Annotated in this window: 98 protein-coding genes and 1 pseudogene (1 of these 99 running past the window's edge); 36 read left to right on the forward strand and 63 right to left on the reverse strand. The window is 73.6% G+C overall.

The features are described from left to right. Window positions 1-496: 496 nt before the first annotated feature. Window positions 497-1900 (forward strand): ABC1 kinase family protein, encoded by a 1404-nt coding sequence (locus tag ABT015_RS17200; RefSeq protein WP_350879867.1) that lies wholly within the window; start codon window positions 497-499, stop codon window positions 1898-1900. A gap of 108 nt (window positions 1901-2008) precedes the next feature. Here ABT015_RS17200 and ABT015_RS17205 read toward each other — a convergent pair whose 3' ends face one another. The 4 genes from ABT015_RS17205 to ABT015_RS17220 form a co-directional block, all read right to left on the reverse strand. Then, window positions 2009-2326, reverse strand: a complete 318-nt coding sequence (locus tag ABT015_RS17205; protein WP_502897342.1) for a putative WhiB-interacting protein — start codon at window positions 2324-2326, stop codon at window positions 2009-2011. A gap of 77 nt (window positions 2327-2403) precedes the next feature. Next, complete coding sequence (locus ABT015_RS17210) at window positions 2404-2772, reverse strand: WhiB family transcriptional regulator (protein ID WP_402452771.1); 369 nt, start codon at window positions 2770-2772, stop codon at window positions 2404-2406. Window positions 2773-2939: 167 nt separating this feature from the next. Beyond that, window positions 2940-3386 carry a hypothetical protein gene (locus tag ABT015_RS17215; protein WP_350879869.1) on the reverse strand — a complete coding sequence of 149 codons (447 nt, stop codon included), beginning with the start codon at window positions 3384-3386 and terminating at the stop codon, window positions 2940-2942. Between the two features lie 261 nt (window positions 3387-3647). Further along, window positions 3648-5915, reverse strand: coding sequence for an ATP-dependent DNA helicase UvrD2 (locus ABT015_RS17220; RefSeq protein ID WP_502897335.1), 2268 nt, complete (start codon window positions 5913-5915; stop codon window positions 3648-3650). A gap of 200 nt (window positions 5916-6115) precedes the next feature. Between ABT015_RS17220 and ABT015_RS17225 the strand changes: the two genes are divergently transcribed. Then, complete coding sequence (locus ABT015_RS17225; RefSeq protein WP_350879870.1) at window positions 6116-6373, forward strand: mycoredoxin; 258 nt, start codon at window positions 6116-6118, stop codon at window positions 6371-6373. Between the two features lie 92 nt (window positions 6374-6465). On the opposite strand, the gene ABT015_RS17230 is transcribed toward ABT015_RS17225, so the two are convergent. The 6 genes from ABT015_RS17230 to ABT015_RS17255 form a co-directional block, all read right to left on the reverse strand. Then, complete coding sequence (locus tag ABT015_RS17230) at window positions 6466-7305, reverse strand: GntR family transcriptional regulator (RefSeq protein WP_350879871.1); 840 nt, start codon at window positions 7303-7305, stop codon at window positions 6466-6468. Between the two features lie 210 nt (window positions 7306-7515). Beyond that, window positions 7516-8457 carry an NAD(+) diphosphatase gene (gene nudC / locus ABT015_RS17235; protein WP_350879872.1) on the reverse strand — a complete coding sequence of 314 codons (942 nt, stop codon included), beginning with the start codon at window positions 8455-8457 and terminating at the stop codon, window positions 7516-7518. A gap of 69 nt (window positions 8458-8526) precedes the next feature. Further along, complete coding sequence (locus ABT015_RS17240; protein ID WP_350879873.1) at window positions 8527-9930, reverse strand: dipeptidase; 1404 nt, start codon at window positions 9928-9930, stop codon at window positions 8527-8529. 145 nt (window positions 9931-10075) lie between these two features. Then, window positions 10076-12943, reverse strand: a complete 2868-nt coding sequence (locus ABT015_RS17245; protein ID WP_350879874.1) for an FtsX-like permease family protein — start codon at window positions 12941-12943, stop codon at window positions 10076-10078. Beyond that, window positions 12940-13704: an ABC transporter ATP-binding protein gene (locus ABT015_RS17250; RefSeq protein WP_350879875.1), complete on the reverse strand. Its 765-nt coding sequence runs from the start codon at window positions 13702-13704 to the stop codon at window positions 12940-12942. The genes ABT015_RS17245 and ABT015_RS17250 overlap by 4 nt, the downstream gene beginning before the upstream one ends. Window positions 13705-13830: 126 nt before the next feature. Continuing rightward, window positions 13831-14463: a PadR family transcriptional regulator gene (locus ABT015_RS17255; protein ID WP_350879876.1), complete on the reverse strand. Its 633-nt coding sequence runs from the start codon at window positions 14461-14463 to the stop codon at window positions 13831-13833. Window positions 14464-14541: 78 nt separating this feature from the next. Between ABT015_RS17255 and ABT015_RS17260 the strand changes: the two genes are divergently transcribed. Continuing rightward, window positions 14542-15513 carry an endonuclease/exonuclease/phosphatase family protein gene (locus ABT015_RS17260; RefSeq protein WP_350879877.1) on the forward strand — a complete coding sequence of 324 codons (972 nt, stop codon included), beginning with the start codon at window positions 14542-14544 and terminating at the stop codon, window positions 15511-15513. 29 nt (window positions 15514-15542) lie between these two features. Here the strand turns inward: ABT015_RS17260 and ABT015_RS17265 are convergent, their stop codons facing one another. The 4 genes from ABT015_RS17265 to ABT015_RS17280 form a co-directional block, all read right to left on the reverse strand. Continuing rightward, a complete protein-coding gene (locus ABT015_RS17265; protein ID WP_350879878.1) occupies window positions 15543-16727 on the reverse strand; it encodes a PP2C family protein-serine/threonine phosphatase in 1185 nt (394 codons plus the stop codon). Window positions 16728-16918: 191 nt separating this feature from the next. After that, window positions 16919-20140, reverse strand: a complete 3222-nt coding sequence (locus ABT015_RS17270) for an ATP-dependent helicase (protein ID WP_350879879.1) — start codon at window positions 20138-20140, stop codon at window positions 16919-16921. A gap of 32 nt (window positions 20141-20172) precedes the next feature. Further along, window positions 20173-23490 carry an ATP-dependent helicase gene (locus ABT015_RS17275; RefSeq protein WP_350879880.1) on the reverse strand — a complete coding sequence of 1106 codons (3318 nt, stop codon included), beginning with the start codon at window positions 23488-23490 and terminating at the stop codon, window positions 20173-20175. 164 nt (window positions 23491-23654) lie between these two features. Continuing rightward, window positions 23655-24017: an MGMT family protein gene (locus ABT015_RS17280; protein WP_502897337.1), complete on the reverse strand. Its 363-nt coding sequence runs from the start codon at window positions 24015-24017 to the stop codon at window positions 23655-23657. Between the two features lie 134 nt (window positions 24018-24151). On the opposite strand from ABT015_RS17280, the gene ABT015_RS17285 reads away from it, so the two are divergent. Continuing rightward, window positions 24152-26902, forward strand: coding sequence for a flippase-like domain-containing protein (locus ABT015_RS17285; protein WP_350879882.1), 2751 nt, complete (start codon window positions 24152-24154; stop codon window positions 26900-26902). Between the two features lie 74 nt (window positions 26903-26976). Here the strand turns inward: ABT015_RS17285 and moeZ are convergent, their stop codons facing one another. From moeZ to ABT015_RS17305, 4 genes are all read right to left on the reverse strand, one after another. Continuing rightward, window positions 26977-28155, reverse strand: coding sequence for an adenylyltransferase/sulfurtransferase MoeZ (gene moeZ / locus ABT015_RS17290; protein WP_350879883.1), 1179 nt, complete (start codon window positions 28153-28155; stop codon window positions 26977-26979). 228 nt (window positions 28156-28383) lie between these two features. Continuing rightward, on the reverse strand, window positions 28384-29373 hold the full coding sequence (locus tag ABT015_RS17295; protein WP_350879884.1) for an NAD-dependent epimerase/dehydratase family protein: 990 nt from the start codon (window positions 29371-29373) through the stop codon (window positions 28384-28386). A 119-nt stretch (window positions 29374-29492) separates the two neighbouring features. After that, complete coding sequence (locus ABT015_RS17300; RefSeq protein ID WP_350879885.1) at window positions 29493-30593, reverse strand: hypothetical protein; 1101 nt, start codon at window positions 30591-30593, stop codon at window positions 29493-29495. Next, on the reverse strand, window positions 30593-32290 hold the full coding sequence (locus ABT015_RS17305) for a DUF3492 domain-containing protein (RefSeq protein ID WP_350879886.1): 1698 nt from the start codon (window positions 32288-32290) through the stop codon (window positions 30593-30595). Before ABT015_RS17305 ends, ABT015_RS17300 begins: the two co-directional genes overlap by 1 nt. A gap of 835 nt (window positions 32291-33125) precedes the next feature. Between ABT015_RS17305 and ABT015_RS17310 the strand changes: the two genes are divergently transcribed. The 3 genes from ABT015_RS17310 (at window position 33126) to ABT015_RS17320 (ending at window position 34605) form a co-directional block, all read left to right on the forward strand. Further along, window positions 33126-33776 (forward strand): TetR/AcrR family transcriptional regulator, encoded by a 651-nt coding sequence (locus ABT015_RS17310; protein WP_350879887.1) that lies wholly within the window; start codon window positions 33126-33128, stop codon window positions 33774-33776. A gap of 141 nt (window positions 33777-33917) precedes the next feature. Further along, a complete protein-coding gene (locus ABT015_RS17315) occupies window positions 33918-34145 on the forward strand; it encodes a DUF3107 domain-containing protein (RefSeq protein ID WP_063347919.1) in 228 nt (75 codons plus the stop codon). Window positions 34146-34281: 136 nt separating this feature from the next. Further along, a complete protein-coding gene (locus tag ABT015_RS17320; protein WP_350879888.1) occupies window positions 34282-34605 on the forward strand; it encodes a hypothetical protein in 324 nt (107 codons plus the stop codon). 27 nt (window positions 34606-34632) lie between these two features. Here ABT015_RS17320 and ABT015_RS17325 read toward each other — a convergent pair whose 3' ends face one another. Beyond that, entirely contained in the window at window positions 34633-35361 is a 729-nt protein-coding gene (locus tag ABT015_RS17325; RefSeq protein ID WP_063347921.1) for a ferritin-like fold-containing protein, read from the reverse strand. 706 nt (window positions 35362-36067) lie between these two features. Between ABT015_RS17325 and ABT015_RS17330 the strand changes: the two genes are divergently transcribed. From ABT015_RS17330 to ABT015_RS17350, 5 genes are all read left to right on the forward strand, one after another. Beyond that, window positions 36068-38086 carry a DEAD/DEAH box helicase gene (locus ABT015_RS17330; RefSeq protein ID WP_502897338.1) on the forward strand — a complete coding sequence of 673 codons (2019 nt, stop codon included), beginning with the start codon at window positions 36068-36070 and terminating at the stop codon, window positions 38084-38086. Window positions 38087-38239: 153 nt separating this feature from the next. Further along, window positions 38240-39118, forward strand: a complete 879-nt coding sequence (locus tag ABT015_RS17335; protein WP_350879889.1) for an alpha/beta fold hydrolase — start codon at window positions 38240-38242, stop codon at window positions 39116-39118. A 369-nt stretch (window positions 39119-39487) separates the two neighbouring features. Beyond that, window positions 39488-39646 (forward strand): DUF8834 family protein, encoded by a 159-nt coding sequence (locus ABT015_RS17340; protein ID WP_159398440.1) that lies wholly within the window; start codon window positions 39488-39490, stop codon window positions 39644-39646. Window positions 39647-39957: 311 nt separating this feature from the next. Beyond that, window positions 39958-40596 (forward strand): DUF6758 family protein, encoded by a 639-nt coding sequence (locus ABT015_RS17345; protein WP_350879890.1) that lies wholly within the window; start codon window positions 39958-39960, stop codon window positions 40594-40596. 71 nt (window positions 40597-40667) lie between these two features. Further along, window positions 40668-41528 (forward strand): PHP domain-containing protein, encoded by an 861-nt coding sequence (locus tag ABT015_RS17350; RefSeq protein WP_350879891.1) that lies wholly within the window; start codon window positions 40668-40670, stop codon window positions 41526-41528. A 72-nt stretch (window positions 41529-41600) separates the two neighbouring features. Here the strand turns inward: ABT015_RS17350 and ABT015_RS17355 are convergent, their stop codons facing one another. Then, window positions 41601-42242, reverse strand: coding sequence for a suppressor of fused domain protein (locus ABT015_RS17355; protein ID WP_350879892.1), 642 nt, complete (start codon window positions 42240-42242; stop codon window positions 41601-41603). A 426-nt stretch (window positions 42243-42668) separates the two neighbouring features. Between ABT015_RS17355 and corA the strand changes: the two genes are divergently transcribed. Further along, window positions 42669-43790, forward strand: a complete 1122-nt coding sequence (gene corA, locus ABT015_RS17360; RefSeq protein ID WP_350879893.1) for a magnesium/cobalt transporter CorA — start codon at window positions 42669-42671, stop codon at window positions 43788-43790. Between the two features lie 23 nt (window positions 43791-43813). Here corA and ABT015_RS17365 read toward each other — a convergent pair whose 3' ends face one another. Further along, window positions 43814-44740, reverse strand: coding sequence for a DMT family transporter (locus tag ABT015_RS17365; protein ID WP_402452804.1), 927 nt, complete (start codon window positions 44738-44740; stop codon window positions 43814-43816). A 182-nt stretch (window positions 44741-44922) separates the two neighbouring features. Here ABT015_RS17365 and ABT015_RS17370 point away from each other — a divergent pair, with 182 nt between their 5' ends. The 4 genes from ABT015_RS17370 to ABT015_RS17385 all read left to right on the forward strand — a co-directional run bounded on the left by ABT015_RS17370 (window position 44923) and on the right by ABT015_RS17385 (window position 48726). After that, window positions 44923-45462, forward strand: a complete 540-nt coding sequence (locus ABT015_RS17370; protein WP_350879894.1) for a hypothetical protein — start codon at window positions 44923-44925, stop codon at window positions 45460-45462. A gap of 129 nt (window positions 45463-45591) precedes the next feature. Next, entirely contained in the window at window positions 45592-46887 is a 1296-nt protein-coding gene (locus tag ABT015_RS17375; protein ID WP_350879895.1) for a magnesium transporter MgtE N-terminal domain-containing protein, read from the forward strand. A 49-nt stretch (window positions 46888-46936) separates the two neighbouring features. Further along, window positions 46937-47509, forward strand: a complete 573-nt coding sequence (locus tag ABT015_RS17380; RefSeq protein WP_402452862.1) for a DUF1003 domain-containing protein — start codon at window positions 46937-46939, stop codon at window positions 47507-47509. Between the two features lie 56 nt (window positions 47510-47565). After that, window positions 47566-48726 carry an Mrp/NBP35 family ATP-binding protein gene (locus ABT015_RS17385; protein ID WP_350879896.1) on the forward strand — a complete coding sequence of 387 codons (1161 nt, stop codon included), beginning with the start codon at window positions 47566-47568 and terminating at the stop codon, window positions 48724-48726. Window positions 48727-48808: 82 nt separating this feature from the next. On the opposite strand, the gene ABT015_RS17390 is transcribed toward ABT015_RS17385, so the two are convergent. From ABT015_RS17390 to sigE, 4 genes are all read right to left on the reverse strand, one after another. Further along, window positions 48809-49486, reverse strand: coding sequence for a hypothetical protein (locus tag ABT015_RS17390; RefSeq protein ID WP_063347930.1), 678 nt, complete (start codon window positions 49484-49486; stop codon window positions 48809-48811). A 222-nt stretch (window positions 49487-49708) separates the two neighbouring features. Then, window positions 49709-50146 (reverse strand): sec-independent translocase, encoded by a 438-nt coding sequence (locus ABT015_RS17395; RefSeq protein ID WP_350879897.1) that lies wholly within the window; start codon window positions 50144-50146, stop codon window positions 49709-49711. Between the two features lie 155 nt (window positions 50147-50301). Next, on the reverse strand, window positions 50302-51330 hold the full coding sequence (locus tag ABT015_RS17400) for a zf-HC2 domain-containing protein (protein ID WP_350879898.1): 1029 nt from the start codon (window positions 51328-51330) through the stop codon (window positions 50302-50304). Beyond that, window positions 51327-52055, reverse strand: coding sequence for an RNA polymerase sigma factor SigE (gene sigE, locus ABT015_RS17405; protein ID WP_371522687.1), 729 nt, complete (start codon window positions 52053-52055; stop codon window positions 51327-51329). The genes ABT015_RS17400 and sigE overlap by 4 nt, the downstream gene beginning before the upstream one ends. A gap of 312 nt (window positions 52056-52367) precedes the next feature. On the opposite strand from sigE, the gene ABT015_RS17410 reads away from it, so the two are divergent. Beyond that, the gene (locus ABT015_RS17410) at window positions 52368-52976 is read left to right on the forward strand and encodes an O-methyltransferase (protein WP_350879900.1); all 609 of its coding nucleotides are present in this window, start codon (window positions 52368-52370) and stop codon (window positions 52974-52976) included. Between the two features lie 206 nt (window positions 52977-53182). Here ABT015_RS17410 and ABT015_RS17415 read toward each other — a convergent pair whose 3' ends face one another. Next, window positions 53183-53350 (reverse strand): DUF3117 domain-containing protein, encoded by a 168-nt coding sequence (locus ABT015_RS17415; RefSeq protein WP_014137929.1) that lies wholly within the window; start codon window positions 53348-53350, stop codon window positions 53183-53185. A gap of 296 nt (window positions 53351-53646) precedes the next feature. Between ABT015_RS17415 and ABT015_RS17420 the strand changes: the two genes are divergently transcribed. Further along, a complete protein-coding gene (locus ABT015_RS17420; protein WP_350879901.1) occupies window positions 53647-54447 on the forward strand; it encodes an enoyl-CoA hydratase-related protein in 801 nt (266 codons plus the stop codon). 22 nt (window positions 54448-54469) lie between these two features. On the opposite strand, the gene ABT015_RS17425 is transcribed toward ABT015_RS17420, so the two are convergent. Beyond that, window positions 54470-55063: a DNA-3-methyladenine glycosylase I gene (locus tag ABT015_RS17425; RefSeq protein WP_350879902.1), complete on the reverse strand. Its 594-nt coding sequence runs from the start codon at window positions 55061-55063 to the stop codon at window positions 54470-54472. Further along, window positions 55060-55500: a DivIVA domain-containing protein gene (locus ABT015_RS17430; RefSeq protein WP_350879903.1), complete on the reverse strand. Its 441-nt coding sequence runs from the start codon at window positions 55498-55500 to the stop codon at window positions 55060-55062. Before ABT015_RS17430 ends, ABT015_RS17425 begins: the two co-directional genes overlap by 4 nt. 178 nt (window positions 55501-55678) lie before the next feature. On the opposite strand from ABT015_RS17430, the gene folP reads away from it, so the two are divergent. After that, window positions 55679-56491, forward strand: a complete 813-nt coding sequence (folP, locus tag ABT015_RS17435; RefSeq protein WP_350880034.1) for a dihydropteroate synthase — start codon at window positions 55679-55681, stop codon at window positions 56489-56491. 5 nt (window positions 56492-56496) lie between these two features. Here folP and ABT015_RS17440 read toward each other — a convergent pair whose 3' ends face one another. Together ABT015_RS17440 and dapE are read right to left on the reverse strand one after the other, a co-directional pair. Further along, window positions 56497-57306: an LOG family protein gene (locus ABT015_RS17440; RefSeq protein ID WP_350879904.1), complete on the reverse strand. Its 810-nt coding sequence runs from the start codon at window positions 57304-57306 to the stop codon at window positions 56497-56499. A gap of 123 nt (window positions 57307-57429) precedes the next feature. Further along, complete coding sequence (dapE, locus tag ABT015_RS17445; protein WP_350879905.1) at window positions 57430-58506, reverse strand: succinyl-diaminopimelate desuccinylase; 1077 nt, start codon at window positions 58504-58506, stop codon at window positions 57430-57432. A 169-nt stretch (window positions 58507-58675) separates the two neighbouring features. Here dapE and ABT015_RS17450 point away from each other — a divergent pair, with 169 nt between their 5' ends. Both ABT015_RS17450 and ABT015_RS17455 read left to right on the forward strand, forming a co-directional pair. Then, on the forward strand, window positions 58676-59740 hold the full coding sequence (locus tag ABT015_RS17450; protein WP_350879906.1) for a VldE C-terminal domain-containing protein: 1065 nt from the start codon (window positions 58676-58678) through the stop codon (window positions 59738-59740). A 280-nt stretch (window positions 59741-60020) separates the two neighbouring features. Then, entirely contained in the window at window positions 60021-60788 is a 768-nt protein-coding gene (locus ABT015_RS17455) for a hypothetical protein (protein ID WP_350879907.1), read from the forward strand. A 65-nt stretch (window positions 60789-60853) separates the two neighbouring features. On the opposite strand, the gene dapC is transcribed toward ABT015_RS17455, so the two are convergent. Together dapC and fdxA are read right to left on the reverse strand one after the other, a co-directional pair. Beyond that, window positions 60854-61945, reverse strand: a complete 1092-nt coding sequence (dapC, locus tag ABT015_RS17460; RefSeq protein ID WP_350880036.1) for a succinyldiaminopimelate transaminase — start codon at window positions 61943-61945, stop codon at window positions 60854-60856. 95 nt (window positions 61946-62040) lie between these two features. After that, the gene (fdxA, locus tag ABT015_RS17465) at window positions 62041-62367 is read right to left on the reverse strand and encodes a ferredoxin (RefSeq protein WP_030061559.1); all 327 of its coding nucleotides are present in this window, start codon (window positions 62365-62367) and stop codon (window positions 62041-62043) included. Window positions 62368-62498: 131 nt separating this feature from the next. On the opposite strand from fdxA, the gene ABT015_RS17470 reads away from it, so the two are divergent. Together ABT015_RS17470 and ABT015_RS17475 are read left to right on the forward strand one after the other, a co-directional pair. Then, window positions 62499-63512, forward strand: a complete 1014-nt coding sequence (locus tag ABT015_RS17470) for a GNAT family N-acetyltransferase (protein ID WP_350879908.1) — start codon at window positions 62499-62501, stop codon at window positions 63510-63512. Between the two features lie 120 nt (window positions 63513-63632). Further along, window positions 63633-64505, forward strand: coding sequence for a transglutaminase family protein (locus tag ABT015_RS17475; protein ID WP_350879909.1), 873 nt, complete (start codon window positions 63633-63635; stop codon window positions 64503-64505). A 62-nt stretch (window positions 64506-64567) separates the two neighbouring features. Here ABT015_RS17475 and ABT015_RS17480 read toward each other — a convergent pair whose 3' ends face one another. Then, complete coding sequence (locus ABT015_RS17480) at window positions 64568-65197, reverse strand: response regulator (RefSeq protein WP_350879910.1); 630 nt, start codon at window positions 65195-65197, stop codon at window positions 64568-64570. An 80-nt stretch (window positions 65198-65277) separates the two neighbouring features. On the opposite strand from ABT015_RS17480, the gene ABT015_RS17485 reads away from it, so the two are divergent. After that, complete coding sequence (locus tag ABT015_RS17485) at window positions 65278-65778, forward strand: GNAT family N-acetyltransferase (RefSeq protein ID WP_350879911.1); 501 nt, start codon at window positions 65278-65280, stop codon at window positions 65776-65778. Between the two features lie 14 nt (window positions 65779-65792). Here the strand turns inward: ABT015_RS17485 and ABT015_RS17490 are convergent, their stop codons facing one another. The 5 genes from ABT015_RS17490 to ABT015_RS17510 form a co-directional block, all read right to left on the reverse strand. Then, entirely contained in the window at window positions 65793-65924 is a 132-nt protein-coding gene (locus tag ABT015_RS17490) for a hypothetical protein (RefSeq protein WP_350879912.1), read from the reverse strand. A 14-nt stretch (window positions 65925-65938) separates the two neighbouring features. Further along, on the reverse strand, window positions 65939-67204 hold the full coding sequence (locus ABT015_RS17495) for a sensor histidine kinase (protein WP_350879913.1): 1266 nt from the start codon (window positions 67202-67204) through the stop codon (window positions 65939-65941). A gap of 8 nt (window positions 67205-67212) precedes the next feature. Further along, on the reverse strand, window positions 67213-67935 hold the full coding sequence (locus ABT015_RS17500) for an ABC transporter permease (RefSeq protein ID WP_350879914.1): 723 nt from the start codon (window positions 67933-67935) through the stop codon (window positions 67213-67215). Then, window positions 67932-68900 (reverse strand): ABC transporter ATP-binding protein, encoded by a 969-nt coding sequence (locus tag ABT015_RS17505; protein WP_350879915.1) that lies wholly within the window; start codon window positions 68898-68900, stop codon window positions 67932-67934. Before ABT015_RS17505 ends, ABT015_RS17500 begins: the two co-directional genes overlap by 4 nt. 193 nt (window positions 68901-69093) lie before the next feature. Next, a complete protein-coding gene (locus tag ABT015_RS17510) occupies window positions 69094-71247 on the reverse strand; it encodes a S9 family peptidase (protein WP_350879916.1) in 2154 nt (717 codons plus the stop codon). A gap of 312 nt (window positions 71248-71559) precedes the next feature. Between ABT015_RS17510 and ABT015_RS17515 the strand changes: the two genes are divergently transcribed. From ABT015_RS17515 to ABT015_RS17535, 5 genes are all read left to right on the forward strand, one after another. Next, window positions 71560-71754 carry a DUF2304 family protein gene (locus ABT015_RS17515; protein ID WP_063347949.1) on the forward strand — a complete coding sequence of 65 codons (195 nt, stop codon included), beginning with the start codon at window positions 71560-71562 and terminating at the stop codon, window positions 71752-71754. A 31-nt stretch (window positions 71755-71785) separates the two neighbouring features. Then, entirely contained in the window at window positions 71786-72730 is a 945-nt protein-coding gene (mshB, locus tag ABT015_RS17520) for an N-acetyl-1-D-myo-inositol-2-amino-2-deoxy-alpha-D-glucopyranoside deacetylase (RefSeq protein ID WP_350879917.1), read from the forward strand. Then, window positions 72727-73188 (forward strand): DUF6113 family protein, encoded by a 462-nt coding sequence (locus ABT015_RS17525; RefSeq protein ID WP_350879918.1) that lies wholly within the window; start codon window positions 72727-72729, stop codon window positions 73186-73188. Before mshB ends, ABT015_RS17525 begins: the two co-directional genes overlap by 4 nt. Window positions 73189-73426: 238 nt before the next feature. Then, the gene (locus ABT015_RS17530; protein ID WP_350879919.1) at window positions 73427-75763 is read left to right on the forward strand and encodes a peptidoglycan binding domain-containing protein; all 2337 of its coding nucleotides are present in this window, start codon (window positions 73427-73429) and stop codon (window positions 75761-75763) included. Window positions 75764-75883: 120 nt separating this feature from the next. After that, entirely contained in the window at window positions 75884-77596 is a 1713-nt protein-coding gene (locus ABT015_RS17535; protein WP_350879920.1) for an ABC transporter family substrate-binding protein, read from the forward strand. 23 nt (window positions 77597-77619) lie between these two features. Here ABT015_RS17535 and ABT015_RS17540 read toward each other — a convergent pair whose 3' ends face one another. The 19 genes from ABT015_RS17540 to ABT015_RS17630 all read right to left on the reverse strand — a co-directional run bounded on the left by ABT015_RS17540 (window position 77620) and on the right by ABT015_RS17630 (window position 104208). Continuing rightward, the gene (locus tag ABT015_RS17540; protein WP_350879921.1) at window positions 77620-78669 is read right to left on the reverse strand and encodes an ABC transporter ATP-binding protein; all 1050 of its coding nucleotides are present in this window, start codon (window positions 78667-78669) and stop codon (window positions 77620-77622) included. 158 nt (window positions 78670-78827) lie between these two features. Further along, window positions 78828-79985 carry an ABC transporter ATP-binding protein gene (locus tag ABT015_RS17545; protein ID WP_350879922.1) on the reverse strand — a complete coding sequence of 386 codons (1158 nt, stop codon included), beginning with the start codon at window positions 79983-79985 and terminating at the stop codon, window positions 78828-78830. Beyond that, entirely contained in the window at window positions 79975-81027 is a 1053-nt protein-coding gene (locus tag ABT015_RS17550) for an ABC transporter ATP-binding protein (RefSeq protein WP_350879923.1), read from the reverse strand. The genes ABT015_RS17545 and ABT015_RS17550 overlap by 11 nt, the downstream gene beginning before the upstream one ends. A gap of 16 nt (window positions 81028-81043) precedes the next feature. Next, a complete protein-coding gene (locus ABT015_RS17555; RefSeq protein WP_350880038.1) occupies window positions 81044-81958 on the reverse strand; it encodes an ABC transporter permease in 915 nt (304 codons plus the stop codon). 76 nt (window positions 81959-82034) lie between these two features. Continuing rightward, window positions 82035-82961, reverse strand: a complete 927-nt coding sequence (locus ABT015_RS17560; protein ID WP_063347955.1) for an ABC transporter permease — start codon at window positions 82959-82961, stop codon at window positions 82035-82037. A gap of 117 nt (window positions 82962-83078) precedes the next feature. Continuing rightward, a complete protein-coding gene (locus tag ABT015_RS17565) occupies window positions 83079-84701 on the reverse strand; it encodes a peptide ABC transporter substrate-binding protein (protein WP_350879924.1) in 1623 nt (540 codons plus the stop codon). A 172-nt stretch (window positions 84702-84873) separates the two neighbouring features. Then, window positions 84874-85890: an ABC transporter ATP-binding protein gene (locus ABT015_RS17570; protein ID WP_350879925.1), complete on the reverse strand. Its 1017-nt coding sequence runs from the start codon at window positions 85888-85890 to the stop codon at window positions 84874-84876. Further along, window positions 85883-86935, reverse strand: a complete 1053-nt coding sequence (locus tag ABT015_RS17575; RefSeq protein WP_350879926.1) for an ABC transporter ATP-binding protein — start codon at window positions 86933-86935, stop codon at window positions 85883-85885. Before ABT015_RS17575 ends, ABT015_RS17570 begins: the two co-directional genes overlap by 8 nt. Before the next feature lie 19 nt (window positions 86936-86954). Next, complete coding sequence (locus ABT015_RS17580) at window positions 86955-87899, reverse strand: ABC transporter permease (RefSeq protein ID WP_350879927.1); 945 nt, start codon at window positions 87897-87899, stop codon at window positions 86955-86957. Continuing rightward, window positions 87892-88818, reverse strand: a complete 927-nt coding sequence (locus tag ABT015_RS17585) for an ABC transporter permease (protein WP_350879928.1) — start codon at window positions 88816-88818, stop codon at window positions 87892-87894. Before ABT015_RS17585 ends, ABT015_RS17580 begins: the two co-directional genes overlap by 8 nt. A 140-nt stretch (window positions 88819-88958) precedes the next feature. Then, complete coding sequence (locus ABT015_RS17590) at window positions 88959-90596, reverse strand: peptide ABC transporter substrate-binding protein (RefSeq protein ID WP_350879929.1); 1638 nt, start codon at window positions 90594-90596, stop codon at window positions 88959-88961. Between the two features lie 429 nt (window positions 90597-91025). Next, window positions 91026-92930 (reverse strand): translational GTPase TypA, encoded by a 1905-nt coding sequence (gene typA, locus ABT015_RS17595; RefSeq protein WP_350879930.1) that lies wholly within the window; start codon window positions 92928-92930, stop codon window positions 91026-91028. A gap of 272 nt (window positions 92931-93202) precedes the next feature. After that, window positions 93203-95032: an ABC transporter family substrate-binding protein gene (locus ABT015_RS17600; RefSeq protein ID WP_350879931.1), complete on the reverse strand. Its 1830-nt coding sequence runs from the start codon at window positions 95030-95032 to the stop codon at window positions 93203-93205. Between the two features lie 103 nt (window positions 95033-95135). Next, window positions 95136-97745 (reverse strand): SpoIIE family protein phosphatase, encoded by a 2610-nt coding sequence (locus tag ABT015_RS17605; RefSeq protein WP_402454706.1) that lies wholly within the window; start codon window positions 97743-97745, stop codon window positions 95136-95138. 254 nt (window positions 97746-97999) lie between these two features. Beyond that, on the reverse strand, window positions 98000-100756 hold the full coding sequence (locus tag ABT015_RS17610; RefSeq protein ID WP_350879932.1) for a SpoIIE family protein phosphatase: 2757 nt from the start codon (window positions 100754-100756) through the stop codon (window positions 98000-98002). Window positions 100757-100935: 179 nt separating this feature from the next. After that, window positions 100936-101352 carry an NUDIX domain-containing protein gene (locus ABT015_RS17615; RefSeq protein WP_350879933.1) on the reverse strand — a complete coding sequence of 139 codons (417 nt, stop codon included), beginning with the start codon at window positions 101350-101352 and terminating at the stop codon, window positions 100936-100938. Window positions 101353-101362: 10 nt separating this feature from the next. After that, window positions 101363-101545 (reverse strand): SPOR domain-containing protein, encoded by a 183-nt coding sequence (locus tag ABT015_RS17620; RefSeq protein WP_350879934.1) that lies wholly within the window; start codon window positions 101543-101545, stop codon window positions 101363-101365. 196 nt (window positions 101546-101741) lie between these two features. Then, window positions 101742-103181: a DUF4190 domain-containing protein gene (locus ABT015_RS17625; protein ID WP_350879935.1), complete on the reverse strand. Its 1440-nt coding sequence runs from the start codon at window positions 103179-103181 to the stop codon at window positions 101742-101744. 208 nt (window positions 103182-103389) lie between these two features. Further along, entirely contained in the window at window positions 103390-104208 is an 819-nt protein-coding gene (locus tag ABT015_RS17630) for a methyltransferase domain-containing protein (RefSeq protein ID WP_350879936.1), read from the reverse strand. A 160-nt stretch (window positions 104209-104368) separates the two neighbouring features. On the opposite strand from ABT015_RS17630, the pseudogene ABT015_RS17635 reads away from it, so the two are divergent. Both ABT015_RS17635 and ABT015_RS17640 read left to right on the forward strand, forming a co-directional pair. Continuing rightward, window positions 104369-105516 (forward strand): annotated as a pseudogene (locus tag ABT015_RS17635) (dihydrofolate reductase family protein). A 57-nt stretch (window positions 105517-105573) separates the two neighbouring features. Beyond that, window positions 105574-106239: an HAD-IA family hydrolase gene (locus ABT015_RS17640; protein ID WP_350879937.1), complete on the forward strand. Its 666-nt coding sequence runs from the start codon at window positions 105574-105576 to the stop codon at window positions 106237-106239. A 261-nt stretch (window positions 106240-106500) separates the two neighbouring features. On the opposite strand, the gene ABT015_RS17645 is transcribed toward ABT015_RS17640, so the two are convergent. The 3 genes from ABT015_RS17645 to ychF form a co-directional block, all read right to left on the reverse strand. Further along, the gene (locus tag ABT015_RS17645; RefSeq protein ID WP_350879938.1) at window positions 106501-106755 is read right to left on the reverse strand and encodes a Txe/YoeB family addiction module toxin; all 255 of its coding nucleotides are present in this window, start codon (window positions 106753-106755) and stop codon (window positions 106501-106503) included. After that, the gene (locus ABT015_RS17650) at window positions 106752-107033 is read right to left on the reverse strand and encodes a type II toxin-antitoxin system Phd/YefM family antitoxin (protein ID WP_350879939.1); all 282 of its coding nucleotides are present in this window, start codon (window positions 107031-107033) and stop codon (window positions 106752-106754) included. The genes ABT015_RS17645 and ABT015_RS17650 overlap by 4 nt, the downstream gene beginning before the upstream one ends. Window positions 107034-107229: 196 nt before the next feature. Then, window positions 107230-108303: a redox-regulated ATPase YchF gene (ychF, locus tag ABT015_RS17655; RefSeq protein WP_350879940.1), complete on the reverse strand. Its 1074-nt coding sequence runs from the start codon at window positions 108301-108303 to the stop codon at window positions 107230-107232. A gap of 248 nt (window positions 108304-108551) precedes the next feature. Here ychF and ABT015_RS17660 point away from each other — a divergent pair, with 248 nt between their 5' ends. After that, entirely contained in the window at window positions 108552-109181 is a 630-nt protein-coding gene (locus ABT015_RS17660) for a DUF6542 domain-containing protein (RefSeq protein ID WP_350879941.1), read from the forward strand. Window positions 109182-109203: 22 nt separating this feature from the next. Here the strand turns inward: ABT015_RS17660 and ppgK are convergent, their stop codons facing one another. Then, window positions 109204-109950: a polyphosphate--glucose phosphotransferase gene (ppgK, locus tag ABT015_RS17665; protein WP_350879942.1), complete on the reverse strand. Its 747-nt coding sequence runs from the start codon at window positions 109948-109950 to the stop codon at window positions 109204-109206. Between the two features lie 178 nt (window positions 109951-110128). Then, window positions 110129-111103: a 4-hydroxy-3-methylbut-2-enyl diphosphate reductase gene (locus ABT015_RS17670; RefSeq protein WP_350879943.1), complete on the reverse strand. Its 975-nt coding sequence runs from the start codon at window positions 111101-111103 to the stop codon at window positions 110129-110131. An 87-nt stretch (window positions 111104-111190) separates the two neighbouring features. On the opposite strand from ABT015_RS17670, the gene ABT015_RS17675 reads away from it, so the two are divergent. After that, entirely contained in the window at window positions 111191-112555 is a 1365-nt protein-coding gene (locus ABT015_RS17675; RefSeq protein ID WP_350879944.1) for an APC family permease, read from the forward strand. A gap of 33 nt (window positions 112556-112588) precedes the next feature. Continuing rightward, a complete protein-coding gene (gene xseA / locus ABT015_RS17680) occupies window positions 112589-113809 on the forward strand; it encodes an exodeoxyribonuclease VII large subunit (RefSeq protein ID WP_350879945.1) in 1221 nt (406 codons plus the stop codon). A gap of 28 nt (window positions 113810-113837) precedes the next feature. Here the strand turns inward: xseA and ABT015_RS17685 are convergent, their stop codons facing one another. Then, on the reverse strand, window positions 113838-114332 hold the full coding sequence (locus tag ABT015_RS17685; protein ID WP_350879946.1) for a GNAT family N-acetyltransferase: 495 nt from the start codon (window positions 114330-114332) through the stop codon (window positions 113838-113840). A gap of 162 nt (window positions 114333-114494) precedes the next feature. On the opposite strand from ABT015_RS17685, the gene ABT015_RS17690 reads away from it, so the two are divergent. Then, window positions 114495-114584: the 5' portion of an exodeoxyribonuclease VII small subunit gene (locus ABT015_RS17690; RefSeq protein WP_350879947.1), read on the forward strand. The gene runs 168 nt beyond the window's last position; only the first 90 of its 258 coding nucleotides appear in the window; the start codon lies at window positions 114495-114497; its stop codon lies off the right edge, out of view.

Below are 114584 nucleotides of genomic sequence, written 5' to 3' on the forward strand. Positions count from 1 at the left end.
CTGCTGGCCGCCGCCACCGCCGCCCAGTCCGGCTTCGACCTGGCCGAGGGCCCGCTGGTGCGGGCCGTGCTGGCCGACCTCGGCAAGGCCGGGATCCGCTGTTGCCAGCGGCAGGTGGTGGGCGGGAGGTGGGGAGGGTGGGGGGCGGGGGGGGAGGGGGCCCCAGGGATCAGGCAAAAAGAACCAGGCGGGGGAAGTCGGCCCGTCCGACTTCCCCCGCAACACCCCACCGCCCCACCGCACCGAAGGCCCGGTGCCCCAGGCTTGGGTTCAAGGGGTACCGGGCCTTCGGCTCGCAGCCGCCGTCCGCCCACCACGCCGGGCCGACCGGACCAAGCCGTCCAACTCCCCCGCAAAGGGACAGCGGTCGCGTCCCACGTGCGGGCGCCCCCTCCCCGCCTGGCGAAATACCGGCGGTCGCGGGGTGGGGAGCGGGCACAATGGCCTAGTGATGGTGGGCCGTCCGGTGTCGGGGGGCCAGGGAATGGAGGCCCGGGTGAGCGATCTTCCGCGCAAGGCAGTGACCCGCACGGCACGGCTCGCCGCCCTGCCCCTGGGGATAGCCGGACGCGCCACGCTCGGTCTGGGCAAGCGCATCGGCGGCCGCTCCGCCGAGGTGGTGACGGCCGAGCTCCAGCAGGCCACCGCCGACCAGTTGTTCAAGGTCCTGGGTGAACTCAAGGGCGGCGCCATGAAGTTCGGGCAGGTGCTGTCCGTCTTCGAGGCCGCGCTGCCCGAGGAGGTCGCCGGTCCGTACCGGGCCGCGCTCACCAAGCTGCAGGACGCCGCTCCCCCGATGCCCGCCGCCAAGGTGCACACCGCGCTCGCCCAGCGGCTCGGCGAGGGCTGGCGCGAGCTGTTCCGGGAGTTCGACGACCGGCCGGCGGCGGCCGCCTCGATCGGGCAGGTGCACCGGGCCGTCTGGCACGACGGGCGTCGGGTCGCGGTCAAGGTGCAGTACCCGGGCGCGGGTGACGCGCTGCTCGCCGACCTGACGCAACTGAGCCGGGTGGCCTGGCTGTTGGGCCCGCTGATCCCGGGGCTGGACATCAAGCCGCTGATCGCCGAGCTGCGCGAACGGGTGTCGGAGGAGCTGGACTACGAGCTGGAGGCGCAGGCCCAGCGCCGGCACGCCGAGGAGTTCGCCGGCGACCCGGACATCGTGGTGCCCGGCGTGGTGGCGCAGGCCGACCAGGTGCTCGTCACGGAGTGGATGGACGGCACCCCGCTGGCCGAGGTGATCACGGGCGGCACTCAGGAGGAGCGCGACCGTGCCGGGCAGTTGCTGGCCCGGTTCCTGTTCGCGGGCCCGTCCCGGACCGGCCTGCTGCACGCGGACCCGCACCCGGGCAACTTCCGGCTGCTGAAGGACGACGGCCCGGCGTCGGGCTGGCGGTTGGGGGTGCTGGACTTCGGCACGGTGGACCGGCTGCCGGGCGGGCTGCCCGCGCCGATCGGTGCGTCGCTGCGGATGGCCCTGGACGGCGACGCGGCGGGCGTGCTGAAGATGCTGCGCGAGGAGGGCTTCGTGAAGCCCTCGATCGAGCTGGACCCGGACGCGGTGCTGGACTACCTGCGGCCGATCATCGAGCCGGCCGCCGTGGACAGCTTCCACTTCACCCGGGCCTGGATGCGCGCGCAGGCGGCCCGGATCGCCGATCCGCGCTCGCCCGCCTACAACCTGGGCAAGCAGCTGAACCTGCCGCCCGCGTACCTGCTGATCCACCGGGTGACGCTGAGCACCATCGGGGTGCTCTGCCAGCTGGGCGCCCAGGCGCCGTTCCGGGCGGAGATGATGGCGTGGCTGCCCCAGTTCGCCGGTCAGGAGCCGGCGAAGCCGACCGACCCAGCAGGGCCGGCGGGGACGGCGAAGCCCGCCGACCGCACCCGCAAGAGCTGACCGGAACGCCGCCCCGACGACCGCAGGCCGCTCCCCGTGACGGGGGGCGGCCTGCGGCACGACGGGGGTGGAACGCGGGGAGGCCCCGCGCCGCGACGACAGTCGCGACTACATCAGGGCGACGGCGATCGCCTTGCGGGCCCGCAGCGAGGCGCGCTCGGCCCGCTGCTTGAGCCGGCGGGCCCTGGCGACCCGGGTGACGAGGCGTTGGTGCTCGGCCTCGTGCAGGCGCTCTTGCATATGGGCCCGGGCCAGGGATTCGTGGAGGAGTTGCATTTCGAGGGTCCTGTTCTGGATCTGAAGTTCGGTGGTCTGCTCAGCGCGGACGGTCGGATCGATGGCGGCGGCGGTCATGTGGTGGTCCTGCTCGTGGTGCGTGCTCGGGAAGGGGGCTGGCCGGGATGCGTCGGCCTTGGCGGCGGCGATCCGGACGGAACGGCGGAGGGAGCTGTCCAGCAGGGGCTGCTCTCCCCGGCGGACGGCCCTGGCGCCGTGGGCGGGGTTCACGCCATGACCTCGGTCTTGCGCGGACGGCCACGCGGCCGCTTGCGGGCCACGACGACACCCTGGACGAAGAGCTCGCCACCCCAGACGCCCCACGGCTCGCGCCGCTCCAGCGCACCGGTCAGACAGGCGTCCTTGACCGGGCAGGTGCCGCAGAGGGACTTCGCGTACTCGACGTCGGCGGGCGTCTCGGCGAAGAAGACCTCGGGGTCGAAGGCGCGGCAGGGGATGGGGAGCCCGAGCGCCTCGGCCTGCTCGATGGAGCTGATCTGCATGGAAGGAACCTCCGGGGGGTCGGCCTGGTCGGCCTTGGTGATCTGGTTTGTCGGCGGTACGGACGGGATGGGCGGCGTGATGACCGTGGACACTGTGGCGTCTTCCTCGTCTTCTCAGTGGTTCCGGACCAGATGGCTGGTGGGTCTGGGCCGGAGGCCCCGGGGGGCCTGGGTGGTCTTGCGTACCGGACAAAACAGAAGGGCCGCGGATCCCGGTGTGACGGGTTCCGCGGCCCTGGAGGTGCCGACCTGAGGCTTACTCAGGTTCGTTCTCTCCAGGGTTCAGGCCCGCGGAAGGCCCGCATCCGGATGGCCGTGGCGCCCGCAAAAGCGGCCATGGCCTGGTTAATCTGCTGCTCGTTCTGCTTCTGGGTGCTTCCGGCACCGATGACCTGCGCATAGTCGCCATGCATGGCGGCTGCTACGACTGCCTTCGGTGCCTGGGTCGGTCGCTCATCGCGCAGGGAGCGCGACGTGCCGAACGACGCCCAGTCGCCGGACAGACCGGTCTCGACGGAGGTGCCTTCGACGTTCCTGCCGCCCGCGGCGCAGACATCAGTGTGTCCAAGGCCACTGACAACGGGGACGACGGAGACACCGGTGGTGTCGAGACCCAGACCGGTTCCACCGAGCTCGGCGAGCGCCCGCAGACGGGCGGCACGCAGGGAGGCAGCAACAACGGTCTGGCCAGTCATTTTGGTGATCATGATGTTTCCCACTGTCATCGCCTCCTCTCGGCGTCTCGCGGAGCCAGGTCGCCCCGGCTCCGAATGTTCGGATGTCTGTCTCGGTGAAGCTGTTGGGTGCAGGGGATTCGGCACAGGTGTCACCCTGTGCGATCTCGTCCCCTTGACCGCTCCGGCAGGCTATTGCGCTCCCGGTATGCCGCGCAAACTATTTTTCACGGCGGGTTCGGATGTCCCCCGAGCGGCCCCCGGGAGACTTCCCTGGACCGCGCCCGGACCGGCTCACGCCGGATCGACCGGCTCGCCGTCCTCGACGCCGTCCGGATCCTCCTCGGGCTCCTCCCCCGCACACAACGAGAGCACGGCCGCCCCGTACTTGTCCAGCTTCATCGCGCCGACCCCGGAGATCACGGCCAGCTCCTGGCGGCTGGCCGGCACGTCCTCGGCGATGGCCATCAGCGTGGCGTCGGTGAACACCACGTAGGCCGGCGCCCCCTGCTTCTTGGCCTGCCGGGCCCGCCACTCGCGCAGCCGCTCGTACAGCGCCTCGTCCATGGTGGACGGGCAGCTCTCGCAGCGGCGCAGCTTGCGCTCGACCGCCTCGGTGAGCACCTTCTCGCAGACCCGGCACTTGACCGGTCCGCGGACCCGCCGTCCGGCGGAGCGCTCGCCGGGCTCCACGCCCCCGCGCCCGCCCCGCCCGCCGGTGCGTGCGCCGGGGGCGCTGGAACCGGGGCGCAGCCCGTCCAGGAAGCGGCTGGGCTTGCGGCTGGCCCGGCCGCCCGGGGAGCGGCTGAGCGCCCAGGAGAGGGAGAGGTGCTTGCGGGCGCGGGTGACGCCGACGTAGAGGAGTCGGCGCTCCTCCTCGATCTGCTCGTCGGTCTTGGCGTAGATGATCGGCAGGGTGCCCTCGGTGAGGCCGACGAGGAAGACGGCGTCCCATTCGAGGCCCTTGGCGGCGTGCAGCGAGGCGAGGGTGACGCCTTCGACGGCGGGGGCGTGCTGGGCGGCGGCGCGGGCGTCGAGTTCGGCGACGTAGGCGGCGAGGTCGGCGCTGTGGCCGGCGGCGGTGCGGGTGCGCTCGAACTCCTCGGCGAGCCGGACGAGGGCGGCGAGGGACTCCCAGCGGTCGCGGACGGCGCCGGAGCCGGCGGGCGGTTCGGCGGTGAAGCCGCGGGCGGCGAGGACGGCCCGGACCTGGCCGGCGAGGTCGGGGGCGTCGGCGGTGAGCGGGTCGGCGCCGGCCCGGGCGGCGCCGCGCAGCAGGACGCCGGCGTCGCGGACCTCGGGGCGTTCGAAGAACCGCTCGGCGCCCTTGAGCTGGTAGGGGACGCCGAGGTCGGCGAGGGCCTGCTCGTAGACCTCGGACTGGCCGTTGGTGCGGAACAGGACGGCGATCTCGCTGGCGCGCACGCCGGTGGCGAGCAGGTCCTTGATCCGGCGGGCGGTGGTCTCGGCCTCGGTGGGTTCGTCCTCGTACTCGGTGTAGACGGGTTCGGGGCCGGCCTCGCGCTGGGAGACGAGTTCGAGGCGGTGGCGGGCGGCCTCGCCGCGGGCCTGGCTGAGCAGTCCGTTGGCGAGGTGGACGACCTGCGGGGTGGAGCGGTAGTCGCGGACCAGCTTGACGACCGTGGCCTCGGGGTGGCGGGTGCGGAAGTTGAGCAGGTAGTCGGGGGTGGCGCCGGTGAAGGAGTAGATGGTCTGGCTGGCGTCGCCGACGACGCAGAGGCTGGCGCCGCCGCCGGGGCCGGTCCACTGGTCGAGCAGCCGCTGCTGGAGCGGGGAGACGTCCTGGTACTCGTCGACGGTGAAGTGCCGGTACTGGGAGCGGACCTGGTCCGCGATGTCGGTGCGGTCCTCCAGGATGGCGGCGGTGAGCAGCAGGACGTCCTCGAAGTCGATGACGCCGCGGCGGCTCTTGGTCTCCTCGTAGACGCGGTAGACCTGGGCGGTCTCGGCCGGGTCGCGGGGGGCGTCGCGGCCGGACTTCTGGACGGCGGCGGGGTAGTCGTCGGGGCCGAGCTGGGTGACCTTGGCCCATTCGATCTCGGCGGTGAGGTCGCGCAGTTCGGTGCGCTGGACGCGCAGGCCGCAGCGGCCGGCGGATTCGGCGACGAGCTGGACCTTGCGTTCGAGCAGCTGGGGCACGGGGCCGCCGACGGCGCGCGGCCAGAAGTACTGGAGCTGACGCAGGGCGGCGGCGTGGAAGGTGCGGGCCTGGACGCCGTCGGCGCCGAGTTGGCGCAGCCGGCCGCGCATCTCGCCGGCGGCGCGGGCGGTGAAGGTGACGGCGAGGACCTGCTGGGGCTGGTACACGCCGCTGCGCACGCCGTAGGCGATCCGGTGGGTGATGGCGCGGGTCTTGCCGGTGCCGGCGCCGGCGAGGACGCAGACGGGCCCGTGCAGGGCGGTGGCGACGGCGCGCTGTTCGGGGTCGAGCCCGGCGAGCACGGCGTCGGGGCCCGTGGCGGCGGTGGGGTCGGCCCAGAGGGAGCCGTGGGGGCCGTCGGACGGGCTGCCGCTCAAGAGGTCTTCCTGCATGCTTTCCATCCTCTCAGCCCGCTGGGACAACGGGGGCGGGGTTGTCCACAGGCCCGGTGTGATCGCAGGATGATCGCTGCGCACCGGAGCGCGCGGGGCCGTCCGGGCGCCGTCGTGGTGCGACGGAGCGTTGCCGTGCGGAATGACCGTCGCGCGGTGGGCGTTCCTGCCCTGAGACCGTACGCCCTCTTCCTGAAGGAGCCTCCTCGATGTCCGGCAGCGTGACGATGTACAGCACGACCTGGTGCGGGTACTGCAACCGACTCAAGAGCCAGCTGGAGCGGGAGGGGATCGGCTACACGGAGGTCAACATCGAGGAGGACCCGGCGTCGGCGTCGTTCGTCGAGTCGGTCAACGGCGGCAACCAGACCGTGCCGACGGTGCTGGTGACGCCGAACGCCGGCGGCGAGCGGGTCGTGATGACCAACCCGAGCCTGCTCCAGGTGAAGAAGGCCCTCGGGGTCTGAGTGGTCTGAGTGGTCTGAGTGGTCCGAACGGCCCGAACGGCCCGAGCGGGCTCGAACGGGCCGGGCCGGCCCGGGGTCCGGGCCGGCGCGCGTCACTGCGCGTCGGCCCTGGCGGGGTCGACGGGTGCGGCGGGCGCGGGCAGGGTGGCGCGCGCGCCGAGGTCGCCGATGCCGTAGACGAGCCGGCTGCGGTCGGCCGAGTAGCGGGTCTCGATGACCCGGACGGGCCCGCGCCGGTCGTAGGTGACGCGGGTCTGGACCACCAGCGGCACGCCGGGGCCGCCCTGGAACCACTGGGCCTCCTCGGGGCCGGGCATCCGGGCGACCAGGTGGTCGACGGCGCCGATCTCGGTGCGGCCGAGTTCGTCGAGGACGGCCTCGTCGCCGCCCTCGACCGGGTCGGGTTCCATCAGCGGGGTGCCGGCGGCGAGTCCGGCCCGGTAGTGGCTCTCCTCGATGGAGTACGGCTCGCGGTCGAGCAGGCGCAGTTGGCGGCGGACCACGATGGCCTCGCCGGGGCGCAGTCCGAGCCGTTCGGCGATGTCGACCCGGGCCCGGACGATCATCATCTCGAAGTCGGTGGTGAGTTCGCGGCCGGCCTCGGCGGCCTCGCCGAGGTAGACGGCGGAGGGCACGGCCAGGCAGTCCCGGGGGGCGGGGGCCAGGGTGGGGCCGTAGGCGCGGTGGTCCAGGACGGGGTGTTCCCGCAGGTAGGTGCCCTTGCCCTGGAGGCGGACCAGGCGGCCTTCGTTGACCAGGACGTCGACGGCGAGCCGGACGGTGTTGCGGGCGACTCCGTACTGGCGTTCCAGTTCGCTCTCGACCGGGAGTGCGGCGTCGGCGGTGAACTCGCCCTCGGCGATCCGGCGGCGCAGGTCGGCGGCGAGACGCTGGTATTTGGGGGATTGGGCGGTGCCCCGGGGGATTGTCACCCGAGTGAATGTAGCGAGCACGATGGCGGGGTTTCAGCCGTTTCCGGCAATGTCGTCCGCGCGGGTTGACGGCGGTTGCAGGGTGGCGGTCGGCGGTAGCAGAACTGGCCCGTCCGGCCACGAACATCCGATCGTGGCGGAATCGGGAAGGAAGGGAAAAGAAAAACGGGGGCGCACGGGATAACCCGCACGCCCCCCATTCGTCGGGGATTACCAGCGCGCCGCCGACGGCAGCGGTCCCCCGTACCAGAGCTCGACCAGGTGGCGCGCGATCGAGATCCCGGAGGGCGGCAGGATCTCCCCCGCCTCCATCCCGGCCCGCAGCTCCTCGCGGGAGAACCAGCGCGCTTCGGCCAGTTCCTCGCCGTCCACGGTGATCGCCGTGCCGCCCGGCAGCGCCCGGCCCGTGAAGCCGAGCATCAGGCTCGACGGGAAGGGCCAGGGCTGGCTGGCGACGTAGCGCACCTCGCCGACCCGCACGCCGGCCTCCTCGTGCACCTCGCGCACCACCGCCTGCTCGATCGACTCCCCCGGCTCGACGAAGCCGGCCAGGGTGGACCAGCGGCCCTCCGGCCACAGCGCCTGGCGGCCGAGCAGGCAGCGGTCCTGCTCGTCGGTGATCACCATGATCACCGCCGGGTCGGTGCGCGGGTAGTGCTCGGCCGCGCAGGAGGTGCAGCGCCGCACGTGCCCGGCGCCGGCCTTCTCGGTCGGGTGCCCGCAGCGCGAGCAGAAGCTGTGCAGCCGGTGCCAGTGCTCCAGCGCGACGGCGTGCACCAGCAGTCCGGCGTCCCGGTCCGACAGCAGCGCGCCGACCTCGCGCAGCCCGGCCGGGCGGGCGTCGCCGTCCAGCCTCCCGGGCAGGCTCTCACCGGCCAGCGCGAAGTACGAGACGCCGTCCTCGTCGGTGCCGAGGAAGTACCGGTCCCCGGTCTGCGGCGCCTCGAAGGAGGGCATCAGCACGAGTTCGGTGCCCTGCGCGGTGTCGACGACGAACGCCTCGCCGCCGGCGATCGGCAGCACCCGGGTGGCCGGGTGGCTCCAGGCGGCGGCCAGCCAGGGCTCGTCGAGCCGGTGCTCGGCCGCCCGGTCCACCCCGGCCCGGGCCAGTGCCAGGTTCAGTGGGCGTTCGGTCTCAGGCACGGTGCTCACTTCGTTCCATCCCCACGTGATGAATCATCCGGATGAGTGATCTGACTGCCATGGTGTGCCCGCGCGGGCTCACGCGCCGGGCCGGAAGTTCTCGGCCAGGTCCCCCCACAGGTACGCGGCCGTCTCCACGCCCTTGGCCAGCAGGTCCAGTTCGACCTTCTCGTTGACCGAGTGCCAGCCGTCCGAGGGCACCGAGATGCCGAGGAACAGCACCGGCGCGCCGAGCACGTCCTGGAGGTCGGCGGCCGGGCCGGAGCCGCCCTCGCGGGTGAAGAGGATCTTCTGCCCGAAGGCCCGGCCCATGGCGCGGACGGTGGACTGCAGCGCCGGGTGGTCCAGCGGGGTCAGGCAGGGCCGGGTCGCGCCCGGGAAGGTCAGCTCGTGGCGGACGCCTTCGGGCACCCGCGCGGCCACCCACTCCCGGACGGCCTCGCGCACCTTCTCCACCTCCTGCCCGGCGACCAGCCGGAAGGACAGCTTGAGGTGCGCCGAGGACGGCACGATGGTCTTGCCGCCGGGGCCGGTGTAGCCGCCCCAGAGGCCGTTGACCTCGGCGGTCGGGCGGGCCCAGACCCGCTCCAGGGTGGAGTAGCCGGCCTCGCCCCGGGTGCCGTACGACTTGGCGACCCTGAGCCACTGCGCCTCGTCGAAGGGCAGTTCGGCGAACAGCTCGCGCTCGCGGTCGGTCAGCTCGATCACGCCGTCGTAGAAGCCCGGGATGTCCACCCGGCGGTCGGCGTCGTGCAGGCCGGCCGCCAGCTCGGCGGCGACCTGCGCCGGGTTGGGGACGGCGCCGCCGAAGGAGCCGGAGTGGATGTCGGTGTCCGGGCCGTACAGGTCGATCTGGGCGTCGGCCAGGCCCCGCATGCCGGTGCAGACGGTCGGCGTGGTCTCGGACCACATGCCGGTGTCCGAGATGACCACCACGTCGGCGGCCAGCCGCCCGGCCTCGCGCCGGACCAGGTCGGCGAAGTGCGGCGAGCCGGACTCCTCCTCGCCCTCGATCAGCAGCTTGAGGTTGACGGCCGGCGCGGTACGGCCGGTCGCGGCCAGGTGGGCGCGCACGCCCAGGGTGTGGAAGAACACCTGGCCCTTGTCGTCGGCCGCGCCCCGGGCGAACAGCCGCCCGCCGACCACGGTCGGGGTGAACGGCTCGGTGTCCCAGCCGTCCTCCTTGGCGGCGGGCTGCACGTCGTGGTGCCCGTAGACCAGGACGGTCGGCGCGGACGAGTCCCCGGAGGGCCACTCGGCGAACACCGCCGGCAGGCCGTCGGTCTCCCACACCTCGGCCACCGGGAAGCCGGTGTCGCGCAGCTTGGCGGCCAGCCACTCGGCGGAGCGCCGCACGTCGCCGGCGCGGGCCGGGTCGGCGGAGACCGAGGGAATGGCCAGCCACTCGGAGAGGTCGGCGAGGAAGCCGGCCTGGTGCTGGTCGATGAAGGAGCGGACGACGCTGTCCGGAGTTCTCGTCATACGGACGACTTTAGTTCGCCCGTGCGGGTGCCCGCCCCGGCCGTCCGGCTGCCGGGCGCCGTCGGGGCTGTAACCTCCGTCACCCCCGCCCCCGCCCCCGGAGTGGAGGGGGCGCGGACGGGGGTGACGGGAGGGTGCGCGAACCTCAGCCGGAGCGGCGCAGCAGGGAGATCCGCGAGCGGGTGAGCAGCGCGGCCAGACCCGCCGCGAGCAGCGGCAGCGCCACCACGGTGACCGCGATGGTGAGCCACGGGAGGACCACGACCGAGTTGTTGGCGATCGTCTCGGCGCTCATCCCGGGAACGGAGGCCGCCGCACCCTGGACCTTGCGCAGGGCCACCGCCGGCACGATCCCGCAGACGGTGCCGAGGAGGGTGCCCATGGCGGCGATCACCCCGCACTGGAAGCCGGAGAGCGTGCGCCGGATCCGGGGCTCGGCGCCGACCGCCGCGAGGGTGGTCAGGTCGCGCTGGGAGTCGGCGGCGGCGAGTCCGGTGGCGATGCCGGCCGCGCCGAGGGCGACGATGCCGGCGAAGATCGACAGGCCGAGGCCGATCAGGTCGGACCTGGACTGGTAGCCGCGCTCGATCACGAGGACGTCCTGGTCGGTGAGCTTGGCCAGCGCCCCGTTGGCCTTCTGCTGGGCGCCGTCGGAGGGCGAGCTGTCGGGCAGCCAGACCGAGCCGGCCGGGGAGGTGGTGAGGCCGAGCCGGGTGGCGGTGTCGGGGCTGATCACGGCCTGGGCGCTGGCCGGCACCACCGCGGACGCGAGGACGGCGTCGACGGAGATCTCGGTGTGGCCGCGCTTCTTGGGGGCGGCCACGCCGTCGGTGTCCTCCATCGGATCGTTCAGCCCGATCGCGAGCTTGCCGTCCTTGAGGTACTTCGCGTCGAAGACCACCGCCTTGCCGGCGGCGAGGGCCTGCCCGGCGGCCGGGTCGGTGACGCCGTAGAGGTTGTGCAGCAGGGTGGCGTCGCCCGCGGAGAGGTTGCTGAAGTGGTTGCCGCGGTGGCCGATGCCCTGGCAGCGCGGGTCGGTGCCGAGGATGCGTTCCGTCTCGTCGGTGCTGCGCTCGGTGTCGTCGAGGGCGGGGCAGCGCAGTTCCATGGGCAGTTCGACCTGGATGTAGCCGCAGTTGCTGCCGCCGTCGGCGCAGTCGCCCTTGTAGTTGACGCGCTGGATGTCGGCGCGCGGTCCGAGGTCGGGGATGTTGCGTTCGACCGCGTCGCGCATCTGCGGCAGCAGCTTGCCCTCGGCGGCGGGCAGCCAGCCGCTGCCGAGCATGACGGCGCCGGAGGGGGCGGCGGCGGTGTACTCGCGGCGGTTCCCCTCGTCGTAGCTGGCGAGGTAGACGCTGACCGCGACGGTGCCGGCGACGGCGGCCATCACGGCGGCGACGGCGGGCGCGGTGCGGCCGCGGTGGCGCACCGAGTCGCGCAGGGCGAGCCGGGGGCCGAGCGAGAGCCAGCGGCCGAGCCGGCCGAACAGGCCGACCAGGTAGGGCGTCAGGGCGACCATGCCGAGTTCGGCGACGGCCGAGCCGCCGAGGACGGACAGGCTGCGGTTGCCGAAGCCGCTGGTGGCGCCGAGCAGGGCGAGCGCGGAGCCGCCGCCGAGCATCAGCAGGCCGAGCAGGGCGAGCTTGCGGCTCGGGGGCTTGAGCGAGTCGCGGCCGGTGAGCGCGGCGACGACGTCCTGGCGGGAGGCCTGGACGGCGGGCACGACGGCGGCGAGCAGGCCGGTGACCAGGCCGACCAGGAGCACGCCGAGCAGGTCGAGCGGCTGGAGGTTGAAGTGGCCGAAGCGCTGGCCGGCGTACTCCTCGGCCCGGGTGCGCAGCAGGGCGACCAGGCCGATGCCGAGTCCGAGGCCGACGACGGCGGCGGTGATGCCGAGGACGATGCCGCCGCCGAGGACGACGGCGCGGATGTTGGCGCGTTCACCGCCGCCGGCGGCGAGCAGTCCGAGCTGCCGCCGGGAGCGCCTGGCCCCGACGGCGAAGGCGGGGCCCGCGAGGAGGACGATCTCCAGCAGGGCCATGCCGACGACGGTGGCGAGGATGACGACGGAGGTGCGGTCGAGGTAGCCGGGGGTGGGGCCGCCGTGCTTGTCGGCCTCGACGTAGTAGGGGACGTCGGCGCGGGCCGGCGGGTCGAGCAGGACGGCGCGGGAGGCGAGGGTGAAGCCGTAGCCGCCCAGTTCGGTGACCTTGGGCCAGTCGAGGGTGCCGGAGGGGAGCTTGACGAGCCAGCGGGTGGGCGCGTCGGTGCCGGCGTTGCGGCTGCGGTCGGCGCCGGGGAGCTTGGCGAGCTTGCCGATCAGGGTGCCGGGCCGGGCGATGATCTCGCTGGCCGTCAGTTCACTGGGGTACTCGACGACGCCGGTGATGGTGAAGGGGGTGCCCTCCAGGCCGCGGACGGCGGTCTGGTCGCCGATCTTGAGGCCGGAGCGGGTGAGGAAGTCCCGGGTGACGGCGGCTTCGCCGTCGGTGGCGGGGGCGCGGCCCTTGACCAGGTTGACCCGGCCCTTCCAGATCGGGTCGGTGAGGTCGAGTTCGGTGGTGCGGGTGCTGAGCAGGCCCTGGGAGCTGCCGGCGGCGGTGTAGGGGCCCTGCCGCTCGGGCACGAGGACGGTGCCGGGCGGGAGCAGTTGCTTCGCCAGTTCGGCGGGGTCGGTGTCGAGGCTGCGCTGCTGGGCGGGGGTGTACCGGGGGGCGGCGCCGTTCTTCGCCTCGTCCTTGGCGCTCTTGGTGGACATTCCCTTCTCGGGGTCGGGCGCCTGGAGGACGGTGGCGCCGCGTTCGAGCATCTGCAGTTCGCCGTCGGCCTGGCCCATGACGCGCACGACGTGTTCGGCGGGTTCGAGGTCGGCGCTGCGGAAGACCACGTCGGCGCCGGTGACGCCGAGGACGGGCAGTGCGACCATGGCGATCACCAGGGCGCTGCGGCCCTTGGCGCGCAGGGCGTCGCGGCGGGCGATGCGCAGGGCGACCCGCCAGGCGCTGAGCTTCACTCGTCCACCTTCATGCTGTTGGTGGCGGCGCTGACGAGCAGGCTGGCGGCGTCCTGGCTGACGCTCTCGTCGACCATGCGGCCGTCGCGCAGGAAGACCACGCGGTCGGCCCAGGCGGCGTGCCGGGCCTCGTGGGTGACCATCATGGCGGCGGCGCCGGCGTCGCAGCGGGCGCGCAGGACGGCGAGGACGGCCTCGCCGGTGGTGGAGTCGAGGGCGCCGGTGGGCTCGTCGGCGAGGACGAGGCGGCGGTCGCCGATGAGGGCGCGGGCGATGGCGACGCGCTGCTGCTGGCCGCCGGACATGTCGTCGGGGAAGCGGTCGGCGAGCTCGGGGATGCCGAGTTCCTCCAGGGCGGTGAGCGCCTCGCGGCGGGCGGCGCGGGCGGAGAGGCCGTCGAGTTCGCGCGGCAGCGAGATGTTCTCGCCGGCGGTGAGGGCCGGTATCAGGTTGTAGTCCTGGAAGACGTAGCCGATGGAGCGGCGGCGGACCTGGGCGAGCCGCTTGCGGTTGAGCCCGCCGAGGGCTACGCCCTCGACGAGGACCTGGCCGGTGGTCGGGGTGTCCAGTCCGCCGGCGAGGGTGAGGAGCGTCGACTTGCCGGAGCCGGACGGGCCCATGACGGCGACGAACTCGCCGGGGTGGACCTTGAGGTCGATGCCGCGCAGGGCCTGGACCTCCGCGGCGCCTTGGCCGTGGACTCGGGTGACGTTCTCCAGGTGCAGTACCGGCGTCTGCCGGGCCGGGTCGGTGTGGGACATGGTTCCCCCCTTGTGCTGGTGGTGGGCTCGGCGTCGGGTCCGGGCCGGTGGTTCGGGCGGGCCGTCGCGGTCAGGTGCGCGAGCGGCGGCCGTCGCGGGGTCGGACGCGCGCGACGGCGGGCGGGGTCAGGTGCGCGAGCGGCGGCGGGCGGGCCGGGCGGCCGTGGCGCCGCCGTCGCGGGCGGCTTCGGCGGCGCGGGCCTGTTCGGTCTCCGCGTGCTGCTGGAGCCGGGTCTCGCAGTGGTCGAGCCAGCGGATCTCGGCCTCGGTCTGGAAGATCAGCTGGTCGAGGACGAGCAGCCAGGCCAGGTCGTTGCTCGCGGAGGGCGTGGTGCCGGGCCGTGACTCCCCGGCCAGCGCGCGGCCCTTGAGCCGGGTGTAGTCCTGGAGCGCCTTGATGCTGTGGCGGCGCTGGCCCTGGACGACGGCGGAGACGTCCACCCCGGGGACGGTGACGGCCATGGCGAGCTTGATGGCCAGTTCGTCGCGCGGGGGGTTGGTTCGGGGCACCGGGGTGTCGAACCAGGCCCGCAGCTCGGTGCGTCCCTCTTCGGTGACGGCGTAGAACTGGTGGCCCTCGTCGTCCTCTCCGGCGGGCTCGACCAGGCCGTCCCGTTCCAGTCGGGACAGCGTGGTGTAGACCTGCCCGACGTTGAGCGGCCAGGTGGCGCCGGTGCGCGCCTCGAACTCGGTGCGCAGTTGGTAGCCGTAGCGCGGGCCCTGGTCGAGCAGGGCGAGCAGACCGTGTCGGATGGACATACTCAGTATGTATACCCGGTATGCCCCGCGGGCTCAAGCCGCGCCCCCTCCCCCGGCGAGCGGGTACCGTCGTGCGGTGTGAGCCAGTTGCGCATCGCCACCTTCAACCTGCTGCACGGTCAGCCGCTCGCGCCGGACGGCGCCCCGCGGCCCTACCCCGCCGACGCCGGCGGGCCGCTGGCGGAGGCGGTGGCCGCGCTGGACGCCGACGTCCTGGCCCTCCAGGAGGTGGACCGCCACCAGTCCCGCTCCGGCGGCACCGACCAGGCCGCGGTGGCCGCCAAGGCCATGGGGGCCGCCGACTGGCGGTTCGCCGCCGCCCTGCACGGGCGCCCGGCGCCGGTCGCGGGCTGGGTGCCGGAGCCCTCCGTGCCCGACGGCCTGCGGGTGTACGGGCCCGGCGACGTCGGCGACGGCGCCCCGCCCTCGTACGGCACCGCGCTGCTGACCCGGCTGCCGGTGCGGCACTGGCGGGCCCGCCGGTTCGCCCCGGCCCCGTTCGGACTGCCGCTGCGGGTGGCCGGCCGGCGCGGGCTCACCCCGGTGCCGGACGAGCCGCGGGCTGCGCTGGCGGCCGTGCTGGAGGGCGACGACGGCCCGTTCACCGTGGTGGCGGCGCACCTGTCCTTCGTCCCCGGGTGGAACATGGCGCAGCTGGCCGGCATCCGGCGGTGGATCGCGGACCTGCCGCAGCCGTACCTGGTGCTCGGCGACTTCAACCTGGTCGGCGCGGTGCCGCGCACCGTCCTCGGCGGGGCGACGGCGCTGGAGCGCACCGCGCCCCGGGCGCGGGTCCGGGAGCTGCGGGCGGCCCGGCGGGCCCGGCCGGCCCTGGCCGAGCCGCGCCGGCGCCGGGTGCGCGAGCCCCGCCCCCGCCTGCAGGGCTGGTACGACCTGGCCCGCACCCCGACGTACCCCTCGCACCGCCCGGCGGTGCAGTTCGACCACGTGCTGGCGGTCGGCGTGCCGCGCTCCGCGGTCGGCCCGGCGGCGGCGCCGCGCGCGGCGGTGTCGGACCACCGGCCGCTGCTGGTGGAGGTCTCGCTCTAGTGCGGGCCCGGTTCGGGCCCGGTTCGGGTCTAATGCCGGGTCAGGATGCCGTGCTGGTGCGGTAGTTGGGTGCCGGCGGCGGGGGCCGGCGCGTACTGGAGGAGCAGCATGGCCGCGTCGTCGCCGAGTTGGCGGCCGACGTGGCGCACCACGTCCTCGTGCAGGCGCTGCAGGACGTCCGCCGGGCGGCCGTCGGCGCAGCGCGGGAGGCGTTCGGCGAGCGGGTAGAAGGCGCCGGAGCGGTCGCGGGCCTCGATCACCCCGTCGGTGAACAGCAGGACCCGGTCGCCGGGCCGCAGCACCACCCGGTGCACCGGGGGCCGGACGTCGGCCGGGTCGAGGACGCCCAGCGGCGGAACGGTCTCGGCGAGTTCGAGCGGCCGGACGTCCCCGCCGCGCAGCAGCAGCGGCGAGGGGTGGCCGCAGTTGACCAGTTCCGCGGTGCCGTCCGCCCCGACGCCGATCAGCACCAGGGTGACGAACTCCTCCTCCACGCCCGGGTGGTCGTTCTCGTGCAGGGCCCGGTCGAGACTGACGGCCAGCCAGCCGGCGACCCGGTCGAGTGCGGGCTCCTGGTGCGCGGCCTCGCGGAAGGCGCCGAGGACGGCGGCGGCGGTCTCGACCGCGCCGAGGCCCTTGCCGCGGACGTCGCCGACCACGGCCCGCACCCCGTGCCGGGTGTTGACCACCTCGTACAGGTCGCCGCCGATCCTGGCGTGCGCGGCGGCGGCCTCGTAGTGGACGGCCGCCTGGACGGTGCCGACCCGCTCGGGGACGGGCCGCAGCAGCACCCGGCGGGCGATCGAGGCGACGAGCTGGGCGTCGGCCAGCGCCCGCTCCTGGCGCAGCCGCAGGGTGGCGCTGACCCAGCCGATCAGGGCGACCAGCAGGATCGCGAAGACGCTGGCGGCGTGCACGGACTGGTCGAGCGCGTCGCTGCGGAAGGCCATCAGGAAGGCCACCGCCTCGGTGAAGAGGCCGATGGCGAGCGGGTACCAGGTTCGGTGGCTGACCACGGCGGCCAGCGCGGGGACGGCGGTGAGGGCCGGTTCGACCGTCACCTCGGTGTTGCTGACGAAGTCGAGGGCGACGATCAGCGCCATGCCGATGAAGGGCAGCGCGAGCGCCGTCCTCGGCCAGGTGCCGGTCGTGCCCGGAGCGGGTCCCGGGGTCGGCCCGGTGAACCGCTCTCTGATCCATCCGGTCGCGCTCAACGTCGGTTACTCCAGCAGAAGACGCCGATGCCCTGGGGCACCTGCGGTGATGACTGAGGGTTAGGGAATGCGGGCCTCGCTGGCGGCCGGAGCACGGGGGTTGACCGGTTACCGACCCCACAATAGGCACGAAACGTGCATGACGCACAGGTTTCGGGCGCTGCCGTGATGACTTGAATGCTCTGCGTGACTCATTCTTCACTGTTCCCGATCAGGAGCCGTTCCAACTCTTTTCGGTCGGGAAGTCCTGCCGGACGGACGATCCGCCCGCTGCGGACGTACAGGAAGGAAGCCGTGACCTGCTCCGGCGGAACGCCCGCCTGCTCGGCCCAGGCGATCCGGTAGACCGCGAGCTGCAACGGGTCGGCGGTCTCCTCGCGGTGGGTCTTCCAGTCCACCACTTCGTAGCGTGACGCGCCACCGGTTACTGACGTCACGTCACCGTCCCGGTAGACCGCGTCGATCCGGCCGCGCACCACCCGCCCCCCGAGCACCAGCTGGAACGGCGCCTCCACCCGGTGCGGCCGGCGCTGGGCGTACGGGGTGCGCAGGAACGCCTCCTTGAGCTGCTCCAGGTCCTGCTCGTCCTCGATGCCGTCGTCGTCCGCACCGGGCAGCGCGCCCGGCTCGATCAGCAGCAGCGGTTCGATCCGGGACTGCACCCAGGCGTGGAAGCGGGTGCCCCGCCGGGCGGCCGGCTGCGGCGGGCGCGGCATCGGCCGGGCCAGGTCGCGCGCGAAGCCGTCCGGGTCGGCGGCCAGGCGCAGCAGTTGGGTGGCGGACAGCGAGGCGGGCAGCGGCACGTCGCGGGCGGTGCGCCGGGAGCGCTCCAACTCGCCCAGCAGCGCGGTGAGGTCGCGGTCCCAGGAGGCCGCCTGGCGCTGGTCCTCGACGGCCATCGGCTCGGGCTCGGGGGCGGGCGCGCCGGCCAGCCGGGCGTGCACCACCTCGGCGACCCGGCGGCGGGCCAGCTGGGCGGCCGGGTCCAGCGGCAGCGGCCAGGGGTGCTCGACGGGGGCGGCCAGCGCCGGGTTCTCGGCGCCCTTCTCCGGCTGCTCGGCCCAGTGCTCGACCTCCCCGGCGCCGGGCCGCTCGCAGTGCTCGCGCAGCTGCTCCAGGAAGGCGGACGGGCCGCGGACGGTCTTCTGGCTGGGCCCCCACCAGTGCCCGGAGGCCAGCAGCAGCGTGCGCGGGCGGGTGAACGCGACGTAGCCCAGGCGCAGTTCCTCGGTGCCGGAGTGCTCGGCCAGCTGCCGTTTGAACGCGGTCATGGCCTTGCCGTCCCACCCGCCGCGCACGTCGGGCAGGGTGTCCGCGTCGCCGCGCAGGGCGTGCGGGAGCACCCGCTTGCTGCTGGTCCAGCGCTCGCGCGAGGTGGTGGACGGGAAAGAGCCCTTGACCAGGCCGGGGACGGCGACGACGTCCCACTCCAGGCCCTTGGACTTGTGCGCGGTGAGCACCTTCACGGTGTCCTCGCCGCCGGGCAGGCTGCTGTCCAGGCCGCGCTCGTACTCCTGGGCGGCGCGCAGGAAGCCGAGGAAGGCGGCCAGGCCGGGGTCGCCGTCGAGGTCGGCGAAGGAGGCGGCGACGTCCAGGAAGGCGTGCAGGGTCTCGCGCCGCCGGGCGGCCAGTGCCTGCGGGGAGGCGGCGAGTTCGACCTCCAGGCCGGTGACGGCCAGTACCCGGTGCAGCACGTCCATCAGCGGGTCGGCGAGCGAGCGGCGCAGGTCGCGCAGCTCCTGGCCGAGGCGGGCCAGGCGGATCCTGGCCTCGGCGGAGAAGGGCAGTTCGTCGGGCTGCTCCGCGTCGAGGAAGGTCTCCACCGCGTCGGCGAGCGAGACCACCTCGGTGGGGTCGGCCTCGGCGACGGCCGCCGTCAGCGCCTCCACGCCCTCGGGCCGGTCGGTGCGCACCAGGTCGGCGGCCCGGCGGCCGAGCAGGGCGAGGTCGCGCGGGCCGATCCGCCAGCGCGGGCCGATCAGCAGGCGCACCAGCGCGGCGTTGGCGGTCGGGTCCTGGAGCACCTCGCAGACCGCCACCAGGTCGGCCACCTCGGGCAGTTGCAGCAGCCCGCCCAGGCCCACCACCTCGACCGGCACCTCGCGGGCGACCAGGGCGGCGTGGATGTCCGGGAAGGCCGCGCCGCCGCGGCACAGCACGGCGATCCGGCCGGGCGCGGTGCCGGTGCGCACCAGATGGGCGATCGAGTCGGCGAGCCAGTCGATCTCCTCGGCGTGGGTGGGCAGCAGCGCCGCCCGCGCGTAGCCGTCCTGCTCGGCGCCGGGGGCCGCGCGCAGCGCCTCGACGCCCTCGTGCATGGCCCGCAGCGGCGCGGCGAGTTCGTTGGCGAAGGCGAGCAGCCGCCCGCCGCTGCGGCGGTTCTCGCTGAGCGCGTAGCGGGCGGCGGGGCGGCCGTCGGCCTTCGGGAAGTGCCGGGGGAACTCGTCGAGGTTGGCGACGGAGGCGCCGCGCCAGCCGTAGATCGCCTGGCAGGGGTCGCCGACGGCGGTGACGGGGTGGCCGTCGACGGGGCCGCCCGGTCCTGCGGGGCCGGCGCCGAACAGGCCGGCCAGCATCAGCCGCTGGGCGACCGAGGTGTCCTGGTACTCGTCGAGCAGCACGACCCGGAACTGGCCGCGGAGCAGCGCGCCGACCTCGGGCCGCTGCTGGGCGAGCCGGGCGGCGGCGGCTATCTGGTCGCCGAAGTCCATCAGCCCGGCGGCGTGCTTGCGGCGCCGGTAGTCCTCGACCAGGCGCAGCAGCTCCAGCCGGGCCCGGGCGGTGGCGGGGACGGCCCGCAGGTCGTCGTTGGTGAGCTTGACGGTGGCGAGGGTGTCCAGCAGGTCCTCGTCGTGGGCGCGCAGGGTGTCCGGCTCGACCAGGTGCTCGGCGAGTTCGCCGTCCAGGGCGATCAGGTCGGCGACCAGGTTGGCGAAGGTGCCGGTGAGCGCGGGGAACGGGCCGCGGGCGGTGCGCAGCACCTTGGCGGCGAGCTGGAAGCGGGTGGCGTCGGCGAGCAACCGCACGTCGGGTTCGATGCCGATCCGCAGGCCGTGCTCCTTGAGCAGCCGGCCGGCGAAGGCGTGGTAGGTGGAGATCTCCGGTTCGCCGAGCGGCTCGACGGCGTCCTCCCCGGTGACGCCGGCCCGCAGCAGGGCGGTGCGCACGCGCTCGGCGAGCTCGCCGGCGGCCTTGTTGGTGAAGGTGAGGCCGAGCACCTCCTCGGGCCGGACGGCGCCGGAGCCGACCAGCCAGACCACCCGGGCGGCCATCACCGTGGTCTTGCCGGAGCCGGCGCCGGCCACGATCACGGCCGGTTCCAGGGGGGCGCCGATGGCCGCCATCTGCTCCCGGTTGAACGGGATGCCCAGCAGCTCCTTGAGCTGGTCGGGATGGCTGAGCACGGCGGTCACCCCGCAACGTTAACCGGAGCGGCGGACAACCTTCACTCGACGAGTTGCGCCCCGTCCCGCTGGGCGGAGCAGCTGCGGCGGAAGGTGCAGCGGTCGCAGCCGCCGCCGGTCTGCGGGACGAAGCGCTCGGCGAGGACCCGGCCGGCCGCGTCGGCGAGCAGGTTCTCGATCCACGGCTCGCCCTCCGGCGGGTCCTGCCGCTGCACCTTGGGGGCGTCCTGGGCGGCCTTGGCGGCGGGCTCGCGCAGGTGGACGAGTTCGGCGCCGCCGGTGGCCGGGGGGCGGTCGGCGAAGCCGGGCAGCTCGTTGAGCGCCCCGGCGCGGACGGCGAGCTGGTAGACGGCCAGCTGCTTGTGCTCGGGCAGCGACCTGTCGGTGGGGATCTGCTTGCCGGTCTTGAAGTCGACGACGTAGGCGCGCCCGGCCGCGTCCTTCTCGACCCGGTCCATCGAGCCGCGGATGCGCACCGAGACGCCGCCGGCGTCGAGGGTGACGTCGAAGCCGTGCTCGGTGGCGACGAGGTCACGGCCGCGTTCCAGCACGTGCCAGTTGAGGAAGCGCTCCAGGGCGGCACGGGCCTGGGTCTTCTCCTGCTGGGACTTCCAGGGCGCGTCGAAGGCCAGCGCGTCCCAGACGGTGTCCAGGCGTTCCATCAGGACGGCGAGGTCGGCGGGGGTGCGCCCGGAGCCGACCTCGTCGGCGAGCGCGTGCACGACGTTGCCGAAGCCCTGGGCGGCGGAGCCGGGTGCGCGGGCCTTGACCTCCTTGTCCAGGAACCACTGCAGCGAGCAGTTCTCCAGTTGCTCCAGGCCGCTGCCGGACAGCCGCACCGGCAGGTCGGCGCTGCGCAGCGGGTCGGGGGCGGCGGTGGCGTCGGCCAGGCCCCACCAGCGGTCGGGGCGGGCGGCGGGCACCAGCGGCAGGCCCTCGTCGTCGGTGGCGGCGGCGAGCAGGGCGAGCCGTTCGGCGGCGGCCCGGCGCAGTTCGGGCGACCGGGCCGGGTCGACGGTGACGGCCCGCAGTTCGGCGACCAGCGCGGCGACGGACAGCGGGCGGCGCGGGCGGTGGGTGACGTCCTCGACGACGACCGGCGGGGTGCGGCGCACGACCCTGCCGGTCCGCGGGTCGACGTCCTCGCGGTAGAGCTCGCGCAGGAAGCGGGAGGGCTCGTCGCCGTCGTCGGCGGGGGCCTTGACGGCGGTGACGATCAGCCGTTCCCGGGCGCGGGTCGCGGCGACGTAGAAGAGCCGGCGCTCCTCGCCGAGCAGGGCGCCCGGGGAGAGCGGTTCGGCGAGGCCGTCTCGGCCGATCCGGTCGGCCTCCAGCAGGGAGCCGCGGCGGCGCAGGTCGGGCCAGAGGCCGTCCTGGACGCCGGCGACGACGACCAGGCGCCACTCCAGGCCCTTGGAGCGGTGGGCGGTCATCAGCCGGACGGCCTCGGGGCGCACGGCCCGGACGGTGAGGGTGTCGGCGGCGATGTCCTGGGCGTCGAGCTCGGCGAGCAGGTCGAGGGCGCCGCGGTGGCCGGTGACCTGCTGCTCGGCGCGGGCGGCAGTCTCGAACAGGGCGCACAGCGCGTCGAGGTCGCGGTCGGCGTTGCGGCCGGCGCCGCCGCCGCGCAGGGCGGCCCGTTCCAGGCGTTCGCGCCAACGGCGGCTGCCGTCCCACAGCTCCCAGAGCGCCTCCTCGGCGGTGCAGCCGCCGGCGAGGCGTTCGCGGACCTTGCGCAGCAGGGTCCCGAGGTCGCGGGCCCGGCGGGCGTGGGCGGGGTCGAGGGCGATCAGCCGCTCGGGTTCGGCGAGGGCCTCGCGCAGCAGGTCGCCGGCCGGGCGGGGAGCGGCCGGGTCCCCGTCGGCGCGCAGGGCGGCGCGTTCCTCCTCGCGCAGGGCGCGGCCGAGGCGGCGCAGGTCGGAGCCGTCGAGGCCGCCGAGCGGGCCGGTGAGCAGGGCGTGGGCCAGGTCGGTGGTGAGCGGGTCGGGTGTGTCGGGGTCACCGTTCCGGTCGCGGGCGGCCTGCTCGGCGCAGACCCGCAGGGCGAGCAGCAGGTGGGCGACGGCCGGCTCCTCGCGCAGCGGCAGGTCGTCGCCGTCGATCTCCAGCGGGACGCCGGCCGCGCTGAGCGCCCGCCGCACGCCGGGGATGGAGCGGGCGCCGGCCCGGACCAGGACGGCCATCTCGCCCCAGGGCACGCCGTCCTCCAGGTGGGCGCGGCGCAGCAGGTCGGCGATCGAGTCGAGTTCGGCGCCGGGGGTGGGGTAGGTGTAGACCTCGGCCCGGCCGCCCTCGCGGGAGGGCAGCAGCGCGCGGTGCTGGGCGAGCTTGTCGGCGGGCAGCCGGCCCATCGGCATCCGCCGGGCGAGCTCCCGGGAGGCGGCGAGCAGGACGGCGCCGGAGCGGCGGGAGACGCGCAGCACCTTGACGTCGGCGGGTTCGCCGTCGGCCCGGCGGAAGGTCTGCGGGAAGTCGAGGATGCCGTTGATGTCGGCGCCGCGGAAGGCGTAGATCGACTGGTCGGGGTCGCCGACCGCGACGAGTTCGCGGCCGCCGCCGGCCAGCTGGCGCAGCAGCCGGACCTGGGAGGGGTCGGTGTCCTGGTACTCGTCGACGAACACCACCTCGTAGCGCCGCCGCAGTTGTTCGGCGACCTCGGGGCGTTCGGCGAGCAGGACGGCCCGGTGGACGAGTTCGGCGTAGTCGAGGACGCCGCGCAGGTCGAGCACGTCGAGGTAGTCGGCGAGGAAGTGCGCGGCGGCGGCCCAGTCGGGGCGCTGGACGCCCTGGGCGAAGCGCTCCAGTTCGGCTTCGCCCAGGCCCAGCTCGCGGCTGCGGGCGAGGACGGCGCGGACCTCGTCGGCGAAGCCCCGGGTGGTCAGGCAGGCCCGCAGGTCGAGCGGCCAGTGGATCCGGGAGCTGCCGAGTTTCGCGTCCTCGGCGCCGCCGGCCAGCAGTTCGCGGACCATGACGTCCTGTTCGGGGCCGGAGAGCAGCCGCAGCGGTTCGGCGTAGTCCTGCGGGTCCTGGTGGGCGCGCAGCAGGGCGTAGCTGAAGGAGTGGAAGGTGGTGGCCTGGGGGGCGGCCGAGGAGGAGCCGAGCCGGGCGGACATCCGGTCGCGCAGTTCCGTCGCGGCCTTGCGGCTGAAGGTGAGGACGAGGATGCGCTCGGGGTCGGTGCCGTTCTCGATCCGCCGGGCGACGGCCTCGACCAGGGTGGTGGTCTTGCCCGTCCCGGGGCCGGCGAGCACCAGCAGCGGCCCGCCGCCGTGCTCGACCACGGCGCGCTGGTACTCGTCCAGCACGGGTGGGGCGGGCTGGACGAGCGGGCTGCGCACGAGCCGGTACGGGGAACTCACGGAGGCGGATCCTGGGGTTGTGCTGGAGGCGTGGCCGGGCGGGCCCGCCGGGGCCCGCCCGTATCGAGCCTACGATCCTGCCCCGTCATTCCCGTCGGCGCGGCGGTTTCGCGGCATCCCCGGTCCGCGGCGGCCCGGTCCGCATTCCGCGTTCCGCGGCTGCCTCAGTGCGCGGCGTCCGACTCCTGCCCGTCCCAGCGGGCCCGTCGCAGGTCGACCCGGGGCGGGTCGGCGAGTTCGCGCAGCGGGGTGCCCTCCTCGCCGTAGTGGGCGAGGGCACGGTGCTCGTGCCCGGGCAGGAAGCGGCCGTCGGCGCGGATGACCCGCCACCAGGGGACGGAGCCGCCGTACAGGGCCATCACCCGGCCGACCTGCCGGGGGCCGCCCTGGCCGAGGTACTCGGCAACGTCCCCGTAGGTCATCACCCTGCCGGGTGGAATCCGCTCGGTCAGGTCGAGCACCAGTTCGGCGAAGGGCGGCAGGGTGTCCGGGAGGCCGTCGTCTGTTACGTCCGTCACCTGGGGCATTCTTCCTCACGGGGGCGCACCCGTGGCCCCGCACGTACGATCCGCCGCGCCCGATCCGGCCCCTGTCCAGCACGGGGCGCCGAGGCATGCCACCATCTTCGGGGCGGTGAGTGGTGATACGAGGACAAGACCAGATGACCGGGACGGCTGACGTGGGTGTGGACGAGGACTCCGACGAGTCCGCCGCCGCCGTGCCCTCGGCTCCCGGTGGTGGGCCCGCGACCGGGCCGACTCCGGAAGTCTCCCTGATCAAGGACCTGACGATCAAGACCCCCGCGCCCGCCGAGGCCTCCGAAGAACCCGCCGAACCCTTTGAAGCCGCCGAGGCCGCCGAGGACCCCGGGGGACCGGCCGCCGCCGCACCGCCGGCCCGGCGCCCGCTGCCCGACTACCACGACCCGCTGGACGGCGCCCCACACCTGGACGTCGACGAGCCCCTGCTCGCCGCCCGGGCGCACCGCCCGTCCGACCTGATCCGCTTCCTGGCCGGTGTGTTCGGCATAGTCGCCGTCTTCGTGCTGGCGGGCATCGCCACCTCGACCACCACCGGCATCGAACAGGACATCGCCACCAACGCGCCGCACTTCTCCGCGGTGCTCTCCACCATCACCGGCCTGCTCTCCAGCGTCGCGGTGCTCGCCGTGCCGCTGGCCTTCGCGGTCGAGCGGCTGATCAAACGCGACGGCCTGCGAGTCGCCGACGGCGTGCTCGCCTCGGTGCTCGCCTACGGCGTCTCGCTGGGCATCGACTGGTGGGTGGCCGAAGGCGCCTCCGACCACATCCGGGACGCGCTGACCAGGCTGCCGATGGACAGCAACGGCACCCTCACCGACCCGGTGCACGGCTACCTCGCCCCGGTGATCGCCTACATGACCGCGGTCGGCATGTCGAGCCGCCCCCGGTGGCGGGTCGCCCTGTGGGTGGTGGTGGTCTTCAGCGGGATCACCGAACTGCTCGGCGGCTACACCACCCCGCTGTCGCTGCTGCTCACCGTCCTGATCGGCTGGTCCGTCGCGTACGGCACGCTGTACGCGATCGGCTCCCCGAACATCCGGCCCACCGGCCAGCACCTGATGATCGGCCTGCGCAAGGTCGGCTTCACCCCGGAGAGCGCCCACCGCGCCCCGGACGCGCCCGGCGGCACCCGCCGCTACTACGTCACCCAGCAGAGCGGCCCGCCGCTGGACGTCCACATCATCGACCGCGAGCAGCAGGCCTCCGGCTTCTTCTACCGGGCCTGGCGTCGGCTGCGGCTGCGCTCGGTGGCGGTGCGCCGCAGCCCGCAGTCGCTGCGCCAGGCGCTGGAGCAGGAGGCCCTGATCGCCTACGCGGCGGCCGCCTCGGGCGCCCGCGCGCCGCAGCTGGTCGCCACCTCCGAGCTGGGCCCGGACGCCGCGATCCTGGTCTACGGCAAGGTCGAGGGCCGCATCCTGGACGAGCTCTCCGACGAGGAGGTCACCGACCAGGTGATGGCCTCGCTCTGGGAGTCGGTGGCGGCCCTGCACGAGCGCCGGATCGCCCACCGCCGGCTGACCGGCGAGTCGCTGCTGGTGGTGGACGAGAAGACGGCCTGCCTGGTCAACCTCTCCGGCGGCGACATCGCCGCCACCGACCTGACGCTGCGCATCGACGTCGCCCAGCTGGTCACCACCTTCGCGCTGCGGATCGGCCCGGAGCGGGCCGTCGCCACCGCCAACGCGGTGCTCGGCGCCGACCGGGTCGCCCAGGCGCTGCCGCTGCTCCAGCCGGTCGGGATGAGCCGCTCCACCAGGGTCGACCTCGCGCGGCTCACCAAGGAGCGCAAGACCGTCGCCCGGGCCAGGGCGCTGGAGCAGGTCGCGGCCGGCGAGCGCACCCAGCAGCAGGCCGAGGAAGACATCGCGGTGGCCGGCGAGGACCTGCTCAGCCGCATCCGCGGCCAGATCCTCCAGATCGCCCCCGAGGCCCCGATGGAGCCGGCCAAGCTGGAGCGGCTGAAGCCGAAGAGCCTGATCATGGTGATCGCGCTCACCTTCGCCGCCTACCTGGCGCTGACCACCATCAAGCCGGCCCAGCTCAAGCTCTCCCAGATGGACTGGGTCTGGGCGGCGGCGGCCCTGCTGGCGGCCGCGTTCAGCTACGTCGCCGCCGCGATGAGCCTGACCGGCTTCGTCCCGGAGAAGCTGCCGTTCCGGCGCACCGTCGCGGCCCAGCTGGCCGGCTCCTTCGTCAAGCTGGTCGCCCCCGCCGCGATCGGCGGCATCGCGCTCAACACCCGCTACCTGCAGAAGGCCGGGATCCGCTCCGGCCAGGCGGTGGCCTCGGTCGGCGCCTCCCAGCTGGCCGGCCTGGCCGGGCACTTGCTGCTGCTGTTCAGCTTCGGCCTGATCACCGGCAGCCAGACCAACGGCGACCTGTCCGCCTCCCGCGCGGTAATCATCGGCGTGCTGACCGCCGCCGTGCTCGCCCTGGTGGTGGCGGCGGTCGCGCCGCTGCGCCGGTTCGTGCTGGGCCGGCTGCGCTCGCTGTTCTTCGGCGTGGTGCCGCGGATGCTCGACCTGATGCAGACGCCCAGCAAGCTGGTCACCGGCTTCGGCGGCATCCTGCTGCTGACCCTCTCCTTCACCGCCTGCCTGGACGCCTCGGTGCAGGCCTTCGGCGGCGACGTCAGCTTCTCGGCGGTCGCGGTGGTCTTCCTGACCGCCAACGCGGCCGGCTCGGCGATCCCCACCCCGGGCGGCATCGGCCCGGTCGAGGTCGCCCTGATCGGCGCCCTGACGGTCGCGGACGTGTCGCCGGCGGTCGCCACCCCGGCGGTCTTCCTCTACCGGGCGCTCACCTTCTGGCTGCCGGTGCTGCCGGGCTGGATCTCCTACAACATGCTGCAGCGCCGCGGCGCGCTCTGACGTCCACCGGACACGCGGAAGGGCCCGCCGAGGCGGGCCCTTCCGATACGTTCCGGCGTCTGCGTTCCGGCGTCCTAGTAGACCGGCTTGTGCGGCTCGATCTGGCTGACCCAGCCGAGCACGCCGCCGCCCAGGTGGACGGCGTTGGCGAAACCGGCCGCCTTGACCACGGCCAGCACCTCGGCCGAGCGCACGCCCGACTTGCAGTGCAGCACGATCTTGCGGTCCTGCGGCAGCTTCTCCAGGGCGTCGCCCATCAGGAACTCGTTCTTCGGGATCAGCACCGCGCCGGGGATGTTGACGATCTCGTACTCGCCGGGCTCACGGACGTCGATCAGGAAGATGTCCTCCTCGTCGTCCTGCCACTGCTTGAGCTGCGCCGAGGTGACGGTCGAGCCGGCGGCGGCGGCCTGCGCCTCCTCCGACACGACGCCGCAGAAGGCCTCGTAGTCGATCAGCTCGGTGACCGTCGGGTGCTCGGAGCAGACGGCGCAGTCAGGGTCCTTGCGGACCTTCACCTGGCGGTAGTTCATCTCCAGGGCGTCGTAGATCATCAGCCGGCCGACCAGCGGGTCGCCCACGCCGGCCAGCAGCTTGATCGCCTCGGTGACCTGGATCGAGCCGATGGACGCGCACAGCACGCCCAGCACGCCGCCCTCGGCGCAGGAGGGGACCATGCCCGCCGGCGGGGCCTCCGGGTAGAGGCAGCGGTAGCAGGGGCCGTGCTCGGCCCAGAACACGCTGGCCTGGCCGTCGAAGCGGTAGATCGAGCCCCACACGTACGGCTTGCCGAGCAGCACCGCGGCGTCGTTCACCAGGTAGCGGGTGGCGAAGTTGTCGGTGCCGTCCACGATCAGGTCGTAGCCGGAGAAGATCTCCATGACGTTGGAGTTGTCGAGGCGCTCCTCGTGGAGGATCACGTCGACGTAGGGGTTGATCTCCTTGACCGAGTCCCGCGCCGACTCCGCCTTGGAGCGGCCCACGTCCGACTGGCCGTGGATGATCTGGCGCTGCAGGTTCGACTCGTCGACCACGTCGAACTCGACGATGCCCAGCGTGCCGACACCGGCCGCGGCCAGGTACATCAGCGCGGGCGAGCCCAGGCCGCCGGCGCCGACGCACAGCACCTTGGCGTTCTTCAGCCGCTTCTGCCCGGCCATGCCCACGTCGGGGATGATCAGGTGGCGGGAGTACCTGCGGACCTCGTCAACGGTGAGCTCGTCGGCCGGCTCGACCAGGGGTGGCAACGACACGGGGACTCCGATGGGTGTCTGGTTCAGGTGGCCTGGGCCAGCCTCATGGTGGTTGCTGCGCCGCCACGCGGGTGGCTCCTAGGCCAACAGTGTCACGCCCCTCCGGTATTCCGAGACAGCTCGTCCGATGGGCGAGACGGCCGGCGTCGGATCGTGGGACCGCCCGCCGGAGCCCGGAAAAGCGCCCCGGGCCTACGCCGACAGGCCGGGGGCGCTCCCGGTGGCCGCTCAGACCCGGCAGGCCGTCTCCAGCCAGACGTCCCCGAGCGACTCCTCCAGCGGCACCTGTGTCCGCCAGCCGAGACGGTCCCGGGCGGTGCGCACGTCCGCCTGCCGCCACGGCACCGGCTCCCCTGCCGCGACCCGGCCCTCCGGCCGGTGGCCCGGCAGGTGGTGGCCCGGCAGGTGGTGGCCGGGCAGGTGGTCGCCGACCGGGCCGCCGGCCTGCGCGGGCAGCAGGACCTGCCGGTTCTCCTCGACGATCGCGCCCTCGAAGCCGGACGCCCGGACCAGCAGCTGGGCCGCGTCCCTGGCCCGGACGGCGTGCCCGCTGCCGATGTTGACCACCCCGGTGGCGGCCGACACCGCCGCCGCCTGGATCGCCCGGGCGACGTCCCGCACGTCCACGAAATCCCGGTATCCGGACAGGTCCGGCATCCGCACCTGGGCCTCGTCCCGCTCCAGGGACCGCCGCAGCCCCTCCGCGAGCCGCCCGAACAGCGAGGCGGTCGGCGCCCCCGGGCCCACCACGTCGAACACCCGCAGCACCGCCGCGTCCAGGCCCGACGCCAGCACCAGCTCCGTCCCGGCCAGCTTGGACACCCCGTACGGGCCGACCGGCCGCGGCTCGGCCTGCTCCGACACCGGCACGCCGCCCGGCACCGGGCCGTACTCGGCGGCCGAGCCGACGTGCACCAGCCGGGCCGGCTCCCGGCTGCGCCGGATCGCCTCGCAGACGGTGGCGACGGCCAGCGTGTTCGACCGGATCAGGGTGCGCGAGCTGCCGTAGGTGGCGCCCGCGCAGTTGATCACCACCTGCGGCGCGACCGCGTCCAGGAACCGGGCCAGCGCGCCCGGGCTTCCGGTGGTCAGGTCGAAGCGGATGTCGGCCGAGTCGCGCCGGCCGAGCACCGTCACCTGCAACTCCTGGTCCATGAGCAGACGATCGGTGACCCGGCGGCCGATGAAACCGTCGGCGCCCAGCAGCAGCACCCTCATCGGGGGCGTCCTTCCACGAAGCGAGGTCGGGGACGACCTGGCGGACTGAAATCAAGAGCGGACTGAAGTGAGAGCAACGAGAAGGGGGCGGCACCCGGGGCCGCACCGACGGGCGGGGCTCAGCGGTGCGAACCGGCCCGGCCGAGCACCGCCCAGGCGTACGCCAGCAGCACCGCGGCGACCGCGCCGCCGCCGAGCAGCCCGGCCGCCGGCCCGGAGCGGCCCAGGGCGAGCAGCCCGAGCGCCGCGGCGGGCCCGGCCAGCGCACCCGCCGCGGCGGCCGCCGTCCGGCCGCAGCGGGCCAGCAGCGCGGGCAGCACCAGCAGCAGACCCAGCACGCCCTGCGCCGCCCACTGCGCGGCGCCGGCCCGTTCGGCCGCCAGGTGCAGCAGGCCCCCGCCGTGGCCCGGCCCGGGGCGCGGCGCGAGGACGGTCAGCACCGCCATCGCGGCGAAGGTCAGCACCGCGAGCACCGCCAGGTGCAGGGCGACCGCCACCGGGAGCACCGGCCGCATCCGGGACCGGAACTCGGCCAGCGTGGCCGCCGCGCCGAGATGGCCGCGGCCGACCTGCCGGTACCAGCGGGCCGCCCGCTCGGCCGACCCGGCCGACACCGCCCCGGCCAGCACCAGCGCGGCGGTCAGCCGCCGGTCCCCGTCTGCCGCGGCCAGCGGGAGCAGCAGCAGCGCGGCCAGACCCAGCCCGTGCCCCAGCGCCGCCGGACGCCACCGGGAGCCGGCCCGCCGCGGCGCCCCCGCCGGGCCCAGCCCGTCCACCGCCCGGCAGGGGCCGGTGTCCGGCGGGCCGGGCTCGGCCGCACGGTCCGCGGCCAGCACGGGCACCAGCACCAGCGGGACGGCGGCCGGCAGCAGCAGCGGCCAGCGGGCGCCGAGCGCGACCACGGCCGCACAGGGCAGCGCGGCCAGCGCGGCGGCGGTCAGCGTCGCCCGGGTGGCGGCGGCGCACTCCCGGCCGCTCGGCGGCTCCGGCGCGGGCGGGCGGCGGGGCACCCGTGCGTACAGCTCCTCGGCGAGCGAGAACAGGTCGGCGTGCCGGCAGCGCGCGGCGGCCTGCGGGCCGAGCCCGGCCTCCTCCAGTCCGGCGGCGATCTCCAGTGGGTCGACGGCCCGCTCGCACAGCGCCCGGTGCTCGGCCATCACCTCGCGCACCGGGTCCCCCACCGGGCTCCCGGGGCCGCCCGGCGCCGCGCCGCCCGCCATCAGACGGCCTCCGCGAGAGCGCCGGGGCGCTCTTGCGCGCCGGCGTCGCCGCCCCCGTCCTCCGGCCGCTCGGACCCGGCCGGCCCGGCGCCGTGGCGGCCCTCGGAGCCGTCCGCCGGGTCCGGGGCGCCCTGGCCGCCCTGGCCGTCCGGGCCGCCCGGCGCGCGGCGGCCGTCGGCGAGCCAGTACTCGGCGGGCCGGGCGAACGGGCGCGGCGACTCCCCGGCCGCGCCGCCGGCCCCGCCGCCGGGGAAGGCCGGGTACTGCGAGACCAGTTCCAGGTAGATCTCCCGGAAGGCGCCGATCACCGGCTCCACGGCGAAGCGTTCCTGTGCCCGCAGCCGCCCGGCCAGCCCGAGCCGGGCGCGCCGCTCCTCGTCGCGCAGCAGTGCCAGGCAGGCGCCGGCCAGCGCGCGCGGGTCCCGGGCGGGCACCAGCAGCCCGGTCGGCCCGACCACCTCGCGGGCCACCCCGACGTCGGTGGACACCACGGCCCGGCCGCTGAGCATCGCGTCCGCGAGCAGCCGGGGGCTGCGCTGGGACAGCGCGGAGAACACGGCCAGCGTGCCGCCCTCCCAGGCCTCGGCGAGCGAGCCGGGCCGCCCGGCGAAGTGCACCGCCGCGGCCAGTCCGAGCCGCTCGGCCAGCGCCGCGCAGTGCGCCCGGTAGCCGGGCGCGGCCTCCTCGCCGTGGATCACCAGCCGGGTCCGCGGCAGGTCGGCGCGCACCTGCGCGAAGGCGTGCAGCATCAGCTCGGTGTCCCGCCCCGGCTCCAGCGCGCCCGCCCACACCAGGGTCGGCGCGGCGGGCTCGGGCCCGGCCGCCGGGCGGACCACCGCGGGCGTCCCCTCGTACACCACCCGGGTGCGCGCCGGGTCGGCCCCGCAGCGGCGCTGCCACTGCTGGTCGTGGGCGCTGCCGGGGGTCAGGACGGCCGCCTGCCGGTAGGTCTCCTCGGTGAGCGCCCGGAAGTACGCCAGCAGCAGCGCCCGGACCGGCCACCGGTACGGCGCCTCGCGGTGGCCGAGGTACTGCTCGCGCAGGTGCAGGCCGTGCTCGGTGACCACGAACGGCACCCCGTGCAGGTACCGGGCGACCAGTGCGGGCAGCGCCGCGGGGCCGCCGCCGACCACGTGGCACAGGTCGGCGCCGCCGAGGCCGTCGGGCCCGGTGCCGTACCAGGGCGCGGACAGCGGCCGCAGGCACTGCTCCAGCAGGTCCGCCGCGACCAGCACGTCGCGGACCAGCGGCTGCCCGGCCGAGGTCTCCGCGCCCGACAGCCGCCAGACCCGTTCCAGGGTGCGCCGGGCGTGCGCGGAGGCGAGGAAGGCGGGCAGCGTGCCGTCCTCCCGGGCGAGGACGGCCAGCCGGTACAGCCCGGCCCCGAAGCCGGCCCGCTCCCCCGGCAGCACCAGGGCTCTGACCAGGTCCTCGTACGCCCGGGCGTACTGGCGTCCGCGCAGCGTGCCGGGCACCCGGCCGCCCGGCCGACGCCCCCACAGCGCCAGCTCGCGCGCCCCGCGCCAGGCGGGGGACAGCCGCTCGGCGGCGCCCTGGCCGCCCTGGCTTCCCTGACCGGTGAGCAGGTACAGCCCGAACTCGTGCTCCGGCAGGCCCGCGGCCAGCCGGTCGCACCAGCCTCCGGCGCCGCGCCGGGAATGTGGGCCGGCACCCTCGGTGAGCAGGGCGATGCGCACGGGAGACCTCCAGGGCAGAGCGGATCACGGGCGGGCGGATCACGGGCGGGCGGGATCGACGGACGGCTTGAGCGGCTCGAGTGGCCACCGGGGCGGCCCCGCACGGCGGCGGGGACGGTCCGGGGGCGAGGAGTCCGGTCGGCCGGGTACGACACCGCGACGCTCCCCCGGGGCGGGGCACCACCGAGCGGTGGTGCGGCCGTCCGGCCCGACGGTCCGGCCGCGCCCCTCCGCGATCCGTTCCCCCGGGCGCACGCCCGTTCCGGCGGGCCGGGCCCGACCCGCCGGGCCCCCTGGTGCGGCCGCCCTCCGGATTTCCCCGGCGTCCGCGGCCTCCCCCACACCTGTTCGGTCCGACAGCAGAAAGGTAGGACCGGGCCCGGGCAATCCATCGGTCACATGCCTGGTTGCCACCTGAACGAGTGAACGGGCGTGACCTCGCCCCGAACCGGGCCGTTACCGGGCGGTCCGCGCGACCGGCGGCCGGGCGCCGGTCGCCGGTCGCCGGTCGCCGGTCGCCGGCCTCCCCGCTCATGGCGGACGATGGGAGTGACCTTGTTCGCCGCCGCGAGGGGCCCCGGGTCCACGATGCCGGCCCGCGCTCCGCGCTTGGTGACGCCGCCGGTGCGGTGCGTCACGAAGCCCGGATTCCGACGGCCCGGACGGCCGTTCCGGCCCCTGTCACACCCCTGCCGACGCCGAGGTCAGCGCCGTATTGTGGGCTCCTGACAAGGAGGCCGAGGTCCTTTTCTCACTCCCGCCGAACGCGGAAGCGGTTACCGAAAAGTAGAATCGGCCCTCTTGCCAGCCCCGAACAACCGAAGTGAGGAGCGCCGTGACGGCCATCCAGGAGGCGCAGGAGCGCCCGCGCGGTGCCCGCCTGCCGCGAAGCGCCCGCCGTGAACAACTGCTCGGTGCCGCCCAGGAGGTGTTCGTCGCGCAGGGTTACCACGCGGCCGCCATGGACGACATCGCCGACCGCGCCGGGGTCAGCAAGCCGGTGCTGTACCAGCACTTCCCCGGGAAGCTGGAGCTGTACCTGGCGCTGCTGGACAAGCACTGCGACGCCCTGGTCGAGTCGACCCGCGACGCACTGTCGACGACCACCGACAACAAGCTCCGGGTCGCCGCGACGATGGAGGCGTACTTCAACTACGTCTCCGGCGAGTCCGGCGCGTTCCGCCTGGTCTTCGAGTCGGACCTGACCAACGAGCCGGCCGTGCGCGAGCGGGTCGAGCGGGCCTCCGAGGCGAGCGCGACGCTGGTCAGCAAGGTGATCCAGGAGGACACCGACCTGCCCGAGGCGGAGTCCAAGCTGCTCGCCGCCGGAGTCTGCGGCCTGGCCCAGATCACCGCCCGGTACTGGCTGTCGCAGGGCCTGGACATCCCCCGCGACGAGGCGGCGCGACTGGTCGCCAGCCTGGCCTGGCGCGGGCTGAAGGGCTTCCCGATGCACCCCACCTCGGAGGGCGGGGAAGCCCTCTAGCAGGGATGATCCACCGAGCTTCGCCGCCGCGGTGATCCCGTGCTCTATGGTGAAGCCGTACGGCGCGGTCGTCGCGAACGCTTGTCCCAGGCGGTCGGGGTGTCCGCGCGTGGAGGCTGCAACCCCGGAGGGACGGAAGCCGTGGAGGTCAAGATCGGCGTGCAGAACACGCCGCGCGAGATCGTGATCGAGAGCACGCAGAGTGCCGATGAGATCCAGAGCGCGATCGCCAAGGCGCTGGAGGGTTCGGAGAAGCTCTTCGCGCTGACCGACGAGCACGGCCGCCGCGTCATCGTCCCGGCCGAGCGCCTGGCGTACGTGGAGATCGGCGAGCAGGCCGCCCGCAAGGTCGGCTTCGGCACCGCCTGAGGCGTCGTCCGAGCTGCTCACCCGGTGCCCCGCTCCCCCAGGGAGCGGGGCACCGTTGCGTGTACGGCCGGGTCGGCCGGGGTACGGCGACAAGTGCGGCCGCCGGCGCCGCGCGCCCGTCCCCGGGGAGGCAGTTTTGCTGGTCGAGTCGATCGCCTTCGCCCTCGTCGGCCTGGCCGCGGGCCTGGCCGCACTGCTGGCGCGGCCCGCGTACTTCCGGGCGGCCCGCACCCTGACCGTGGGCACCGCCCTGGCGGCGGCGCTGCTCGGCGGGACGGTGGCGCACTTCTGCCTGGACGGGCGCTTCCCGGCGGCGTCGATCGCGGCCTCGGCGCTGGCCTCGGCGGTGCTGACCACGACGCTGGCCCGACCGGACCTCGCCGCCGGGCGGGCCCCGGCGCACCGGCACCACCCGCACCGGGCCGGTGTCCACCGCACGCGGCGCCACCGGCCGGCCTGACCCCTGGTTCCCGGGGCCGGACAAGGCTCAGCTGGCCAGGCCCAGGGCGGCCATCCGCCGGGTGTGCGCCTCGGTGATCCGGTTGAACATCTTGCCGACCTCGACCAGGTCGAAGCCCTGCACCTGGACGCCGCCGACCAGCAGGTTGGACAGCGCGTCCCGCTCGGCGACCACCCGCTGGGCCTGGCTGAGCGCCTCGCCCATCAGCCTCCGGCCCCACAGCGCGAGCCGGCCGCCGGAGCGCGGGTCGGCCTCGATGGCCTGGCGCACCTTGTCCACCGCGAACTGGGCGTGCCCGGTGTCGGACATGACGCCGAGCACCAGGTCGCGGGTGTCGTCGTCGAGCCGGACGGCGACCTCGCGGTAGAAGTCGGTCGCGATGGCGTCGCCGACGTAGGCCTTGACCAGGCCCTCCAGCCAGTCCGAGGGCGCGGTCATCCGGTGGAACAGCTCCAGCGGCTCGACGAACGGGCGCATCGCCTCCTGCGGGTCGGCGCCGATCTCGGCGAGCCGGTCGTGCAGGCGCTGGTAGTGCTGGAACTCGGCGGAGGCCATCCGGGCCAGCGCCGCCTTGTCGGCGAGGTCCGGCGCCAGCTTGGCGTCCTCGGCGAGCCGCTCGAAGGCGCTCAGCTCGCCGTAGGCGAGTGCGCCGAGCAGATCCAGTACCGCCGCCCGGTAGCCGGGGTCGGCCGAGCACGCGGCCCAGTCCCCGATCGAGCCGGCCGCGGCGTCCTGCGTCTCACCATGGGTCTCCATGACCCGCCACCTTAGTCCCGCCGGCCCGGGGGACCCACCCTGACCGGCCGCCGGCCGGTCGCCCGGGTGACCGGCCGGAACACTCCTTCCGGCCCGGGTCGGAAGGGGCAATGTCAGACGCGTCACGTGTTCGAGTCGTCGCCTGACTGTATGGTGGTACGGAGCCCCGTCGTGTTCGCACGGTGTCACCGCCGTCTCGGTGTCCCGCGCAAGCCCGCTCCGAAGCGGCACCGTCCATCCGGACGTGTCCGCACCGGAGCCACGGGTACTCACGTACGCGGATGCCCGGTCGGAGAGCCGATCGGCTCCGACCATGGCTTGGACTTCAAGCCTTGGCACCGCATCAGTGGCCGAGCGAGGGCCGCCGAGACCGCGCCCCCTGGCGAAGGTCCCGCGCAGGTCCCTCATGGGAATCCTCCCCGACGCCGCCGGCGACGCGCCCCGCACGGGGCAGCACGCACCGGCCGGCCGCAGGGACCGGCGCGGTTGTGCGTCCGCTCAGCTGCATCAGGGCCGCCAGGCCCGTACGCAGCCGTGCGGCTGCCCGCCCGCCGCTCGCTCTCGGCCCCTTTCACACGGAAGAGGCAGCACCCTGTCCACCACCGCTGAACCCATCAAGACGACGTTCCGGGATCTGGGAATCCTCCCGGAGACCGCCGAGGCGCTCGAGTCCGTCGGCATCGTCCACCCCTTCCCCATCCAGGAGATGACCCTCCCGGTCGCGCTGACCGGCCACGACGTCATCGGCCAGGCCAAGACCGGTACCGGCAAGACCCTCGGTTTCGGCCTCCCGCTGATCGAGCGGTGCGTCGTGCGCGCCGACGTGGACGCCGGCCGGGCGACCGAGGAGCAGCTCTCCGACGGCCCGCAGGCGCTCATCGTCGTCCCGACGCGTGAGCTCTGCACCCAGGTCACCAACGACCTGCAGACCGCCGGCAAGGTCCGCGACGTGCGCGTCCTGGCCGTCTACGGCGGCCGCGCGTACGAGCCGCAGGTCGAGGCGCTCGCCAAGGGCGTCGACATCGTGGTCGGCACCCCGGGCCGCCTGCTGGACCTGGCCGGGCAGAAGAAGCTGAACCTGTCCAAGGTCCGCTCGCTGGTCCTGGACGAGGCCGACGAGATGCTCGACCTCGGCTTCCTGCCGGACGTCGAGAAGATCATCACCATGCTGCCGGCCAAGCGGCAGACCCTGCTGTTCTCGGCCACCATGCCGGGCCAGGTCATCAGCCTCGCCCGCCGGTACATGAGCCAGCCCACCCACATCCGGGCCGCCGCCCCGGACGACACCGGCACCACCGTCGCCAACATCGAGCAGCACATCTTCCGCGCGCACTCGCTGGACAAGGTCGAGCTCGTCTCGCGCATCCTCCAGGCCGACGGCCGCGGGCTGGCGATGATCTTCTGCCGGACCAAGCGCACCGCCGCCGACGTCGCCGACCAGCTGACCCAGCGCGGCTTCGCGGCCGGCGCCGTCCACGGCGACCTCGGCCAGGGCGCCCGCGAGCAGGCGCTGCGCGCGTTCCGCAACGGCAAGGTCGACGTGCTGGTCTGCACCGACGTCGCCGCCCGCGGCATCGACGTCGAGGGCGTCACGCACGTGGTCAACTACCAGTGCCCCGAGGACGAGAAGACCTACCTGCACCGGATCGGCCGCACCGGCCGGGCCGGCGCCTCGGGCACCGCCGTCACCCTGGTCGACTGGGACGACATCCCGCGCTGGCAGCTGATCAACAAGGCGCTGGAGCTGACCTTCAACGACCCGGAGGAGACCTACTCCACCTCGCCGCACCTGTACGAGCTGCTGAAGATCGCGCCGGGCACCAAGGGTGTGCTGCCGCGTTCGGAGCGGACCCGGGCCGGGCTCGGCGCGGAGGAGGTCGAGGACCTCGGCGAGACCGGCGGGCGCGGTGCGCGCACCCCCCGGGCCAAGGGCCCGCGCAGCGGCTCCGGCCGCACCGGCGCCCCCGAGGCCGCCGTGGCGACCGAGGAGAAGCCGCGCCGCACCCGTGAGCGCCGCCGCACCCGCGGGGGCTCCGCGGTCGCCGAGGGCGAGGCCGGGAGCGTCGTCGAGGCCCCCGCGGCCCCGGCCGTCGAGGGCACCGAGGGCGAGGCGGCCCCGCGCCGCCGTCGCCGCCGTTCGCGCGGCGCCGCCGCCGGCGAGGCCGCCGTGGTGGCCGAGGCCGTCGCGGTGACCGAGGCTGCCGTGGCGGCTCCGGTCACCGAGGCTCCGGCCGCGGTGGCCGTCGTGGCCGCCGCCGAGGCCGTCATCGAGGCCGCCGTCGAGGAGAAGCCGGCCGCCCGCACCCGGAAGCGCGCCGCCCGCAAGCCGAAGGCGGAGGCCGTCGAGGCCCCGGCAGTCGAGGCCGTCGAGGCCCCGGCCGAGGCTCCGGCAGTCGAGGCCGTCGAGGCCCCGGCCGAGGCTCCGGCGGTCGAGGCCGCCGAGGCCGCCGTCGCGAAGAAGCCCGCCACCCGGACCCGCACCCGCAAGCCGAAGGCGGAGGCCGTCGCCGAGGCCCCGGCCGCCGAAGCCCCCGCCACCGAGGCCGCCGTCGCAGAGAAGCCCGCCACCCGGACGCGCACCCGCAAGCCCAAGGCCGAGGCCGCGACCGCCCCGGAGGCCCCGGAGGCTGCGGCCGCCGACGCCGCGACCGAGGTCCCGGCCCCGCGCAAGCGCACCCGGGCCCGCAAGGCCGCCGCCGCGCCGGAGGCCACCCCGGAGAGCTGACGCACCCCGCCCCGGAGGGGGCGGGCCGGGCCCCTCGCGGTCCGGCCCGCCCCCTCCGGCGTTCCGGCGTTCCGGCGTTCCGGCGTTCCGGCGTTCCGGCGCAGGCTGGATAGGGTCGGGGTTACCGGCCAGTCGCCCGCAGGAGAGCAGCCCATGAGCACGCCGCCGTTCCTCACCCTTCCCCGCTGCGCCCGCGCGCTGCGGCTGTCGACCAGTCGCGGCGGGTTCGCCGCGCTGCGGGCCGAGCCGGACGGGCCGGCGCGCGGCTCGGCACTGCTGGTGCCGGGCTTCACCGGCAGCAAGGAGGACTTCATCGCCCTGCTGGAGCCGCTGGCGGCGGCCGGCTACCGGGTGACCGCCGTCGACCAGCGCGGCCAGTACGAGACCGGCGGCCCGGACGACCCGGCCGCGTACGCCGTCGAGGCGCTGGGCGCGGACGTCCGGGCGCTCACCGAGGCCGTGGCCGCCGACGGCGGCGGGCCGCCGCACCTGCTGGGGCACTCCTTCGGCGGCCAGGTGGTCCGGGAGGCCGTGCTGGCCGCAGCCGCGGACGGCCCGTCGCCGTGGCGCTCGCTGACCCTGATGTCCACCGGCCCGGGCGCGATCGACCCGGCCGAGGCGGCCCGTACCCAGTTGCTGCTGGACGTGCTGCCGGTCATGAGCCTGGAGGAGATCTGGCAGGTCATGCGGCAGATGGAGGAGGGCAGCGGGGACCAGAAGCAGCGCCCGGAGCCGGCCGTCGCGGAGTTCCTGCACCGCCGCTGGCTGGCCAACGTGCCGCTGTCGCTGGGCGTCACCGGTGGCCATCTGGTCGCCGCGCCGGACCGGGTGGCGGAGCTGGCCGCCGCCACCGCCGACCTGCCGGTGCTGGTGCTGTCCGGGGTGCGGGACTACGCCTGGCCGGTGCCGGAGCAGACCGGGATGGCGGAGCGCCTGGGGGCCCGCCGGGTGGTCGTCGAGGACGCCGGCCACTCCCCCAACGCCGAACGCCCGGCCGCCACGGCCGAGGCACTGGCCGCGTTCTGGGCCTGAACCGGACCGGTCCCGGAGAGTGGTCTGAACCACTTCCCGAAGTTCGACCGTCCTCAACACAGGACAAAAGTCGTTAGTTACGGTAATCTTTGATTCTGTCCGGGAATCATCGCCGGCCCCCGCGTCGGCGCGAATCAGCCGAAACCTGGACTTCACGGTCGGGCAACGGCCCGGAAGCACCACCACGTCACCGTGGTTCACGAGGCACCAGACGCACCAGGCAAGCAGGGGGAGCCCTTGCCGCAGCAGACCGCCGCACGTACGACCCGATCGATCCGGCCGCACCGCCGGACCCGCAGGACCCCGAAAGGGCTGGTACCCACTCAGCCGCAATCGCCCCGACCGACGGGGCAAGAAGAGGAGACGCCCATGACGAAGACCATGCGCTTCGAGATCGTCCGACTGGACGACGCCAACGGCTCCGCCGCCGACCGCCTGATAGCCGACGCCGAGACCGTCCGCGAGTTCGTCCAGGCCGCCGCCCGCACCGGTGAGCGCCTGCTCATCCGCCCGTGCCCGACCGTCTGACCACGCGCGGCGCCTCCGACCGGGAGCCCTCACCCGCCGCCGACGAGCCGGGAGCGTCCGATCCGGACGTTCCGATACCCGACTGACGCCCTGTCACCGCGATCGCCGATGACGGGGCGTCAGTGCGTCCGGGCCCTGCGCCCGTAGACGTTTGCCGCCGCCCGCGACGGGACATCCCCCAACGGGAACCGCCCGTGCCGCGCCGCCCCACCCCGCGCAGAACGGGCCCCGCCACCGACAGGTGCCGCCGAGCCCTCCGTACGGGTGATCGTCCTTGACGCGGCGGTCCGGAGGGAGGAGCGTTGTCGCCTATGAGGGGCGAGCCAAGCTGCCCGAGGTGCGCCGGTCGGGTCCGCGCCCCCGGTCTGTTCTCAGACACCTGGCAGTGCGACCGGCACGGAGCCGTGCACCCGATGCAGCCCGTGCTGCCACCGAGCGTCGAAGCCCTGGGCGTAGCCGTCGCCCGCTCGCAGGTCCCCGTCTGGCTGCCCTGGCCGCTCCCGGTCGGCTGGCTCTACACCGGCATCGCCCACGTCGGCGACGACGTCTCCGGCGCCCGGGCCACCGCCGTCGCCTGCTCCGGACCGGCCCCGCTCGGCGGCTTCGGCGAGCTGGTGCTCGTCGCCGAGGAGCTGGGGGTCGGTCTCGGCGCCCGCTACGCCGGGATGCCCGGGCCCGATCCGGGCGACTCCGTCGGCCTCTACAAGCCCGCCGACGCCAAACTGCTGGCCGCCGGCCGGCCCACCCCGATGTTCCACGTCCCGGACGCCCCGGCCGACCGCGCGGTGTTCGTCGGCGAGGCCCGCGGTCTCTGGCTCTGGGCGGTCGCCTGGCCCGAGCAGTCGGCCCTGGTGATGTACGACGAACTCGTCCTCACCGACCTGCGCGAGGCCGGCGCCGAACTGGACCTGCTCCCCTGCGGGGCCCTCTCCCCCCGCCTGCTGGGATAGGTCCTGTCCGGCCGGGGCCCGGCGCCCTGTCCTATCCTGGGCGGCACCCCGAGCCCCCAGGAGTCCGCCCCGTGCGCATCGACCTGCACGCCCACAGCAACGCCTCCGACGGCACCGACAGCCCGGCCGAGCTGGTCGCGGCGGCCGTGGCCGCGGGCCTCGACGTCGTGGCGCTCACCGACCACGACACCGTCGCGGGCCACGCCGAGGCCGCCCGGGCGGTGCGCGCGCTGCCGGACGGCAGCCGGCTGACCGTCGTCCCGGGCGCCGAGCTGTCCTGCGTGGTGGGCGGCGTCAGCATGCACCTGCTGGCGTACCTGTTCGACCCGGAGGAGCCGGAGTTCGCGCGCGAGCGGGAGCTGGTGCGCACCGACCGGTTCCGGCGCGGGCGGGCGATCGTCGAGCGCTGCCGCGAACTCGGCGCGGACATCAGCTGGGAGCAGGTGCGGCGGATCGCCGGGGCCGGCTCGGTCGGTCGCCCGCACATCGCCAGCGCGCTGGTCGAGGCGGGCGTCGTGGCCACCGTCTCGGACGCCTTCACCGCCGAGTGGCTGGCCAACGGCGCCCGGGCGGACGTCCGCAAGCACGAGACCGACCCGATCGAGGCGGTCCGGCTGGTCCGGGCGGCCGGCGGGGTGCCGGTGTTCGCCCACCCCGGCGCGGTCAAGCGCGGGCGGACCGTCCCGGACCAGGTGATCGCCGACCTCGCGGCCGCCGGGCTGGCGGCGCTGGAGGTCGACCACACCGACCACGACGAGGAGACCAGGGTGCGGCTGCGCGGCCTGGCCGGCGAGCTGGGGCTGCTGGTCACCGGCTCCAGCGACTACCACGGCAGCCGCAAGACCGTCCGGCTCGGCGAGCACACGACCGATCCCGCGGTGTACGAGGCGCTGCTGGCGCAGGCCACCGGCGCGAAGCCGATCGGCGGCTGAGGGCCGCGCCGGGGTGCGGGGGCGCGGCGGGAGCGCGGGGCCAGGGCGGGAGACCCGTGACCTGAGCCCCGGTCAGTCCAGCCGGACGCCGCGGCGGTCCGGGTCGCGCAGGTCGGCGCCCTGGTCCAGCCAGCGCTCCTGGAGCGCGGCCGCGCCGTGCACCCGCTTCCAGCCGGCCTCGTTGGGCGTCATCGGCAGCAGCGGCAGGAAGCGGACCGGGTCGGCCGGCTCGTCCAGCTCCAGGTCCGGCACCAGGCCGCCCGGCTCGGCGGCCAGCACCGAGGTGAACGGCGCGCCGTCCCACAGCGGGGCGCCGAGGTCCAGCGAGCCGCCGGGGGCCACCACCAGTCCCTCGACCTGCGGGGTCGCGGCCAGGGTGGCCAGGCTGCGCAGCACGCTGTCGCGCCCGCCGCGGACGGTCAGCACCAGTTCGGCGCGCGGGCCGCGCAGTTGGTCGGCCACCGGCGCGGTCGGGTCGGCCATCGGCGCGGCGGACATGCCGAGCGTCGCGTACCGGACCAGGCCGTCGGCGTCCGGGCCGAAGCGCAGCACCTCGATCCGGTCGGTGCCGAGGAAGGTGACCGCGGCGCGGCCGCTCGGCTCGCCGAAGGTGGTGATCAGCCGGGCCTCGACGGCGGCCAGCACCGCCTCCCGGGAGAGCGCCGGGGAGCTGCCGCCGTGGGGTTCGCCGAAGAGCGGGAAGTCGTGCGCCATGCCGGTGAGCGTAACCCCCGGGGGCGGGCCGGCCGTGTGCGGGAGGCCCGGGCAAAGCCTCGGGAAAGCCCGGGGCGCCGATGGTCGGTCAGATGTTAGGGTGAGCGACTGGCCACCGGGAATCCTCAGGTTCCCGGGGCGGCGGCACGAAGGAGGTGGTTGCGGTGGATACCGGCCGACCATGCAGTACCGGCAGCTCTACCCGGCCCCGACTTCCCCGCACCCCTCGCCACGCAGGCTGAACCGGCTGATCCAGCCGAGGTAGCCCGGGCAGGCCGGACGCGGACGAACCGGCCGGGAGAGCACCCTCACCCCCCTTCACCGGTGTTCTTCGCCGTCGCACCACGGCCGCCCGCTCCTCCCCCGCCTTCCGACCGGGGGGCCCTGACGCCGCTGTGCGGCGGCTCCTGTTCCAGGGAGCCTGCCATGTCGATGATCAACAGCCTGCGCGCCGCCGTCCGCACCAACCGCCGCCGCTCCGCGGTCGGCGCGTACGACGCCGTCCCGGCGGGCGCCGGCTCGGCGGTCGTCGACTGCGCGGTGTACCAGCACGGCAAGCGCCACGGCGAGACCTGCAGCCCCCGCGAGGCCGCCCGCCGGATCAAGGCCGCGCACCAACTCCCGGACGGGGACGGCTCGTTCAGCTGGATCGGGCTGCACGAGCCGACCGAGGCCGAGTTCGAGGGCATCGCCCAGCGCTTCGGCCTGCACCCGCTCGCGGTCGAGGACGCGGTGCACGCGCACCAGCGGCCCAAGGTCGAGCGCTACGACGACGTGCTGTTCGCCGTCTTCAAGACCATCCGCTACGTCGAGCACGACCAGCTCACCCCGACCAGCGAGGTGGTGGAGACCGGCGAGTTGATGGTCTTCGCCGGTCGCGACTTCGTGATCACCGTCCGACACGGCGGCCACGGCTCGCTGCAGGAGCTGCGGCACCGGCTGGAGGCCGACGCGGACGAGTCCGGGCTGCTCGCCAAGGGCCCGTCCGCGGTGCTGCACGCGATCGCCGACCACGTCGTGGACAACTACCTGCTGGTCTCCGAGCGGCTGCAGAACGACGTGGACGAGATCGAGTACGGCGTCTTCTCGGCCAAGGGCGGGCGCAGCGCCGACGTCGGCCGGGTGTACCAACTCAAGCGCGAGGTACTGGAGTTCAAGCGAGCCGTGGTGCCGCTGCTGCGCCCGATGCAGCAGCTGTCCGAGCCGCTGCAGCGCCTCGTCGACCCGGACATCCAGAAGTACTTCCGGGACGTCGCCGACCACCTGGCCCGGGTCACCGAGCAGGTGCACGGCTTCGACGAACTGCTGAACTCGCTGCTCCAGGCCAATCTGGCGCAGGTCTCGGTGGCGCAGAACGAGGACATGCGCAAGATCACCGCCTGGGCGGCGATCTTCGCCGTGCCCACCATGATCACCGGCGTGTACGGCATGAACTTCGAGTACATGCCCGAACTGCACCACAAGTACGGCTACCCGATGGTGCTCGGCGCCATCATGCTGATCTGCGTCGGGATGTACCGGGGCTTCCGCCGCAACGGCTGGCTGTAGCCGCCCGCGGCGCCCGCCGGCCGCTACCGCCGACCGCCGCGGGCGACCAGGACCAGGCCCACCAGGATCAGCACCACCGCCGGATACGCCGCCGCCGGGGGCCACTGACCGAGCCAGAGGGCGGCGATCAGGGCCGCGCCCGGGGTCTCCAGCAGGATCGCGGTGGAGGTGATCGACGGGCCGAGGGTGCGCACCACGCGGTTGCTCAGCGAGTGGCCGAGCAGCTGGGCGGCAACCATCAGCAGCACGATCTGCCACCACACCCCGGCCGGCCAGCCGGCCAGCGGCGTCCCGGCGACCAGGCAGATCGCCAGCAGGCCCGCCGCCGTGGTGGCGTAGCAGACCAGCGTGTACGCGGTGGTGCTGACGGTCTTGCGGACCTCCGCACCCAGCAGCACGTACCCGGCGGCGGCCAGGCCCGCGCCGAGGGCGAGCGCGTCGCCGAGCAGCGCGCGCGGGGAGAGCGAGAGGTCGACGCCGGTCAGCACCAGCACGCCGGCGAAGGCGACGCCCGTGCCGAGCCAGACCATCCGGGGGGCGCGGACGCCGAGCAGGCGCATCAGCAGGATGGTCCACAGCGGGGTGGTAGTGACCAGGGCGGTCGCCGAGGCCACCGAGGTCATCCGCAGGCTGGGCATCCAGAGCGCGAAGTGCACGGCGAGCAGCGCGCCCGCCGCGATCGCGAGCAGCAGCGCCCGCCGGCCGATCCCGCGCAGTTCGGCGCGGTGGCGCAGCAGCGCGTACGGGCCGAGGACGCCGACCGACATGACGTTGCGCCAGAACGCGATCGCCAGCGCGGGCGCGGCGGTGGCGCTGATCAGCGGGCCGGACAGCGAGATGCCGGCGATGGAGACGGCGAGCAGCAGCAGGTCGGCGGTGGGGAGCGGGTGTGCCGGCTCGGTGGCGGTGGCGGCTGGTGCGGGGGCGGTCGCGGGCCGGGCGGCGGGCACGGCGCTCCTCTGCTGGTCACGTGGGCTGGGGCGAGGCGGGGGGTGAGGCAGGGCGGGGGCCGGGCTGAACCGGGCCGGGGCTGGGCTGGGCGCTCCTACGGTAAGGCCCGTGGAAAGCCGATGGAACTGTCGCCCGACGGCTGAGACAACTCGTGGACGGCGGAGGTCGTACGCTGGGCGCCATGGACCGTACGCCCGCCGCCGCGACCGCCGACGACTTCCTCGACCAGGCCCTGCTGGAGGAGGCCGCGAAGAAGTCCGGCCTCCTCTGGGTCCGCGCGGACGGCCAGGAACAGGCCCGCCCGCTCTGGCACGCCTGGCACGACGGCGCCGTGGTGGTGGTCGGCGAGGGCGGCGAGCAGCCGCTGCACGGCCTGACCGCCGGATCCGGCGCGGTGGTGACCGTCCGCAGCAAGGACAAGGGCGGCCGGCTGACCGGCTGGAGCGCCCGGGTCTCGGAGCTGGCCCCCGGCGGCGAGGCCTGGCTGGGCGCCGTCGAGGAGCTCAAGGGCAAGCGGCTGAACGCGCCCGACACCGACACCATCACCGACCGCTGGGCCCGCGAGTGCCGGGTGCTGCGCCTGGAGCCCGCCGGTGCGCTGACCGAGCGTCCGGGCGCGATGCCGGACGCCTCGCACGCCGCCCAGCCGATGCCCACCGCGGCCACCACCCGCCGCCCCGTCCCGGCCGGCCTGCCCAAACTGCTGTTCAAGCGCCGCTAAAGATTCACGCCCGGGACTCCTCGGCTGTGTACCGTGCCTCGTCGGGCTGGGCTCGCGACACGCGGGTAGCCTTGCCCGCAGGTGCGCCCCGGCGTACCCGGCACGGCATCGAACGAGTCGAGGGAGTTCATGGCAGGGCCAGGCACCCGGGTCTTCATCTCCCACCTCTCCGCCCTCGCCGTCTTCGATCCGAACGGCGACCAGGTCGGCCGGGTCCGTGACGTCGTCGTCTCGCTGCGGCTGAGCGGCCGCCCGCCGCGGGTCCTGGGCCTGGTGGTCGAGGTGGTCGGCCGGCGCCGGATCTTCCTGCCGATGACCCGGGTGACCAGCCTGGAGTCCGGCCAGGTGCTCGCCACCGGCGTGATCAACCTGCGGCGCTTCGAGCAGCGACCGTCCGAGACCCTGGTGCTCGCCGAACTGCTGGACCGCACCGTCACCTGGTCCAAGACCGGTGAGGACGTCACCGTGCTGGACGTCGGGATGGTGCAGACCCGGTTGCGCGAGTGGGAGATCAGCAAGGTCTTCGTCCAGATCGGCCGGGCCGGCCGGCTGCGCAAGGGCAAGGGCGAGCGGCTCACGCTGGACTGGCAGGACGTCACCGGCTTCACGCTGCCCGAGCAGGACCAGGGCGCCGCCAACCTGCTCGCCACCTTCGACCAGCTGCGCGCCGCCGACCTCGCCAGCGTCATGCACCACCTGTCCGCCAAGCGCCGCGCCGAGGTGGCCGCCGCGCTCGACGACGAGCGGCTCGCCGACGTCCTGGAGGAGCTGCCCGAGGACGACCAGGTCGAGATCATCGGCAAGCTCAAGGACGAACGCGCCGCCGACGTCCTGGAGGCGATGGACCCGGACGACGCCGCCGACCTGCTCTCCGAACTGCCCGGCGACGAGGCCGAGCGGCTGCTCCAGCTGATGGAGCCGGACGAGGCCGAGCCCGTCCGCCGCCTGCTGTCGTACGAGGAGAACACCGCCGGCGGTCTGATGACCACCGAGCCGGTCGTACTGGAGCCGGACGCGACCGTGGCCGAGGCGCTCGCCCGCATCCGGGTCTCCGACCACAAGCCCGCGCTCGCCGCGCAGGTGTACGTCTGCCGCCCGCCGAACGAGACCCCGACCGGCAAGTACCTGGGCACCGTGCACTTCCAGCGGCTGCTGCGCGAGCCGCCGTACGTGCTGGTCGGCTCGCTGGTCGACGACGATCTGGACCCGCTGCCGCCGGACACCCCGCTGTCGCTGATCACCAGCTACCTGGCGACCTACAACCTGGTGTCCGCGCCGGTCGTCGACGAGGCCGACCACCTGCTCGGCGCGGTGACCGTCGACGACGTGCTCGACCACCTGCTGCCGGAGGACTGGCGCGAGTCCGCCCTGCACGGCCACGACGACACGAACGGCACGAGGGAAGAGGTGCACGGTGGACGCTGACCGCAAGGGGCGGCGGGACGAGTCCCCCCGCCAACGCCTCCAGAGCGAACTGCGGGAACTGCGCCAGCTGCGCGAACTGCGCGGCCGCGAGGGCGGCCGGGAGCGGCGCGCCGAGATCTCCGTGGCCGGCCCGGCCCGCACCCGGCTCGACCAGCCCCGCACCGCCCGGCCCGGGCTGATCTCGCTGCCCGCCTACGACCCGGAGGCGTTCGGCAAGCTCTCCGAACGGATCGCGCGGTTCCTGGGCACCGGCCGCTTCATCGTCTGGATGACGGTGGTGATCATCATCTGGGTGGCCTGGAACACCCTGCTGCCGGAGAACGTGCGCTTCGACAGCTACCCCTTCATCTTCCTCACCCTGGTGCTGTCGCTCCAGGCCTCCTACGCGGCCCCGCTGATCCTGCTCGCGCAGAACCGCCAGGACAACCGGGACCGGGTCAACATGGAGCAGGACCGGGCCCGCAGCGACCGCAACATCGCGGACACCGAGTACCTGACCCGCGAGGTCGCGGCACTGCGGCACGGGCTCGGCGAGGTCGCCACCCGGGACTTCATCCGCTCCGAACTCCAGTCCCTCCTCAAGGAGATCGAGGACCGCCGGGAGCCCTCCGAGACCCTGTGACCGGCGGCACGCTACCGGCGGGTTAGGGGATCCCCTGAGCGCCGTACCATCAAGGCATGGCCAACGAGACAGAGGTCGCGGCCGGCGTCACGGAGGAGTCCGTACGCCAGGCGCTGGCGACCGTCAACGACCCGGAGATCAACCGCCCGATCACCGAGATCGGCATGGTGAAATCGGTCGAGATCGCCGAGGGCGGCGCGGTGCGCGTCGCGGTCTACCTGACCGTCTCCGGCTGCCCGATGCGCGACACCATCGTCACCCGGGTCAGCGAAGCGGTCGGCCGCGTGCCCGGTGTGACCGGCGTCGAGGTCGAGCTGGACGTGATGAGCGACGAGCAGCGCAAGGAGCTCTCCCAGCTGCTGCGCGGCGGCGCCCCCGAGCGGGAGATCCCGTTCGCCAAGCCGGGCACGCTGACCCGGGTCTACGCCGTCGCCTCCGGCAAGGGCGGCGTCGGCAAGTCCTCGGTCACGGTCAACCTGGCCGCCGCGATGGCCGCCGACGGCCTGAAGGTCGCCGTCGTGGACGCCGACATCTACGGCCACAGCGTGCCCCGCATGCTCGGCGTCGAGGGCCGGCCCACCCAGGTCCAGGACATGATCATGCCGCCGCAGTCGCACGGCGTGAAGGTCATCTCGATCGGCATGTTCACCCCGGGCAACGCCCCGGTGGTCTGGCGCGGCCCGATGCTGCACCGCGCGCTCCAGCAGTTCCTCGCCGACGTCTACTGGGGCGACCTGGACGTCCTGCTGCTGGACCTGCCGCCCGGCACCGGCGACATCGCGATCTCGGTGGCCCAGCTGGTCCCCAACGCGGAGATCCTGATCGTCACCACCCCGCAGATGGCCGCCGCCGAGGTGGCCGAGCGGGCCGGCACCATCGCGGTGCAGACCCACCAGAAGATCGTCGGCGTGATCGAGAACATGTCCGGCATGCCGTGCCCGCACTGCGACGAGATGATCGACGTCTTCGGCACCGGCGGCGGCCAGACCGTCGCGGACGCGCTCACCCGCACCGTCGGCGCGACCGTCCCGGTGCTCGGCTCGATCCCGATCGACGTGCGCCTGCGCGAGGGCGGCGACGACGGCCGCCCGGTCGTGCTCGCCGCCCCCGACTCCCCGGCCGGCGCCGCCCTGCGCGCCGTCGCCGGCAAGCTCGGCGGCCGCCAGCGCGGCCTCTCCGGGCTCTCCCTCGGGCTGACCCCGAAGAACAAGTTCTGACGACGCCTCGCCGAAGGGGCCGGGTGGTTCGACCACCCGGCCCCTTCGGCGTACCCGGCGCCGTCGCGCCCGCCCTCGCGCCCTACGGGCGGGTGTAGGCGGTCAGGTCGGGGGCGGTGGCGAAGCCGGCGCCGTAGGCGCTGACGCCGCGGCCGTAGGCGCCGAGCAGGACGCCGGGGGCCTCGCCGGCGAGCACCCAGCCGTACTCGGACTCGCGGTAGCGGAAGGGCTGCGGCAGGCCGTTCACCGGGAGGCTGAGGGTGGACCAGCCGGGGCCGGCCAGGTCGTCGGCGAGGTCCCACGCGAGGGTGCTCTGCTGGTCCAGCCAGTCCTGGCGCAGCGCGCGGTCGAGCTGGCCGGGCCAGGTCGAGGCGAGCAGGCCCGAACCGGCCAGCCAGGCGGCGGAGGAGGCGGAGGTCGCCTCCAGGGTGCCGGTGTTGTCGGCGCTGCGGCGGCTGTCCCGGCGGGCCACCGTGACCACGACCGCGAACCTGCGCATGTCGCGCGGCTCGTACTGCCTGGCCGGCTCCTCGCCGTGGCCGAGGCTGCCGTAGTCGACGCTGCCGGGCGCCCCGGCACGGGGGCCTCCGGCGCCGGCCTGCATCAGGTAGCGGCGGCCGGTCCAGCCGTCGTCCAGGCCGTACCAGGGGAAGTCGGCGGACAGGTAGGGCACCAGCGGGTCCGCCGGGCCGGCCTGCCCGCCGACCACCGGGCCGCCGGCCGTGGCCGTCGTCCCCACCGCCTGACTCGTCGCGTCCATCCCCGGGCCTCCTCAAACACACGTTTGCCTGCCGTGGCGCGCTCCCATCGTGGCGTACCGCGGCGTTCCCGGGAGCCGTTCCTGGTCCGCGACAGCGCGGAATGTGACGGACGGCTCAGCGGGAACAATCAGCACAATAGCGGCGCACACGCCGCCGCCCCGCTCAGCCGGGCGGCCGGGCGGGGCGGTGGCGTGGTCGTACGGGGCGTGACCGGGGGTCGGTCAGGTCGCGTCGGGGTCGAACGGGGGCCGCTCGCCGGGCTGCAACGGCGCCCCGGTGGAGGCCGCCACCGGGGTGGCGGCCTTCTCGAAGCTCACGCTGCCGCTGCGGCCGTTCACCGGCGCCGCCGGCTTGTCGTCCAGGACGGAGCGGATGTCGAGCGAGTCCTTCATCTCCTTGAGGCCCAGCGGGTCCTCTTCGCCGCCCATGAGCTGCTTGCGGACGAAGGTCTTGGGGTTCAGGTCCTCGAACTCGAAGTCCTTGAACTCGGGGCCCAGCTCGCTGCGGATGTCCTCCTTCGCGTTGTCGGCGAAGGAACGGATCTTCCGGATGAAGCCCATGGTGTCCTGGATCAGCTTCGGCAGCTTGTCCGGGCCGAAGATGATGATCGCCATCACGGCCAGGGTCAGGATCTCCAGCCCGCCTACATCGCTGAACACCTAAGCTCCCTAGCTCGCCGGACGACGGTCCCTACAGGGTAATGGCCATCGGCGGGTCCATGGTCCACGCTGCGATGAAGCCGTGGTAAAGACCTGCCGATGGCCGAGGTCGTCGCGACCGGGGCGCGAGCGGCGCTCTGGGAACGGGACAGGGCCTAGCGGGTCTGCTGGCGCAGTGCGGGCAGGCCGTCCGAGTTGCGCTCCGCGGCCGGCGGCGGCGTCGCGTCGCGGGTCGCGGCGACGGGGTGGGCCGGGAAGTCCACCGGGATCTGCGCGGTCATCGGGACCAGGCCCCCGTTGCGGCCCGTGCCGCCGCTGTTGCCGACCGTGCTGACCGGGTTGCCGTGCTGGTCCTCGCTCTGCGCGCTGAGGCCGCCGACCCCGCCGAGCGTGACCGCGGCGACCGAGAAGGCGCCCGCGGCGGCGAACACGAAGCGGCGCCCGCGCGGCGCGGCGGAGCGTACGGCGGCGGCCGGGCGGGGCCGGACGGTGCTCTCGGGGCGGGCCGCGGCCTCGGGGCGGTCGTTGCGCCGACCCATCAGGGGCCGCAGCACCGCGCCGCCGCGCCCGAACGCCCGCGGGTCGACCCCGGGCACCGGGGTGTCGGCGCCGAGCGCGCCCGCGCCGAAGGAGGCGCCGGCGCCGCGGCCGAAGGAGCCGCCGGTGAGCCGGCTGCCGCCGAGCGTGCCGCCGGCCGCGACCCCGCCGCCGGGCAGGTCGTCGTCGTCACCGCGGCTGCCGCGGCGGACGGGCCAGTCGGCGTCCGCCGGATCGTCCTCGGGAAGGCCTCCGACGGCCATCAGCCGGGCCATCAGGCCGGAGGACGGGCCGGGGGTGCCGGTGCGGGTCAGCAGGTGCTTGACGGCCCGGCCCGCGTCGACCTCGGCGAGGCACTGCGGGCAGGTCGCCAGGTGGGCCTGGACGCGATCGCGCGAGTCGTGGCCGAGCTCGCCGTCCAGGAACGCGGAGAGGCGCTCACCGAGGTGGTGCTCCTCGGCGGCCGGCTCGGCGGGGCGCACCGGCACCGCGCGCAGCGCCGTCTCGCCCGGCAGCGGCAGCGCGGGCAGGACGGGCTCGCCCGGTTCGTCGCCGCCGCGGCGGCCGGGCAGGGCCCAGCCCCGCCTGGCCGCGGACCGGCCGGACGGGTCCGACTGGCCCGGCCCGGACCGGCCGGTTCCGCTCACGATCGCCTCCGTCCGCGCGCACCCGGCGCGAGCGCGCCCTCGACGGCGGCGCCGACCGGCACCGGCTCCTCCGAGCCGCCGCGGCGCTCGCGCCCGGGGGCCGAGCCGGGGGCACGGTGCTTGAGCGCGGCGCGCAGGTGCGAGCGGCCGCGGTGGATGCGGCTGCGGACGGTGCCGAGCTTGACGCCCAGCGTGGCGGCGATCTCCTCGTAGGACAGTCCCTCGATGTCGCAGAGCACCACGGCGGCGCGGAACTCCGGGGCGAGGGTGTCCAGGGCGTGCTGCACGTCGGCGTCGAAGTGCGTGTCGCTGAAGTGCTGGGCCGGGCTGGGCTCGCGGGAGGCGAGCCGCTCGGCCGCGTCCTCGCCGAGCGCGTCGAAGCGGATGCGCTGGCGGCGGCGGACCATGTCCAGGAACAGGTTGGTGGTGATCCGGTGCAGCCAGCCCTCGAACGTGCCGGGGGTGTAGGTGGACAGCGAACGGAACACCCGGACGAAGACCTCCTGGGTGAGGTCCTCGGCGTCGTGCTGGTTGCCCGTCAGGCGGTACGCGAGGCGGTAGACCCGGGCGCTGTGCGCCTCGACGATCTCCTCCCAGGAGGGCGGAGTCCAGGTCTGCGCGTCGGGGCCCTCGGTGAAGGTCGCGAGGGCGGGGGCCTCGGTGGTACCGGCGGCCGGCGTTGCGGCGGCGGGCTGGTCCAGGTCGGAGTGCGCAGGCTGGTTCATCACGGGCTTCGGCGTACGGGCCGACGCGGTGCCGCGGGAGTGCCGCCGCACGGGGACGTCGCCCTCGGCCACACCTCCTCGGTCGGCTCTTCTGCCCAGCAGGGCCACCACCATATCCACCTCACCCGTCAAGCCCGGATAAAAGTGCCCGGGAGGTCTCCCGTACCCGGTCCTTCGTGACAACGGCCCGCCGCCGTACGCGGTTCCCGGTCGGCCAGTAATCTGTGCCAGGAAATATCGACTTCCCCCGGCACCGGGCCGTAACCCGGGGCTCCGAAAGAGGCAGCCATCAGCGAGTTCGGGCCCGCGCGTGTGGCCCTCGCCGACACCTACGTCGGCGAGGACGCGGTGCTGACCTACGCCCGGGCGCAGTCCGCGCGCACCGGGATACGGGCGATCGGGCCCAGCGGCGGGGCTTGCCTGCGGCTGCTGGCCGCGGCACTGGACGCCAAGGCGGTGGCCGAGATCGGCACCGGGACGGGCGTCTCCGGGGTCTACCTGCTGCGCGGCATGCGGCCGGACGGCGTGCTCACCACGGTGGACTCCGAACCGGTGCGCCAGCAGCTGGCCCGCGAGGCGTACCACGCGGCCGGATTCGCGGCCAACCGCTCGCGGTTCATACCGGGCCGGGCGCTGGAGGTGCTGCCCCGGCTCGCCGACGGCCAGTACGACCTGGTGTTCTGCGACGGCGACCCGGCCGAGTCCCGGGAGTACCTGCTGGAGGCGATGCGGCTGCTGCGGCCGGGCGGGATGGTCTGCTTCGAGGGGGTGTTCCAGGAGGGCCGGCTGGCCGAGCCGGAGCTGCAGGACCCCCAGACGGGCGCGGTGCGCGACCTGGTCCGGGACGTCCGGGAGAGCGAGGCGCTGCTGCCGGCGCTGCTGCCGGTCTCGGACGGGCTGCTCTGCGCCATCAAACGGTAGGGCCGGCAAGCGGCAGGACCATCGAGCGGCAGGACCGTCGACGGCAGGGCCCTCGGGCAGCCGGACCGTCAGGCGGGCGGCCCCGCAGGCCCGGGCCGCGGCCGCCGGGCGCGCACGGCCCCGGAACGTCGCGGGGCCCGGGCCGACATGACGTCGTACCCGGGCCCGGCAGCACATCTCCAGGAGATGACGAGCACCCGCTGCGGTCAGCCGCAGGCCTTCTTCAGGGCCTCGCCGAGGGCGTCGGCCTCGTCAGGTGTGAGCTCCACCACAAGGCGTCCGCCGCCTTCGAGCGGAACGCGCATGATGATGCCCCGTCCCTCTTTGGTGACTTCGAGCGGGCCGTCACCCGTCCGCGGCTTCATGGCCGCCATGCTCGTTCCCCTTCCTGCAACCGCTCAGCTACGCACCGGCAGTCCGTCCACCGCCGGTATCGAACGCATTGATCGGAAGCCATTATCCCGCATGCCACGGGCTGATGACCAACATCACTCTCGGTGCAACATCGGCCGGACCGCCCCCAAGCGCCGCAATTGCCGTCATAAGCCCCGGCGTGGCGGCGGTACGCGGGCCGTCGAAAGGTGCGATACCTCACACTCCCCACCCGGCCGTCCGCTCCGGCATCCTGGCACACGACCGACACCGAGCCGACCACAGGGAGCCCTCGCCCATGTCCGATTCCGTGCTGTACGAGCTGGACGGCGGCCTGGCCGTCATCACCATCAACCGCCCGGAGGCGATGAACGCCCTGGACGTCGCGACCAAGGTCGCGCTGCGGGACGCCGTGGCCGCCGCGGCCGCGGACCCGGCGGTGCGGGCGGTGCTGCTGACCGGGGCCGGCGAGCGCGCGTTCTGCGTCGGGCAGGACCTGAACGAGCACCTGACGACGCTGAAGCGGGCCGACGAGACCGGCGAGGGCGCGCTGCGCACCGTCGCCGAGCACTACAACCCGCTGGTGCGGGCGCTGGCCGGGATGCGCAAGCCGACCGTCGCCGCGGTCGGCGGGGTGGCGGCCGGCGCGGGCGCCTCGCTGGCCTTCGCCTGCGACTTCCGGGTCCTCTCCGACCGGGCCGGCTTCAACACCGCCTTCGCCGGGATCGCCCTGACCGCCGACTCGGGCGCCTCCTGGACGCTCCCCCGGCTGGTCGGGCACGCCAGGGCCACCGAGCTGCTGATGCTGCCCCGGACGGTCAAGGCCGCCGAGGCGCTGGAGCTGGGCCTGGCCACCAGGGTGGTGCCGGCCGGGGAGCTCGCCGCCACCGCGCGGGCCTTCGCCCAGGAGCTGGCCGCGGGCCCCACGGTGGCCTACGGCGCCATCAAGGAGTCGCTGGCGTACGGCGCCTCGCACTCGCTGGACGAACTGCTCGACAAGGAGGACGAGCTGCAGACCCTGGCCGGGGAGAGCGAGGACCACCGGATCGCGGTCCGCGCCTTCATCGCCAAGGAGAAGCCGCGGTACCTGGGCCGCTAGGCCCCAGGCCCCGCCCGACCGGTCAGACCGGGCGCGCGGTGCGGACGTGGCAGTCCGCCAGGTGGTCGTCGACCAGGCCGCAGGCCTGCATCAGGGCGTAGGCGGTGGTCGGGCCGACGAAGCGGAAGCCCTCCTTCTTCAGGGCCTTCGCGAGCGCGGTCGACTCGGGCGTGACGGCCGGCACCTCCCCCATCGTGCGGGGGGCCGGCCGGTCCGGGGCTCCGGCGAACTGCCAGATCAGCGCGCCCAGCCCGCCGTCCAGGTCGCGGGCGACCCGGGCGTTGGCGATGGCGGCCTCGATCTTGGCCCGGTTGCGAATGATGCCGGTGTCGGCGAGCAGCCGCTCCACGTCCGCCTCGCCGAACTCGGCGACCTCGGCGATCCCGAAACCGGCGAACGCGGACCGGAAGCCCTCCCGGCGGCGCAGGATGGTCAGCCAGGACAGCCCGGACTGGAACGCCTCCAGGCAGACCCGCTCGAACAGGGCGTCGTCGCCGTGCACCGGACGGCCCCACTCGGTGTCGTGGTAGGCCCGGTAGTCGTCGGTCGACTCGCCCCAGGCGCAGCGGAGCAGGCCGTCCGCGCCGAGCACCGCGCCCTCGGCGAGGGCGGTCACCGGTCGTTCACCGGCTTCGCGTCCTCGGGACGCTCCGGCTCGGGCCGCTCCTTGGTGAGCGCGACGGCCGGTTCGACCACCTTCGCGAACTCCTCCAGGCCGGGCAGCGGTTCGGCGCCGGCGTCCGGGCCGTCGGTCGCCTCGACCGCGCCGCGCAGGTGGCCGGCGGCCTCCAGTTCGGCGATCCGCGAGTCGCGGTAGGCGAGTTCGGCGCCGAGGCGGTCGAGGACGTCGTCGACCTCGTCCATCCGGTAGCCGCGGACGGCCATCGGCAGCCGCAGGTCGTCCACGTCCGCCTTGCTCAGCGGACGGTCCTGCGGCAGCCGGGCCGCGAGGCGGTCCTGCACCGCCTCCGGCATCGAGCCGCCCCCGCCGAGCGCCACCAGCGCGGCGCCGCCGACCACCACGGCCATGGCGACCACGATCACCCAGAACACGAGCTGTCCTCCCGAACTCCCGGCCGGCCTGCTGCGAAGTGCCCCCGACCAAACTGATCATGACAGCATGGTCCCTGTGAGGCCGGGGGCCATCATCGCACCCGCAGCAGCTGTGGAGGAGACATCGGTGGCACTGCGCCTGGGACCGCGGGAATTCGGTGACGACGAGCTGGTGATCATGGCGATCGTCAACCGGACGCCGGACTCGTTCTTCGACAAGGGATCGACCTTCGCGGACGAGGCCGCGTTCGCCGCCGCCGACCGCGCGATGGCCGAGGGAGCGGCGATCCTGGACATCGGCGGGGTGAAGGCCGGGCCCGGTGACGAGGTCACGGTGGAGGAGGAGCTGCGGCGCACCGTGCCCTTCGTGGCCGAGCTGCGCAAGCGCCACCCGGAGGCCGTGATCAGCGTCGACACCTGGCGGCACGAGGTCGGCGAGGCGGTCTGCGAGGTGGGTGCCGACCTGCTGAACGACGCCTGGGGCGGGGTGGACCCGAAGCTCGCCGAGGTGGCCGCGCGCCACGACGTCGGGCTGGTCTGCACGCACGCGGGCGGCGCCGAGCCGCGCACCCGGCCGCACCGGGTCGGCTACCAGGACGTGATGGCGGACATCCTGCGGGTGACCGTCGGGCTGGCCGAGCGGGCGGTGGGGCTGGGTGTGCGGCGGGACGCGGTGATCATCGACCCGGGGCACGACTTCGGCAAGAACACCCGGCACTCGCTGGAGGCCACCCGGCGGCTGCCGGAGATGACCGCGACCGGCTTCCCGGTGCTGGTCTCGCTGTCCAACAAGGACTTCGTCGGCGAGACGCTGGACCGGCCGGTGAACGAGCGGCTGCTCGGCACCCTGGCCACCACCGCGGTCTCGGCCTGGCTGGGCGCGCAGGTCTACCGGGTCCACCAGGTCGCGGAGACCCGCCAGGTGCTGGACATGGTCGCCTCGATCCGGGGCACCCGCCCCCCGGCGGTCGCCCGCCGGGGGCTGGCGTAGACGGCCTAGATCTGGTTGGTCGGCCGGCGGGTGTCGGCGAGGATCTTCATGACCTCGTCGATCTCGTCGGTGATGTGGAACAGCTCCAGGTCGTGCGGGGCCGCCTTGCCCTGCGCGACCAGGGTGTTCTTCAGCCACTCGTAGAGGCCGCCCCAGTACGCGCTGCCGAAGAGGATCACCGGGAAGCGGGTGACCTTCTTCGTCTGCACCAGGGTGAGCGCCTCGAACAGCTCGTCCAGCGTGCCGAGCCCGCCGGGCAGGACCACGAAGCCCTGGGAGTACTTCACGAACATCGTCTTGCGGACGAAGAAGTAACGGAAGTTCAGCCCGAGGTCGACGAACTCGTTGAGGCCCTGCTCGAAGGGCAGCTCGATGCCGAGGCCGACGCTGAGGCCGCCGGCCTCGGAGGCGCCGCGGTTGGCCGCCTCCATGGCGCCCGGGCCGCCGCCGGTGATCACCGCGTAGCCGGCCTCGGCGAGGGCCCGGCCGATGGCCACGCCGGCCTCGTACTCGGGCGAGTCGGCCGGGGTCCGGGCGGAGCCGAAGACGCTGATCGCGGGCGGGAGTTCGGCGAGGGCGCCGAAGCCCTCGACGAACTCGGAGGTGATCCGCAGCACCCGCCACGGATCGGTGTGCAGCCAGTCGGTCGGGCCCGTGGTGTCCAGCAGCCGCTGGTCCGTGGTGCTCGTGCCGACCTGGTCCCGGCGCACCAGCACCGGGCCCTTCTGCTTCTCGGGCCAGGCCTTCTTCTTCCGCGGCGCGCCGACCTGCTCGGGGCCGTGTCCGTAGTGCTTCTCGTCTCCTGTGCCTGTCATGACGAAACCCTACGTCCGGTGATCCCGGTTTTCAGGCAACAGGGGAAGGTCGGTTGGGCGACCGGAAGATGGCGCTCAGCCGATGATCGGCCGGTCGGACCGGCCGATCATCGGAACGGCACCTCAGCTGGTCAGCCAGGCCCGCAGCCGCTCCTCGGTCTCCGCGATGGCGCTCAGCGAGCAGTGCTCCTCCCGCTTGTGCGCGAGGTTCGGGTCACCGGGGCCGTAGTTGACCGCCGGGACGCCCAGCGCGCTGAACCGGGCGACGTCGGTCCAGCCGAACTTGGCCCGGGCCTGGCCGCCGGTGGCCTCCAGGAAGGCCTGGGCGGCCGGCTGGGCGAGCCCGGGCAGCGCGCCCGGGGCGAAGTCGGTGACGGTCAGCTCGAAGCCGTCGAAGACCTCGCGCACGTGCTTCTCCGCCTCCGCCTCGCTGCGGTCCGGCGCGTAGCGGAAGTTGACCGTCACGACGCACTCGTCCGGGATGACGTTGCCGGCCACGCCGCCGTCGATCCGGACGGCGTTCAGGCCCTCCCGGTACTCCAGGCCGTCGATCTCCACCCGGCGCGGCCGGTAGTGCGCGAGCCGGGTGAGCACCTCGGCGGCGTGGTGGATGGCGTTGTCGCCGAGCCAGCTGCGGGCCGAGTGCGCGCGCACGCCGGTGAGCCGGATCTGCGCCCGCAGGGTGCCCTGGCAGCCGCCCTCGACGACCGCGCCGCTCGGCTCCATCAGCACCGCGAAGTCGGCGGCCAGCCAGTCCGGGCGCTCCCTGGCGAGGTGGCCGAGGCCGTTGCGGTGGGCCTCCACCTCCTCGCAGTCGTAGAACACGAAGGTGAGGTCGCGGTTGGGCTCGGGCAGGGTGGCGGCGAGCCGCAGCTGGACGGCGACGCCGGACTTCATGTCCGAGGTGCCGCAGCCGTAGAGCAGGTCCCCCTCGACGTGGGAGGGCACGTTGTCGGCGATCGGCACGGTGTCCAGGTGGCCGGCAAGCAGGACGCGCTCGGGGCGGCCGAGGGTGGTGCGGGCGACCACGTTGTTGCCGTACCGGTCCACGGTCAGGTGCGGGTAGCCGCGCAGCGCGGTCTCCACGGCGTCGGCGAGCGCCTGCTCGTCGCCGCTCACCGACGGGAAGTCGACGAGCCGGGCGGTCAGCGCGCCGCCGTCGAGGGTGAGGTCCAGGGGCGTCGGGTTCGGGCTGCTCATGGCGCCAGCCTAGTCCGCGTGGCGGGCACCCCGTGTGGTGCTTCCGTGACGCGGCGCACGGCGGCCCGCCACGGAGCGAGCGGACCGGCAACCGCAACCGGGTGGCGCCGCACACCCGTCCGAGTGGGTACGGTGTCGGATCAAGAAGCAAGGCGCGAGAGGGGCGACGGTGGCCAGGAGAAAGAGCGGCGAGGAGCTGGGCGAGGAGTTGGCGCCCCCCCGCCGCGGTCCACTGCGCGCGCTGTTGCTCGTGATCGTCGGCCTGCTCGGCCTCGCGCTGGTCGCGGGACTGGCCGTGGTCGGCATCTGGTGGTTCGGCTTCAAGCAGGGCGAGCCCGAGGGCTGCTCGGTGAAGACCGCGGCCGGCAACGGCACGCTGGAGCTCCCGCAGGCGGCCAACGCCGCGACGATCGCCGCGGTGGCGCGCTCGCGCGGACTGCCGGACCGGGCGACGACGATCTCGCTGGCCACCGCGATGCAGGAGTCCAAGCTGCGCAACCTCGCGGGCGGCGACCGGGACTCGATCGGCCTGTTCCAGCAGCGGCCCTCGATGGGCTGGGGCACGGCGCAGCAGATCGGGGACCCGGTCTACGCGACCAACAAGTTCCTGGACGGCCTGGTCAAGGTGCCCGGCTACACCCGGCTGCCGCTGACCGACGCGGCCCAGGCCGTGCAGAAGAGCGGCTACCCGCAGGCGTACGCCAAGCACGAGACCAAGGCGACGCTGCTCACCTCGGCGCTGGCCGGCCGGGAGCCCGGTTCGTTCTCCTGCGTGGTGCACGACTACGCCAAGCCGGATCCGGTCGACTCGCCCTCCCCCACGGCGGGCTCCACCGTCTCCCGGGCCGCCGTCCAGCCCACCGCCGCGGACCGGGCCCAGGTGCTGTCCGACCGGGTGCGCCGCGAGTTCGGCCGCACCGTGACCCCGGCCACCGGGTACACCTCGACCATCAAGGGCGCCGAGAACGCGGTCTCGCTCACCCCGGACCCGTCCGCCGCCGCTCTGACCTCCTCGGCCGACGGAACCGACGGCGGGATCACCGCCGAGCGGGCGAGCGGCTGGGAGGTCGCCCACTGGGCGGTCGCCCAGGCCCAGCAGCTGGGCATCGCGACGGTCGCCTACGACGGGAAGATCTGGCGCAAGACCAAGTCGGAGGACGGCTGGCAGCCGCAGACCTCCGGGACGTCGACCAAACTCGTTCAGGTCACCCTCGCCACGTCCGACAAGGGCTGACGCACTGACGTTCGGGTGGCCGCCGGGCGGGTGAATCCGGTCAACTCCGGTGGACCGGGAGCCCGCCGTGGCGGCCCCGCCGGAGAACCGTCACTCCCCTTGCCCTGCGCGGGGCCCACGGGGCCGTACGGACCCCGCCAGGCGCCGTCACGGCGGTCCTACGATCCGATGGTCGGTCAGACACTTTCCTGGTCCGGGCCGAAACCATCTGGCTTCTCAAGCGGTAACACCGTCAGTCCGCCCGGCGGACGTGACGGACCCAGACCCTCCGAGGAGCCCCATGTCTCACCCCCTCACGCGACGGATCGCCAGCGCCGCGCTGCTCGTGGCGGCCGGCGCGACCCCGCTGGTCGCGGCCGGCTCCGCGTCCGCCCTGGGCGGCGACGCCCTGCTGCCCAGGAGCGACCTGGCCGCGCCGCTGGGCCAGCTGACCAACACCGACACCGGTTCCACCCTCCAGCACACCACCCACCAGCTGGGCCAGGCCGCCGGCAGCACCGGCGCCGCCACCGTCGCCGCGGGCGTACCGGCCTCCGCCGACGCCGCCGGCAACATCGTCGCCCACCAGCTCCCCGAGGCGAACGAGAAGGCCAGCTCGCTGACCGCCCCGGTCGACCAGACCGCCGCCACCACCGGCCAGCTCTCCGCCGTCACCCCGAAGGTCGCCTCCGCACTGGCCGGCAAGCTCGGCGAGGCCGTCACCGGCAAGGGCGCCGGCACCCGCAGCGCCGCGGCCAGCCCGGTCGGCGGGCTCGCCCAGAGCGGTGCCATCGCCAAGGGCCTGCCCGGCGCCGACAAGCTCGCCGGCGCCGTCCCCGGCACCAACGCCGTCACCGACGCGCTGCCGCTCGGCTCCGTCGCGCGCGCGCTGCCCGCCCTGCCCGGCACCGACGTCCTGGGCCTGGCCGAGCACGGCTCGGCCAACCGCCTGGGCGGCGCCGACCTCGGCCCGAACAACCCGCTGTCCGGCCTCACCGGCGCGCTCGGCCCGATCGGCGGCCTGCTGGGCGGCGTGAACGGCGGCAGCATCAGCGGCCTGCCGCTGTAACCCGCCCCGGGTACGGCGAAGGGGCCGGTGTTCCGCTCTCGGAACACCGGCCCCTTCGGCGTCGGTCAGCGGGCCGCGTTCAGCCGCTCCACGGCCGCGGCCACCCGCTCGTCGGTCGCGGTGAACGCGACCCGGACGAAGCGCTCGCCGGCCGGCCCGTAGAAGTCACCGGGCGCCACCAGGATGCCCAGTGCGGCCAGTTCGGCCACGGTCTCCCAGCACGGGCGGTCCTGCGTCACCCACAGGTAGAGGCTCGCCTCCGAGTGCTCGACCCGGAAGCCGTACGCCTCCAGCGCCGCCCGCAGCGCCGAGCGCCGGGCCGCGTACCGCTCCCGCTGCTCCGCCACGTGCGCGTCGTCCGACAGCGCCGCAATCGTCGCCGCCTGGACCGGCGCCGGCACGATCATGCCGCCGTGCTTGCGCACCTCCAGCAGTTCCCTGACCACCACCGGGTCGCCCGCCACGAAGGAGGCGCGGTAGCCGGCCAGGTTGGAGCGCTTGGAGAGCGAGTGGACGGCCAGCAGGCCCTCGTGGTCCGCGCCGCAGACGTCCGGGTGCAGGACCGAGACCGGCTCGGCGGACCAGCCCAGCTCCAGGTAGCACTCGTCGCTGACCAGCAGCGCCCCGTGCTCCCGGGCCCAGGCGACCGCCCGGCGCAGCTCGTCCCCGCCGAGCACCCGGCCGGTCGGGTTGGACGGCGAGTTCACCCAGAGCAGGCGGACCCGCGAACCGTCCAGCTCGTCCACCGAGTCGTACTCGACCGGCTCCGCGCCGCACAACCGCGCGCCCACCTCGTACGTCGGGTAGGCCAGCCGCGGGTAGGCGACCTGGTCGCCCGGGCCGAGGCCGAGCTGGGTCGGCAGCCAGGCCACCAGCTCCTTGGAGCCGACGGTCGGCAGCACGGCCTGCGGGCCGATCTCGGCGCCGCAGCGGCGGTGCAGCCAGCCGGCGATCGCCTCGCGCAGCTCCACCGGGCCCCACACCGTCGGGTAGCCCGGCGTGTCGGTGGCGGCGGCCAGCGCCTTCTGGATCACCTCGGGGACCGGGTCCACCGGGGTGCCCACCGAGAAGTCGCAGAGACCGCCCGGGTGGGCCAGCGCGGTCGCCTTGTACGGCTCCAGCTTGTCCCAGGGGAAGACCGGCAGGAGGTCGGACAGCCTTCCTCGGCCAGATGGGCGGCGCGCCGCCCCCGGGTGACCCGGGAACGGCGCGCGCGTGCTGTTGGTGTTCACAGCTCAGATGCCACCGATCGTCAGTGGTCGGCGTTCTGCGGCGGCAGAGCGGCGATGAAGGGGTGGTCGCGCTCGATCAGGCCCAGCTTCGAGGCGCCACCGGGCGAACCCAGGTCGTCGAAGAACTCGACGTTCGCCTTGTAGTAGTCCTTCCACTCCTCCGGGGTGTCGTCCTCGTAGAAGATCGCCTCGACCGGGCAGACCGGCTCGCAAGCGCCGCAGTCGACACACTCATCCGGGTGGATGTAGAGCGATCGCTCGCCCTCGTAGATGCAGTCAACCGGGCACTCTTCGATGCACGCCTTGTCCTTCACGTCGACACAAGGCTGCGCGATGACGTAGGTCACGCTGTCGTTCCTCCTCGGAAGGGCCGTGGCGGCCCGTTCTGTTCTGCTCGCGTGCGCGGTGAGCGCGGCGTCGTCGATGCCCGCCCCTAGTATCGCGGGTCGGAGACCGCAAATGCACAGGAGGTGCCCAGATGACGGCAGGCGGCCCGGCCCAGGACCGTCCGGAGGTCCGGATAGATCGCTCTGACGTGGGACGACGCGTGTCCGTCCGGCGCCTCTCGGGGTTCGTGGACGACCGGCCGGTGTTCCGGGATTCGATCGGCGTGCTCACATCGTGGGACGATCATGGACTGACGGTCGCCCCGCGGACCGGCGACCCCGTCTCCTTCCCCGAGAAGCTGCTGGTCGCGGGCAAGGTCGTGCCGCTCTTCCCGGCCCGGCGCGCACCGCTGCCCACCGCCACGCCCGTCGAGCTCCAGCGGATCGCGGCCCGCGGCTGGCCCGCCGTCGAACAGGAGCCGCTCGGCGCGTGGACGCTGCGCGCCTCGGCCGGGTTCACCCGGCGCGCCAACTCCGTCCAGGCGCTCGGCGACCCCGGACTGCCGCTGCCCGACGCGCTCGCCGCCGTCCGCCGCTGGTACGCGGCGCGCGGCCTTCCCGCGTACGTCGAGGTGATCACCCCGGGCTCACCGGACGAGCTGCGGACCGAGCTCGACCGGCTGGGCGCCCCTTACGCGCCCACCCTGGTGCGCACCGCCCCGCTGGCCGGGCTCGCCCGGGCCGGCTCCGGGCCCGAGCGGGTCCGGCTCGCCCGGACCGCCGACCCGGCCTGGCTCTCGCTCTACCGCCGGGTCGGCGAGGACGAGGCGCTGGAGCAGGCCGCCCGACAGGTGCTGCACGGCGGGCCGTCGGTCTGGTTCGCGACCGTGCCGGGCGCCCCCGGACAGCCGCCGCTGGCGATCGGACGCTGCGTCATCGACGGGCCCTGGGCCTGCTTCGGCGCGATCGAGGTCGCGCCGTACGCCCGGCGGGCCGGGCTGGCCACGGCCGTCATGGCGGTGCTCGCCGCCCGGGCCGCCGAGGAGGGCGCGACCGGCGGATACCTCCAGGTCGAGGCGGACAACACCGGGGCGATCGCGCTCTATGACGGACTCGGCTTCACGACCAGTCACACTTACCACTACGCCCTTCTCCCCCAGGGGTAGCACCGCCCGCCCGCACCGCCGCCGTCCCGCCCGCACCGCCCGCCCGCACCGCCGCCGCCCCGCCCGCCGCTCCTCGCCCGCCGTTTGCCCGCCCGCCGTACGAAAGCCGTCGCCGTCACCGTGACCGAGCAGAGCAGAGACCGCTTCCGGACCGCCGCCCGCGCCGAGCATCCCGACCCGGTGCTGCTCTGCCTGCTCGCCGCCGCCGAACACGGCCCGGTCCTCGACCCGGACGACCCCGGGGAACCGCCCAGCGTGGACGCCCTGCTCGCCGCCTGCGAGGCCGCCCTCGACCGGCACGCGAGCGCCGTCCGGCTCGCCGTCGCCGAACGCGCCCCCGCCGGCCCGGAGGAGACCGCCGCCCTGCTCGCCGCCGTCCTCGGCGGGCGGGAACGCTTCCACGGACGGCAGTCCGACTACCGGCGGCTCGAATCCTCGCTGCTGCCCGACGTGCTGCGGCGGCGGCGCGGACTGCCGATCATGCTGTCCCTGGTGTGGATGGCGGTCGGGCGGCGGGCCGGGCTCGCCGTCCACGGCATCGCGCTGCCCGGCCACGTCATCGTCGCCGTCGGCGGGCCGGGCGGCGGCGACGAGTACGTGCTCGCCGACCCCTTCCACGGCGGGCGGCTGCTCGACCCGGACGACGCCGAACGCCTGGTCCGCGGCGCCGGGCAGGAGTTCAGCCCCGACCTGCTCACCCCCGCCCAGCCGCTCGACCTCGTGCTGCGCGTGCTCGGCAACATCCGCGCCTGGGCCGCCGACCGCCCCGAACACGCCCGCACCCAGCTCTGGGCCACCGAACTCGCCCTCCTGCTGCCCCGCCACCCCGCCCAGCTCCGCCTCGAACGCGCCGAACTCCTCGTCCGCACCGGCGACTTCCTCGGCGGCTCGGCCGAGATGGACGCCTTCGCGCAGATCCTCGACACCTTCGACCCCGACACCGCCGCCAAGGTCCGCCAGGAGGCCCGGGCCGCCCGGCACCGGCTCAACTGACGACCGTCCGGGAACGCGCCCGGAGCTGGTCGGGGCGCGCCCGGAGCCGGCCGGGAACGCGCTCAGAGCCAGCCCTTCTCCCGGGCGATCCGCACCGCCTCGGTGCGGTTGCGGGCCTCGGTCTTCTGGATCGCCATCGACAGGTAGTTGCGGACCGTCCCCTCCGACAGGTGCAGCCGCCGCGCGATGTCCGCGTTCACCGCCCCGCCCGCCGCCGCGCCCAGCACGTCCCGCTCGCGCGCCGTCAGCGGGTTCGCCCCCTCCGCCAGCGCGGCCGCCGCCAGCACCGGATCGATCACCCGTTCCCCGCGCAGCACCCGGCGGATCGCCTCCGCCAGCTCCGAGGCCGGCGCGTCCTTCACCAGGAACGCGTCCGCCCCCGACTCCATCGCCCGCCGCAGGTACCCCGGCCGGCCGAAGGTCGTCGCGATCACCACCCTCGTCCCCGGCGCGTTCCGGCGCAGCTCGGCGGCCGCCTCGATGCCCGTCATCCCCGGCATCTCGATGTCCAGCACGGCCACCTGCACCTCGTGCGCCAGCACCGCCGCCACCACCTCGTCCCCGCGCCCCACCTGCGCGACGACGTCGATGTCCCCCTCCAGCCCGAGCAGCGCCGCCAGCGCCTCCCGGACCATCCCCTGGTCCTCGGCGAGGAGGACGCGGATCGGGGCCCCGCTCTGAATGTCACTCATGGCCACGACCTTAGGCCGCGGGCGAGGCCGCGGAAGGAATTCGCCTGACTCGTCGAAGTCCTGCGGGCCAGACTGGCGGCATGCTGAACCTGGAACGCCTCCGCCCGGACCACGCCGACGCCCTGCTGGCCTTCGAGCTCGCCAACCGCGCCTGGTTCGCGCGGACCATTTCGGACCGCGGCGACGCCTACTTCGCCGAGTTCCCGGCCCGCCACGCCGCCCTGCTCGCCGAACAGGACGCCGGCGCCTGCCGGTTCCACCTCGTCCTCGACGCGTCCGGCGCCATCCTCGGCCGCGTCAACCTCGTCGACATCGCCGACGGCACCGCCGAACTCGGCTACCGCGTCGGCGAGCACGCGACCGGCCGGGGCGTCGCCACCACCGCCGTCGCCCACCTCTGCCGGCTGGCCGCCGCGGACTACGCCCTCACGTCGCTGACCGCCGTCACCACCCTCGACAACCTCGCCTCGCAGACCGTCCTCACCCGCAACGGCTTCGCGGTCGTCGCCGAACTCGCCCTCGACGACCGCCCCGCGCTCCGGTTCGGCCGCGCCCTCACCGGCGGCCGGCCGTCGGCGTAGGAAACCGGCGCGGGTCAGAGCCAGCGCTGGGCGGCCTCGACGCTGGTGGAGCCACTGGTGTCGAAGGCGATGGCGGCCCGCAGGCCGTCGCCGTCCATGCCGGGGACGGTGTGCGGGTCGAAGCCGAGGACGAGTGCGGTAGCCATGCCGGGAAGGACGGTCAACCCGACCGACCGGGTTCCGCGCCGGCCGACGCGGTGACCGTCCGCAGCGGGACGAGGGCCCGGAGCCGGAAGCCCCGGCCCCGCCCGCCCGGCCCGGCCTCCAGCCGCCCGCCGACCAGGGCCAGCCGCTCCTCCAGGCCCGAAAGCCCGTTGCCCGGCTGGGCCTTGCCCGGTCCGTGCCCGTTGTCGGCGATCTCCAGGACGGCGTAGCGCTCGCCGCCGCCCTCCCAGCTCTCGTCGGCCGTGACGGTGCAGACGGTGGCGCCCTCGCCGTGCCGGACGATGTTGGTGACGGCCTCGCGCAGCGCCCAGGCCAGCGCGCCCGCCTCCTCGTCCGCGAGCCCCGGCCAGGTGTCGGCCAGTTCCGGCGCGGCCTCCAGCCGGACCTGTGCGGCGGCCAGCGCGGTGCGGGCGGCGGCGAGTTCGACCGGCAGGGTGGGGCGGCGGAATCCGGTCACCGCCTCCCGGACATCGATCAGCGACTGCCGGGCGACCTGCTCGATGTCGGCGACCTGCGCCCGAGCCGCCTCGCCCTTGCCGGCGTCCATGAACCGCCCGGCCAGTTCGCTCTTCAGCGTGATCAGCGACAGCGAGTGCCCGAGCAGGTCGTGCAGGTCGCGGGAGAGGCGCAGCCGTTCCTCGGACGCGGCCAGGTGGGCGACGGCGGCGCGGGCCTCGCGCAGTTCCTTCATGGTGGCGATCAGCCGCTGCATGCCGGTCATCGCGGCGCCGGCGAGGAAGGAGGTGAGGGTCAGGGTGAGGACGGTGTCGCCGCCGGCGTGGCTCAGCACGCCAACGGTGGCGGTGACCGCGGCCATGCCGGCGACGCCGGGCAGCGCGTAGCGCACCGGCAGGACCACGGCGGCACACACCGAGGCGTAGGTGAAGAGGGTCAGGAAGGCCTCGCCGAGGACGAAGGCGGAGGCGGTCGCGAGCACGACCATCATCACGACGATCAGCCGACAGGCCCGGGGCCGCATCCCGACCGTCGAGCGGAAGATCACCAGCAGGATGTAGCCGCCGATGAAGACCGCCAGGCAGGACCAGCCGAACACCCGGGCGGCCACCGTGTGTCCGCCGTGCAGCAGCAGGTTCCCCACCGGGTAGGCCAGGTAGATCATCCACAGCAGCATCCAGCTGACCTTGACCAGCAGCTGCCGCCTGGTCTCGATCGGCGAGCCCGGGATGATCACGAACGACCTGCGCGCCGGACCCGCCTCCGGCTGCTCGTCGGATCGGCGGGTCTGGCGCGGCTCGGTCATGTCGGTCATCATGCCTGGCGGGTGTCGCGGCGGTACAGCGCCGCCGCGGCGACGACGAACACCGCGAGGAAGGCGGCCAGCCCGGCGACCGCGCCGGTGTCCAGGGAGTGCCCGGGCTGGGTGAACGCGGCCAGCTGGTTGTACAGGTACACCGGGTTGAACCGGGCGAACTTCTCCAGCGAGCCGCTCACCGGGAACCACGTCCCGCCGAACAGCGCCATCACCATGTACGTGATCATCACGATGGTCTGCACCGAGTCCGGCGCCGCCGCGTACCCGAGCGCGACCCCGAGCGCCGCGAACACGAAGCTGCCCAGCCACAGCGCCGCCGCCAGACCGGCCCACTGCGCGGCACCGAGCGACACGCCCTGGACCGCGCCGAGCGCGAAGACCACCAGGATCGCCGGCAGCGTGGTCACCGAGCTCGCCGCGATCTTGCCGAGGGTGTACGCCCGGCCGGGCAGCGCGGTGAGCCGCAGCTGGCGCACCCAGCCGCTCTTGCGCTCCAGCGAGATCCGCTGCGCGCTGCCGGTGAGCACCGCGCCGACCGCGCCGAAGGTGGCCATCGAGACCATGAAGTAGGTCTTCACCGACAGGCCGCCGGCCAGTGGGGAGGAGCCGTAGGCGTGGGTGAAGAAGAAGTACATCAGCGCCGGGAAGGCGATGGTGAAGACCAGGTATCGCCGGTTGCGGAAGGTCCGCAGGATCTCCAGCCGGATCAGGGTGGTCATCGCACGGTCTCCTTCGCGTCCTCGTGCTGGTCCTGCGCGTCCTCGTGCTGGTCCTGCGCGCCGGTGATGGTCAGGAAGGCCTGTTCCAGGCCGAGGCCGGTGACTTCCAGCCCGCGCGGGTACAGGCCCGCCCGGTAGAGCCCGGCGACGCTGGCGTCGGCGTCCGCGGTGCGGATCCGGACGGTCCGCACGCCCGGCACCCGGGCGGTGACGTCCAGGGACTGCACGCCCGGCAGCAGGCGCAGCACGCCTTCGTCGAACTCCCCGTCCACGTCGTGGAGTTCGAAGGCGACCCGACGGGCTCCGGCGCGCGCCTTGATCTCGGCGGAGCTGCCGTCGGCGATCAGCCGGCCCCGGTGCAGGACGAGGACGCGGTCGGCGATCGAGTCCGCCTCCTCCAGGTAGTGGGTGGCGAACAGCACCGTGCGCCCGGCGTCGGCCTGCGCCCGCATGCTCGCCCAGAACGCCTGCCGGACGGTGACGTCCATGCCGGTGGTGGGCTCGTCCAGCACGATCAGGTCGCTGTCGCCCGCTATCGCGAGCGCGAAGCGGACCCGCTGCTCCTGGCCGCCGGACAGCTTGTCGGCCCGGCGCTCGGCCAGTTCGGTGATCCCGGCGTCGGCCAGCACCTCCTGGACCGGCCGGCCGCGCGGGTGCACGTCGCGGGCGAGCTCGACCAGCTCGCGGACCTTGGCGTCGGCCATCAGCCCGCCGCTCTGCAGCATCGCGCCGACCCGGCCCGCCACGATCGCCTCCCGCGGCGTGCCGCCGAACAGCGTGACGCTGCCCTGGTCGGGCTGGCGCAGGCCGAGCAGCAGGTCGAGGCTGCTGGACTTGCCGGCGCCGTTCGGGCCGAGCAGGGCGACGGTCTCGCCCGGGCGCAGCACGAGGTTGAGGTCGTCCACGGCGCGCACCCGTCCGTAGCTCTTGCCGACGCCGCGGAAGGCGGCCACTTCGGTGCTCATCGTGCTGCTCTTCTCCCCTGATGGTGTCGCGCCCGCGGTCGCGATCGGTGTCGTTCGCACCACCTCAGAGTCCCGTGCGGGCGGGGTGCGGCGGCAGTGTCCGCCGTCGTGCCTTCGGTATGACGGATGTCATGGCTGCGGCCGGTACCCGGGTCAGGGGTACCGGCCGCGCAACCGCAGGTCAGGCTGGGTGTCAGAGGCCCAGCGCGCGCTTCACGAAGTCGACCTGGAGCAGCAGCAGGTTCTCCGCGACCTCCTCCTGCGGCGTCATGTGCGTGACGCCGGACAGCGGCAGCACGGTGTGCGGGCGGCCGGCCGCGAGCAGCGCGGAGGACAGTCGCAGGGTGTGCGCGGCGACCACGTTGTCGTCCGCCAGGCCGTGGATGATCATCAGCGGCCGCTCCAGCCCGGCGGCGTAGCCGGTCAGCGAGTTGGCCGCGTACACCTCGGGCCGCTCGGCCGGGTGGCCGAGGTAGCGCTCGGTGTAGTGGGTGTCGTACAGCTCCCAGTCGGTCACCGGGGCACCGGCGACAGCCGCGTGGAAGACGTCGGGGCGGCGCAGCACGGCGAGCGCGGAGAGGTAGCCGCCGTACGACCAGCCGCGGATGGCGACCCGGCCGAGGTCCAGCGGGAACTCCTCGGCGAGCGCCCGCAACGCGTCGGCCTGGTCGTCGAGGGTGGCCCCGGCGAAGTCGAAGGCGATGGACTTCTCCCAGGCCGGGTTGCGCCCGGGGGTGCCGCGCCCGTCGGCGACGACCACGGCGAAGCCCTGGTCGGCGAACCACTGCGAGTTGAGGTGCGGGTTGTGCGCCTGGACGACGCGCTGGCCGTGCGGGCCGCCGTACGGGTCCATCAGGACGGGCAGCAGGCCGTCCCGCTCGCGGTCGTAGCCGGTGGGCAGGAAGACGGCGGCCGGGATGCGGCGCTCGCCGGCGAAGCGGAACACCGGGCGGGCGGTGATGACCGGGGTCTCGGCGTAGGAGGCGATGGTGGCGACGTCGTCGACGACCACGCCTTCGGGCAGGTCGCGGGCGACCTGGACGAGGGTGCCGGGCAGGTCGGGCTCGGCGGTGGCGCGCACGGTGATCCCGCCCGCGTGCACGGCGCTGGTGACGGAGGTGAACGGACGGCCGTTGGCGGACTCCCAGCCGAGCCGCTTGCCGTCGTGGCTGATCCGGCCGACGGCGATCCAGCCGGGCTCGGGGTCGGTCTCCGCGGCGCCGCCGGAGGCGGTGAACAGCACCTCGGCGTCGGTGACGGCGACCACCGAGCGCAGGTGCAGGTCGGCCCCGGTGACGGCCTGGTCGCCGATCACCAGCGCCCGCACGCCGTCCTCGTCGGAGATCCGGACCAGCTTGCCGTCCGGGGTCCAGGCCGGGACGCCCTGGAACAGCTCCAGCCAGACGTCGTCGCGCTCCTCGAACAGCACCTCGGTGGCGCCGGTGGCCACGTCGAGGCCGAGGATCAGCTGGCTGCGCTGGTCGCGGGCCTGGACGAGCAGCAGCGGCACACCGCCCGCGGACCAGTGCACCCGGGCGAGGTACGGGTGGGCCGTACGGTCCCAGACCACCTCGGTGCGGCCGCCGTCCAGGTCGAGCACCCAGAGGCCGACCTCGGCGTCGGCGGTGCCGGCGGCCGGGTAGGCGACCTCGGCGGGCTCGCGCTGCGGGTTGGCCGGGTCGGCGATCCACCAGCGGCGCACCGGAGTGTCGTCGGCGCGCTCGACCAGCAGCCGGTCGCCGTCGGGGGACCACCAGAAGCCCCGGTCGCGGCTCATCTCCTCCTGGGCGATGAACTCGGCCTGCCCCCAGGTGACGTTCGGGCCGTCGGGCTCGGCGAGCACCCGGTCGGCGGTGCCGTCGGTGCGGGTGAGGCGCAGTTCGCCGGCGGTGTTGGCGTAGGCGACGTGGCTGCCGTCCGGGGAGACCCGCGGGTCCAGCAGCGGTCCCTGGGCGGGCAGTTCGGTGGTGGCGCCGGTGGCCAGGTCGGCGGTGAACAGCCGGCCGGAGAGGGCGAAGGCGGCCAGCCGGCCGGCCGCGTCCAGGGCGTAGCCGACGATGCCGGCCGAGCCTTCGCGGCTGCGCTCGCGGCGGGCCTTCTCGGCGGGCGAGAGGTCCTCCTCGCCGCCGCCGAGCAGCACGGCCGGGTCGGCGGCGATCCGCTCCTCGCCGGTGGCCGTGTCGAGGGTCCAGAGCAGGTTGGCCCGGTCGCCGCCCGACCGGGAGCGCAGGAAGACGACCCGCGAGCCGTCCGGTGCAACGGAGAAGGAGCGGGGCGCGCCGACGGTGTAGCGCAGGGTCCGCGCGTACTGCCGGGGGAAGGTGTCCGCAGGGGTGTGGGAGGTCATGGCACCAGACCCTACGACGCCGTACTCCCGCTGCCGGGCGCCTGGTGATCACTCGTTCGGAGCATCGTTCCCGAGTACGCCCCAAAGGCGCCCATACCCCCTCCGACCGGCCCATGCGCCCCGCGACTGCCTCCGTACCCCGGCGCGTGGAGACTCACCGAATGTAATGCTCCCCTTACCCATCGGGTATGACTGGTCGGGCGAGTGATCGTCGGGCCCGTCCCGGCCCCGGTCGCCCGGCCGCAAGTCCCGTACGGTCCCACCGTCACCCTCCCCAGGGGGTGGCGCACCCGAGAAGGGGTGTGAGCCGACATGGCTTTGTCCGTCTCCGCAGCCATGCTGATGCTGGTCATCGTGGTGGTGCTGATCCGCCGCTCCGGGCTGAAGCTCGCGCACGCGATCATCTGCGCGCTGCTCGGCTTCTACCTGGCGTCCAGCTCGATCGCGCCGTCGATCAGCCAGGTCACCAGCAACCTCGCCGGGATGATCAACGGCCTGAAGCTCTGACCCCGACACGGCGGTCGTTAGGCTTCCTCCCATGACCGCGACTACCGGCCGCCGCCTGCTCCTGGTGCACGCCCACCCCGACGACGAGTCGATCGGCAACGGCGCCACCATGGCCCGGTACGCCGCCGAGGGCGCCCAGGTCACCCTGGTGACCTGCACCCTCGGCGAGGGCGGCGAGGTGATCCCGCCCGGGCTGGCCCATCTGACGGCCGATCGGGACGGCACCCTCGGCGCGTACCGGATCGGCGAGCTGACCGCGGCGATGCGCGCGCTCGGCGTCACCGACCTCCGCTTCCTCGGCGGCCCGGGCCGCTACCGCGACTCCGGGATGATGGGCCTGCCCGACAACGACGTGCCCGGCTGCTTCTGGCGGGCCGACGTCGACGAGGCGGCCGGCCACCTGGTCGCGGTGGTCCGCGAGGTCCGGCCGCAGGTCCTGGTCACCTACGACGAGAACGGCGGCTACGGGCACCCGGACCACATCCAGGCGCACCGGGTCGCGATGCGCGCGTACGAGCTGGCGGCCGATCCGGCGCACCGCCCGGAGCTGGGCCCGGCCTGGCGGATCGCCAAGGTGTACTGGAACCGGATGCCCCGCTCGGTGATCGAGGCCGGGCTCGCCGAGACCGCCGCCCGGGCGCCCTTCCCCGGGACGGCCCGGCCGGCCGACGTTCCCGGGGTGGTGGCCGACGAGGTGGTCACCACCGTGCTGGACGGCTCCGCGTACGCCGGGCGCAAGGCCGCCGCGATGGCCGCGCACGCCACTCAGATCACCGTGGACGGCGCCTTCTTCGCGCTCTCCAACGACCTCGGCCAGCCGCTGGTCGCCACCGAGTACTACCAGCTGGTACGCGGCCAGGCCGGGCCGGAGCGGCCCGAGGACGACCTGTTCGCGGGCCTGTCGCCCGCCGCCGACCCGCTGCCCACCACCGCCACCGCCACCGCCACCGCCACCGCCGAGGAGAGCGTCCGATGACCGAGCCCGCCGCCGCCCGGCCGCCGCGCCGCTCGTTCCCGGCGGCCGTCCTCGGCACCCGGGAGGAGCGGCTGGCCGAGCCTCAGCCCCCGCGCGCCGCCCGGATCGCGGCCTACGCACTGTTCTTCCTGCTGGGTGTCGCGGTGTCGGTCTGCGGATCCTTTGTGCAGGCCTTGTGGCCGCCCGTGGGGGTCCTGCTGGCGCTCGCCGCGACCGGCGCCACCTTCTACGGCGGACTGCGGGTCACCGGCACCCGGCTGGGCGCGGCACTGCCCGCGGCCGGCTGGTTCATGGCGATGCTGCTGGTGATCGTGCCCCGGCCGGAGGGCGACAACGTGCTGTGGTCCAACGCCACCTCGCTCGGCTGGCTGTTCGGCGGCTCGGTCCTGGGCGTGATCTGCGCCACCCTGCCGACCCGCGGCAGCTGGTTCCCGGGCGTGCCCGGCCCGCCGCGCTGAACCCGCCCGCGGGGCACGTACGGCACCGCGCACGACGCGCAGTCAGGAGCGCGCGGCCGTACTCTCATACCGGAGGAACCGGACGTATCAGGATCTGTCCGAAGCCGTTCGCCGCTCTGTTCTTCCCAGTATGGTGGTCCCGCAGAACGCCGTACCCGACCGCCGCCCGCCCAGGCCCGGCGACCACGAACCGCGGTCGCGCCGCACGGCCCGCCCGCGAACCCGGAGCAGAGCAGCATTGAGCAGCCGCGAATCTGACAACGCCCACCCGACGCCCCGGCGTACGGGTCCGGACGCCTACCCGTCGGGCACCCCGCCCTACGGCACACCGGGGCTCCCGGGCGGCGACCGGGCCGGTGCCGCCCAGGGCGCCGCGTCGGGCGGCGAGGACGACGGCCCGAAGACCGAGACCACCCTGACGACCCGGGTCCGGATCAACATCCCCGGGTCGCGTCCGATCCCGCCGGTCGTGGTCCGCAGCACCGTCAAGAACGAGGACGGCCCGGGCGAGGAGGCCCCGGCGGCCTCCCCCGAGCCGGGCGGCCCGCGGCACCGGTCCGCGCCCTCCTCCCCCGTCCTCGGGGTGATGGAGGGCGGCGCCCGCACGGCCACCCCGCCGGAGCTGCCGCCGGAGTGGCAGGTCCCGCCGATCCCGCCGGCGACGTCCGAGGCCGAGTCCACCGGCGCCTGGTTCAGGCCCCGGCAGAAGAAGGCCGAGCCGGCGCCGACCGCCGTACCGGCCGGCGCCCCGAGCGCGCCGGAGGCCCCGGTCGCGCCCGCCGCCGCCGAGCCCCGGCCGACGGCCGCCCCGGCCCCCGGCGCCCACCCGAACGGTGCCCGCCCCGCCCAGGGCGCGGCCGGTCCGAACGGCCGACCGGTGCCCGCCCAGGCCCCGAACCCGGCCCCGAACCCGAACGGTGCGCCGTTCCCCGCCGGCCCCGGTGCGCAGGTCCCGGCGGAGGAGCCCGGCGTGTACGAGGCCGCCTCCCCCTTCGCGCCGCCCACCGCCGACCCGTTCGCCCCGATGGCGCCCACCGCCGGAGCCCGCGGCCGGCGCGACGACCGCCCGCAGCAGGACGCCCAGCAGAACGGCGGCCAGCAGAACGGCGGCCGGCGCAACGGCCGGCAGTCCGACGGACGGCCGCAGCAGGGCCCGCACCCGGGTGCCCGCCCGCAGGGCCCGGCGGCCGGCGCGACGGATCCGGAGGACACCTCGGTCGACGGCTTCGAGCCGATCCGCGAGGGCACCCTGCCGCCCGCCGCCATACCGGGCCTGCCGCAGAACGGCGCCGCGCACAACGGCGAAGCCCGCCCGCAGCCCGGCCTGTTCGCCTCGGCCCCGGCCGGTGCCGACCCGTTCGCCGCCCAGCGCCCCGCCGCACCGGGCCAGGACGCCTTCACCCACCCGGCCCCCGGCGGGCTCTTCCCCGGCGCCCCCGGTACCGCCCCCGGGCACCCGCAGCAGCCCGGACCGGACCCGGAGGCCACCGAGCTCACCCCGCTGCCGACGCCCGCCCCGGGCCCCCGGCCCGCACCGCAGCCGGCCAGGACCGAGTCCGCGCCCGCGCCCGCGCCCGCGCCCGCGCCCGCCAAGACCAAGGGCAAGGCCAAGCCGAAGGCCAGCGCCGGCAAGAAGCTGGTCAAGCTGGGCGTGTACGGCGTCGGCTTCGTGCTGTTCCTCGGCGCCGCCGCGTACGGCACCGGCCTGATGCTCAACCAGTCCGACATCCCCAAGGGCACCGTGGTGCTCGGCACCGACATCGGCGGCAACAGCCGTGACCAGGCGATCCACCAGCTGGACGAGACCGTCGGCAAGACCGGCCAGCAGCCGCTCAAGCTGAAGGTCGGCGACCAGGCGCTGAACCTCGACCCGACCGTCGCCGGGCTGAGCTTCGACACCACGGGCACCGTGGACGGCCTCGCCCAGCACAGCTACAGCCCGGTCGACGTCATCAAGTCGCTGAAGGGCGGCACCAAGGCGGTCGCACCGGACGTCAAGGTGGACCGGGCCAAGCTCAAGGCAGCCCTGGACACCCTGGCCTCCGGCTCGGGCCAGGGCCTCCAGGAGGGCTACGTCAAGTTCGCCGACAACGGCGACCCGCTCGTGGTGCCCGGCCGGGCCGGCCAGGCCATCGACTCGGCGAGCGCCCTCGACGTGGTCGAGCAGGCCTACCGCGACCGCGCCGCCGGCAAGCCCGAGCAGCCGATCGCGCTCGCCGTCACGGCCGCCCAGCCCAAGGTCTCCCCGCAGGCCCTGCAGGCCGCCGCGGACAGCCTCGGCAAGTCCGCGCTCAACGGCAACGTGTACGTCGTGGCCGGCGCCAAGAAGTGGATCTTCGGCAAGCAGGTCGCCGCCAAGACGCTCACCCTCGTCCCGGACGCCTCCGGCAAGATCGTGCCCAAGTGGGACCTCGACGCGCTGAACGGCCAGCTGGGCAGCGTGTTCGACAAGGTGAAGGTCAAGAAGAACGGCCAGACCGCCGCGATCACCCCGCAGGACGTCGCGGACGCCGTCACCTCGCTGCTCGACAAGACCGGCGAGAAGGACCGCACCTTCAAGTTCACCGTCGCCTGAGCAACGACCGCACCGATCGGGGGCGGGCCGGCATCCGGCCCGCCCCTCGACAACTCCCCCTCCCGGTCAGCAAGATGTGACGCCACACCTTCCGCCACAGCCACCTCGGGGAGCACGCCGATGAGCCGCCGCCTCCAGTACCGGACGGCCCTGCTCGCCGGTCTCACCGCCCTGTCGCTCTCGCTGACGCTCTGTTCGTGCGCCTCCGGCCAGGGCGGCGCCGCCGCGGACGGGCCGTCCGCCACCGGGGCCCCCAAGCTCACCTCGATCGACGTCAACCCGCGCGAGCGCTCCCAGCTGCGCCAGGGCGGCACCCTGCACCTGGCGATCGCCCAGTTCTCCCGCCAGTGGTCGCCGATCCAGACCGACGGCAGCGAGTCCTCGACGATCAGCGTCAGCAAGCCGCTGCTGCCGACCTTCTTCCGCTCCGACGCGGCCGGCACCCAGACCGTCAACCCGGCCTACCTGCAGGACGCCCACGCGGAGCTGCGGGACGGCCGGCAGGTCGTCGTCTGGACGCTCAACCCGAAGGCCCACTGGTCCGACGGCACCCCGATCACCTGGCGCGACCTCGAAGCCAACTGGCGCGCGCTGAACGGGAAGGACCCGGCCTACCGGCCCGCCAGCAACACCGGCTTCGAACAGGTCTCCTCGGTCGAGCGGGGCAAGGACGACTTCCAGGCGGTGATGACCTTCGACCGGCCGTTCTCCGAGTGGCAGTCGATGTTCAACGGCGCCGCCAACGCCCCGCTGCTGCCCGCGAGCCGGCTCGCCACCCCGGAGCTGTTCAACTCCGCCTACCTGGACGCGATCCCGGTCACCGCCGGCCCGTTCAAGGTCGAACGGCTGGACCGCGCCGCCCAGACCATCACCCTGGTCGCCGACCCCGCCTGGTGGGGCGACAAACCGCTGCTGGACCGGATCGTCTTCCACGCCATGCTGCCCAACGCCATGGCCCCCGCCTTCGCCAAGGGCGAGATCGACCTCTTCAACAACGGCCCGGACGTCGCCGGCTACCAGATCATCAAGAGCACCAAGGGCGCGGCCGTCCGCCGGGCCGGCGGGCCCGACTTCCGCCAGCTCACCCTCAACGCCCGCACCCCGGCGCTCAGCGACGCGACCGTCCGCCAGGCCGTCTTCCAGGCCATCAACCGGGACGCCGTCATCCGCTCCGACCTGAACGGCCTGGACTGGCCCGCCGCCCCGCTCAACAACCACCTGCTGGTCGCCAACCAGAACGCCTACCGGGACAACTCCCTCGGGCTCAGCCGCTACGACCCCGCCGAGGCCGCCCGCAAGCTGGACGCGGCCGGCTGGCGGCTCGACGGCGACGTCCGCAAGCGCAACGGCCGCGAGCTGAACCTGCGGATGGTCATCCCGGCCGGCGTCACCCAGGCGCAGAGCGAGGCCGACAGCGCCACCAGGACGCTCAAGGACATCGGCGTCAAGGTCACCACGGTCACCGCCGCCGCCAACGAGTTCTTCGACAAGTACGTCAACCGCGGCGACTTCGACATCACCGCCTACTCGCTGCTCGGCACGCCCTTCCCGGCCAGCGGCAACCGCGCCGACTTCGTCCAGAACGGCGGCACCAACCACGTCGGCGCGGGCAGCCCGGCCGTGGACGCCGCCCTCGACCGGGCCGCCGCCGCACCCGACGCGGCCACCGCCTCCGAGGCGATCAACCAGGCCGACGGCGAGCTGTGGAAGGTGGCCGGCGTGCTGCCGCTCTACCAGCGCCCGCAGCTGTACGGCGCCCGCGCCGACCTCGCCAACATCGGCGCCCAGGGGCTGTCCGACATCGTCTGGGAGAACGTCGGCTTCGAGCGGTAGGCGACGGCTGCGCCTCGACGCCCTCAGCCGTGCAGGGTCTCCCGCCAGAAGTGGCAGGCGCTGCGACGGCCGGGCAGCTCGGCCCCCTCGGCGTCCACCATCGGCACCAGCGGCGGGAGTTCGGTCAGGCAGCGGTCCTGCACCCGGTCGCAGCGCGGGTTGAAGGCGCAGCCCTGCGGGATCTTCAGGAGGCTGGGCGGCAGGCCCTTGATGGCGTGGAGGTTCTGCCCCTTCTGGTCCAACCGGGGGATCGAGTCGAGCAGGCCCCGGGTGTACGGGTGGGCGGGGCGCGCGTACAGGTCGCGCACCGGGGCCGTCTCGACGATCCGGCCCGCGTACATCACCGCGATCGTGTCCGCGACGTCGGCGACCACGCCGAGGTCGTGGGTGATCAGGATCAGCCCCATGTGGAACTCGTGCTGCAACTCGGCCAGCAGGTCCATCACCTGGGCCTGCACGGTGACGTCCAGCGCGGTGGTGGGCTCGTCCGCGATGATCAGGTCCGGCTCCATGGAGAGCGCCATGGCGATCATGATGCGCTGGCGCATGCCGCCGGAGAACTGGTGCGGGTAGTCGCCGACGCGCTGCCTGGCCGCCGGGATCCGCACCCGGTCCATCAGCTCGATGGCCCGCTCCCTGGCCTCCTTGCGGCTGGCGCCGCGGTGCACCTGGAACATCTCGCCGAGCTGGTAGCCCACGCTGAGCACCGGATTGAGCGAGGACAGGGCGTCCTGGAAGATCATCGCGATCTTCTGGCCCCGGACGAACCGCCGGGCCCTGGAGCCCATGGCCAGCAGGTCCTCGCCGCGGTAGAGGATCCGCCCGCCGGTGATCCGCCCGGGCGGCGTGTCCAGGATGCCCATGATCGCCTGCGCGGTCACCGACTTGCCCGAACCGGACTCGCCCAGCACCGCCAGCGTCTCCCCGGCCGACACCGAGTAGCTCACCCCGTTGACGGCCCTGGCCACGCCGTCCCGGGTACGGAACTCGACGTGCAGGTCGTCGACCTCCAGCAGCGGGGTTCCGGGCACCAGGTTCTCCCGACCGCCGCCGATCACCTCCACCATGTCCATCCGAGCAGCCCTCCCCCAGCGCAGCCACGAGCACCTGTACGCGCAGAGCAACTATCAACGACCCGACCCCACTTGCGGAATCGCGCGGCACGTCTCTTTTCCATCACGAGAAAGGGCGCACCCCCGGTGCGGGGGCGCGCCCTGGGTCCCGCGAGCCGCTAGCCGGGCTCGGTGTCGCCCTGCCCGACCTCGCGCTCCGCAGCACTCCGTCCGACCTCGCGCTCCGCAGCACTCCGTCCGATCTCGCGCTCCGCAGCGAAGTGACACGCCGACTCGTGCCGAGCCGCCCCGCTCAGCCAGGACGGCGAGGCGAGCAGCGGGATCTCGGCCGCGCAGCGGTCCTCCGCCTTCCAGCAGCGGGTGCGGAAGCGGCAGCCGGACGGCGGGTTGGCCGGCGAGGGCACGTCCCCGGTGAGCACGATCCGGTCCCGCGACTCCCGGGCCGTCGGGTCCGGCACGGGGACGGCGGAGAGCAGCGCCTGGGTGTACGGGTGGGTGGCGTGGTCGTAGATCTCGGCGTCGCTGCCGATCTCGACCATCTTGCCGAGGTACATCACGCCGACGCGGTCGGAGATGTGCCGGACGATGGAGAGGTCGTGCGCGATGAACATGTACGAGAGGTTGAACTCCCCCTGCAGCTTGTCCAGCAGGTTGATCACCTGCGCCTGCACCGACACGTCCAGCGCGGAGACCGGCTCGTCGCAGATGATGATCTCCGGCCTGAGCGCCAATCCCCTTGCGATGCCGATGCGTTGGCGCTGCCCGCCGGAGAACTGGTGCGGATAGCGGTTGATGTACTCGGGGTTGAGCCCGACCACGTCCAGCAGGTCCTGGACGGCCTTGCGGCGGTCCCCCTTGGGCGCCACCTCGGGGTGGATCTCGAAGGGCTCCCCGATGATGTCGCCGACCGTCATGCGCGGGTTCAGCGAGGTGTACGGGTCCTGGAACACCATCTGGATGTTGCGGCGGACGGCCTTCAGCGCCGACCCGGACAGCCTGGAGATCTCCTCGCCCTTGTAGCGGACCGATCCCCCGGTGGCCGGCTCCAGGTTCATCAGCACCTTGGCCAGCGTGGACTTCCCGCAGCCGGACTCGCCGACGACGCCCAGCGTCTCGCCCTGCCTCAGGTCGAAGGAGACCCCGTCGACGGCCTTCACGGCGCCGACCTGCTTCCTGAACAGCACGCCCCTGGTCAGCGGGAAGTGCTTGACCAGGTCCCGGACTTCGAGGATCGGCTCGCCGCGCGGCACCTCCTGGGCGAAGGCGACCCCCTCCGGCACCGCGGCGCCCAGTGCGCTGGACCCGTTACCGGCCATGGAGGGTCTCCTTCCAGAAGAAGCAGGCGCTGCCCCGCCCGGCCAGCGGGGCGCCGTCGTCCTCGGTGACCGGGTACAGCTCCGGCACCTCGGCCCGGCAGCGGTCCTGCGCCCGCGGGCAGCGCGGGTTGAAGGCGCAGCCCTGGGGGATCCGCAGCAGGTTGGGCGGCAGGCCCTTGATGGCGTAGAGCTCCTGGCCCTTCTGGTCCAGCCGCGGGATGGAGTCCAGCAGGCCGCGGGTGTACGGGTGGGCGGGGCGCGCGTACAGGTCGTGCACCGGGGCGGTCTCGACGATCCGGCCGGCGTACATCACGGCGATCTTGTCGGCGACGTCGGCGACCACGCCGAGGTCGTGGGTGATCAGGATCAGGCCTATGTTGTACTCGGCCTGGAGCTCCGCGAGCAGGTCCATCACCTGCGCCTGTACGGTGACGTCCAGTGCGGTGGTGGGCTCGTCCGCGATGATCAGGTCCGGTTCCAGGGCCAGCGCCATGGCGATCATGATGCGCTGGCGCATGCCGCCGGAGAACTGGTGCGGGTAGTCGTTCACCCGCTGCTTGGCCGCCGGGATCCGCACCCGGTCCATCAGTTCGACGGCCCTGTCCTTGGCCTCCTTGCGGGACGCCCCCCGGTGGGCGCGGAACATCTCGCCGAGCTGGAAGCCCACGCTGAGCACCGGATTGAGCGAGGACAGCGCGTCCTGGAAGATCATCGCGATCTTCTGGCCGCGGATCCTGCGCCGCTCCTCGTTGCCCATCTTCAGCATGTCCCGGCCGCGGAAGCGGATCTCCCCGCGCGGGATCCGGGCCGGCGGCATGTCCAGGATGCCCATGATCGCCTGCGCGGTCACCGACTTGCCCGAACCGGACTCGCCGAGCACCGCGAGCGTCTCCCCCGCCCGGACGCTGTAGTCGACCCCGTTGACCGCCTTGGCCACGCCGTCCCGGGTGACGAACTCGACGTGCAGGTCGCGGACGTCGAGCAGCGGCCCCTCGTACGAGGCGGCCCGCTCGGACCTGCCGGCGTCCACAGCTGTACTCACGTTGCGCTCCCCTCGCTCAGCGAAGCTTCGGGTCGAGGGCGTCGCGCACCGCGTCGCCCAGCATGATGAAGGCCAGCACGGTGACGGAGAGCGCCACGGCCGGGAAGAACAGCACGTACGGCGCCGTCCGGATCACCTTCTGGGCGGAGGAGATGTCGATGCCCCAGGAGATGGTCGGGTCCTGCAGTCCGATGCCGAGGAAGCTCAGCGTCGCCTCGGTGGCGATGTAGCCGCCGAGCGCGATGGTGGCGACGACGATCACGGGGGCGATGGCGTTCGGCAGGATGTGCCGGAACATCAGCCGCCCCGTCCCGGCGCCGAGCGCCCGGCCGGCCACCACGTAGTCGGACTGTTTGACGGTCAGCACGGCGCCGCGCATGACGCGGGCGATCTGGGTCCAGCCGAGGAAGGCCAGCGCGATGACCACGCTCCACACCGTGCGGGTGGTGAAGGCGTTCAGCAGCACCAGGGCGCCGAGCAGCAGCGGGAGGCCGAAGAAGATGTCGGTGATCCGGGAGATCACCGCGTCGACGGCGCCGCCGAAGTAGCCGGCGACCATGCCGGCCAGTCCGCCGAGCACGGTGACCGACAGGGTCACGCAGATGCCGACGGTGATCGAGGCGCGGGCGCCGTACACCACCCGGGCGTAGATCGACCGGCCCTGCCCGTCGTAGCCGAACCAGCCGGCGCCGAAGAAGTCCGTCCAGTTCGGCCGCCTGAGGTAGTCGTGGATCAGGTCGGCCTTGCGCGGGTCGGCGTCGGTGAACGCCCAGGGGAAGATCGCCATGACGACCAGCAGCAGGATCAGCACGGCGGAGATCAGGAAGATCGGCCGCCGGCGCAGGTCCCGCCAGGCGTCGCCCCAGAGGCTGCGGGCCTCCTCCCGCTTGGCCGGGTCGGGCTCGACCAGGGTCTCCTGCTCGACCGCCATTCCCTGCTCCCCGGCGTAGTCGAGGCGCGAGACCCCGGGCTTGGGGCGCGGCTCGTACGAGTTCTCGTCGTGGACGTCAGGCATAGCGGATCCTCGGGTCCAGGACCGCGTAGAGCAGGTCGACGAGCAGGCTGGCGACCAGGTAGACGATCACCAGGACGGTCACGATGCCGACCACGGTGGGGCCTTCCTTCTGGTTGATCGCCCGGTACAGGACGTTGCCGACGCCCTGCACGTTGAAGATGCCCTCGGTGACGATGGCCCCGCCCATCAGGGCGCCGAGGTCGGTGCCGAGGAAGGTGACCACCGGGATCAGCGAGTTGCGCAGCAGGTGGCGGGAGATGACGGTCCGCCGGGGCAGCCCCTTGGCGACCGCCGTGCGGATGTAGTCGGCCCGCAGGTTCTCGCCGATGGACGTCCGGGTGAGCCGGGCGACGTACGCGAGCGAGAGCGAGCCCAGCACGATCGCAGGCAGGATCAGCTGGGAGAGGTCGGTGGAGTCCTGCACCGTCGGGGTGACCCAGCCGAGGTTGGTGGCGAAGATCGTCTGCGCGATGTAGGCCAGCACGAAGACCGGGATCGAGATCACCACCAGGGTGAGGATCAGCACCAGGGTGTCCTGGATGCTGCCGCGCCGGAGGCCGGAGGCCATGCCCAGGGCGAGGCCGAGGACCACTTCGAAGACGAAGGCCATCAGCGCGAGCCGGATGGTGACCGGGAAGGCGGTCGCCATGATCTCGGAGACGGGGCGGCCGGTGAAGCTCGTCCCGAAGTCCCCCTGGAAGAGGTTCCCCATGTAGTGCAGGTACTGCTTCCAGACCGGCTGGTCCAGGAAGTACTTGTGTTTGATGCTGGCCACGATGGCCGGGTCGGCGGCCTTCTCGCCGAACAGCGCCGACACCGGGTCGCCCGGCAGCGTGTAGACCATCAGGAAGATCAGCAGCGTGGTGCCGAAGAACACCGGGATCATCTGCAGCACCCGCCGCAACACGTAACTGCCCATCCGAGCCTCCTTCCTAGACGTGCCCTGGGTGCACGGCCGGCCGGGGACGGTCGGCCGGGAGGGCCGGGCCCCGCCCTCCGTGCGGGAAGGGCGGGGCCGGCGCGAGGGGTCGGGGGATCAGCCCTTGACCTCGACCTGGGTCCAGGCCGGGTTGCCGAAGGAGTCGAACTTCACGTTCTGCACCTTGGTCGAGTAACCCGAGTTGGTGCGGTAGTACCAGAGCGGGATCGCCGGCATCCCGCTCGGCAGCACCGCCTCGGCCTGCTGGTAGCCGGTCACCGTGTCGGCGACGCTGGCGGCCTCGTCGGCCTTGGTGGCCGCCTGGTCGAACTGCGGGTTGCTGTAGCCGAAGTCGTTGGACGCGGCGCCGGTGCGGTACACGTCGGACAGGAAGTTGGCGTTCAGCGGGTAGTCCTGCACCCAGCCGGTGCGGAAGGCGCCGTTGAGCTGGTGGGAGGTGATCGCGGCGCGGGCGGTCTTGAAGTCGGGCTTCGGGTCGCCGAGGCACTCGACGCCGGTGCTCTGCCGGATCGAGTTGCAGACCGCGTCGACCCACTCCTTGTGGCCGCCGTCGGAGTTGTAGGTGATCAGCAGCTTGTTGCCGGGGACTCCGCCGCCGTCGCTGATCAGCTGCTTGGCCTTGGCGGGGTCGAACGTGCAGAAGTCGCCGCAGGCGCCGTCCTTGTAGCCCTCGACGCCCTCGGCCACCCAGGCGGTGGCCGGCTTGCGGGAGTTCTGCAGCACCGTCTTGGTGATGGTGTCGCGGTCGATCGCCATCGACAGGCCCTGGCGCACCTTGGCCTTGTCGGGCGCGGCCCAGTCGGCTTGGTAGAGGGTGAAGCCGATGTTCTGGATGGCGCCCTGCGGGGCGTCGATCGCCCGGTCGCCGAGGTCGCTCTTGTACGTCGCCAGCGCGGACGGCGGCACCTGGTCCATCACGTCCAGATTGCTGGACTGCAGGTCGGCGTAGGCGGCCTCGGACGTGGTGTACATCTTGAAGACGATGCCGCCGTTCTTCGGCTTGTCGACGCCCTGGTAGTCCGGGAAGGCCTTGGTGACGACCTCGGTGTTGTGGTTCCAGCTGACGAACTGGTAGGGGCCGTTGCCCACCGGCTTCTGCCCGTACCCGGTCGGGTCGTTGAAGAAGGCGTCCGGCAGCGGGGAGAAGGCGATGTAGCCGAGCTTGTACTCGAAGTACGAGACCTTGTTGCTGAGCTTGACGGTGAAGTGCAGGTCGTCGACCACGGTCAGGCCGGACATCTTGGTCGCGGTCGGCTGGCCGCCGGCGGGGTGGACGTCCTGGTAGCCCTCGATGTCGGAGAACCAGGAGCTGTTGATCTGGTTGTTGCTGGTGGTCGCGCTCCAGTTCCAGGAGTCCACGAAGTTCTTGGCGTGCACCGGCGTGCCGTCGTGGAACTTCCAGCCGTCCTTCAGCGTGACGTCGAAGGTCTGGGAGTCACTGGTGTCGATCTTGTCGGCGACCTGCATCCGGATCTTGGCGGTGGCGGGGTCGTAGTCGACCAGCCCCTTGAAGAGGTTCTGGATGATGCGACCACCGCCGACCTCGTTCGCGTTGGCGGGCTGCAGCGGGTTCTGCGGCTCACTGCTCTGGTAGCTGAAGCTCTTGCTGCTGTCCGGCGAGCTGTTGCTGCTTGCGCCGCCGCCGCTGCACCCGGTGGCCACCAGGGCCACGGATGTCGCAGCGGCGAGGACCCAGCGAGCACGGGCGGCTACGGGCATGGTGGTCCCTCCTCGTGGTGTGTGTCGCATCACACCCCATGAGAAGCGCGCCCGGCTGACGGCGCGAGTCAGGTGCACCCGGACGGGTGCACCGACCGCCCCGTGAGTTGACGGAACGACGGAAGGGCCCGCGGCACGAAGCCACGGGCCCTTCCGGGGATGCCACGGGGAGTCAGGCGGCGGCCGGCTCCCGGACCTCGGCGAAGTGACAGGCCGACTCGTGCGCGGCCGGGCCCTTCAGCACCGAGGGCACCGCGAGCAGCGGGATCTCCTCGGCGCAGCGGTCCTCCGCCTTCCAGCAGCGGGTGCGGAAGCGGCAGCCGGACGGCGGGTTGGCCGGCGAGGGGATGTCACCGGTCAGGATGATCCGGTCGCGGTTCTCGCGCGCCGTCGGGTCCGGCACCGGCACCGCGGAGAGCAGCGCCTGGGTGTACGGGTGGGTGGCGTTGTCGTAGATCTGCTCGTCGGTGCCGATCTCGACCATCTTGCCGAGGTACATCACGCCGACGCGGTCGGAGATGTGCCGGACGATGGAGAGGTCGTGCGCGATGAACATGTACGACAGGCCGAAGTCGCCCTGCAGCTTCTCCAGCAGGTTGATCACCTGCGCCTGGACGGACACGTCCAGGGCGGAGACCGGCTCGTCGCAGATGATGATCTCGGGCTTGAGCGCGAGACCGCGGGCGATGCCGATGCGCTGGCGCTGACCGCCGGAGAACTGGTGCGGGTACCGGTTGATGTACTCCGGGTTCAGACCCACTACGTCCAGCAGGTCCTGGACGGCCTTGCGGCGGTCGCCCTTGGGCGCCACCTCGGGGTGGATCTCGAACGGCTCCCCGATGATGTCGCCGACCGTCATGCGCGGGTTCAGCGAGGTGTACGGGTCCTGGAACACCATCTGGATGTTGCGGCGGACGGCCTTGAGGGCCTGGCCGGACAGCTTGGAGATGTCCTCGCCCTTGAACAGCACCTGGCCGGAGGTGGCCCGCTCCAGGTTCATCAGCACCTTGGCCAGCGTGGACTTGCCACAGCCGGACTCGCCGACGATGCCGAGCGTCTCGCCCTTCGCCAGCTCGAAGGAGATGCCGTCGACCGCCTTGACCGCGCCGACCTGCTTCTTGAAGAGGATGCCCTGGCTCAGCGGGTAGTGCTTGACCAGGTCCTTGACCTCCAGGATGGGCTCAGCCATGGAGGGTCTCCTTCCAGAGGTGGCACGCGCTGCGGCGGCCGGTGAGCTCCTTGCCGTCCTTGTCGGTCACCTGGTGCAGCGCCGGGATCTCCGTGCGGCACAGGTCGGTGGCGACGTCACAGCGGGGGTTGAACGCGCAGCCGGTCGGGACCTTCAGCAGGTTCGGGGGCAGGCCCTTGATCGCGTACAGCTCCTGGCCCTTCTGGTCCAGGCGCGGGATGGAGCGGAGCAGGCCCTTGGTGTACGGGTGCGCCGGGTTGGCGTACAGGTCGTGCACCGGGGCGGTCTCGACGATCCGGCCGGCGTACATCACGGCGATCTTGTCCGCGACGTCGGCGACCACGCCGAGGTCGTGGGTGATCAGGATCAGGCCCATGTTGTACTCGGCCTGGAGCTCCGCGAGCAGGTCCATCACCTGGGCCTGGACGGTGACGTCCAGGGCGGTGGTGGGCTCGTCCGCGATGATCAGGTCGGGCTGCATCGAGAGCGCCATGGCGATCATGATGCGCTGGCGCATGCCGCCGGAGAACTGGTGCGGGTAGTCGCCGACGCGCTGCCTGGCGGCCGGGATGCGCACCCGGTCCATCAGCTCGATGGCCTTCTCCTTGGCGTCCTTCTTGGAGGCGCCCTGGTGCACCCGGAACATCTCGCCGAGCTGGTAGCCCACGCTGAGCACGGGGTTGAGCGAGGACAGCGCGTCCTGGAAGATCATCGCGATCTTCTGGCCGCGGATCCTGCGCCGCTCCTCGTTGCCCATCGTGAGCATGTCCTGGCCGCGGTACAGGATCTCGCCCTGCGTCACCTTGCCGGGCGGCATGTCCAGGATGCCCATGATGGTCTGGGCGGTCACGGACTTGCCGGAGCCGGACTCTCCGAGCACGGCGAGCGTCTCGCCGGCCGCGACGGAGTAGTTGACGCCGTTCACGGCCTTCGCGATGCCGTCCCGGGTGTGGAACTCCACGTGGAGGTTCTTGACCTCCAGCAGCGGGGTGCCAACTTCGAGTCGGCCGCTCTTCTGGTTGTTGTTCTCGATCACGGTGGTCATCGGGTCGTCACCTCTTCTCTCAGCGGAGCTTCGGGTCGAGGGCGTCGCGCACCGCGTCGCCGAGCATGATGAAGGCCAGAACCGTGAGGCTCAGCATTCCGGCGGGGAAGAACAGGGCGAACGGAGCGGTCCGGATCACCTTCTGGGCGGTGTTGATGTCGATGCCCCAGGAGATGGTCGGGTCCTGCAGTCCGATGCCGAGGAAGCTCAGCGTCGCCTCGGTGGCGATGTAGCCGCCGAGCGCGATGGTGGCGACGACGATCACGGGGGCGACCGCGTTCGGCAGGATGTGCTTCCACAGGATCCGGCTGGTGCCGGCGCCGAGCGCCTTGGCCGCCGTCACGAAGTCGGACTGCTTGATGGTGATGACCGAACCGCGCATGACACGGGTCATCTGGGTCCAGCCCAGGGCGACCAGTGCGAACACCACGCTCCAGATGGTGCGCGAGGTGAAGGCGTTGAGGATCACCAGGGCGCCGAGCAGCAGCGGGATGCCGAAGAAGATGTCGGTGACCCGGGAGATCAGCGTGTCGACCCAGCCACCGAAGTAGCCGGCCAGCATGCCGGTGATGCTGCCGAGGATGGTCACACCCGCGGTGACGCAGATGCCGACGACGACCGAGGCGCGGGCTCCGTAGATCACCCGGGCGTAGATGCTGCGGCCCTGGAGGTCGTAGCCGAACCAGTCGGCCTGGAAGAAGTGGCTGTAGTTCGGCTTCGTCAGGTAGTGCGCGCGCAGGTCGCCGGCACGCGGGTCCGCCGAGGTGAACAGCCCGGGGGCGATCGCGATGATGATCAGCAGCAGGATCAGCAGCGCGGAGATCACGAAGATCGGCTTGCGGCGCAGGTCGTGCCAGGCGTCGGAGCCGAGGCTGCGGGCCTTCTCGGGCTTGGCCGCCGGGGCGTCGGCGCCGCGCTGGGCCGGGATCTCCTCGGCCGTCTTCTTCTCGGTCAGGTCAGGCATAACGGATCCTCGGGTCCAGGACCGCGTAAAGCAGGTCGACGATCAGGCCGGCGGCCAGGTACACGAGCACCAGGAAGGCCACGAAGCCGGAGACCGTCGTGCCCTCCTTCAGGTTGATCGCGTGGAAGAGCGCGTTGCCGACACCCTTGACGTTGAAGATGCCCTCGGTGACGATCGCGCCGCCCATCAGGGCGCCGAGGTCGGTGCCGAGGAAGGTGACCACCGGGATCATCGAGTTGCGGAGCAGGTGGGTGCCGATCACCTTGCGCCGCGGCAGGCCCTTGGCCACCGCGGTGCGGACGTAGTCGGCCTTGATGTTCTCGGCTATGGAAGTACGGGTGAGGCGCGCCACGTACGCCAGCGACAGCGAGCCGAGCACGATGGCCGGCAGCATCAGCTGGGTGATGTCGTTCGAGTCCTGGACGGTCGGCGTGACCCACTTCAGGTCGTCCGCGAAGATCGTCTGGAAGATGAAGCCGAGCACCGGAACCGGGATCGAGATCAGCAGCAGGGTCATGACCAGGGTGCCCTTGTCGAACGCCTTGCCGCGGCGCAGACCGGCGAACAGGCCGACAGAGACGCCCAGCACGATCTCGATCGCGAAGGCCAGCAGCGCCAACCGGACCGTGACCGGCAGCGCCTCGGTGATCACGTCGAGCACCGGCCGTCCGGCCAGGGTGGTTCCGAAGTCACCGGTGAGCAGTTTCCCCATGTAATCGAAGTACTGCCCGTACCACGGCTTGTCGAAGCCCATCTGGTGGGTCAGCGCGGCGAGCTGGGCCGGGTCCGGCGCCTTGTCGCCCCACATCGCTGCCACCGGGTCACCCGGCAGCAAGTGCACCATGACAAAGATGAGCAAGGTCGTTCCGAAGAAGACCGGGATCATCTGGAGCAGTCGCCTCGCGACAAAGCGCCCCATCGTGCCTCCATGTATGACTCTGCCGGGCCCGTCATCCCGGCCAGAGATAAGTCGGCGTGCCAACGGCCGGTGCCAGTCCTCGCCCTTGTGGGGATGGACGGGCACCGGCCGTTGTCACCGGGTCAGGCGGTGCCGACCGATTACTTCTTCTTGACCTCGACGTCGGTGTAGACCGGGTTGCCGAAGGAGTCGAACTTCACGTTCTGGACGTTGTTGGACCAGCCGGAGCTGGTCTTGTAGTACCAGAGCGGGATGGCCGGCATGTCCTTGGCCAGGACGGCCTCGGCCTGCTGGTAGAGCTCCGCGGTCTTCTCGACCGAGGTGGCCGCGTCGGCCTCCTTGGAGAGCTTGTCGAACTCCGGGCTGGAGTAGCCGGCGTCGTTCGCGGCGGCACCGGTGCCGTAGACGTCGCGCAGGAAGTTGGCGTTCAGCGGGTAGTCCTGCACCCAGCCGGTACGCATCATGCTCGACACCTGACGCTTGGTCACCAGGTCGCGCGAGGTCTTGAAGTCGGGCTTCGGGTCACCGAGGCACTCGACGCCGGTGGCCTGGCGGATCGAGTTGCAGACCGCGTCGACCCACTCCTTGTGACCGCCATCGGAGTTGTACAGGATGGTGATCTTGTTACCGGGGACACCGTTGCCCTCGGCGATGAGCTGCTTGGCCTTCGCCGGGTCGTACTTGCAGGCGTCGCCGCAGCTGCCGGCCTTGAAGCCCATGACGCCGGGCGCCACGAACGCGTCGGCGGGCTGACGCGTGCCGTTCAGCACGGTCTTGGTGATGGTGTCACGGTCGATGGCCATCGACAGGCCCTGGCGGACCTTGGCCTTCTCCGGAGCGTTCCAGTCGGCGTTGTACAGCGCGAAGGAGATGTTCTGGATGGCGCCCTGCGGCTGGTCGACCGCGCGCTTGCCCAGGTCGTCCTTGTACTTGGGCAGGTCGGTCGAGTCGACCTGGTCCAGGACGTCGAGGGTGTCCGACATCAGGTCCTTGTACGCGGCCTCACCGGAGGTGTAGTTCCGGAAGACGATGCCGCCGTTCTTGGCCTTGTTGACGCCCGCGTACTTGTCGTAGGCGGCCAGGGTGATGGCCTTGTTGTGCTCCCACGACACGAACTTGTACGGGCCGTTGCCGACCGGCTTCTGGCCGTAGCCCGCCGGGTCGGAGAAGAACCCGGTCGGCAGCGGGTAGAAGGCCGAGTAGCCGAGCTTGTACGTGAAGTACGAGACCGGGCTGGTCAGCTCGATGGTGAAGTGCGTGTCGTCGACGACCTTCAGACCGGACATGGTGTCGGCGGTCGGGTCACCCTTCTCCGGGTGAACGGCCTCGTAGCCGACGATGTCGGAGAACCAGTCCGAGTTGATCTGGTTGTTCTTGGTGTTCGCCGACCAGTTCCAGGAGTCCACGAAGGACTTGGCCGTCACCGGGGTGCCGTCGTGGAAGGTCCAACCGGACTTCAGCGTGACGGTGTAGTTCTTGGCGTCAGTGGTATCGATCTTGTCGGCCACCTGGTTACGCAGGGCGCCGGTGGCGGGGTCGTAGTCGACGAGGCCCTGGAAGAGCTGCTTGACGATGCGGCCGCCCTGGTTCTCCATGGCGTTGGCCGGCTGCAGCGGACGCTGCGGCTCGCCGCTCTGGTAGCTGAACACGCCCTGGGCGTTGACCGCAGCGCCATCGGAGCTGCTCCCACCGGTGGAACCGCCACTGCTACAAGCAGTCGCGGCGAGGGCGACCGCAACAGCTGCGACAACCCACTTGGCCTGGCTCCCACCACGCATCGGTGTGCCTCCTGAATTCGACGTTGCAACGAGGAGGGCACTGCGGACGGGTGTTACCTGGCCCGCTGTGCCGTCCGCGCTCGTGGTTTCGGCGCGCACCCCTGCGCGTCACCCTTGACCCGAGCCTGACTGCACCCACTATCCGTCACGCACGGACACGAAAGTGACCAGTGACGATCTCAATTAGGTCACATGAACAGTCGGTAAGTTTCGAAAACCGGACATAAGAGACATAGCCAGACAGGCACCAAACGGACAGTCGTCATGAATGACGAACTGTCACGTTCGCTCAGCGGACACCTGGGAGTGATGAGCGCTATTCCGTTAATACGCCCGTCGACAACTTGGAGTAGTTGAAAAAGTTCGCCCCCCTCTCCATCGGAAAGGGGGGCGAAGCATTCCGGCCAAAGGCCGGTCAAGCCGTCCGGATCACGCCTTCTTGGCGCGCGAGGCGGTGCGGCCGCGGTCCTTCGCGTCGAGGACGACCTTACGGATGCGAACCGTCTCCGGGGTCACCTCGATGCACTCGTCCTCGCGGCAGAACTCCAGCGACTGCTCCAGCGAGAGCTTGCGCGGCGGGACGATCGACTCGGCCACGTCTGCGTTCGAGGAACGCATGTTGGTGAGCTTCTTCTCCTTGGTGATGTTGACGTCCATGTCGTCGGCGCGCGAGTTCTCGCCGACGATCATGCCCTCGTACACCTCGGTGCCCGGCTCGCAGAAGAGCACGCCGCGCTCCTGGAGGTTGGTCATCGCGAAGGCGGTGACCACGCCGGACCGGTCGGCGACCAGCGAACCGTTGTTGCGGGTCGTCAGGGTGCCGAACCACGGCTCGTGGCCCTCGTGGATCGAGTGCGCGATGCCGGTGCCGCGGGTGCTGGTGAGGAACTCGGTCCGGAAGCCGATCAGACCGCGGGACGGGACGACGAACTCCATCCGGACCCAGCCCGAGCCGTGGTTGGACATGTTGTCCATCCGGCCCTTGCGGACGCCCATGAGCTGCGTGACCGCGCCCATGTGCTCCTCCGGCACGTCCACCGTGAGGCGCTCGACCGGCTCGTGGGTCTTGCCGTTGACCTCCTTGGTGACGACCTGCGGCTTGCCGACGGTCAGCTCGAAGCCCTCGCGGCGCATGGTCTCGATCAGGATGGCCAGCGCCAGCTCACCGCGGCCCTGCACCTCCCAGGCGTCCGGGCGCTCGGTCTCCAGCACGCGCAGCGAGACGTTACCGATCAGCTCGCGGTCCAGGCGGTCCTTCACCTGGCGGGCGGTGACCTTGCGGTCCACCTTGCCGCTGGACTTCGCGTCCGCGCCCTTGCCGCTGCCGCCACGGCCGACCAGCGGCGAGGTGTTGGTGCCGATGGTCATCGAGATGGCCGGCTCGTCCACCGTGATCAGCGGCAGCGCGATCGGGTTCTCCGGGTCGGCGAGGGTCTCGCCGATCATGATCTCGGAGATGCCGGCGACGGCGCAGATGTCACCCGGGCCCGCCACCTCGGCCGGCTTGCGGGTGAGCGCCTCGGTCATCAGCAGCTCGGAGATGCGGACGCTGGAGATGGTGCCGTCGCGCTTGATCCAGGCCACGGTCTGGCCCTTGCGCAGCTCGCCCTGCTCGACGCGCAGCAGCGCGATGCGGCCGAGGAAGTTGTCGGCGTCGAGGTTGGTGACGTGGGCCTGGAGCGGCGCGTCGGCCTCGTACGTCGGGGCCGGGACGTGCTCCAGCAGGGTGGAGAAGAACGGCTCCAGGCTGGTGCTGTCGGCCGGGACGGTGCCGTTCTCCGGCTTGGTCAGCGAGGCGACGCCGTCACGGGCACAGGCGTAGACGATCGGGAACTCGATCTGGTCCTCGTCCGCGTCCAGGTCCAGGAACAGGTCGTAGGTCTCGTTGATGACCTCGTCGATCCGGGAGTCCGGGCGGTCCGTCTTGTTGATGCAGAGGATGACGGGCAGCCGGGCGGTGAGCGCCTTGCGGAGCACGAAGCGCGTCTGCGGCAGCGGACCCTCGGAGGCGTCGACCAGCAGGACGACCGCGTCCACCATCGACAGGCCGCGCTCGACCTCGCCACCGAAGTCGGCGTGGCCCGGGGTGTCGATGATGTTGATGGTGATGGGCGCGCCACCATCCTTCGGGTGGTACTTGACGGCGGTGTTCTTCGCGAGAATGGTGATGCCCTTCTCGCGCTCCAGGTCGTTGGAGTCCATCATCCGGTCGTCCAGGTGCTGGTGGGCGGCGAAGGCGCCGGCCTGCTTCAGCATGGCGTCGACCAGAGTGGTCTTGCCGTGGTCGACGTGGGCGACGATAGCGACGTTGCGGATGTCGTTGCGCGTGGGCATGCCTAGCGGATTCTCCTGGAATCGTGGGTTACGGCGCCCGGCCGCGAGACGCCGACCAGCGATCCCTCTGGATCGCCGCCGCCCGTTCCGCCTGCTACTACCGGTCCACCCGCCGTGGCAACGGACATGCCTCGGCTTCCTCCTATCGTACGGGGAAGCGCCCAGGTGAGCAGAAACGGGCAGGTCGGGCGGGATCAAGATCACAGCCAGGCCACCCGTTCGTCACCCGGTGTTCGCTTCCCGACCGGTTCCGGCGGGCCCGGGGAACGGGCTCACACGCTCCAGCCCACGTCCTGGAAGCGCGGCCAGCCGTACCCCCAGACCCCGGCGCCCGCGACGCCCGCCCGGACGCCGACCAGCTCGGGCCGCTGGTAGAGCGGCACCGAGTGGCCGAGCTGCCAGATCCGCACGTCCGCCTCCTGGAGCAGGCCGAGCCGGGCGGCCGGGTCGAGCTCGGCGGTGGCGCGGTCGAAGAGCCGGTCGATCTCCTCGGTTCCGCTGCGGGCGTAGTTGCTGCCGACGTCGAGGGTGCCGTCGGCGTCGGGCCGGGGCTTGGCGTAGACGGGCCGCTGCTCGCTCGCCGGGCTGGTGCCGGCGGGCCAGGAGAACAGGGCGAGGTCGTACTCCCCGGCGGCCAGCTGCTCCTGGACGAAGGTGTCGGCGGACGCGGTCACGGCCTTCACCTCGACCCCGGACTCGCCGAGGTCGGCGGTGAGCGCGTCGGCGGTGCGCTTGGCGGTCGCGGAACCGGCCGGGACGAGCAGGGTGAGGGTGAGCTCCTTGTCGTCCTTGGTGCGGGTGCCGCCGGTGTCGGGCCGCTTCCAGCCCGCCTCGTCGAACAGCCGGGCGGCGTCGGCCGGGCCGGCGGCCGCGCTGTTGTCGCGGTAGCCGTCCTGGTCGCCGGCGAGCAGGTGGCTGCCCAGCGGGGCGCCGGGCAGGCCGAGCGGGGTGAGCGCGGCGTCGGCGATCCGCCGCCGGTCGACGGCGCGGGTCAGGGCGAGCCGCAGGGCCGGGTCGGCGAGCGGGCCGTGGGCGGAGTTGAGGGTGAGCTGGGTGAGCGAGGCGCCGACGGCCCGGTGCACGATGACGCCGTGCAGTCCCTCGGCCCGCCGCAGGGCCAACGCCGCGGCCTCGGGCGCGGCGGGCGGGGGCGCCGCCTCGGCGGTCGGCGTATCCGAGGTGCCCGGGGAGGAGGTCGGCGTGGCGGAGGCGGCCGGAGCGGGCGCGGGTACCGCCTGGTCCACCGCCGCGGTGAGCGGGGCGATGTCCAGCCGGTTCTGGTCGAGCGCGTCCATCCGGCCCTCCGGCGGCGCGGCGATGAACTCGATCCGGTCGGTCTTCGGCTGGTCCCCCCACCACCGCGGGTTGCGGGCGAGGACGACCTGCCCACCCGCGGCGTCGTACCCGGAGACGGTGTAAGGCCCGGCGCTCAGGTGCTCTCCGCCGGTCAGCGGCCGGTTGAACGCGGCCGGGGTGGCCGTCTCGGCCGCCGGGTAGAGCGGGCCGAACAGCGAGCGCCATTCGGCGTACGGGCGCCGGAAGGTCACCCGGACTTCGTGCGGGTCGGCGCCCTGGGCGATCGCGTCGATGGCGTCGTACCCGGCCGGGTGGCCGCCCTGGTAGGCCGGGTCGAGGCCGGAGAGGGCGGCCCGCTGGGCGGTCAGGTCGGCGGCCGTGATCGGGGTGCCGTCGCTCCAGACCGCGCGCGGGTTGAGCCGGTAGGTGACGACCTGCGGCTGCTGCCCGGGCGGGGTGGACTCGGCGCCGGCCAGGTAGTCCGGGTCGGGGACGAGCCGGCCGTGCCCGTCGGGCCGGAACAGCGAGGGGTAGAGGGCGTGCGCGAGCAGCGCCGAGTCGGCGGTCGCGTCGCCCTGGTAGACGTTGAGCGTGGCCGGGACGCCGTCCACGGCCCAGCGCAGCCTGCCGCCGCCCCGCACCGCGGTGCGGTCGGCGACCCGGACGTCCCCGGTGCCGGAGGTGCGGTCGGCCGAGGCCGGCGCGGGGTCGGGGGTACGGGCCGGATCCGGGCCGTCGGAGCAACCGCCGAGGCCGGCGGCGAGCAGCAGCGCGACGGCTGCGGAGGTGAGCTGGCGGACGCGCATGGCGGCCATGGAACGCCGTCCGGGCGCCCGGGCCCGGGCCGACACGGCGGACCGCCCGCCGACTGCACCCGGACGGCCGAACCGCGACCGTCCTGGGCCGGGCCTAGAGGCCCAGCTCGAACCAGACGATCTTGCCCTTGGGCGTCCGCCGGCTGCCCCAGCGCTCGGCCAGCAGGCTGACCAGTTGCAGGCCGCGCCCGCCCTCGTCGGTCTCCTGGGCGCGCCGCTGCCGGGGCTGGGCGTAGCCGTCGTCCCAGACCTCGCAGACCAGGCCGCGATCGCGCAGCAGCCGTAGCCGGATCTCGCCCCGGCCGTGCTTGAGCGCGTTGGTGACCAGTTCGCTGACCAGCAGCTCGGTGGTGTCCACGAGCTCCTCCAGGCCGCGGGTCAGCAGCCAGCTGCAGGCCAGCTCGCGGGCCTTGGCGACGGAGGTGGGCTCGGGCGGCAGGAACCAGTTGCCGACGGCGTCCTCGGGGAAGGCGTGCACCTTGGCCATCAGCAGGGCGATGTCGTCCTCGCCGTGGTGCGGGTTGAGCTCGCCGAGGACGTGCTCGCAGAGCTCTTCGAGGCCCTTGCCCTTGGCCGACAGCGCGGTGCGGAAGCCGCGCAGGCCCTCGTCCAGCTGGTGCTTGCGGCTCTCCACCAGGCCGTCGGTGTAGAGGCCGAGGATGGCTCCGTCCGGGAGGGTCAGCTCGACCTCCTCGAAGGGCTCGCCGCCGACGCCGAGCGGCAGGCCGGGCGGGACGTCGAGCATCCGGGCGGGTTCGCCGGGGCTGAGCAGGACGGGCGGCAGGTGGCCGGCGTTGGCGATCCAGCAGCGCCGGGTGACGGCGTCGTAGACCGCGTAGACGCAGGTCGCCAGGTAGACCTCGCGGGCCTCCTCGTCGGCGGCGGAGGTGAGCCGGCCGTACGGGGTGGGCGGGCCGGCCGGCACGGTGTCGCCGCCGAGGCCGCGGGCGATCTCGTCGAGGGCGGTGAGCACCTCGCCGGGCTCCAGATCGAGCATGGCGAGGGTGCGGACGGCGGTGCGCAGCTGGCCCATGGCGACGGCGGCGCGCAGGCCGCGACCCATCACGTCGCCGATGACCAGGGCGGTGCGGTTGCCGGGCAGCGGGATGACGTCGAACCAGTCGCCGCCGACCTCGGTGTTGTTGTTGCTGGGCAGGTAGCGGCAGGCGATCTCCAAACCGCTGGCGGCCGGGTTGCCCGGGGGCAGCAGGCTGCGCTGGAGGATCAGGGCGCGCTCGTGCTCGCGGCGGTAGAGCCGGGCGTTGTCGATGCAGACGGCGGCGCGGGCGACGAGTTCCTCGGCGATGGCGACGTCGCGGGCGTCGAAGGGCTCGCTGCCGATCGCGCGGGAGAGCTGGACGAGGCCGAGCACCTGGTCGCGGGCGACCAGCGGGACGATCAGGGTGGAGCGCAACAGCGGGTCGGGCCCGGGCTCGGGGACGACGCTGCGCCCGGTGCGCAGCGCCCGGGCGTGCGGGGAGCGTCGCGGGTAACAGAGGGTGCCGCCGGCCTCGGCGATGGGCAGGCCGGTGACCGAGCCGAGCACCGAGGAGGCGCCGCCGATGACGCTGGAGACGGCGACCCGGCGCAGCTCGCCGCTACCGTCGGTGAGCACGGTGTCGCCGAGCCGGCCGGCGCTGGGCACGGACTCGCCGGAGAGCAGCGCGGTGTACAGGTCGACGGTGGCGAGGTCGCAGAACGGCGGGACGACGACGTCGAGCAGTTCCTTGGCGGTGGTCTCCAGGTCGAGGGTGGAGCCGATGTGCGCGCTGGCCTCGTTGAGCAGGGCGAGGTTGCGGCGGACGCCGTCGGCCTCGCGCTCGGCGACGTGCCGGCTGGTGACGTCGGAGACCTGCCCGGCGACGCCGATCGGCTGTCCGGCCGCGCCGTTGAGGCGGTACAGCGAGACGGCCCAGAGCCGGTTGCCCTCGCGGGTGGGGACGGCGCCGTGGAAGCGCAGGTCGAAGACGGGCTCGCCGGTGGCGAGGACCTTGCGCAGGGCGGCGGTGAGGCGGTCGGCCTCGGACGGCGGGAAGAGGTCGTGCGGGGTGAGGCCTTCGAGGTCGGTGGGGACCAGGCCCATGCCGGAGGCGAAGGCGTCGTTGACCCGCTGGAGGCGCAGCCGGTCGTCGAACAGGATGAAGCCGGTGGGCGTCTGCCCGAAGACGGCCTCGGAGGCGGCGAGGTCGGTCTCGACCCGGCGCAGCCGGCCGAGGTCGACGGCCAGGCAGGTGGCGCCGGCGGCGGGCAGGGCGCTGTCGGGCATCAGGTAGAGCTCGGCGAGGCCCTCGCCGCCGACGGCGTCCCGGTAGGGGGTGGTGCCGACCCACTCCTCACCGGCCAGGGCGCGTTCCAGCCGGGCGCGGCCGCGCTGCCAGAGCTCGCGGGGGACGAAGGTGGTGATCGGATCGGCGCCGACGGCGTCGGGGGCGGGGACGCCGAAGAACTCGGCGGCGCGCTCGCTCCACTGGCTGATCCGGCCGTCGGGGCCGATGGTGAAGGTGGCGACCCGGATGTAGTCGTAGATCGACCCGGGGCCGCCCGCGCCCCACGGGTGGCCCGCGGCCCCCGGGTGGTGACCGGGGCCCACGGGGCCGGCGTCGGGCGGGTCCGCCGGTACGGGCAGGTGCGGTGAACCGGCCTGCCCGGGCACGACAGCATGACCGCTGCTGCTCGGCGCGTTCCGCGCCGGGGTGCTGTTCAACGGACCGACCCCTCCAACCCGCGACCGTCCGGATGTCGAGAAGACCGAGTATTCATCATCGAGGGGTACGTTCACACGCCCTCAACATCACAACATCAGATCGGGCGAAGGTTTTTGTCCTACCGCCCGCGCAACCACAATGCCACGTCCGCGCCCCCTTCCGGGCTGCGCGCTCCCCCCGGCCACCTGCTGGCATATGCGGTCCCGCCCTCCTCGCCCCCGCTCGGGCTCGCGCCCCCGACCCGCTGCGCTCCCTATGACTCGTCGGGCTCATTACCCGGCAGCGCCTGCTCGAACCAGACCACCTTGCCGATGCCCTCGGCCCGCGCACCCCAGTGCAGCGCCAGGCGGCGGACCAGTTCCAGGCCCCGGCCGCCCTCGTCGGCCTCGGCCGCGTGCCGCTCCCGGGGCGGCTCGGGCAGCGGGTCGGAGATCTCGACCAGCAGCGTCTCGCCGAGCGTCAGCCGCACGCCGATGGGGGCGCTGGCGTACCGGACGGCGTTCGTGACCAGCTCGCTGACCAGCAGCTCCGCGGTGTCGGTGAGCTCCTCGACACCCCACTCGGCGAGCGTGGAGCGGACCAGCCGGCGGGCCCGGGAGACGGCGGTGGGCTCGGCGGGCAGGGTCCAGCCGGCCGTCGGGGTGCCGGCCTGGCCGTGGCCGAGCCGGGCCAGCAGCAGCGCGACGTCGTCCGGCTCGCGGCCCTGCTCCATGGTGTCGAGCACGGCCTCGCAGGCGGCCTGGATGGAGGCGTGCGACTCCTGGAGCACGGTGACCAGCCGGCCGAGGCCGACGTCGAGGTCCTTGTCCCGGGACTCGACCAGGCCGTCGGTGCACAGGGCGAGCAGGCTGCCCTCGGGGATCTTCAGTTCGACGGATTCGAACGGGACGCCGCCGACGCCGAGCGGGGCACCGGAGGGCAGGTCGAGGATCCGGCCGGCGCCGCCGTGCAGCGGGCCACCGGTCCGGGTCGGCTCCCCGCCCTCCTCGCCCGGCACCACCAGGACGGGCGGGATGTGCCCGGCCTTGGCGACGGTCAGTCTGGCCGTCCCCGGGTCGAACACCGCGTAGACGCAGGTGGCGAGCAGCGCCTCGTCCGGGCCCTGGGCCAGGTCGTCGGCCAGCTCGTGGACGTGCCGCAGCAGGACGTCCGGCGGCAGGTCGAGGGCGGCCAGCACCCGGACGGCGGTGCGCAGCCGGCCCATGGTGGCGGCGGCCCGCAGGCCGTGGCCCATCACGTCGCCGACCACCAGCGCGGTGCGGTCGCCGGGCAGCGGGATGACGTCGAACCAGTCGCCGCCGACCTCGGCGCCGCTGCTGCCGGGCACGTACCGGTAGGCGACCTCGACGCCGGTGGGCTGCGGGACCTGCTGCGGGAGCAGGGTGCGCTGGAGGGTGAGCGCCGCGGTGCGCTCGCGGGCGTACAGCCGGGCGTTGTCCAGCGAGCTGCCGGCCCGGTCGGCCAGCTCGACGGTGAAGGCCAGGTCGTCCCGGTCGAAGCCCTCCCGGTAGCCGGCCCGGCTGACCAGCAGCAGGCCGATCACGATGCCGCGGGCGCGCAGCGGGACGACCAGCATGGAGTGCACGCCCAGGTCGTGGGCGGCCTGCGTCTTCGGGTCGCCGGGGTACGTCACTTCGTCGAGCTGGTCCGCGCCGGAGAGCAGTTCGGGGACGCCGGTGCGCAGCACCCGGCCGCAGGCGGAGTCCTCGGCGAAGGTGATCCGGGCGCCGCGGCGGAGCATCACCTCGACCTCGGGGCCGTCCTGGACGGAGGCGGTGCCGAGCTGGAGCAGCGAGGTGCGGCGGTCGTGGCCGTGCCGGGGCAGGTCGTCGCCGTGCGCGACGGCCTGCAGCAGGATCACCGCGGAGTGGTCGGTGAGCCGGGGGACGACGGAGCTGGCGAGCTCCTGGGCGATCCGGGCGGCGTCGAGCAGGTCTCCGACCCGGGAGCCGAACTCGTTGAGCAGCGAGAGCCGGCGCCGGGCGTGCTCGACCTTGGCGACGGCGCGGTAGCGCTCGGTCACGTCCATCACGGTGCCGGAGATGCCGAGCACCCGGCCGGAGCGGTCGGTCATCCGGCTGTAGGAGATCGAGCGGTAGCCGGAACGGGCGGTGACCGGGGAGGCGAGGGTGACGTCGATGACCGGCTCGCCGGTGGCCAGCACCTGGCGCTGGATCGCGGTGACCTCGTCGGCGGCCCGCTCGGGCAGGGTCTCGCCGGTGGTCCGGCCGACGTGGTCCTCCAGGGCGACGCCGTTCATCTCGGCCAGGGTCTGGTTGACGGCGGTGTAGCGCAGCTCGGTGTCCATGATCGCGATGCCCAGCGGGGACTGCTCGAACAGCGCGTCCCGGACGGCGAGGTCGTGCTCGACGGCCCGGACGGCGGCCGCCTCGGCCATGTTGACCTGGAGGAACGGGGTGCCGTCGCCGTCCACCAGGAGGGAGATCCGGGCGTCCACCGCGATCGGCACGCCGTCCCGGTCGCGCAGTTCGGCGTTGCCGGCCCAGCGGCCGTGGCGCAGGGTGTCCTGGATCGCGGCCCGGATCCGGCCGACCTGCTCCTGGTCGGGGATCAGCTCGTCGATCCGGCGGCCGACCAGCAGCTCGTTCGGCCAGCCGAGCAGTTCCTCGGCCGCCGGGCTCCAGAGCACCACCCGGCCCGCGGTGTCCAGGATCGCGATGGCGACCTTCAGCATGTCGAGCAGGCTGCCCTCGGCCGGCGCGCCGGTGCCGTACGGGGCGTCGGACGGCCCGCCGGGGAACGGCCGGGTGGGCCGGCTGCGCAGGCCGGGCTGGGGGCCCGGGTCGGAGACGGGGACGGCCAGGGTCGGCGCCGGCTGGTCGGCGGGCCTCAGGGCTTCGGGGGCGTCGGCGGCGTCCCGCCGCCGGCGGCCGGCCGGCGGCTGCGGGGCGGCGGGCCGGGCGCCCCGGCGCAGCCGGGCGCGGGCGGCTGCGCTCCCCGCGGCGCCTGTCCGCCGTGCTCCTCCGCCGCCGTTCCCGGTACTCGACACCGACGGGGCCTCCGGCTCTGGTCGGGATCGGCGTCGCCGGCTGGGGCGGCTCACCGATGGTGACGAATAGTGCCGAAAAGTGACATACCCAGCAGAACCCAGGCTATCCCGGCTGCTGGGTCGTCTTGTCTGATTGACCTACCCCGTACCCTGCGCGTCGCACACCGGCTCAGGCCGTCCTATGCGTCGAGCAACCGGGCGACGTGCGGCAGGACGTCGCGGTCGTGCTCGATCCAGTCGACGCTGTCCAGCTCGGCCGGGCCGAGCCAGCGCAGCTCGTCGTGGTCCTCCAGCGGACGGGGGTCGCCGGCCAGCAGCTCGGCCGCCCAGAAGCGCAGCTCCAGACCCGGCCGGACGGCCCACGCACCCGGCAGCCGCTCCAGCGCCCGCGCCCGGACGCCCAGTTCCTCCAGCAGCTCCCGCTCCAGCGCCTGCGCCTCGGTCTCGCCGGGCTCGGCCTTCCCGCCCGGGAACTCCCAGCGCCCCGCCACCGCCGCGGGCGCGCTGCGCCGGGCGGCGAGCACCCGGCCCCCGTGGATGAGGGCGCCGCCGACGACGATCCGGGGCTCGACGGGGTTCTCGCTCGCCTTGTCCATGGGCCCGACCTTAGGTCCTGTCCGACCCCTCGCCGTCCGCAGCGGCGGCCTCGGCCTCGACCCAGTACAGCTGCTTGTGGCCACGGGCCTCGAACTCGGCCGCCAGCCGCTCCGCCGCGACGCGGTCCAGCCCGGCCGCGACCAGGAAGCGGTTGCCGTTGTCGTCCTGCCGCATCACCCGAAATGCGCTCATGGCGGGGAGCGTATCCCCGGCCTGCGTGGGGGTCGGGCCGGGGATCCGCCCCCACGACGCTACGGGCGGCTCGCTACCGGCAGGTACGGGTGCGGTTAACGGCGGGTAACCCGGCCGCGCCCGGCGGCTCGGACCCGTCGGCGGATCAGCCCCGTCGGCGGCACAGACCCGTCGGCGGCACAGACCCCTCGGCGGCTCAGACCTGGAGGTCGGGCACCTGCTCGCCGGTGGACAGGCCGAGCCCGCGCCGGATCTCGATGCTGAGCGGCACCGACTTGGTCACCAGCGCCCGGGCCCGCCGGACGTCGCCCTCCAGGTCGTCACCGGAGGCCGCCGCGTCCCAGGCGGTGGCGGCCGCCTCCTGGGCCGCGGCCAGCTTGCGGACCGCCGGCTTGACCTCGGCCGGCCACGCCACCGACGCCTTGTTCAGCGCCGCGGCCTCCGCGTGGGAGGCGGTGGACATCCGCCGGGCCCAGGTCCGGTACTCGGTCGACGCGTCCGCGAAGCCCTTGCTCGGCTGCTCCGCGTAGGCGTCGTTGAAGCCCCGGACGGCCTCCAGGTAGGCCAGCTGGGCGGGGTTCAGGCTGCCCCGGTCGGTGCGGACCGTCCCCAGGTGCTCGCCGTCGCGGTCCTCGAACGCGCAGGTGACGTAGCGGTCACCGGACCTCCAGTTGCCCCGGGTCGGGTAGAGGTAGACGTCGTCCATGCCGTCCGGGATCGCCCACTGGTCGAGGGCGTAGTCGTCGAGCACCGTGCGGCACAGTTCGGCGGCCCGCAGGCGGACCGTCGCCTCACCCGGGTAGGACGGGCCGTCGCTCGCCGGGATGCGGACGGTACCGGCCACCTCGCCGTGGTGCGGGGCCGAGCACGGCACCCGGCGGACCCAGTAGAGCGTCTCGTCGCCGCCCTCGGGGTCGGCCCGGCTGCCGTTGTCGGGGGTGTTGTAGCAATCCCCGGACTTCAGCGCGGCCCACGGGACGGACCCGGCCGGGGCCTTCACGGACTGGCCGAACCGGCCGCCGCCGGGGGACTCGAAGGTCGAACCGGCCACGACGAGCGACAGCAGCACCGTACCGACCACGCCGAGCACCAGGCCGGTCACCGCCATGCCGAAGCCGCGCTCCTTGCGGCGATTGATCTGGACCAGCGCGATGATGCCGAACACCAGGGCCACCGGCGCCACCACGATCAGGCCGGTCACCAGGGCGGCGACCGCGAAACCGTTGGTGACGGGGGCGGGCGGGGGGTAAGGGAAACCGGGCTGGAGACCGGGCCGGAGACCGGGCCGGAGGCCTGACTGCGCGGCGGGCGGCACCGACGCCCAGCCGCCGGCGGGCAGCGGCGGGGGCGGGGGCTGCGGCGGGGCCTGCGACCGGGACTGCGACGGCAGGGGCGCGGCCCACGGGTTGGCGGGCGCGGGCGGGAGGGGCGGCACGGGCGGGGCGGTTTCGGGCGCGGACGGGGCGGCGGGGCCGGGCTGCGCCTGCTGTTCCGGCTGGTCCGCCCGCTCCGGCTGCTCCGACTGCCCCGCCCGCTCGGCCGGCTTCGCCGGCGCGGCCTCGTGGGCCGGTGTGCGGGGATCGACCGCGGGCGACTCCGGCCCCGGCGCGGGCCGCTCGGACGCAGGCTTGGACACGTGGACTCCCCCGGCCCGCCGGTACGGGCATCGACTCGACAGCTCGACTCGTCGGCTCGCCCCCTCCAGCAGCGGGCCGGACGGGCCCGAACGGCCCCGGTACGAGCGGACGCGCGACTTTACCCGATCTTTCCGAACGCCCGCGCGACCGTTTCGCCCGCCCCGCCGCCCGGCCCCGCCCTCAGCCCGTCGCCGGCCCGGCCCCCGGTCAGCCGCGCGCCAGGATCTCACCGTGCAGCATGGAGAACCAGCCGTCCCCGGCGGCGCTCCACTCCTGCCAGCCGGCCGCGATCCGCGCCAGTTCGGCCTGGTCCGCGAAGCCCCGCTCCACCGCCGTCCGGCCGATCGCGGAGCCGGTCACCCGGTCCGCCCACATCCCGCCCCACCAGGCGCGCTGCTCGGGCGTCGCGTACGTCCAGGTGGTGGCGCTCGCGGCGATGTCGGTGAAGCCCGCCGCCCGCGCCCAGGACAGCAGCCGCCGCCCGGCGTCCGGCTCACCGCCGTTGGCGCGGGCGATCCGCTCGTACAGCTCCAGCCAGCGGTCCAGCGCGGGCGCCTCGGGGAACCAGGTCATCGACGCGTAGTCGACGTCCCGGGCCGCGACCACACCGCCAGGCGCCGCGACCCGGCGCATCTCGCGCAGCGCGGCCACCGGGTCGGCCACGTGCTGCAGCACCTGATGGGCGTGCACCACGTCGAACTCACCCTCCTGATAGGGCAGTCCGTGGACATCGGCGACCTCGAACACGACATTGGACAGGCCCCGGCCGGCCACGTACGCGGCGGCCTGCTCCAGCACCTCCGCGGAGGTGTCCACGGCCACCACGCGACCGCCCGGGCCGACCAGCTCGGCCAGGTCGGCGGTGATCGTGCCGGGCCCGCAGCCGATGTCCAGCAGCGCCTGCCCGGGGCGCAGTTCGGTCAGCAGGTAGGCGGCCGAGTCGGCCGCCGTCCGGGAGCGGTGCGAGCGCAGCACGGCCTCCTGGTAGCCGTGGGTGTAGACGGTCTCGGGCTGCTGTCCGGTCATGGTGTCCCCCTGGGGAGTGGTCGGTTTCCGCGACGCCTCCGACGCTAGTGGACGTTCCGCATTTCGAGAAGATTCGTCTCACCTGTCGATCATCCGGCGACCGCAGCACCCCCGTCGGCCGTACCGTGGGGGCGCACCCGACAGAACGGTCCCCCCGCCCATGCCCGGCCAGCGCCCCTTCGTCCTGCTGAGCGCCGCGATGTCCCTCGACGGCCACCTCGACGACGCCTCCCCCGACCGCCTGCTGCTCTCCAACCGGGCCGACTTCGACCGGGTCGACGCCGAACGCGCGGCCGCCGACGCCGTCCTGGTCGGCGGCAACACGCTGCGCGCCGACAATCCGCGCCTACTGGTCAACGACCCCGCACGCCGGGCCGCCCGGCTCGCGGACGGCCGCGCCGAGTACCCGCTGAAGGTGACGCTCAGCGCGAGCGGCGCGCTCGACGCGGGCCTGCGCTTCTGGCACACCGGCGGCGCCCGGCTCGCCTACACCACGGACGCCGGCGCGACCGCGCTGCGGCCCCGCCTGGACGGGCTGGCCGAGGTGGTCGCGCTCGGCGGCGAGGTGGACCTCGGCGTGGTGCTGGACGATCTGGGCGCGCGCGGGGTGCGCCGGCTGATGGTCGAGGGCGGCGGCGGCGTGCACACCCAGTTCCTGGCCCAGGGCCTGGCGGACGAGCTCCAACTGGCGGTCGCCCCGCTGCTGGTCGGCCAGGCCGAGGCGCCGCGGTTCGTCCGCCCGGCCGCGTTCCCGGGTGGCCCGGCCCGGCGGATGCGCCTGCTGGAGGCACGTACGGTGGGCGACGTCGTCCTGCTCAGGTACGCCCCGAAGGAGCCCGCCCCGTGACCGGAGCCCGTCCCGTGACCACCGACCTCGACCACCTGCGCCGGGCCGTCGAGCTCTCCCGCCGCTGCCCGCCGTCCGCGACGGCCTTCTCGGTCGGCGCGGTGATCGTCGGCGCCGACGGCGAGGTGCTGGCGGAGGGCTACAGCCGGGAGGGCGACGCGCACGACCACGCCGAGGAGGCGGCCCTCGGCAAGCTCCCGGCCGGCGACCCTCGGCTGCGCGGGGCGACCGTCTACAGCTCGCTCGAACCGTGCGGACAGCGCGCCTCGCGGCCCGCGCCGTGCGCCCGGCTGCTGATCGCGGCGGGCGTGCCGCGGGTCGTGGTGGCCTGGCGCGAGCCGGACCTGTTCGTCACCGACTGCCAGGGCACGGCCCTGCTGGCGGCCGCCGGGGTCGAGGTGGTGGAGCTGCCGGAGCTCGCCGAGGCGGCCCGCACGGTCAACGCCCACCTGCTCGGCTGATCTTTTGTATCATCGGGGAACAAAGAGCTCGTCCTTCCTTGCCCGAGGAGCAGCCCCATGCCCGCCACACCCCTCAAGCTGACCGCTCGCGCCCTCCTCCTCGACATGGACGGCACCCTGGTCAACTCCGACGCCGTGGTCGAGCGCTGCTGGCACCGCTGGGCCGAGCAGCACGGACTCGACCCCGTCGCCGTGCTGGCCGTCGCCCACGGCCGCCAGGGCCACGCGACGATGGCCGAACTACTGCCCGACCGCCCGGTGGAACTCAACCTCGCCGACAACCAGCGGATGCTCGCCGCCGAACGCGCCGACACCGACGGCGTCGTCCCGATCCCCGGCGCCGGCGCCTTCCTCGCCGCCCTGGACGGCCTGCCGCACGCCCTGGTCACCTCCGCCGACGAAGCGCTCGCCCGGGTCCGGATGGGCGCCGCCGGCCTGCCGCTGCCGCCCGTCCTGGTGACCGCCGAGTCCGTCGGCGCCAGCAAGCCCGACCCGGAGGGCTTCCTCAAGGGCGCCGCCGCCCTCGGCTTCACCCCCGCCGACTGCCTCGCCTTCGAGGACTCCGACGCCGGCATCACAGCCGCCCGGGCCGCCGGCATCCGCGTCATCGGCATCGGCCCCCGCGCCACCGCCCACCACCCGGACGCCCACGCCGACACCCTCGCCGCCGTCACCGTGACCACCACCCCGGACGGCACCCTGACCGTCACCATCCACCCCTGACCGATCCGGCCGCCCGACTGCGAGGCCGCCCGACCACGCCGTCTGCACGATCGACGACGGGGAGTTGGTGATCCGGGTCGTCCACGGGGGACATCGATCCACCGCTTACGAGGCCCGCTGACCGCGGACCCGGCGCCAGAACACCAGCACCCGTCCAGCACCGCGACACGGAAGGGGGTCGGACTCGACAGAGCCCGACCCCCTTCCGACCTGCACGCCCGAACAACCAGGCCATGTGCAGCGCGCCCGGACAGGGGAGGGTCAGTAGTGGTACCGGGCGGCGAGGACGATGATCTCTTCGTCCGTGACCAGGTAGACGAGCCGGTGCTCGTCATCGATCCGCCGCGACCAGGCCCCTGGCAGGTGGTACTTCAGCGGCTCGGGCTTGCCGATCCCGGCGAACGGGTCACGCAGGACGTCCTCGATGAGCTTGTTGATCCGGGCGAGCATCTTGCGATCGCTCTTGAGCCAGGACGTGTAGTCGTCCCAGCCCTGTTCTTCGAAGACGAGCCTCACTCGGCACCCCGCCCGGCATCAGCCGAGTCGGGGTCGATGAGCACACGCTCGGAGAGCCCTATACCGTTCAGCGCATTGTCGTACGCCTTGAGCAGGCGACGGGCATTCGCCGGCGAACGCAGCAGGTACGAGCCCTCGCGCAGGGCGGCGTAGTCCTCGGCGGAGACGAGCACGGCGTTTCCGTGCTTGGACACGATCTCGATCGCGTCGTGGTCCTCGTTGACCTTCTTGATCAACGGGAAGAGATCCCTGCGGGCCTCGCTCGCGGTGATGGACATGACGCGTACCCCCTTTGGCGAGTGGTACCAAATAACGTACCACTCAGACAGGGCTTCCGGACGACCGACACCGGAAGGGTCCCCGAAAGTCAGCACCGAGTCAGCGCGAGAACAAGGAGAGGGCTGGACCCCATGGAGTCCAGCCCTCTCCGACCTGCATGTTTGCCAAATTAAATGACATGCAGCAATAGCTTGATCACACGTTGAAGCGGAACTCCACCACGTCGCCGTCCTGCATGATGTATTCCTTGCCCTCGATGCGGGCCTTGCCCTTGGAGCGGGCCTCGGCGATGGAGCCGGTCTCGACCAGGTCGGCGAAGGAGATCACCTCGGCCTTGATGAAGCCCTTCTGGAAGTCGGTGTGGATGACTCCGGCGGCCTCGGGGGCGGTGGCGCCCTTCTTGATGGTCCAGGCGCGGGTCTCCTTGGGGCCTGCGGTGAGGTAGGTCTGCAGGCCGAGGGTGTCGAAGCCGACCCGGGCGAGGGTGGCGAGGCCGGGCTCCTCCTGGCCCATCGACTGGAGCAGCTCCAGGGCCTCGTCGTCGTCGAGCTCGATCAGCTCGGACTCGATCTTGGCGTTGAGGAAGATCGCCTCGGCCGGGGCGACCAGCTCGCGCTGGAGGTTCTTGAAGTCCTCGTCGGCCAGCTCGGCCTCGTCCACGTTGAAGACGTAGAGGAAGGGCTTCGCGGTCAGCAGGTGGAGGTCACGGATCGGGGTGGTGTCGAAGCCGGCCTCGAAGAGGGTCTTGCCGGTCTCCAGGACCGCCTGCGCGGCCTCGGCGGCGGCCAGCACGGGGGCGGTCTCCTTCTTCAGGCGCGCCTCCTTCTGGAGCCGCGGCAGGACCTTCTCGACGGTCTGGAGGTCGGCCAGGATCAGCTCGGTGTGGATGGTCTCGATGTCGTCCTTGGGCGACACCTTGCCGTCCACGTGCACCACGTCCGGGTCGGTGAAGGCACGCACGACCTGGCAGATCGCGTCCGACTCGCGGATGTTGGCGAGGAACTTGTTGCCCAGTCCCTCGCCCTCGCTGGCGCCGCGCACGATACCGGCGATGTCGACGAAGTCGACGGTGGCCGGGAGGATCCGCTGGGAGCCGAAGATCTCGGCGAGCTTGGCCAGCCGCGCGTCCGGGACACCGACGACGCCGACGTTCGGCTCGATGGTGGCGAACGGGTAGTTGGCCGCCAGCACGTCGTTCTTGGTCAGGGCGTTGAACAGGGTCGACTTGCCGACGTTCGGCAGGCCGACGATTCCGATCGTGAGCGACATGAAGCGCAGTCCCGTGGGCTTGGAGGAGTTGGGTCGGCACCGTGCGGGCCGACCCCCAAGTCTACGGGCAGCGCCTCACGCCCCGGTCGCCGCCGGGAGGGGCGCCAGGAACTCCGCGCCCGGGTGGCTGGGCCGGACAGGTCAGGCAGCTGAACGACGATCACATCAGCACTCCGCCAGGAGACACGGGGCAAGACCTGAACGGTCCATTACACAGTGTGGCGATGATCGGACCGTACGTTGGGCGGGTGGAGCAGAGCATCCGTACCCAGCCGCCAGGGCCCAGACGCCGACCGCCGACCGGCGCGGCCGGGGCCGCCGTCCCCGGGCCCGGCCGGGCTCCCGAGACCGCCGGAGCCCCCGCCGCCGCCCCTGCCGCCCGGCTACGCCCGGTAGCCGGGCCGCCCGCCGTCGCCCGCCCGGCCACCCCCAGGCTTCGGTTGCGGCTGCCGCTGCGCGGACGCGCCGAGGCCCCGCTGTACGGGCGGCGCCGGACCGGGCGGCCGACCCGGCTGACCGCCATCGGCACGGGCGTGGCCGCCATGCTGGCGACGCTCGCCGTCGCGGGCCTGGACCGGCTGCTGTTCGACGGCCTCGGCTGGCTGTTCGGCGTCGGCTACCTGGCCGTCTGCTTCCAGCTGGCCGTCCGGGTGCGCTACGTCGACCTGCTGGCCGCACCGATCAGCGGGCCGATCGCCTTCGCGCTGGCACTGCTGCTGCTCGGGCCGGTCACCTCCTCGGGCGTCACCGCCCAGGTGGTGGCGCTGGCGACCGGGCTGGCGCTGCGGGCCGGCTGGCTGTTCTCCGGCACCGGGCTGGCCGCGCTGATCGTGCTCGCCCGGTTCGTGGCCCAGCGCCGGATCCAGCGCTCCCGCTGAGCGGTGCCTCGGGCGGGCGGCCTCAGCCCGCCGCCCGGGCCGCCGCCATGGCGGCGCCGACGATGCCCGCGTCGTTGCGCAGCTCGGCCGGCACCACCCGCGCCTCCCGCTCCCGCAGCAGCGGCAGGAACTTCTCGTGCTTGCGGCTCACCCCGCCGCCGATCACGACCAGCTGCGGCGAGAACAGCATCTCGACCAGGTCCAGGTACTCGTCGACCCGCCCGGCCCACTGCTCCCAGGTCAGCCCGTGACGTTCCTTGGCGGCCGAGGAGGCCCGACGCTCGGCGTCCTTGCCGCGCAGTTCCAGGTGACCCAGCTCGGTGTTGGGCACCAGCACGCCGTCCACGAAGAGCGCGCTGCCGATGCCGGTGCCGAAGGTGAGCACCAGCACCACGCCCGACTGGTCGCGCCCGGCGCCGTGCACGGTCTCGGCGAGCCCGGCCGCGTCGGCGTCGTTGAGCACGGTCGCGGGCAGGTCGAGCGCCTCGCGGAACAGGCCCGCTGCGTCCAGGCCGATCCAGCCCTTGTCCACGTTGGCGGCGGTTCTGGTCCGGCCGTCGACCACCACGCCGGGGAAGGTGAGCCCGACCGGGCCCTGGTGGTCGAACTGGCGGACCACCTCGCGGACGGCGGCGACCACGGCCTCGGGGGCGGACGGCTGCGGGGTGAGCACCTTGTACCGCTCCTGGGCCGGCACGCCCCGGGCGAGGTCGACCGGAGCGCCCTTGATGCCCGAACCGCCGATGTCCACGCCGAATACCGCCGCCATCACGTCCACCCTCCGCCGGGGCCGCGGACCGCTTGTCCACAGCCTGTGCACAAAACTACGAGAGGGCACGGGTGGACGCACAGCAGAAAACCCGGCAACCCCGAGGGGGTGCCGGGCTCTGCGCGAAAGGGCCCGGGAGCGATCCGGGAGCGATCCGGGAGCGGCCCCGGGCTCGGCCCTACAGCTTGCCCGCCGCCTCGGCGCGCAGGTCGCGGCGCAGCTCCTTGGGCAGCGAGAAGGTCAGGTGCTCCTCGGCGGTCTTGACCGTCTCGACCGTGTCGTAGCCGCGCGCGGCCAGCCACTCCAGCACGCCCTCGACCAGGATCTCCGGGACGGAGGCGCCGCTGGTCAGGCCGACCGTGCCGACGCCCTCCAGCCAGGACTCCTGGACCTCCTCGGCGAAGTCCACCAGATGGGCGGCCTTGGCGCCGTACTCCAGGCCGACCTCGACCAGGCGGACGGAGTTGGAGGAGTTCTTGGAGCCGACCACGATCAGCAGGTCGGTCTCGGGGGCCATCTGCTTGACCGCGACCTGGCGGTTCTGGGTGGCGTAGCAGATGTCGTCGCTGGGCGGGCTGACCAGCGCCGGGAAGCGCTTCTTCAGCTCGCCGACGGTGGCCATGGTCTCGTCCACCGACAGAGTGGTCTGGGACAGCCAGACGACCCGGGACTCGTCCTGGACCCGCACGTTGGCGACGTCCTCGGCGCCGTCCACCAGGTGGATCCGGTCCGGGGCCTCGCCCATCGTCCCGACGACCTCCTCGTGGCCCTCGTGGCCCACCAGCAGGATGTCGAAGCCCTCGTCGGCGAAGCGCACGGCCTCCTTGTGCACCTTGGTGACCAGCGGGCAGGTGGCGTCGATGGTGGCCAGCCGGCCGGCCTTCGCCTCGTCGTGGACGGACGGCGCGACGCCGTGCGCGGAGAAGACCACGATCGAGCCCTCGGGCACCTCCTCCGTCTCGTCGACGAAGATCGCGCCCTTCTTCTCCAGGGTCTGCACCACATACTTGTTGTGGACGATCTGCTTGCGGACGTAGATGGGCGCCCCGTACTGCTCCAGGGCCTTCTCCACGGCGATCACGGCGCGGTCTACACCCGCGCAGTAGCCCCGGGGGGCGGCGAGCAGGACACGGCGCGGCGCGGTGTTGGACATGGCTCCATCGTACGGGCGGCGCCGAGCCGCGCCGACGGGAGGCGCTTTCCGGACAGACCCGGTCGTCGGTGCTCAAATGTGGTGTCTATGAGCTCTGCGAACGGGCAAACGGAACCGGGCGGCCTGCGCCGCAGCCTGAGCGTCCGCGACCTGATGGTCTACGGCCTGCTGTTCATCGCTCCGATGGCACCGGTCGGCGTGTTCGGCGTCCTGGACGCCAGGAGCCACGGCGCCGTCGCCACCGTCTACCTGGCCGCGACCGTCGCGATGGGTTTCACCGCCTTCTCGTACGCCCAGATGGTGCGCGCGGTGCCGCAGACCGGCTCGGTGTTCGCCTACGCGCGGGCCGGGCTGGGCGAGGGGCCCGGGTTCGTCGCCGGCTGGATGGCGATGCTCGACTACCTGCTGATCCCGGCGGTCGCCTACCTGTTCTCCGGGATCGCGCTGAACTCGCTGGTGCCCGGGGTCTCCCGCTGGGTGTGGACGGCGCTCGCGGTGGTGCTGACCACCGCGCTCAACCTGATCGGCGTACGGACGGCGGCCGTGGTCGGCTTCGCGGTGCTCGCCCTGGAGATCGCGGTGCTCGCGGTGTTCGTCGCCGCGGCCGTGGTGGCACTGGTCCAGGGCGGCGCCCGGCGCGGCTGGGACACCCCGTTCACCGCCGTCGGCGCCTTCTCGCTGACCGCGGTGATCTCGGCGGTGTCCGTCGCGGTGCTCTCCTACCTGGGCTTCGACGCGATCGCCACCTTCGTCGAGGAGGCGGTCGGCGCCTCGGCGGCGGTGGCCCGGGCCGTGCTCTGGTGCCTGGCACTGGCCGGGGTGCTGTTCGTCGCCCAGACCTACCTGGCGGCACTGCTGGAGCCGCTGGGCCCGCAGCAGCTGGCGGCCGACCCGGCGGCGCAGGGCTCGGCCTTCTACGACACGGTGGAGAGCGGGGTCGGGCACTGGCTGCACGTCCTGGTGGCGGCCAGCAAGGCGATCGGCGCGGCCTTCGCGGCGCTGGCCGGGCAGGCGGCGGCCGGGCGGCTGGTCTACGCGATGGGCCGGGAGGGGCGGCTGCCGCGCGTGCTCGGTACGGTCGACCCGGCCACCGCGGTGCCGCGCCGGGCGCTGCTGGCGGCCGCGGTGATCACGATGGCCGCGGCGGTCTGGGCGGCCGACCGGGACGACGGGCTGGACCAGCTGACCTCGGTGGTCAACGTGGGCGCGCTGACCGCCTTCGCGCTGCTGCACGCCTCGGTGATCGGCTGGTACACGGTGCGGCACGGCTCCCGGGACCGGGTGCGGCACCTGCTCGTCCCGGCCCTGGGGATCGCGGTGATCGCCGCGGTGGTCTACGAGGCCTCGACGACCGCGCAGCTCGTCGGGCTGATCTGGCTGGCGGTCGGGCTGGTGGTGCTGGGTGTCCAGGGCTCCCCCACTCCGGGCGGCCCTGTCGGCCGACGCCGATAGGGCCTGTCTGCCGGCGCCGCTAGCCTCGTACGCATGGCCAACACCAGCTCCCCCGAAGCCCCGATCCCGGTCGGCAAGGTCTCCGCGCTGATCGGCGGCTGGATCGACCGGCTCGGCGCGGTCTGGGTGGAGGGGCAGATCACCCAGCTCAGCCGCCGGCCGGGGGCGGGCGTGGTGTTCCTGACCCTGCGCGACCCGCAGGCGGACGTGTCGCTCACGGTGACCTGCTTCCGCTCGGTGTTCGACCAGGTCGCGGAGGTGGTGCAGGAGGGCGCGCGGGTCGTCGTGCACGCCAAGCCGGAGTGGTACGCGGCGCGCGGGCAGCTGTCGCTGCGGGCCTCGGAGATCCGGCCGGTCGGGCTGGGCGAGTTGCTGGCCCGACTGGAGCAGCTGAAGCGGCGGCTCGCCGGGGAGGGCCTGTTCGCGGCCGAGCGCAAGCGGCCGCTGCCGTTCCTGCCCCAGTGCGTCGGGCTGGTCACCGGGCGCGGCTCGGCGGCCGAGCGGGACGTGCTGGAGAACGCCCGGCGGCGCTGGCCGGCCGTCCGCTTCGAGGTGCGCAACGTCCCGGTGCAGGGGGTCAGCGCGGTGGAGCGGGTGAGCGCGGCCGTCCGGGAGCTTGACGAGCACCCCGAGGTGGACGTGATCATCGTGGCCCGCGGCGGCGGCAGCGTCGAGGACCTGCTGCCGTTCTCGGACGAGGGGCTGGTGCGGCTGGTCGCGGCCGCCCGTACCCCGGTGGTCAGCGCGATCGGGCACGAGCCGGACCAGCCGCTGCTGGACTTCGTCGCCGACCTGCGCGCCTCCACCCCGACCGATGCCGCCAAACGGGTGGTTCCGGACGTCGGCGAGGAGCTGGCCAAGGTCCGCCTGCTGCGGGACCGTGCCCGGCGGCACGTCCTCGGCCGGGTCGAGCGCGAGCAGCACGGGCTGGACGGCGTGCGCAGCCGCCCCGCGCTGGCCGCCCCGCACCGGATGCTGGACGGGCGCGGCCAGGAGGTCACCGCGCTGCTGGAGCGGGCCCGGCGCACCCTGCGGCACCGGCTGGACCACGCGCAGAGCGACCTCGGGCACACCCTCGCCCGGGTGGTCGCGCTGTCCCCGGCGGCCACCCTGGAGCGCGGCTACGCGGTGCTCCAGCGGACGGACGGCACGGTGGTGACCGACCCGGCGCAGGTCACGGCCGGCGAGGAGCTGCGCGCCCGGGTCGCGGGCGGGGCCTTCGACGTCGCGGTGGCGGACGGTCAGGGCTCGTAGGACCGCCCGGCGCCACGGTGGACGACGGTCAGGCCTCGTGGGAGCGCTGCCGGGAGAGCGCGCGGGAGTGCTCGCCGAAGCCGAGGCTGCGGTAGAGCGCCTCGCCGCCGCTGCTGGCGTGCAGGTCGATCCGGCCGACCCGCTGGTCGTCGAACCAGTCCAGCAGCGCCTCGGTGCAGGCCCGGGCGTAGCCGCGCAGCCGGTGGCCGGGGTCCGTGCAGATGTTGAAGACGAAGCCGAACCGGCCGTCCGGGTTTCCCGGTGAGGGCAGCCGGTGCTCCAGCGTGCCGACCGCGCAGGCGGCGAGCCGGCCGGGCCGCCGCGGGTCGTCCACCACGAAGGACTGCATGGTCAGTTCCCCGGCCGGGGCGGCGAGGCGCTCGCGCAGTATCCGCTCGGCGGTGGCCTGCCAGGGCCCCGGCCCGGTCAGGCCGGCCATGCTGGGCATCGCCTCGAACATCAGGTCGCGCAGCCGGACGAGCTCGGGGGCGTCGGCCGGGGCGGCGGGTCGGACCGTGATCATGCGGCGGAGGGTAGCGCCGCCGGCCGGCCGGCTGCATCCGATTTCGCCGTGGCCTTCACCTGCCGCCTTCACCTGCCGCCTTCGCCCGCGGCCTCACCCCGCCACGGCCGTTGCGCCGGTGCCGCGCCGGCTCTGTCGGCTCCAGCCCCTACGCTGGCACGCATGGCAGAGCAGCAGGAGCAGCAGGACGCGGCGGCGCCGACCCCGGACGACGCGCTGGGCTACGAGCACGCCCGGGACGCGCTGCTGGAG

The sequence above is a fragment of the Kitasatospora sp. NPDC094016 genome, assembly GCF_040304045.1.
GTDB lineage: Bacteria > Actinomycetota > Actinomycetes > Streptomycetales > Streptomycetaceae > Kitasatospora.

Bases quoted from the DNA above. Each gene is read 5' to 3' on its own strand.
- ABT015_RS17215 (WP_350879869.1), bottom strand. From the start codon at position 3,386: ATGATCACCAAAATGACTGGCCAGACCGTTGTTGCTGCCTCCCTGCGT.
- ABT015_RS17220 (WP_502897335.1), bottom strand. From the start codon at position 5,915: ATGGAAAGCATGCAGGAAGACCTCTTGAGCGGCAGCCCGTCCGACGGC.
- ABT015_RS17225 (WP_350879870.1), top strand. From the start codon at position 6,116: ATGTCCGGCAGCGTGACGATGTACAGCACGACCTGGTGCGGGTACTGC.
- ABT015_RS17240 (WP_350879873.1), bottom strand. From the start codon at position 9,930: ATGACGAGAACTCCGGACAGCGTCGTCCGCTCCTTCATCGACCAGCAC.
- ABT015_RS17250 (WP_350879875.1), bottom strand. From the start codon at position 13,704: ATGTCCCACACCGACCCGGCCCGGCAGACGCCGGTACTGCACCTGGAG.
- ABT015_RS17255 (WP_350879876.1), bottom strand. From the start codon at position 14,463: ATGTCCATCCGACACGGTCTGCTCGCCCTGCTCGACCAGGGCCCGCGC.
- ABT015_RS17280 (WP_502897337.1), bottom strand. From the start codon at position 24,017: ATGCCCCAGGTGACGGACGTAACAGACGACGGCCTCCCGGACACCCTG.
- ABT015_RS17285 (WP_350879882.1), top strand. From the start codon at position 24,152: ATGACCGGGACGGCTGACGTGGGTGTGGACGAGGACTCCGACGAGTCC.
- ABT015_RS17295 (WP_350879884.1), bottom strand. From the start codon at position 29,373: ATGAGGGTGCTGCTGCTGGGCGCCGACGGTTTCATCGGCCGCCGGGTC.
- ABT015_RS17300 (WP_350879885.1), bottom strand. From the start codon at position 30,593: ATGGCGGGCGGCGCGGCGCCGGGCGGCCCCGGGAGCCCGGTGGGGGAC.
- ABT015_RS17325 (WP_063347921.1), bottom strand. From the start codon at position 35,361: ATGGAGACCCATGGTGAGACGCAGGACGCCGCGGCCGGCTCGATCGGG.
- ABT015_RS17330 (WP_502897338.1), top strand. From the start codon at position 36,068: ATGACCCTCCCGGTCGCGCTGACCGGCCACGACGTCATCGGCCAGGCC.
- ABT015_RS17335 (WP_350879889.1), top strand. From the start codon at position 38,240: ATGAGCACGCCGCCGTTCCTCACCCTTCCCCGCTGCGCCCGCGCGCTG.
- ABT015_RS17340 (WP_159398440.1), top strand. From the start codon at position 39,488: ATGACGAAGACCATGCGCTTCGAGATCGTCCGACTGGACGACGCCAAC.
- ABT015_RS17345 (WP_350879890.1), top strand. From the start codon at position 39,958: ATGAGGGGCGAGCCAAGCTGCCCGAGGTGCGCCGGTCGGGTCCGCGCC.
- ABT015_RS17355 (WP_350879892.1), bottom strand. From the start codon at position 42,242: ATGGCGCACGACTTCCCGCTCTTCGGCGAACCCCACGGCGGCAGCTCC.
- corA (WP_350879893.1), top strand. From the start codon at position 42,669: ATGTCGATGATCAACAGCCTGCGCGCCGCCGTCCGCACCAACCGCCGC.
- ABT015_RS17370 (WP_350879894.1), top strand. From the start codon at position 44,923: ATGGACCGTACGCCCGCCGCCGCGACCGCCGACGACTTCCTCGACCAG.
- ABT015_RS17375 (WP_350879895.1), top strand. From the start codon at position 45,592: ATGGCAGGGCCAGGCACCCGGGTCTTCATCTCCCACCTCTCCGCCCTC.
- ABT015_RS17385 (WP_350879896.1), top strand. From the start codon at position 47,566: ATGGCCAACGAGACAGAGGTCGCGGCCGGCGTCACGGAGGAGTCCGTA.
- ABT015_RS17390 (WP_063347930.1), bottom strand. From the start codon at position 49,486: ATGGACGCGACGAGTCAGGCGGTGGGGACGACGGCCACGGCCGGCGGC.
- sigE (WP_371522687.1), bottom strand. From the start codon at position 52,055: ATGAACCAGCCTGCGCACTCCGACCTGGACCAGCCCGCCGCCGCAACG.
- ABT015_RS17415 (WP_014137929.1), bottom strand. From the start codon at position 53,350: ATGGCGGCCATGAAGCCGCGGACGGGTGACGGCCCGCTCGAAGTCACC.
- ABT015_RS17420 (WP_350879901.1), top strand. From the start codon at position 53,647: ATGTCCGATTCCGTGCTGTACGAGCTGGACGGCGGCCTGGCCGTCATC.
- folP (WP_350880034.1), top strand. From the start codon at position 55,679: ATGGCGATCGTCAACCGGACGCCGGACTCGTTCTTCGACAAGGGATCG.
- ABT015_RS17440 (WP_350879904.1), bottom strand. From the start codon at position 57,306: ATGACAGGCACAGGAGACGAGAAGCACTACGGACACGGCCCCGAGCAG.
- dapE (WP_350879905.1), bottom strand. From the start codon at position 58,506: ATGAGCAGCCCGAACCCGACGCCCCTGGACCTCACCCTCGACGGCGGC.
- ABT015_RS17455 (WP_350879907.1), top strand. From the start codon at position 60,021: ATGTCTCACCCCCTCACGCGACGGATCGCCAGCGCCGCGCTGCTCGTG.
- ABT015_RS17470 (WP_350879908.1), top strand. From the start codon at position 62,499: ATGACGGCAGGCGGCCCGGCCCAGGACCGTCCGGAGGTCCGGATAGAT.
- ABT015_RS17480 (WP_350879910.1), bottom strand. From the start codon at position 65,197: ATGAGTGACATTCAGAGCGGGGCCCCGATCCGCGTCCTCCTCGCCGAG.
- ABT015_RS17485 (WP_350879911.1), top strand. From the start codon at position 65,278: ATGCTGAACCTGGAACGCCTCCGCCCGGACCACGCCGACGCCCTGCTG.
- ABT015_RS17490 (WP_350879912.1), bottom strand. From the start codon at position 65,924: ATGGCTACCGCACTCGTCCTCGGCTTCGACCCGCACACCGTCCCCGGC.
- ABT015_RS17495 (WP_350879913.1), bottom strand. From the start codon at position 67,204: ATGACCGAGCCGCGCCAGACCCGCCGATCCGACGAGCAGCCGGAGGCG.
- ABT015_RS17500 (WP_350879914.1), bottom strand. From the start codon at position 67,935: ATGACCACCCTGATCCGGCTGGAGATCCTGCGGACCTTCCGCAACCGG.
- ABT015_RS17505 (WP_350879915.1), bottom strand. From the start codon at position 68,900: ATGAGCACCGAAGTGGCCGCCTTCCGCGGCGTCGGCAAGAGCTACGGA.
- ABT015_RS17510 (WP_350879916.1), bottom strand. From the start codon at position 71,247: ATGACCTCCCACACCCCTGCGGACACCTTCCCCCGGCAGTACGCGCGG.
- ABT015_RS17515 (WP_063347949.1), top strand. From the start codon at position 71,560: ATGGCTTTGTCCGTCTCCGCAGCCATGCTGATGCTGGTCATCGTGGTG.
- mshB (WP_350879917.1), top strand. From the start codon at position 71,786: ATGACCGCGACTACCGGCCGCCGCCTGCTCCTGGTGCACGCCCACCCC.
- ABT015_RS17525 (WP_350879918.1), top strand. From the start codon at position 72,727: ATGACCGAGCCCGCCGCCGCCCGGCCGCCGCGCCGCTCGTTCCCGGCG.
- ABT015_RS17535 (WP_350879920.1), top strand. From the start codon at position 75,884: ATGAGCCGCCGCCTCCAGTACCGGACGGCCCTGCTCGCCGGTCTCACC.
- ABT015_RS17540 (WP_350879921.1), bottom strand. From the start codon at position 78,669: ATGGACATGGTGGAGGTGATCGGCGGCGGTCGGGAGAACCTGGTGCCC.
- ABT015_RS17545 (WP_350879922.1), bottom strand. From the start codon at position 79,985: ATGGCCGGTAACGGGTCCAGCGCACTGGGCGCCGCGGTGCCGGAGGGG.
- ABT015_RS17555 (WP_350880038.1), bottom strand. From the start codon at position 81,958: ATGGCGGTCGAGCAGGAGACCCTGGTCGAGCCCGACCCGGCCAAGCGG.
- ABT015_RS17560 (WP_063347955.1), bottom strand. From the start codon at position 82,961: ATGGGCAGTTACGTGTTGCGGCGGGTGCTGCAGATGATCCCGGTGTTC.
- ABT015_RS17565 (WP_350879924.1), bottom strand. From the start codon at position 84,701: ATGCCCGTAGCCGCCCGTGCTCGCTGGGTCCTCGCCGCTGCGACATCC.
- ABT015_RS17570 (WP_350879925.1), bottom strand. From the start codon at position 85,890: ATGGCTGAGCCCATCCTGGAGGTCAAGGACCTGGTCAAGCACTACCCG.
- ABT015_RS17575 (WP_350879926.1), bottom strand. From the start codon at position 86,935: ATGACCACCGTGATCGAGAACAACAACCAGAAGAGCGGCCGACTCGAA.
- ABT015_RS17580 (WP_350879927.1), bottom strand. From the start codon at position 87,899: ATGCCTGACCTGACCGAGAAGAAGACGGCCGAGGAGATCCCGGCCCAG.
- ABT015_RS17585 (WP_350879928.1), bottom strand. From the start codon at position 88,818: ATGGGGCGCTTTGTCGCGAGGCGACTGCTCCAGATGATCCCGGTCTTC.
- ABT015_RS17590 (WP_350879929.1), bottom strand. From the start codon at position 90,596: ATGCGTGGTGGGAGCCAGGCCAAGTGGGTTGTCGCAGCTGTTGCGGTC.
- typA (WP_350879930.1), bottom strand. From the start codon at position 92,930: ATGCCCACGCGCAACGACATCCGCAACGTCGCTATCGTCGCCCACGTC.
- ABT015_RS17600 (WP_350879931.1), bottom strand. From the start codon at position 95,032: ATGCGCGTCCGCCAGCTCACCTCCGCAGCCGTCGCGCTGCTGCTCGCC.
- ABT015_RS17615 (WP_350879933.1), bottom strand. From the start codon at position 101,352: ATGGACAAGGCGAGCGAGAACCCCGTCGAGCCCCGGATCGTCGTCGGC.
- ABT015_RS17620 (WP_350879934.1), bottom strand. From the start codon at position 101,545: ATGAGCGCATTTCGGGTGATGCGGCAGGACGACAACGGCAACCGCTTC.
- ABT015_RS17630 (WP_350879936.1), bottom strand. From the start codon at position 104,208: ATGACCGGACAGCAGCCCGAGACCGTCTACACCCACGGCTACCAGGAG.
- ABT015_RS17640 (WP_350879937.1), top strand. From the start codon at position 105,574: ATGCCCGCCACACCCCTCAAGCTGACCGCTCGCGCCCTCCTCCTCGAC.
- ABT015_RS17650 (WP_350879939.1), bottom strand. From the start codon at position 107,033: ATGTCCATCACCGCGAGCGAGGCCCGCAGGGATCTCTTCCCGTTGATC.
- ychF (WP_350879940.1), bottom strand. From the start codon at position 108,303: ATGTCGCTCACGATCGGAATCGTCGGCCTGCCGAACGTCGGCAAGTCG.
- ppgK (WP_350879942.1), bottom strand. From the start codon at position 109,950: ATGGCGGCGGTATTCGGCGTGGACATCGGCGGTTCGGGCATCAAGGGC.
- ABT015_RS17670 (WP_350879943.1), bottom strand. From the start codon at position 111,103: ATGTCCAACACCGCGCCGCGCCGTGTCCTGCTCGCCGCCCCCCGGGGC.
- ABT015_RS17675 (WP_350879944.1), top strand. From the start codon at position 111,191: ATGAGCTCTGCGAACGGGCAAACGGAACCGGGCGGCCTGCGCCGCAGC.
- xseA (WP_350879945.1), top strand. From the start codon at position 112,589: ATGGCCAACACCAGCTCCCCCGAAGCCCCGATCCCGGTCGGCAAGGTC.
- ABT015_RS17685 (WP_350879946.1), bottom strand. From the start codon at position 114,332: ATGATCACGGTCCGACCCGCCGCCCCGGCCGACGCCCCCGAGCTCGTC.